Source organism: Streptosporangium sp. NPDC004379, assembly GCF_042873875.1.
Lineage (GTDB): Bacteria > Actinomycetota > Actinomycetes > Streptosporangiales > Streptosporangiaceae > Streptosporangium.
On record NZ_JBIAMC010000013.1, the window covers coordinates 1 to 111,275 of the forward strand.

Sequence of the window (111,275 nt, forward strand, 5' to 3'; positions counted from 1 at the left end):
GCTACGGCGGGTCATCCGTACGGCCGGGGCGGCCTTGGCGCGGAGGTGGGTGGGTGTTCCGGCCGGCTTCAAAACGCCAGAAACCATCGCGCCCGGGACCAGGCCGGAGGCCGGTCGGCACCGGACATCAGCCACAGCGCCGGCCGGAACACCCACCCACCGCAGCGCGAACCACCGACCAGCACGGCAAGCGGCGACCCGCCCAAGCCCGGAGGAACCGCCCCGCGACGCGAAAAGCCCCAGCCTGAAAGCACGCACCAACCGCCCGACCCGGCGACCACCGACCCGCCCGAACCCGCGGAAACACCCCGCAACGCGAAAAGCCCCAGCCGGAGCACGCACATCCGACCGGCACGGCGAGCAGCGACCCGCCCGAACCCGGGAAACGCCGGTGGACCCGCCCTCCACGTCACGATCCGCACAGGGACGTGCGCCGTCCCGGGTGGGTGCCCTACTCTGGGATGGCGAGGGGAGTACTTCCCAAGAGCCGACCCGGTCAGTACGGACGTCCCACGACGTCCCCGGGCGGTCGCCCGCGCGACGCGGGTGAAGGAGACCTCGAACGGCCAAGCGCGTTCGAGGAGGACCCATGCCCGTCATGCCCGCAGTACTCTCGATGCCCGTCGTCCACCCGCCACCCGTGGCGTCCACGGCGTTCGAGGCGTCCACCGCCACCCTGGCCCCGGCCTTCGGGGGATCCGCCGCGCTGCCGGCCACCGCCCTCGGAGCCTCCGGCACGCCGTCCGGTGCCGGTCAGCTCTCCGCGGGCCTCCAGACGATCGGCTCCCCGCAGCTGTGGGGGATCAGCGTCGCCGTCCTCGTGCTGCTGCTGGCGCTGGACTTCGTGCTGACCCGGCGCCCACACGAGGTGCGGATGCGCGAGGCCGTCGCCTGGTCCGTCTTCTACCTGGCGCTGCCGCTGCTCTTCGGGGTCTACCTCTGGATGGACTTCGGTTCCGGGCAGGCGGTGGAGTTCTTCACCGGCTACGTGGTGGAGAAGTCGCTGTCGGTGGACAACCTGTTCGTGTTCATGCTGCTGCTGGCCGCCTTCGCGGTCCCGGCCGCGCTGGCCCAGCGGGTCCTGCTGTACGGCATCATCGGCGCCCTGGTGCTACGCGCGATCTTCATCGCGCTCGGGGCGGCCGTCCTGCAGAGCGGCACGTGGGCGTTCCTGCTGTTCGGCGCGATCCTCATCCTCACCGCAGTGAAGATCATCAAGGAGGCGCTGAGCGACGAGGAACAGCACGTCGACGTCTCGTCGATGCGGGCGGTCCGCCTGGTGCGGCGTTTCATGCCGGTCACCGACGACTACCACGGCTCCCGGCTGGTCGTCCACCAGAACGGCCGCCGCGCCCTCACCCCGCTCGCACTGGCCATCGTGGCCGTCTTCGCCACCGACATCGTCTTCGCCGTCGACTCGGTGCCGGCGGTGTACGGCGTGACCGAGGACCCCTTCATCGTCTTCACCACCAACGCCTTCGCCCTGCTGGGCCTGCGGGCTCTCTACTTCGTGCTGCTGGGCGTCCTGGCGAAGCTGCGCCACCTCAACCACGGGCTCGGCGTCATCCTGGCCTTCATCGGGGTCAAGCTGGTCCTGCACTGGGCGCACGGCATCTGGACGTGGGTGCCGGAGGTGCCCACCCTGCTCTCGCTGGGGGTCATCATCGTGGTCCTGGCCGTCGTCACCCTCACCAGCGTCCACGCCAACCGCCGCGACGCCAGAGCCGACGCCTCGACATAGGCGCCGGACGCGGGGCCGTGGCGGGCGCGGAGGCGCACCGCCGCGGAACCGTGCGGAAGGTGAGGCCGTACGGACTGCGGGACCGTACAGGGGGAGGAACCGCGCGGGACCGTCAGTCGCAGACGACGTCCGCGAGGCGGTCCAGGACCTGGAGGGGATCGGGCAGCGGGCGGCCGTCCGGGGGACGCAGCCAGGAGGCGGCCCCGCCGTTCGGGAGGGTGGAGGGCGGGGCGAGGACGTAGCTGTCGCGGCAGTGCCAGCGCAGTCCGGGCATCTCGTCGATCGTCGAGGGACCGTAGTCGAGGGGGCAGGACCACCACTCGTCCTCGTCCTCGGCGACGTTGCGGGTGGCCACGAAGAAAAGGACCCGGTCGCCGTGGACGGCGACCGGGCCCGGGATGAATCCGCCGGACTCCATGGCGGTGAGGGCCGCGAGGCCCCCCGCGGCGGGTACGTCGAAGACGTCGAAGACCCGTCCCGTGGGCAGGATCACGTTCGCCTCGGGCTCGTGCCGCCACCAGTGGGACAGCTGGGCCGGGTCGGTGGTCGCCTGCATCTGCCAGGCCCGGGAGAGCGGGTGGGCGCCCGGGTCGGGACAGCCGACGCGGTCGCAGGAGCACGCGCGGGGCCCCGTGGGCATCGGCCGGGCGCCGGGACAGCTCGCCCAGCCCAGGGAGGCGTACTCCAGCACCGAGTTGACCGTCTGCTTCGGATGAGCACGTCGTTTACCGCGACGAGTCCGTGGTACCCCCACCATTGTGTCCTCCGTCTCCGCCATACTCGCACCCCCGGATGAGGACGTATCCGCATTCTGGTGAGCAAGAGAAGTCAGACAGCCAGGGTCTACACCACCTGGGACACATCCGCACCGGTTCTCGCACTCTAACGCACGCACCCCACGGCGAAGTGACAAACTCCCAGTTCTCACGGTGTGCCGCTGGTCTCACCCGGCGTCACGCCGCTCCCACCGGCCCCGCGGAGCCCGCGCGCCGTTTCCACCGGCCCCGCCGGCCGGTCTCACCGGAGCTTACGCGCCACTTCCGTCGCCCAGTAGGTGAGGATCGTGTCGGCCCCGGCCCGGCGGATCGCGGTCAGCGACTCCATGATGACGCGGTCGCGGTCGATCCAGCCGTTCGCCGCGGCGGCCTCGACCATGGCGTACTCGCCGCTGACCTGGTATGCCGCCACCGGCACGTCCACCATGTCGCGCACCTGGCGCAGGATGTCGAGATAGGCGAGGGCGGGCTTGACCATCACGGCGTCGGCGCCCTCGGCGAGGTCGAGCCGCGCCTCGCGCAGCGCCTCGCCGACCGGCCCGGCCGCGTCCTGCTGGTAGGCACTGCGGTCGCCGAACTGCGGCGCGCACTCGGCCGCGTCCCGGAACGGCCCGTAGAAGGCCGAGGCGTACTTCACCGAGTAGGCCATGATCGGGAGCTGCTGGAAGCCCTCGGCGTCGAGGGCCGCGCGGATCGCCGCGACCTGGCCGTCCATCATGCCGCTGGGCGCGATGAACTGCGACCCGGCGCGGGCCTGGGCCACCGCCGCGGCGGCGTAGCGCTCCAGGGTGGCGTCGTTGTCGACCTCGCCGTCGGCGGTCAGGATGCCGCAGTGCCCGTGGTCGGTGAACTCGTCCAGGCAGGTGTCGGTCATCACGACCATCGCGTCGCCGACCTCGGAGACCAGGTCGGCGACGGCCTTCTGGACGATCCCCTCGGGGTCGTCTGCCGCCGAGCCGCGGGCGTCCTTCACCGCGGGGATGCCGAAGAGGATGAGACCGCCGACGCCCGCCTCGGCCGCCTCGTGGGCCGCCTTCCGCAGCGAGTCGCGGGTGTGCTGGAACACCCCCGGCATCGAGGCGATCGGGTTCGGCCGGTCGATGCCCTCCTTGACGAACAGCGGCAGCACGAGCTCCGCCGGGTGCAGCCTGGTCCCCGCGACCATCCGCCGCATCGCCGGGGTACGGCGGAGCCGGCGGGGACGCGCGACCGGGAACTGGGCGGTCATGGATCCTCCCTCTCCCCGGCCGCAGGGATCGAGGAGCCGGGGGACGCGTGTGGGGTTTCAGCCCGCTGGAAGCTGGAAACGCGAAAGCCGCCGCAGGCGCCCCGGCCTGCGGGCGGCTTTCGCGGCACGGTTCCCAGTCTATTTGGCGCGGCGCCGGGCTCCCCTCCGGGTCTGGGAGGGCCTGCGGGGGACGTCTCCGGCCCCGACGGCGGCCTGCCGCTGCTTGGCGCCGTACTCGGCCAGCGCGGACGCCAGGGCCGACGTGGAGGGCCTGTCGGCCATGACGTCGACGCGCAGGCCGAACTCCTCGGCCGTCCTGGCGGTCTGCGGGCCGATCACCGCGATGACCGTGACGTTGTGCGGCTTGCCCGCGATGCCCACCAGGTTGCGCACGGTGCTCGACGAGGTGAACAGCACCGCGTCGAACCCGCCGCCCTTGATGGCCTCCCGGATCGGCGCGGGCGGCGGCGCCGCGCGGACGGTCCGGTAGGCGGTCACGTCGTCGCACTCCCAGCCGAGCTCGGTGAGCCCGGCCACCAGCGTCTCGGTGGCGATGTCGGCGCGGGGCAGCAGCACCCGGTTGATCGGGTCGAGCATGGAGTCGTACGGCGGCCACTCGGCGAGCAGGCCCTCCGAGGACTGCTCCCCGGACGGCACCAGGTCGGGCTTGACGCCGAACGCCACGAGCGCGGCGGCGGTGGCCTCGCCGACCGCCGCGACCTTGAGCCCGGCGAACGCGCGGGCGTCCAGGCCGTACTCCTCGAACTTCTCCCGCACCGCCTTGACCGCGTTGGCGCTGGTGAACGCCACCCACTCGTAGCGTCCGGTGACCAGGCCCTTGATCGCCCGGTCCATCTGCTGCGGGGTGCGCGGCGGCTCGACGGAGATCGTGGGGACCTCCTCGGGCACGGCGCCGTAGGAACGCAGCTGCTCGACCAGGGCGGCCGACTGCTCCTTGGTGCGCGGCACCAGGACCCGCCAGCCGAACAGCGGCTTGGTCTCGAACCACGACAGCCGGTCGCGCATGCCGACGGCCTCGCCGACCACGATCAGGGCGGGCTCGGTGACCCCGGCGTGCTTCAGGTCGGGGCCGATCCGGCCGAGGGTGCTCACCACGGTGTACTGCTCGGTGGTGGTGCCCGCGCCGCTGACCGCGACCGGGGTGGAGTCGGGGCGTCCCGCCGCGATGAGCGCCTTGGCGATCGGGACGGCCTCGGCGACGCCGTTGTAGATCACCAGGGTGCCGGCGCCGGCCGCGTGGGCGGACCAGTCCTCGACCTGGGTGGCGTCCACGACCCGGAACTCCGGCACCGACACCGCCGCGGGGATGCCCGCGTAGGTCAGCACCGCCGTGGCCGGGGGCACGCCCGGCACGATCTCGAAGTCCACCTCCGCCTTCGCGCAGGCCGCGACCTCGTCAGTGATCGAGGAGAAGAACATCGGGTCGCCGGCGCACAGGCGCACGGCGCGGCGGCCGTCCTTGGCCGCCGTGACGGCCCTCAGCGAGACGGCGCCCTCCTCGGCGGCGTCCACGACCTCGGTCTCCGGACGGCAGTGACGCAGCAGCGCGCCGTAGGCCTCCCGGTCGAGCACGACGAGGTCGGCCTTCGAGAGCAGGTCGGCGCCGCGGAGCGTGAGCAGGCCCTCGTCACCGGGGCCGGCGCCCACGAAGGCGACGAAGCCCGCGGGGCTCTCGAAGGCGGTACTTCCGGAGCTCAATGTGCTTGCTCCCCTATCAACGTGCCGGCCCCTTCGGCGATCATCTCGGAGGCGAGGTCGCGACCGAGGTTCACGGACGCCGAAGGGTCTCCGGCGGTGGACTTGCGCACCGCGCGGCTGCCGTCCACGGCGACGACAGCGGCGGTAAGAATGAGTTGTTCCCCCTGGTGGGCGGAGTACGCCCCCACCGGCGCGGCGCATCCCGCCTCCAGGGCGGCGAGGACGGTCCGCTCGGCGGTCACCGCGGCCCGGGTGGCGGCGTCGTCGAGCACGCCGAGGAGCTCGACGAGGTCGGCCCGGTCGGACCGGCACTCCACGGCCAGCGCGCCCTGCCCGGGCGCGGGGAGCATCTCCTCGGCCTCGAAGATCTGGGCGATCTCCGCCTCCCGGCCCAGCCGGCCGAGCCCGGCGGCGGCCAGCACGACGCCGTGCAGCTCACCGGAGGTCACCTTGGCGATCCGGGTGTCGGCGTTTCCCCTGATGGGGACGTACTCAAGGTCGGGGCGGAGCACCCGCAGCTGGGCGATCCTGCGGGGCGAGCCGGTGCCGATCTTCGCGCCGGGCGGGAGGTCGGCGAGCTTCGCCGTACCGACCAGCGCGTCCCGGGGGTCGTCGCGCGGCGGGATGGCGGCGATGGTCACCCGCGGGTCCTGGGTGGTCGGCAGGTCCTTGAGCGAGTGGACCGCGAAGTCGATCTCACCGTCGATCAGCTTGTCGCGCAGCGCGCTGACGAAGACGCCCGTCCCGCCGAGCTGGGTGAGGTTGGCCTTGGAGACGTCGCCGAAGGTGGTGACGCCGACGAGCTCGACGGAGCGGCCGGTCAGCGCGGTGAACCGGTCGGCGACCAGGCCCGACTGGGTCGTCGCCATGAGGCTACGACGCGTTCCCAGTCTGAGCGGGGAGGAAACGCCGCTCACCTGCCCACCTCCTTCTCGACATCGGCGCATCTCACTGCGGCGGGGACCTTCGGGTCCAGGTTGAACAGCTCGCGCAGCGCCTCGGCATAATGATCGCCCGCCGGGGACTGCGCGAGCTGCTTGACACGCACGGTGGGCTCGTGGAGCAGCTTGTCGACCACGCGCCGGATCGTCTGGGTGACCTCGTCCCTGGCCCGCCCGTCGAGCTCCGGGAGCCGGGAGACGAGCCGCCCGAGCTCCGCCTCGACCACGTCGGCGGCCTTGGTGCGCAGCGCGACCACGGTCGGTGTGACCCGCGAGGCCCGTTCGGCCGACAGGTAGGCCGCGACCTCCTCGGCGACGATCTCCCGCACGGAGACGATCGCCTCGGCGCGCCCGCCGTCGTCGGTGTCGGCGTCGGCGATGCCGTCCTGCATCGACTCCAGATCGACGAGGGTGACGCCGGGGAGGTCGCGCACCGCGGGGTCGACGTCCCGCGGCAGCGCGATGTCCAGCAGGAACATCTCCCTGGCCGGGACCATGTCGGCGGTGATGACCAGGTCGGTGGCGCCGGTGCACGAGATGACCAGGTCGGCGCGGTCCAGCTCGGCCGCCAGCTCGCCGAACTCGGCGGCCCGGCCGCCGACCGCCTGCGCCAGCCGTACGGCGCGCTCGTGGGTGCGGTTGACCACCACGATGTCGGTGACGCCCGCCCGCTGCAGGGTCGCGGCGGACAGGGAGCTCATCGAGCCGGCTCCGACGACCAGCGCGGTGCGGTCCCCGACCGGGCCGATCACCCGCTCCGCCAGGGTGAGGCCGACGCTCACCAGGGACGCGCCGGCCCGGTCGATGCCGGTCTCGGCGTGGGAGCGCTTGCCGACCCGGAGCGCCTGCTGGACGAGGTCGTTGAGCGTCGCGCCGAGCGTGCCCTCCTCCTGGGCGAGCCGCAGGGCCGAGCGGACCTGCCCGAGGATCTGGCCCTCGCCCAGGACCATCGAGTCGAGCCCGGCGGCGACCGAGAACAGGTGCTCGACGGCGCGGTCCTCGTAGTGCACGTACAGGTGGGCCGAGAGTTGGTCGAGGGGGACGCCGGAGTGGACGCCGAGCAGCTCGGACAGCCCGTTGACCGCGGCGTGGAACCGGTCGACGACGGCGTAGACCTCGACCCGGTTGCAACTGGAGACCACCATCGCCTCGGCCACGGCGGGGTCGCGCTGGACGTCGTGAAGCAGCTTCACCAGCGCGTCACCCGTGACCGACACCCGTTCGAGCAGGGCCATGGGAGCCGTGCGGTGGCTCAGACCGACGACGAGAACGCTCACCGGGTCCCGACCTCCTTCACCGGCCGGCGCCGGCCGGCCATGATGTCCGCGCCCGCCCGGGCGATGCCGTGCCTCCGGAGCCTGCCGGGCCTTCCGGGTCCGCCGCTCACAAGTCCACCGCCTCGGGCCACTCCTCGGCCATCGCGGGTCCCCCACTCATCCGATCCGTCTTGCGCTGCTCGTGGAACGCGAGGATCTGAAGTTCGATTGACAGGTCGACCTTACGGATATCGACGCCCTCGGGCACCGTGAGCACGACGGGGGCGAAGTTCAGGATGCTGGTGACCCCGGCGGCGATGACCCTGTCGGCCACCTGCTGTGCGGCCGTCGCCGGTGTCGCGAGCACCACGATCGACACTCCCCGCCGCCTGATGACGGTCTCCAGATCGTCGATGTGCTCCACATTCAATCCCGCGATGTGGTCGCCCACCACTTCGGGGTCGGCGTCGAAGAGGGCGGCGACCCGGAAGCCACGGGAAACGAACCCGCCGTAGTTGGCGAGCGCACGACCGAGGTTACCCACTCCGACGATGGCCACGGCCCAGTCCTGGGTGAGACCCAGCTCACGGGATATCTGGTAGATGAGGTACTCGACGTCGTAGCCGACCCCGCGGGTGCCGTAGGAGCCCAGGTGCGACAGGTCCTTGCGGAGCTTGGCGGAGTTCACCCCGGCCGCCGACGCGAGGTCCTCGGAGCTCACCGTGGCCAGGCCCCTCTCGGACATGCCGTTGAGGGCTCGCAGGTAGAGCGGCAGCCGGGCGACGGTCGCCTCGGGTATGCCGCGTTCGCGAGCGTGGGACGGACGGCGGATCACGTGCCGGAGCTCCAGGGGGACAGGCGACCGGCGCGGCCGGAACGCGGCGGATGACGAGGTGAGGCCACTGTCTTTCAGGTTAGTCCCTTTGTGAAGCGATGCACAAAGTGAAAGTTCACGCATCCGCGCTCGTGCGGCCCTGATGTCGTCGGTGTCCTGGGGCGTCCCGCGATGTCCGGGCTGGCGGCGGCCCGGGGCACGCCGCGCGCGGCACCGCCGTACGGCTCGGCTACGGTGACTGCCATGGCACCGCAGGACCACCGCATCACCCTGCTCGGCAAGCCCGGCTGTCACCTGTGTGACGACGCCCGGGCGGTGATCGAGCGGGTCGCCACGGAGCTGGGCGTCCCCTGGGAGGAGCGCGACATCACCGTCTCCGCCGAGGACCAGGCGAAGTACTGGGAGATGATCCCGGTGACCCTGGTCGACGGCGTGCAGCACGACTTCTGGCGCGTCGACGAGGCCAGGCTGCGCGCCGCGCTGGCCTCCTGAGACGCGGCCGGCCGCCAGAAGGACGCCGCGCCGGCCGTCGGCAGGACGTCAGAAGGACGTCGGCAGCGGGAGCACCTTGGCGGCGTTCACCCTGAGGTCGATCACGTTGGTGGCGAGCACCATGTTCTGGCGCTCGCTGACGAACCGCTCGACGTGCGGCTGGCGCTGGTGCTCGGCGTAGGCCACCTCGTCCCGGTAGATCTCGTAGACGATGCGCTGGAGCGGGGCCGACTTCACGGCGTGGCAGGCGTAGATCAGCGTGTCGGGCTCCGCGCCGCGGACGGCCTCGACCGTCTCCTCGGCCAGCCGGTCGAACATCTCACCGGTGCCGTCGATGAGGGTGAAGACGGTCAGCAGCCCGAAGACGTTCGGCGAGGGGCGTACGGTCCCGCCCGGCCGTCCGGCCGCCGCCCCGGAGTACACCGCGCCGGTCTCCGGTGGCCCGGCCACCCGGCTGTGGCCCCCCGGGACGCCCGGGACGCCCGGCAGGCCGGGAGACGACGCGTCGGGGCGGCCGTGCCGGGCCTGCTGAGCGCCGAACGCCTGGTCGGCCGCCATGGGCCGCAGCGGCGAGTCGGAGACGGCGAACTCGCCCGTGCTGGGGCCGGCGGGACGCCTGCCGTACTCGTTCAGCGGGATGTCGTACTCGCCGGTGGAGCCGGCCCGGTCGTCGTGCGGTCCGGCCTGCGGGTCGTACCCGCCCGCGCCGGGCGGCATGCCGTACTCGCCCGCCATGAACATGCCGGTGGCCGGGCCGCCGAACGGGTCGTCCCCGGCGGGCTGGGGCTGCGCCGACCGGCGTCTGCGGCCCCCGCCCTCGGGCTCCGGCTCGCCCGCCCGGTACTCGGCGACGAGGTCGCCGAGGCCGGAGCGGCGCGGGGGCTCCTCGGCGAGGGCGCGCCGCCCCGCGACCGGGACGTCCGCGGCCGTCCGACCCGCGACCGGGACGTCCGCGGCGGTCCGCCCGAGGGCCGCGCGGCGGCCCGCCGGCTCGCGCCCGCCGGAGCCGCCCGCCGGGGCGTCGTATCCGTCCTCGTCCTCGTCGTCGTCCTCGTACGGCGCGAGCGGGCGGAGCAGGCCGTACCAGATCGCGGCCGCGGCGACGCAGAGCAGCAACGCGGTGAACATCCCCGGTACGGCGAAGCTCATCGCCCCCACGAGGGCCAGGCCGGTCGGGCCCAGCACGAGGAGGGCGTGCATGTTGTCGGCGTCGTACTCGTCGCCGCCCCTCCACCGCCGCACCGCCACCGCGACCCCCGCCACCAGGACGAGCGCGGCCACGACGTGGACGGCCAGCAGCACGTAGGTCGGGGGCAGGCCCCAGTGGACGCCTCCGGCCGGGAGGGACTTGCCGAAGCTCTTCTCCTCCTCCACCCGGTCGACCGCCAGGATCACGGCGCCGACGATCGTGAACCCGGCGCCCACGAGCCATGAGGCGAATCTGAGGCCGGCCCCGCGCGCCAGCAGCTGGACGACCCCGACGGCCAGCCACAGCGGGGCCAGCAGAGAGCCGGTCAGCTGGTACGCGCGGAACGTGGCCGCCCCGAATCCCAGCAGGTGACCTGCGCCGATCACTCCGAGTGACACGCACAGCGCCGCCGTCGTGAGACTCCAGGCGATCGCCCATCCCGTGGGCTCGCTGCGGAACCGGCCGACGAGGGCGGCGGTGGCGACGGCCGCGAGGAGTGATCCGGCGAATGCGATGACAGCGACGAGGACTTCCATGGTGCCCCCATGCTGCCGGACATCGGCCCCCTACCGGTAGCCGGGCGGCCGAACGTCCGGACACCACGGCCGGATCGGCCCGGAGTACCGCGATATCAGATGACTACCGTAAGTCACGATTTTGTCGTTTGGATTGTGGAATCACCTGTTTGATTCCTAGAGTGAGCGGGCACGCCGCACCCTCTCCCCCACAGGGATACCGGATGCCAGACACGTGGCCGCTCGCCGGGCACCTCCCCACCGCCGTCGGAACGCTCCCCGTCCGCGGCGACGAGCCCGCCGCGCGCGCGGACGCCGTGGAGGAGCTCCGCGAGCTCGTGCTGCGCGCCAAGACCGGGGACACGGACGCGTTCGGCGCGCTCTACGACCGCTACCTCGACCTGGTGTACCGCTACGTCTACTTCCGGGTCGGCTCCCATCCGCTGGCGGAGGACCTCACCAGCGAGACCTTCCTCCGGGCGCTGCGCCGGATCACCGATTTCACCTGGCAGGGCCGTGACTTCGGGGCCTGGCTCGTGACCATCGCCAGGAACCTGATCGCCGACCACTTCAAGTCCGGCAGATACCGGCTGGAGGTCTCGACCGCCGAGGTGGTCGACACCCCGCTCGACGGCCCGCACATCCCGGAGAACGCCGTCGTCACCGCCATGGTCAGCGACCGGGTGCTCAGCGCGGTCCGCGACCTGGGGCCCGAGCAGCAGGAGTGCGTGGTGCTGCGGTTCCTGCACGGCATGTCGCTGGCGGAGACCGCGCTGATCATGGGGAAGAAGAGCGGGGCCATCAAGGCGCTGCAGTTCCGCGCGATCAGGGCCCTCGCCCGCGCGCTGCCGTCGGATCTCGGCTGAACCCGTGTGTGGCGGCGTGAGCCCCGCGAACCCGGCGGAACCCCATGGGGGGACCCCGCGAGCCCGCCGGGGCCCCTGAGGCCCCCGTGAGGCTTCGGCGAGGTCCCGCGAAGCCCGGTCCGTGCGGCGCGTAACCCGCCACGCCGGGCCGTCGTTAGGCAGATGACACGATGCGTCACGGATCTGGGGCGGCAGGGAGCGTTCATGGGTGAGTGGCTGCCCGGCATCTCGCGCGGGTCCCGGGCACGCGCCCGGAGCCACGTCACGAGGCTCGGCACCCGGATGGACGGCGTGCCCCGGCCGGAGTTCCGCGCCGGGCTGCGCGAGCGCCTGACGAACGCCGTCCGGGAGGACCCCGCCGGGACGGACCCCGCCCAGGAGGACCTCGCCGGGGCGGACGAACCCGCGGCGCCGGTCGTCCCGGCGCCCCGGGCCCGGCACCGCAGGCGCGGCCGGCGGGGCGTCCGGGTGCGGCGCCCGCGGCCCGGCCGGCTCTACCGGCTCGTGAGCGCGGGGCTGGTGACGGCGATGCTGGCGGCGGCCCTGGTCACCTACCGGTCGATGCCCGGGGAGACGCTCTACCCCCTCAAGCGGGCCGCCGAGAGCACGCTGTTCCACCTGAGCGCCGACGAGGCCGAGCGGGCCGACCGCTCCTTCGGCTACGCCGAGACCCGCGCCCACGAGGTCGAGGAGCTCCTCGGCTCCTCCCGGCGGGAGAAGCGCCTGATCCGGCAGACCCTCAAGGACATGGAGGACACGACCCGCTCGGCGGTCTCCTCCCTCACCCGGGTGCGCCGCCGCGACTCCCGCGAATCCCGCCAGCTCAAGCGCTTCGTCCAGAAGCAACGGAACCAGATCGAGGGCATGCTCCCCAGGCTGGACGTCGAGGAACAGCGCCGGGCCAACGGCTACCTCCACTACATCATCCAACTCGCTCCCCCCGGCTGACGGACCGGCGCGGGACCCGTCCGGAGCCGCCGCGGGGGCCGTCCGCCGGGCCGTGACCGGGCCCGCGGAGTGCCTGCGAAGAGTCGGCGGAGGGTCGGCGGAGGGCCGCCGGCCCGCCGCGCGTCGCCTCCCGGCCACGCGTTGTATACCGGTTTAACCCGCCTGCGCCGGTTAAGCTGAGGTCCATGAGGCGGCTACTACGAAACCGGGACGAGGCGGGGACGGCCGGAGAGGTGGCAGCCGGAGAGGTGGCGGCCGCGGCGGCGGTCGCGCTGCCGATGGTCGAGCCCGACCCGACCGCCGCCGCCTTCTTCGACGTGGACAACACGATGATGCGCGGCGCGTCCATTTACTACTTCGCCCGCGGCCTGGCCTCCCGCGGCCTGTTCACCACCCGCGACCTGCTGCGGTTCGCGTTCGGCCAGACGGTCTTCCGGGTCCGCGGCGGCGAGAACCCCGAGCACATCGCCGAGGCCAGGGAGGCCGCGCTGGCGTTCGTGGCGGGCAACAAGGTCGAGGACATCGTCCAGCTGGGCGAGGAGATCTACGACGAGGTGATGGCCGACCGCATCTGGGCCGGCACCCGGGCCCTGGCCCAGAGCCACCTCGACGCCGGCCAGCGGGTCTGGCTGGTCACCGCGACCCCGGTGGAGCTCGCCCGGGTCATCGCCCAGCGCCTCGGCCTGACCGGCGCCCTCGGCACCGTGGCGGAGACCAGCGACGGCGTCTACACCGGCCGCCTGGTCGGCGACCTGCTCCACGGCCCGGCCAAGGCGGAGGCCGTGCGCGCGCTGGCCCGCCGGGAGGGCCTCGACCTGAGCCGCTGCTCGGCCTACAGCGACTCGGCCAACGACCTGCCGCTGCTGTCCATCGTCGGCAACGCCACCGCGATCAACCCCGACGCCGAGCTACGCGACCACGCCCGGCAGAACCAGTGGGCGATCAAGGACTTCCGCACCGGCCGCAAGGCCACCATGATCGGTCTGCCCATCGCCGCGGGCCTGGGGGCCCTGGCCGGCGGCGTGGCGGCCGCCATCGCGCTGCGCCGCCTCCACCGCGCCCGCTGACCCCCGTACGGGCCTCTGCGCGGGTCCCGTACGGGCCTCTGCGCGGGTCCCGTACGGGCCTCTGCGCGGGTCCCGTACGGGGCCGGTCCGCCCTTCGTACGGACCGGCCCCGTACGGCTTGGCCGTCCCGCCGGGCGGCCGGGGTCCGCCGGAGGTCTCCGGGGGGAGCGGGTCAGAAGAACGGCGGGAAGGCGTGGCCCCGCCGCAGCCGCAGTTCGTTGAGCTGCTGCTGGATGATCTCGCGGACCTGGTCGGTGAGGTGGAAGACCACCATGGGGTCGTCGGCGTCCGCGGGGTCGAACTCGTCGGTCCGGACCGGCTCGCCGAACCCGATCACCCACTTGGACGGCAGCGGCACCGCGCCGAGCGGCCCCAGCCACGGGAACAGCGGGGTGACGGGGAAGTACGGCAGGCCGAGGGCCCTGGCCAGCAGGCGCAGGTCGCCGATCTTGGGGTAGATCTCCTCCGCCCCCACGATCGCGCAGGGCACGATCGGCGTCTGGGCGCGGATGGCCGAGGCGACGAACCCTCCGCGGCCGAACCGCTGCAGCCGGTACCGCTCGGAGAACGGCTTGCCGACGCCCTTGAACCCCTCGGGGAAGACCCCGACCAGCTCTCCCTTGCGCAGCAGGCGGTCGACGTCCTCCCGGCAGGCCAGGGTGTGGCCGGACTTGCGGGCCAGGTGACCGAGCAGCGGGAGGCGGTAGACCAGGTCGGCGCCGAGGAGCCGGAGCGCGCGGCGGGCGGGGTGGTGGTCGTGCAGGGCCACCTGGAGCATGAGCCCGTCCAGCGGGATGGTGCCCGAGTGGTTGGCCACGACGAGGGCCCCGGAGCCGGCCGGCACGTGCTCCATGCCGGTGGTCTCGACGCGGAACCAGTCGCGGTACAGCGGGCGGATCAGCTCCAGCAGCACCTTGTCGGTGAGCTCGGGGTCGAAGCCGAACTCGTCGACCTCGTAGTCGCCCGTGACGCGGCGGCGCAGGAGGGCCAGCAGTTCGGCGACGCGCCGGTCGACGTCGCTCACCGGGTCGCCGCCCGGGTGAGCAGGTCCGTCACGGCCACGGGCAGGCCGCCGGCGATGTCGCGGGCCCGCAGGAAGTCGTCGAAGGCCGCGGCGGTCGAGAACGCCGGCCGCCAGCCGAGGGCCGCGGTCAGCGCGGCGGTGTCGACGACGCGGCCGTGGCGCATCAGGCGGAGCTGCTCGGGGGAGAAGTCGACCAGGCCGGCGCCCCGGGCGAGCTCACCCATGAGCTGGAAGGCCGGAGAGGGCACCGGGACCGCGACCAGCCCGGCCCGGCGGACGCACTGCGACAGCAGGAGCACGCCGTCCCCGGCCACGTTGAACGTGCCGGGATGGTCCTCGGTGGCCGTCCGCCTGAGCACCTCGACCGCGTCGTCCTCGTGGACGAACTGCAGCCGGGGGTCGAAGCCGAGCACCGTCGGCAGGACGGGCTGGGTGAAGTACCGGGTCAGCGGCGAGTCGACGCCGGGCCCCATGAAGTTGGCGAACCTGAGGGTGGTGACGGCCACGTCGCGGCGGCGCCGGACGAACCCGCGGACGTAGCCCTCGACCTCGCAGGCGTCCTTGGCGTAACCGTGCGCCGGCGGCTCGGCCGGCTCGGCGTCCTCGGTGAAGACCGCCGGATCCCGGGGAGAGGATCCGTAGACGGACGTGGTCGAGCGCACGACGAGACGGCGGACCGTGGCGGACCGTTGACAGGCACCGAGCAACTGCATGGTGCCGATGACGTTCTGCTCTTTCATGAGCGCCCGGCCGCCGCTCCGGGAGGGAGCGCTCACCAGACTCATGTGGACCACCGTGTCGACGTCGGCGCCCGCGATCACCTTGGCGATGTCGGGGCCGCGCGGATCCACGCGGACGAACTCCGTCCGGCCGAGGGGGACGCCGCCATCACCTGACAGCGAGGGCGGCGGCGCCGTGTCCACTCCGATGACCCGGTCGATCTCCGGGTCTGCCGCGAGAACGCTCGCCACCCGGGCGCCGATGTGGCGCGAGACCCCGGTGACGAGCACGGTGTGGGTCATCGACGCCTCGCAGATCCGCTTCGCTACTTCTTGTTACGCCGCTGGATGCGGGTCTTCTTGAGAAGCTTGCGGTGCTTCTTCTTCGCCATGCGCTTGCGGCGCTTCTTGATCACAGAGCCCACGGGACCCCCAGGTAGCTGGTAGCCGAGATTGTCAAACCGGTGCGCGAACAACACACCGGCTCAACAGACTACCGGCGATCCACGGTAGATCGGCCCTGGGGGAGACCCGGGGGACGTTTTGGGAACTCACGGCGCGCCGCGCGCGCCGCTACCTCGTCCTGCTCCGCCGTCACCGGCCGGGGTCGGGGACGGCGAGCCGGTCGCCGACCCCGGACGGTCTGCGGCCGGCGCCCCCCGGCCGGCGCCGGGGAGCCCACCGCTTCAACCCGCCTCGATGTAGGCGTCCCTCAGATAGTCGTGAACCGCCTGCTCCGGCACCCGGAAGGATCGGCCGACCCGGATGGCCGGCAGCTCGCCCGAATGCACGAGTCGGTAAACGGTCATCTTGGACACCCTCATGACGGTGGCCACCTCGGCCACGGTCAGGAACTTCACCTCACTGAGAGGTCTTTCGCCTGCAGCCATCGGACGCCTCTTCCGCACGTGTTTCCGGGTTATCCCCACTGGTGCCATCGCTCACGCACGTGTACTGCCGTCAGCGTAAGTCGGGACTCGGAGTGCGCAAACCCCCTATTTTGTCAGCCCCCGCAGTCCCACGTCAGCGAAACGGAGAAACTCGCTGGCCAGCAGCCGGACCGTGCCCCTCGCCTAGATCTTGGAACGGACCAACTGTCTCCTATTAGAGTCGCCCACAATCTCCAAAAAGTTGACAAACGGTCGGCGAGGCGGGCGGAATGCAGGCGCGAAAAGCCGGTATAGGGACGTCCGCAACGACGCCCCCCACGCCTCACAGGGCCCGCACGACCCTCTCGACCAGATACTTCGTAAGCGGATCGTAATGTCTCGGTAGCACGTTGTCATCGAGCGGCACGGTGACAGCGATCTTGCCTTCCGCCTCCCCGACGAAGAGCGCGGGGTCGTTGCTGTCGGCGAACCCGACCGTGAGGAGGCCCGCCTCACCCGCCGCGCCGGCCCAGCCGTGGTCGGCGATCACCAGGTCCGGCCGGCCGTCCCCGGGCCCGGTGATCCCATCGAGCATGGCCTCCATCGGGGCCGGGTCGTGGGTGTGCACGAAGGCGCCCCGGTCGTCCAGCATGGCCACGTCGTCCATGTACCTGATCTTGCGCTTGCGGCCGTACCCGGAGCCCCAGTAGGACCAGCCCTCGGCCGGGCTCATCATGACCGCGCCGTGCCGGCGCAGCAGCCTGGCCAGGGCGAGGTGGACGGTGAGCAGGCCCGTGGGATGGCCCGTGGCCATCAGGACCCGCGGGGCGCCGCGGCGCAGCACCCCGGCGATCGTGTCGCCCATCGCCTCCACCGCGGCGATCGTCAGGTCGGGGTCGATGGTGTCCTGGCCCTCCCGGTGCCCCGGGTCGGCCACCACCCCGGCGGAGGAGGCCATCAGCTCCAGCACGTCCCGGTAGGACCAGCGGCCCCGCAGGGTGAGCCCGAACAGGTGGTAGGGGTCGCGGTTGGCCAGCGACCGGTAGTGGTCGAGGTTGTTCTCCCGGCTGGTCGCCACGTCACCGGCGATCCGGGTGCGGACGAGGTGGTCGCGGAGGGCCTCGCGGTCCGGCGGGGACGCGGAGGGGCCCGGCCGGGCCGTGGAAGGGCCCGGTGAGATCGCGGACGGGTCCGGCCGGGTCACGGGAGGGGGTCCAGCCCGTGGAGGGGGAAGACGGCCTTCCTGGTGGCCATGACGGCCCGGTCGATCGGATCCGCCGGGTCGTATCCGGCGGAGAAGTCGGCGAACTCCGGCTTCCTGCCGTCGGTCAGCGTCAGCGGCGCCGTCTGACCCGTCCGCTCCTTGGTGACCCTGCGCCACTCCGGCGGGGTGGCGGTGGCCGGGTCGAGCGGCCGGCCCGCGACCTCGGCCAGCAGGTGCGTCCAGGCCCGGGGCACGACCTGCACCAGCTCGTAGCCCCCTCCCCCGGTGACGACCCAGCGCCCGCCCGCGGTCTCGTGGGCCAGCTCGTGCAGCGCGGCGTAGGCGGCGCGCTGGCCGTCCAGGCTGAGCATCAGGTGGGCCAGCGGGTCCAGCGCGTGGCTGTCGCAGCCGTGCTGGGTGACCAGGATCTCGGGGGCGAACTCCCTCAGCAGCGGCGGGACCACCGCGTGGAAGGCCCGCAGCCAGCCGCCGTCGCCGCAGCCCGCCGGCAGCGCCACGTTGACCGCCGTGCCCTCCGCCCCGGTCTCCCCGGGAAAGCCCGTGCCGGGGAAGAGGGTCTTCGGGCTCTCGTGCAGGCTGACGGTCAGGACCCTGGGGTCGTCGTAGAACGCCGCCTGGACGCCGTCGCCGTGGTGGACGTCCACGTCGACGTAGGCGACCCTCGTCGCACCCTGATCGAGCAGCCAGGCGATGGCCACCGCCGGGTCGTTGTACACGCAGAACCCGCTCGCGGCGGAGGGCATCGCGTGGTGCAGGCCCCCCGCCACGTTCACCGCGTGCTCGGCCTCGCCCGTCCAGACCGCGCGGGCGGCGGCCAGGCTGGCGCCGGTGATCAGCGCGGACGCCTCGTGCACCCCGGTGAAGGCCGGGTTGTCCTCGGTGCCGAGCCCGTGGAACAGGTCGGGCCGTCCGGTCGCGGACACCCGCCTGACGGCCTCGATGTAGTCGCGCGTGTGGACCAGCGCCAGCTCGTCGTCGGTGGCGGGTGCGCAGCCGGTCACCTCGACCGCGTCCAGCACGCCCAACTCCCGCGCCAGGGCCATGGTCAGCTCGACCCGCACGGGAGCGAGCGGGTGCCCCGGACCGAAGTCGTAGGAGGTGAGGGCGTCGTCCCAGACGACCCGCACGGAACGGCTCACGGGTCCTCCTCCTTCGCCGGCCTGGTGCGCGGACCGCCGCGCTCCCCGGGCCGCCCTCCGCTCTCGCTCACGGGCTGCTCGCTCACGGGTTCTCCCCCGCCGGGCGCGGCGACGCCGCGCATCCCCGGGGTGCCCCCGCTCCGGCCGACGCTACCGCACCCCGGCGGGCGGGGACCGGTACGGATGCTCCGGAGGAGCGAACGCTTTTCATCTAAGCGAAATATCCATATTTATTCGCCCCACACCCCGGCCGCCACGAGGCCGCGGCGCGAACGCGGGCCGTACGGCGGCACACGGACGGGCGGATACGGCGGGCCGCCGGTCAGCCGGCGCCCGGTCGGCAGGCGGGCGGGTACGGCGGGCCGTCGGGTATTGCGGGGCGCCGGTCAGCCGGCGGCGAGCTGGCGGCTGCGGTCGCGGGCGGCCTCGATGGCCGCCAGGAAGGCCGCCCGGACGCTGTGGCGCTCCAGCTCGGCGATGGCCGAGATGGTGGTGCCGCCCGGGGAGGTGACCGCCTCGCGCAGGATCACCGGGTGCTCCCCGGAGTCTCGCAGCATGATGGCCGCGCCGACGATCGACTGCGTGACCATGTCGAGGGCCGCGGCGCGGGGCATGCCGAGCAGGATGCCCGCGTCGACCATGGCCTCGACGAGATAGAAGAAGTAGGCCGGGCCGCTGCCGGACAGCGCGGTCGCGGCGTCCTGCTGCGACTCCGGGATGCGCAGCACCTTGCCGACCGGCCGCAGCAGGTTCTCGGTGAGCTCCAGGTGCCTCTCGGAGGCGTGGGAGCCCGCCGAGATCACGCTCATCGCCTCGTCCACCAGCACCGGCGTGTTGGACATCACCCGGACCACCGGGATCTCGCCGCCCAGCCGGGACTCCACGAAGGAGGTGGTGATGCCCGCCGCCGCCGTGACCACCAGGCGGTCGCCCGGGACGTGCGGGGCGATCTCCGTCAGCAGGGCGGCCATGTCCTGGGGCTTGACCGCGAGGATGAGCGTGTCGGCGGACTTGGCGGCCTCGGCGTTGGAGACCACCTGCACGCCGTACCGCTCCCTGAGGTCCGCGGCGCGCTCGGCGCGGCGCGCGGTGACCAGCACCTCGTCCGGCCCGGCCCCGGCCCGGATCAGCCCGGACAGCAGGGCCTCGCCCATCTTGCCGGTTCCCAGAATCGCGATCATTTCGGCGCACCTAGCGTGAGAGGACCATCGGGGGAAGTGAATCCCCAGCCTAAGGGGTCCGCCCGCATGGCACCGGGCGGCGTGCGACCCGACCGGAGCGTCCTCCCCGGGGAGGGCCGCCCGCGGAGCGGCGTGGCGGGATGAACGGTCTCCGTGAACCGGTCCGGCGACCGGGACGTTGTAGGGGTATGCGGACGATCACGACCTCTCTCCTGGCCGGCAGCCTGTTGCTCGCCGCGGCCTGCGGCGTCGAGCAGGGTGACACCGCGGCCTCCGTCACCGCGAACGCCCCGGCGGGGCACGGCGCCGGAACGGTCACCGGCCCCTCTCAGCCGGTCTCGCACACCCTGCCGCCCGTGGCACCCCGTACGGAGCCCACGCACGGCACGCCCATGCCGGTGAGGCCCGAGGGCCACACCGTCAATCCCCGCAAGGCCAGGTGGCTCACGGCCAAGCCGTCCAAGGACGGCCGGAGCCTGCGGGTCGTCTGGTGGTCGGGGGTGGAGCCCTGCTCCGTCCTCGACCGGGTGAGCGTCAAGGAGACGTCCCGGCGGGTGACCGTCACGCTCTGGGAGGGCCCGAGCAGCAGGAAGCAGAACGTCGCCTGCATCGACATCGCCGTCAAGAAGGTGACGACCGTCAAGCTCAAGGCCCCCCTGGGCAAGCGCAAGGTCATCGACGGGGCGCGCTGACCCCACGGAATCCAGCCACCGATCTTCCCGCTCGATGTTTGGCGGGTGGATCGGTGGCTACGCCATGTCCGGGTGACGGACCGCCCGTTGTTCCCCGGAGATCGGGAATGCTTTCACGCGCCGAAAGGTTGAGCGACGTAGACTCAAGTCGTTTGACAAACGTCACTCGAGACCCCAGTATGAGTCCGACAGACTCAACTTTGACTACAAGGACGTACTCATGGCACGTGCGGTAGGTATCGACCTGGGGACGACCAACTCCGTCGTCTCGATCCTCGAGGGCGGTGAGCCCACCGTCATCGCCAACGCTCAGGGCTCTCGGACCACGCCGTCCGTGGTCGCCTTCGCGAAGAACGGCGAGGTCCTCGTCGGCGAGGTCGCCAAGCGGCAGGCCGTCACCAACGTGGACCGGACGATCCGCTCGGTCAAGCGCGAGATCGGCACCGACTGGAACCAGGAGATCGACGGCAAGAAGTTCTCCCCCCAGCAGATCAGCGCCTTCGTCCTGCAGAAGCTCAAGCAGGACGCCGAGGCCTACCTGGGCGAGAAGATCGCCGACGCCGTGATCACCGTTCCGGCCTACTTCAACGACGCCCAGCGCCAGGCCACCAAGGAGGCCGGGCAGATCGCGGGCCTGAACGTCCTGCGCATCATCAACGAGCCGACGGCCGCGGCGCTCGCCTACGGCCTCGACAAGGACCAGGACCAGACGATCCTGGTCTTCGACCTCGGCGGCGGCACCTTCGACGTGTCCCTGCTCGACGTCGGCCAGGAGGACGGCCACGGCTTCGTCGAGGTCAAGGCCACCAGCGGCGACAACCACCTCGGTGGCGACGACTGGGACCAGCGCGTCGTGGACGAGCTGGTCAACCGGTTCAAGAACGCCCACGGCGTCGACCTGTCCAAGGACAAGATGGCCCTCCAGCGTCTGCGTGAGGCGGCGGAGAAGGCCAAGATCGAGCTGTCCAGCCAGTCCGAGACCAGCATCAACCTGCCCTACATCACGGCCTCCGCCGAGGGCCCGCTGCACCTGGACGAGAAGCTCACCCGCGCCGAGTTCCAGCGGCTCACCGCCGACCTGCTCGAGCGCTGCAAGGGCCCGTTCCACCAGGTGATCAAGGACGCCGGCATCAAGGTCGCGGACATCGCGCACGTCGTGCTCGTCGGCGGCTCGACCCGCATGCCCGCCGTCACCGAGCTCGTCAAGGAGCTGACCGGCGGCAAGGAGCCCAACAAGGGCGTGAACCCGGACGAGGTCGTCGCCATCGGCGCCGCCCTGCAGGCCGGTGTGCTCAAGGGTGAGGTCAAGGACGTCCTGCTGCTCGACGTGACCCCGCTGTCGCTGGGCATCGAGACCAAGGGCGGCATCTTCACCAAGATCATCGAGCGCAACACCACGATCCCGACCAAGCGCTCCGAGGTCTTCACCACGGCCGAGGACAACCAGCCGTCGGTGCAGATCCAGGTGTACCAGGGCGAGCGTGAGATCGCGGCGTACAACAAGAAGCTGGCCACCTTCGAGCTGACCGGCATCGCCCCGGCGCCGCGCGGCATCCCGCAGATCGAGGTCACCTTCGACATCGACGCCAACGGCATCGTGAACGTCTCCGCCAAGGACCTCGGCACCGGCAAGGAGCAGACGATGACGATCACCGGCGGCTCCGCGCTGCCGAAGGACGACATCGAGCGCATGATGCGCGAGGCCGACTCCTACGCCGAGGAGGACAAGCGGCGCCGCGAGGAGGCCGAGACCCGCAACAACGCGGACTCGCTCGTCTACCAGACCGAGAAGTTCCTCAGCGAGAACTCCGACAAGGTCCCGGACGACGTCAAGACCGAGGTCACCGACTCCGTCGCCGAGCTGAAGAAGGCCCTGGAGGGCACCGACACGGCCGTGATCCGGACCGCCGCCGAGAAGCTCGCCACGGTCAGCCAGAAGATGGGCTCGGCCATCTACGCCCAGTCGCAGGGCTCCGAGGCGGCCGGCGCCGCCGCCGGTGCCGGTGCCGGGGACGCGTCCGGCCAGAAGGCCGACGAGGACGTGGTCGAGGCCGAGATCGTGGACGAAGAGCCCAAGCGCGACAACGGCGCGAAGTGACGGACCGTGATCCGAGGGGAGCGCGAGCGTGAACACGCGTGAGAACGGTTCCGGGGAGGAGCCGGTGATCCGCGACAACCGCAAGATCGATCCGGAGACCGGAGAGGCACGCGGCCAGGCCGAGCGTGAGCAGGCCGAGCGGGCGGCACAGGCGGGGGAGGCGGGTGGAGCCGGACAGGCCGCCTCCGCCGCGGCCGACGGCCTGGCCTCGGCCGAGCTGGCCGTCCAGCTCGGCGAGCGCACCGCCGACCTCCAGCGTCTCCAGGCCGAATACTCCAACTACCGCAAGCGGGTCGACCGCGACCGGGCCATGGTCAAGGAGCAGGCGGTGGCCGGCGTGCTGTCCGAGCTGCTGCCGGTCCTCGACGACATCGGCCGGGCCCGCGACCACGGGGAGCTCACCGGCGGCTTCGCCAAGGTGAGCGAGTCGCTGGAGGCGGTCGCGGGGAAGCTGGGACTGAGCGCCTTCGGCGTCAAGGGCGACCCGTTCGACCCGACGGTGCACGAGGCGCTGATGCACAGCTACTCACCCGACGTGGCCGAGCCGACCTGCGTGGAGATCCTGCAGCCGGGCTACCGGATCGGTGAGCGCGTGCTGCGGCCCGCCCGGGTCGCGGTCGCCGAGCCCGAGGAGCCCTCCTCCGGCGACGCGGCCGGCGCGGGCGACAACTGAACACACCCCCATTCCCTTTGATCGAGAAGGAAAGCGATGAGCACCAAGGACTACCTGGAGAAGGACTACTACGCCGTCCTTGGTGTGCCGAAGACCGCCACCGCCGAAGAGATCAAGAAGGCGTACCGGAAGCTGGCCAGGCAGTACCACCCGGACGCCAACCAGGGCAAGACGGAGACCGAGGAGAAGTTCAAGAACGTCTCCGAGGCCTACGACGTCCTGTCCGACACCAAGCGCCGCAAGGAGTACGACGAGGCGCGGGCGCTGTTCGGGTCGGGTCTCGGCGGTTACCCGGGGGGCGGGGGGGCCTCCCGCGGTGGTGGCGGCTTCGCCTTCGACCTGGGTGACCTGTTCGGCGGCACCCAGCAGGGCACCGGGGAGCGCATCGGCGACCTGTTCGGGGGTCTGTTCAACCGGGGCGGCACCGCCCCCCGGACCGGCGGGACCACCACCAGGGCACGGCGCGGCCAGGACGTCGAGTCCGAGGTCACGCTCTCGTTCACCGAGGCCGTCCAGGGCACCACCGTGTCGCTCCGGCTGACCAGCTCCTCCGCCTGTACGGCGTGCGGCGGCACCGGCGCCAAGGCCGGGACCACCCCGCGGGTCTGCCCGACCTGCGAGGGCACCGGCGCGGCCAGCCGTAACCTCGGCAACTTCGCCTTCTCCGAGCCGTGCCGTGACTGCAAGGGCCGCGGCCTGCTGGTGGACGACCCGTGCCCGGTGTGCGAGGGCAGTGGCCGGGGCAAGAGCACCCGCACGATCCAGGCGCGCATCCCCGCCGGGGTGGCCGACGGCCAGCGCATCAAGATCAAGGCCAAGGGCGCCCCCGGCGAGAACGGCGGCCCGGCCGGCGACCTGTACGTCCAGGTCCACGTCAAGCCGCACGCGGTCTTCGGCCGGACCGGCGAGAACCTCACGGTCACCGTCCCGGTCACCTTCACCGAGGCCGCCCTCGGTGCGGAGATCAAGGTGCCCATCCTCAAGGGGATGCCGGTGACGCTGCGCATCCCCGAGGGCACCCCCAACGGCCGGACCTTCCGGGTGCGGGGCCGAGGCGTGACCCGCAAGGACGGCACCAAGGGCGACCTGCTCGCCACGGTCGAGGTCCTGGTGCCCCAGCACCTGGAGGACAAGGCCAGGGGCGCACTGGAGGAGTTCCGCGACGCCACCACGGGAGGCGACCCGCGGGCCGAGCTGATCCAACAGGCCAGAAGCGAGTAGCCATGGAAGCCAACTACTTCGATCTGTCGGACGACACCCCCGTCTACGTCATCTCGGTGGCCGCCCAGCTGTCGGGCCTGCACCCGCAGACCCTGCGGCAGTACGACCGTCTCGGCCTGGTCAGTCCGGGCCGTACGGCCGGCCGCGGCCGCCTGTACTCCACCCGCGACATCGTCATGCTCCGCGAGGTCCAGCGGCTCTCCCAGGAGGAGGGCATCAACCTCGCGGGCATAAAGCGGATACTGGCGCTCGAGAACGAGGCGATGCGGCTGCGCGAGGAGAACCACCGCCTCCGCGCCGAGACGACCATGATCCGTGCGCTGATCCGATACCAGTTGCCACCCGCCTGACACTCCACGAACGAGGGCCGGGGGGATCTTTCGCCGCGCCGTGCCCCGGCGCGGTACAGAACGCCTGAACGGAGTTGGGCGATAGCCATGGATTACAAGCTCACGCAGAAGAGTCAGGAGGCGGTCTCCGCCGCCATCAGGCGCGCCGCCGCCGAGGGCAACCCGGAGGTCGCCCCGGCCCATCTGTTCACCGCGCTGCTCTCCCAGACCGGCGGCACCGCCGTACCGCTGCTGGAGGCGGTCGGCGCCGACTGGAAGCAGCTTCGCACCGAGGCCGAGAAGCAGCTCGCGGCCCTGCCCAAGGCGCAGGGCGCCACGGTCAGCGCCCCGTCGAGCTCCCGGCAGCTGCTGACCGTGCTGAACACCGCGGCCCAGCGGGCGCGCCGGCTGGAGGACGAGTACGTCTCGACCGAGCATCTGCTGGTCGGCCTCGCCACGGACGGCGGGCCGGTCGCCGAGCTGCTGAAGTCGCGCGGCGCCACCCCGAACGCGCTGCTGGAGGCGTTCGAGAAGGTCCGCGGGCACGCCCGGGTGACCAGCGAGACGCCCGAGGACACCTACCAGGCGCTGGAGAAGTACGGCGTCGACCTGACCGAGCGCGCCAGGGCCGGCAAGCTCGACCCGGTGATCGGCCGCGACTCGGAGATCCGCCGGGTCGTGCAGGTGCTCAGCCGCCGGACCAAGAACAACCCGGTGCTCATCGGCGAGCCCGGCGTCGGCAAGACCGCCGTGGTGGAGGGCCTGGCGCAGCGCATCGTCGCCGGCGACGTGCCCTCCAGCCTGCGCGACAAGCGCCTGGTCTCCCTCGACCTGGGCGCGATGGTCGCCGGCGCGAAGTACCGCGGCGAGTTCGAGGAGCGCCTCAAGGCCGTGCTGAGCGAGATCAAGGAGAGCGACGGCCAGATCGTCACCTTCATCGACGAGCTGCACACCATGGTCGGCGCGGGCGCGGCCGAGGGCGCCATGGACGCCGGCAACATGCTCAAGCCGATGCTGGCGCGCGGCGAGCTGCGGATGATCGGCGCCACCACGCTGGACGAGTACCGCGAGCGCATCGAGAAGGACCCCGCGCTGGAGCGGCGCTTCCAGCAGGTGTACGTCGGCGAGCCCACCGTCGAGGACACCATCGCGATCCTGCGCGGGCTCAAGGGCCGCTACGAGGCGCACCACCAGGTGCAGATCTCCGACGGCGCGCTGGTGGCCGCCGCCGCGCTGTCCGACCGCTACATCACCTCCCGGTTCCTGCCGGACAAGGCGATCGACCTGGTGGACGAGGCCGCCTCCCGGCTCCGCATGGAGATCGACTCCCGCCCTGTGGAGATCGACCAGCTCCAGCGGAACGTCGACCGGATGAAGATGGAGGAGCTGGCCCTCGCCAAGGAGACCGACGAGAGCAGCCTCCAGCGGCTGGAGCGGCTCCGCAAGGAGCTGGCCGACCGTCAGGAGGAGCTCAACGCCCTGGTCGGCCGCTGGGAGCGGGAGAAGGCCGGCCTGAACCGCGTCGGCGACCTGAAGAAGCAGCTCGACGAGACCCGCGGCGCGGCCGAGCGGGCGCAGCGCGACGGCGACTTCGAGGCCGCCTCCCGGCTGATGTACGCCGAGGTGCCCAGGCTGGAGGCCGAGCTCGCCGAGGCCAGCGCGGCCGCCCAGCCGGAGAGCGCCATGGTCAAGGAGGAGGTCGGGCCGGACGACATCGCCCAGGTCATCTCCTCCTGGACCGGCATCCCCGCGGGCCGGCTGCTGGAGGGCGAGACCGCCAAGCTGCTCCGGATGGAGGACGAGCTGGGCAGGCGGCTCATCGGCCAGGGCGAGGCCGTCCAGGCCGTCTCCGACGCCGTACGGCGGGCCCGCGCGGGCATCTCCGACCCCGACCGGCCGACCGGCAGCTTCCTGTTCCTCGGCCCCACCGGCGTCGGCAAGACGGAGCTGGCCAAGTCGCTGGCCGACTTCCTGTTCGACGACGAGCGGGCGATGGTCCGCATCGACATGAGCGAGTACGGCGAGAAGCACAGCGTGGCGCGGCTCGTCGGCGCCCCGCCCGGCTACGTCGGCTACGAGGAGGGCGGCCAGCTCACCGAGGCCGTGCGGCGCAGGCCGTACACCGTGGTGCTGCTGGACGAGGTCGAGAAGGCCCACCCGGAGGTCTTCGACATCCTGCTGCAGGTGCTCGACGACGGACGGCTCACCGACGGCCAGGGCCGGACGGTCGACTTCCGCAACGCGATCCTGATCCTCACCTCCAACATGGGCTCGCAGTTCCTCGTGGACCCGAAGCTGGACCGGGAGACCCAGCGCAAGGCCGTGATGGACGCGGTCCGGGGCGCGTTCAAGCCGGAGTTCCTCAACCGGCTCGACGACGTGATCATGTTCGACGCGCTCGGCATGGAGGAGCTGTCGAAGATCGTGGACCTCCAGGTGGCGCATCTGGCCAAGCGGCTCGCCGACCGGCGGATCGCGCTGAACGTGACCCCCGCGGCGCGCGACTGGCTGGCGCTCACCGGCTACGACCCGCTGTACGGCGCCCGCCCGCTCCGCCGCCTGGTGCAGACCGCGATCGGCGACAAGCTCGCCAGGGAGGTTCTGGCCGGGAAGGTCCAGGACGGCGACGAGGTCACGGTGGACGTGGCCGAGGGCAACGACGCCCTGACGGTCTCGCCGACGGTAAGGGCATGACCACCGTTGCCCGGCGACGGTAAGGGCTTCACCACCGTTGGGTGAAGCCCGCCCCGGGTGCGGCCCCCGCTGGATACGTTCGGCACTCGTCCGGCACGAGAACGAACGACAGGGGGACGTGCATGATGAACCCATCACGGAAGATCCAGGGCATCCTCGCGGTGGCGACGCTCACGGCCGGCGTGACGTGGCTGTCGACCTCTCCAGCCGGTGTGTCCTGGCTCGGGGCGGTCCCGGCCTCGGCCGCGGCCTGCCACGGCTCGGCGGCGTACGGGCCCGAGGGGCCTGGAGGGGCTGAGACGCCCACGGGCACGGCCGGGGTCGCCGGGGTCACGGCGACCGCACCGGAGGGGACCCGGGTGACCGGGATCGCGGCGACCGGGCCGGAGACGTCCCCGGCGGCCGGGGTCGCGGTGGCGGCGCCCGGGACGGCCGGGACCGCCGGAACGGCCGTGGCTGGCTGTCAGGACACGGCCGGCACGCGGGTGGCGGTCATCCCGTCGGGCGTCCCGGTGTTCGTCCCGACGGGCGTCCCGGTGGTCTTCGGCGGACAGGCCGGGGCCGCGCCGATGAGCGCGGAGCGGATCGCACGGATCGCCGGCCTGCCGGGCCTGTCGCAGGCGTCGGGTGTGGCCGGCTTCACCGACGCCGCGGGCGTCGCGGGGGGCGCGGGCCTGTCCGTGCGGCCGGATGCGGCGGCCGCAGGGGTCACGGAGACGACGGCGACCGCACAGACCGCGGCGGGGACGACCGCGGCCGCGGAGCATGTCGTGGAGCACCTGGCCGCCGGGCCGCTGCCCGCCGCGCCCGACCTGCCCGGCCTGCCGTCCACCCCGGACACCCGCTTCGACCGGGCTCCGGTTCCGGTGCGGCCGGCGCCGCCGGTCTCCACGGGCGCCGGCACGACCGGCGCCGCCGACCAGGCCGGGACCGCCGGCGCGCCGTCCGCTGACGCGCCGTCCGCCGGCGCGGGGCTGCCCGGCGCGCAGGCGGGCACCGGCACCGGGGAGTCGCTCCCGGCCTCGGCCGGGGACGCCGCGACCCCGGTCGGCGAGCTGCCCGCAGTGGTCGAGCGGGAGGTCACGCTCGTCGAGCGGGAGGTCACCACGACGGCGGAGACGCCCGCGGCGGACGACGACGAGACCCGGGTCTCCGGGGAGGACGGCGACGCCTCCACCGCGGAGGAGACCGTCCTCGGCGGAGGCGTCCAGCTCGGGTAAGAGCCATGCCCGGCCGCCGGAAGACTCCGGTAGGAGCCATGCCCGGCCGCCCGGAGAAGGGCCGCGACCCGTAAGCGGGTCGCGGCCCTTCTCGCGTCAGCGGGAGGCGTCCAGCAGCGCGTCGAGGTCGTCCTCGGGCAGACCGAGGTCCACCCGGATCCGATAGCGGGTGCGCAGCAGCGCGGCGTGCTCGCCGCTGCCCTCCGCCGCCTGCCGGGCCCCGTCGGTGGCCCAGACGTGGGCCTCCCGCAGGTCGCCGTAGGCGACGAGGGTCTCGGCGACGGTGAGCGCGGTGGCCGGGGTGCAGCCGCCGAGCCGGATCGCCTCGATCACCTCGCGTGCCTCGTCGGGCCGTTCGAGCTCGAAGAGGGTGTCGGCGATCCCCGCGCGGGGGTCGGCGCCCACCTCGCCGCCGTCGTCCACGGCCCGCTGGAAGCAGTCGAGGGCGTGGGCGGGCTGACCGGCCTGCCGCCATTCCTCGCCGGCGAGCACGAGGATCGCCGCCCGCGAGACGTCCCCGGACACGTCGTCCTCGGCCAGCGCCTCCAGGCGCCGGGCGAGATTCTCGTGATCGTCGGCCAGAAGTGCCTGTTCAAGCAGCCGGTGCAGTTGCCCGTGTGTCACATACGCCACATCGCGAGAGTACCGAGCGACGCTCGACTTCGCCCGCACAACGGCAGGTATTTGTTATGCCACCCTCTGTGCATTATTAATTACAGTCTGCGTGTTTCTGGAGGAAATCGGGCATATGCCAGGCGATCCCGGCCCGAGAGGCGACCTCGTCCGAAGGAGCTGCGATGGGCATGTCCAAGCAGACCGCCTTCACGCTGACGTTCCTGCTCGGCCTCTCGGTGATCGTCCCGGGGTCCGCCGGATACCTCTCCGCGAGGATCGACGCGGTCGAACAGGCCCACCGCAGGCTCATGGCGCTGGAGAACCGGCTGCGCGAGGAGCGGCTCATCACCCCGGCCCGCCAGGAGTCGTGGCTGCGGACGCTCGCCGCGCCGGCCCCCTGCCCCGTCATGGCCCAGCCGCAGCCCCGCCGGAGGGGCGCGCCGATGAGCGCCGGACTCATCCCGGCGCCGGTCGAGGCCCTGGACCCGGTGGCCGTACCGCCCGGGGTCGTCCCCGGCCGGGCGTTCTCCGGGTCCGCGGCGAGGTCCGGCGGCAGGCACGGCGAGGTACGGCGCAGGCCGGCGACGCGCGAACGCGGGCACGGCGGACGGCGGGACCGGGAGCGCGCCGCCGTACCCGGGCAGGTGCGCCCGGACCGGCCGCCCTCGTGAGACGCGCGGCGGATCGCGCGGACCTCCGGGCGGGCACGCCGGGATCGGCCGGACCCGGGACGCGGACGGCGGATCGCGCGGACCCCGGACGTGGGCGGCGGATCGCGTGGGCCTCCGGGCGGAGGCGCCAGGACCGGCCGCTCAGGCCGAGGCCCCCGCGAACTGGCGGTTGAGGTAACCCCGGATCAGGCTCTTGGCCTCGGCCACGATCTTCGGGTCACCGGCGGGGTCGCGCCGGAAGGCCAGTTTGAGCACCGCGTCCCCCGCCTCGACCCCGATCAGGATGGCCAGGTCGAGCTCCTCGCTGTCGGCCATGCCGTACTCCTGGAGGAGGAGACCGCGCAGCCGGCCCGCGATCACCGCGTTGTTGTCCGATGCGGGATCCAGCAGGTTGAGGTCGACCACGTCGCCGAACCGCAGGGAGCGGAACCCCGGGACGGTCCGGTGCATCTCGACGTACTCGTCGATGATCGCGTCGACGGCGTCCCACCAGCAGGCGTACTCCTCCGACAGGAAGCGCCGGCCGATGCGGGAGATGAAACCCTCCACGTGACGCCGGGTCACCGCCTGGGCGATGGCCCGTTTGTCGGGGAAGAACTGGTAGATCGAACCGATCGCGACCCCGGCGCGCTCCGCGATGCGGGTGGTGGTCAACGCCTCGTAACCGACTTCGTCGAGCAGGTCGGCACAGGCGTCGAGCATCCTCTCGACACGTCGCGCGCTCCTCCGCTGGGCGGGCCGGCGGCGCAGCGGAGCCTCGCCGGGCTCCTCGGCAGGCAGGATGGACATCCCCCCATCTTGCCCCTCCGTCACCGCCCGGTCAGGCCGTATCGGCCAATCACCGGATTTCCGCGGCCGGCCCGCGACACGACGGGCCTCCGGACCCTCGGACCTCCGCGCCTGCCGCGCCTGCCGCGCCTGCCACGGCGCACGCGGCGGGCGCTCCGTACGGCCGGCTCGCCGTACGGTCAGCTCTCGGTGGCGGGGCCGGGCCGGGCGGACAGGCCCGCGCAGCCGCGCAGCCCCTTCCAGTCGGTCAGTGCCTGCTGCCGGGCGGGGCCGGTGAGCGGGACGGGGACGCCGCCCTGGATCGTGGCCGGGGTCCACTGGTCCTTCAGAACCTTGCGCCCCTGGATCGTCAGCGTGAGCACGCCGGTCCGGCCGGTCTGGGGACCCCAGTTGTAGAAGACGAAGTTGCCCATGCCGTAGTTGACGTAGGCGTTCTTCAGGTAGCCCCCGCCGAGCAGGATGTGCGCGTGGCCGCCGACGATCACGTCGGCCCCGGCCGCGACCAGCTTGGGCGCCAGGGAACGCTGGGCCTCGTTGGGGCACTTCTGCAGCTCGGTGCCCCAGTGGAGGTGGACGATCACCGTGTCGGAGGTACGGCGCGCCCTGCGCACCTCCTGGATCAGCCGGTCCTCCCGCTTGGCCGAGGCCAGGCCGCCCTTGGCGCCGAGCGCGGTCCAGGGCTGGATGAACTCGGCGTCCATCACCTGGGTGGCGCCGATGACGGCGATCCGGTTGCCGTTCACGGTCGTCCGCCAGGGCTTGTACGCCTGGGCCTCGGTCGCGCCGACGCCCACCACGGGGAACCTGGCGCGCCGGATCGCGGCCAGCGAGTCGGTGAGGCCGCTCTCCATGTAGTCCATGCCGTGGTTGTTGGCCATGGAGGCGACGTCCACCCCTGCGGCCTTCAGCGCGGTCAGCGCCGAGGCGGGGGCGCGGAAGGTGAACTGCTTGCCCGGAGCGGGGGTGCCGCCGGTGGTGATCGCGGTCTCCAGGTTGACCATCGCGACGTCGGACCGGCTGAGCACCTTGGCGATCGGGCCGAGCGCGGTCTGCGGGTTCGCGTTCAGCCGGGACCGCAGCACCCCCTCGAAGTGCACGTCACCGCCGAAGGAGATGGTGTACGGCCGGCGTTCGGGCTTGGGCGGGGCCGAGGAGGCGGGCTTCTCCGCAACGTCCGGCGTCGATGCGGGTTCCGGGGACGCCGACTGCGCCGCCGTACAGGCCGTGGAGAGCACGGCGGCGGCGGCGAGGGCGGCGACCGCCCCGAGTCGGCGGGGGAGGTAGATGTCCATCGGTATCCGAGGATGCCACCCCAGAGGCCATATCCGGCACAACCCGGCCGATGGAGTGTCATCTCCTCAAAACTTGCATGGCTCAAATATTTTAATGATTCCGGTTTTGGGGCACAGCGTGTGCCGCGTGGACGACAGGGACCGGCTTCGACGGGCTGGACTGCGGGTGACCGCGGCCCGCCTGGCGATCATGCAGACCGTGCGGGACGGCGACCACCTCGACGTGGACGCCATCCACCGGGGCGTGCGGGAGCGGGTCGGCCAGGTCTCCCTGCAGGCCGTCTACGACTCCCTGCACTCCATGCAGCGCGGCGGGCTCCTGCGGAGGATCGAGCCTCCCGGCGGCCCCGCCCGGTACGAGACGCGGGTGGGCGACAACCACCACCATCTCGTCTGCCGGGAGTGCGGAAGGGTCACCGACGTCGGCTGCGCCGTCGGGCACGCCCCGTGCATGGCCCCCGTCTCCGACGCCGGATACCTGGTGGACGAGGCGGACGTCATCTACTGGGGCGTGTGCCCCGCCTGCCGTCCCGTTGAGGCCCGATGAGCCCGCGGGCGGGCGAGGCGGTATCCCCCTGCGCGTGACGTACGGACCGCGTGCCGACGGCGCCTCCGACGGGCCGCCGTCCAGTGGCCGCCTCGCCCAGCCGCCTCGCCCGGCCGCCCAGCACCGCCGCCCCGCACCGCCGTCCCGTACGGCCTCAGAGGTCGAACCGCCCGCCTTTCACCCCGTGAACGAAGGCGTCCCATTCCGTCCGGCCGAAGACGAGCACGGGGCCCTCGGGGTCCTTGCTGTCCCTGACCCCGATGCTCCGCCCCGGGAGACGTGCGATCTCCACGCAGTTCCCGTTGACAGTGCTCTGCCGGCTCTTTCGCCACGCCACCGCTGAAAGGTCGATCTGCGACAAAACCCAACCCCTTCCCCGGGAACACCACGAGGACTTCAAGGATGAGCACGCGCGCGAGAACGTGCAAGGCGTCGGCGGCGTGACGGGGAGCACGGCGCGTGATGCCGGCTCCGGCTCCGTCCCCCCGATCCTCCGTTCCCCGGCCCCGCCCGCGGGCAGGGTGATCCGGGGTGATCGCGTGAGGCGGCCCCCGGCCCCCGGCCTCCGGGCACCGGGACCGGTCCCGCCGAAGCGGGACCGGCTTCGGACTTCGCTAGAGGTCGAACTCCCCGTCCTTGACCCCCCCGACGAACGCGTCCCACTCGTCAGGGGTGAAGACGAGGACAGGCCCCGACCTGTCCTTGCTGTCACGGACGCCGACGCGCCCCCCGTCCAACGGCGCCACCTCGACGCAGTTGCCGTTCACAGCGCTCCTCCGGCTTTTCCTCCATGCCGCGGCGCCGAAATCTGTCGCATCCATATTCGTTCTTTCCGATGGCGGCACCCGGCGAGCCGCCGATGTACCGGAATCCTCATTTCCAGTGCCCTGCCGTTTCCGCGATCAGCCGCTGCGAAGCCGGCTCGTCGAGCGCGCGCTCCATGAGGTGGCCGAAGGCCCGCTCGTACCCGTAGACCATCTCCGCGTCCTCGACGTACCGCCCCCCGAAGAGGGACTCCAGGTAGACGATGTCGGGGAAGTCGGAGAAGGCGAGGTGCACGAACGGCCCCGTCGCCACCGGCGGCGGAACATTCTGGGGGAGGACGCGCATCTCCACGTGTTCCAGCTCCGAGACCTCGATCAGGTGGTGGAGCTGGTCCCGCATGACGCGGGCGTCGCCGTACTGGCTTCTCAGCACGGACTCGTTGAACACGACCAGGAGGGTCAGCGGGTCGTCGGAGTACAGCAGGGTCTCCTGCCGCCTTCTCCGCACCTCGACCCTGTCCTGGAGCCTGCTCGGCGGGACGTGGCCCGCGTGCTGGCCCACCGCGTTGACCGCCCAGGCGTACGCCTCCGTCTGAAGCAGGCCCGGCATGACCTGGGGTTCCCAGTTCCGCGCCACGGTCGCCTCCGCCTCCAGCCCGATGAGCGTCGTGTAGTCATCGGGGAGGGAGGCGGCGTATCTCTCCCACCAGCCCTTCGACTCGGCGTCACGGCGCAGGCCGATCAGCGTCTCCCGAAGGACTCCTTCCACCTCGTAGACGTTCGCGAGCGCCTGGACGTCGGCCTCCTTGGCCAGCGTCTTGGCGTTCTCGATGCGGCTGACCTTGGCGGCCGACCACTTCAGCAGGAAGGCCACCTCGTCGCCGGTCATGCCCCGGTCCTCACGGATCCGGCGCAGTTCGAGACCCAGGCGACGCCGGCGGAGGGGGGGACTGCCGCGCTCCGGCATCCCGGTCTCCTCGTCATCTCGGATGGATGGAGTCAATGCCCCTAGCAGGGATGATCTGAATGGTAGTGCAAGTTGCATGGATCATTGCAGTGCATTTATAGAAGTTTGTTACTTCTTTCCTTACGCCAAGCCTTGCAGGCAAATCTGTGCTGAGCGACCATCGAAGCAGGAAGATTTCGAGAGGACCGACGGGGGAGCCACCGAGCCCACGGTGAGGCGGTCCGCGGGCCTCTCACAGGGCGCGGCCTTCGGAACCCGCGCCTTCCGACGGCAACGGCGCCGCCCTCAGCCACCGAGGAGACATGGGAGGCCGCCAGGACGACAACGGGGATCATCGCGACGTTCCGCCGTCGCGTCCGCACGCATCGCTTCGGGGATGGAAAAACCGGGTCGGCGGCCACCGACCCGGCTGACACAAGCACTCCGCATCGCAGCCACGAAAAGGAGTAACCCATGCCTTTCCACCGTATCAACGGGCTTCACGGAATCAAGGCCTTCGTCCTCGACCTCGTCGACCGGGCCGACCGTGAACTGTGCATGGACCAGGACGAATGGGCGTACAGGCTCGGCTGGACCGTGACGAGGAAGGGGTTCGGCGCCCGGTCGTACCGGGACCCCCGCTTCGACCGGCTCGCGGCCGGCCGCGCCACCTCCGTGACCGAAGCCGGAAAGGCCCTCACCGGTGAGGTGACGGTCATCCCCGGAGGTGGCATCGGGATCGTGACGAAGCCCGGGGAGGTGGAGGACGATGTGGCCGCGTAACCCCCGCAACAACCCCCACCACCGGGGCGGGCCCGCGCCGTCCCCCGGCGGGGCGAATCCGCTCGTCCGTGCCTGGCGGTGGCGAACGGAGATCACCCTGGCGTGCGCCGCCCTCCTGACCGGCGTCGTCACGGCCACGGCCCTGGGGCAGGACGACTGGCGTCCCTTCCTCGTCGCGACCGGCGCCGTCTCGCTGGCCGTCGTCCTCCGGCCCGTCCGCGACCGGGTCGGCGCCCACCTGTGGTGCGTGGTCTCCCGGCACCGCATCCAGCGGGTGTGCCTGGAGACGGGCATGCACACGGCGGCGGGACGGATCCCCCTCATCCTGTGGATCACCCCGACGGCTCTCGGAGAGAAGGCGCTGATCCTCACCCGGGCCGGGATCTGCGCGGAGGACTTCGACGCCTTCGCCGGGGAACTGGAGTCGGCCTGCTTCGCCCGCCGGGTCGTCGTCGCCCGTCACCGCCGCCGGGCCGACCTGGTCACCCTCGAGATCATTCGCAGGGAGGGGACCACCCGGCCCGCCGTCCTCCTCGACCGGCTCTCCGGGCCGGCGAACTGGGCGCCCCCGCGGTCCGCCGGGGGCCGTGAGGAGGTACCCGATACCGTCTCCCCCGAGCCGCCCTTCGCCCCGCCACGTGAGGTCCCCCGGGCGGCGTGAACCGTACGGCCCGAAGCGGGCACGGGAGGTTCCCGGCGGTCGCGGCCGGATCCGCCGAGGTCGCCGGGGCCGGCCGCCGGATCGCCGGCCGGTGAGGCGGCGGCGCGCCGCCGGGGGCGGCGGCCGATCCGGCCACCTCCCGTTCCCGTCCGATCCGATGATCGTTCGGAAAAGCAGGATCCGCGCGCATTAGGCTTACGCGCGTGACCACCCCTCCAGAACAGGACCGTCTGCACGCTCAGCTCGCCTTCGCCATGGAGATCGACAAGCTCAGACGCATCGTGCGCCGCAACACCCTGATGGACGGGTCCCGGCGCGAGAACGACGCCGAGCACTCGTGGTACGTGGGCATGCTGGCGATGGTGCTGGCCGAGCACGCCCCACCGGGCATCGATCTGGACAGAGTCGTCGCGATGCTGCTCGTCCACGACATCGTCGAGATCGACGCCGGAGACACCTTCATCTACGACGCCTCCGCCGTGGAGGCCCAGCTCGACCTGGAACGCAAGGCCGCCGACCGGATCTTCGGACTGCTCCCGGACGACCAGGCCACGCGGCTGCGGGCACTGTGGGACGAGTTCGAGGAGCGCCGGACCCCCGAGGCCAAGTTCGCCAAGGCTCTCGACCGGATCGCCCCGATCCTGGCCAACCACCACAACGAGGGCGGCACCTGGTCGCTGTACAAGGTGACCGCCGAGCAGGTGCTGGAGAAGGTGAGGATCATCGAGGAGGGCTCGCCCACGCTCGGCGCCTACGCCACGGAGATCGTCGAGCTCTCGGTCAGCCGGGGACATCTGGCGCGTGCATAACGCCGTTCCCGGGTAGGTCCCTATCGCTTGGAAAGGGGACGATCGTGAAGGAAAACGTTAAAACGAACCGCCAGAGCTTCCGCAAGTTCGTTCCACCCGTCGACCTCGTCGGCAACGTGGAGCGCTCGACGAAGCTGGATCGCCCGATTCAGGCGGTGTCCAGGGCGGTGCGGCGGCGGCTCGGCCCCGGGTTCCTGCGCGACCTGCTGCACGGGGTTCCCACCGGCAAGCCCCTCCATCCACCGCTCACCGACGTCGCTCTGGGCTGCTGGATGTCGGCGTCGCTGCTGGACGTGACCGACGCCGACCCCCGGGCGTCCCGGACGCTGCTCGCGGCGGGCCTCGTGGCGTCCGTTCCCACGGCCGCGTCCGGGATCACCGACTGGTCGGCGCTCCACCGCGAGCAACAGCGGGTCGGGTTCGTTCACGCGCTGGCCAACGTGGCCGCGCTCACCCTCTACGCGGGCTCCCTGCTGCTGCGCGTGCGGGGCGACGAACGGCGCGGCCGGATGCTGTCGTTCGCCGGACTGGCCGTCGGCGGCGTGGGCGCCTACCTCGGCGGCCACATGTCGTACCGGCAGGCGGCCGGGGCCAACCACGCCGTGTCGGTCTCCCACCTGGTCCCGCTGGGCTGGCACGACCTGTGCGATCTCAAGGACCTGCCGGACGGCCGGCCGGTGACCCGGCGGCTGGGCTACATCGACCTGTTCGTGCTGCGCAGGGGCGAGGACGTCACCGTGCTCGCCGACCGCTGCTCGCACCTGGCCGGGCCGCTGCACCAGGGACGCGTGACGTCCGTGCAGGGCGCCGACTGCGTGGTGTGCCCCTGGCACGGCAGCACGTTCCGGCTGTCCGACGGCACGGTCATGCACGGCCCCGCCACCGCCCCGCAGCCGGCCTTCGAGTCGAGGCTGCGCCGCGACGGTGTGCTGCAGGTCCGCCCCATCCCGGCGTGACCCCGCTGTCCGGTCCCGCTGTCCGGTCCCACCGTCCCGGTTCCGGCTCCGCCGGTCCGGTTCGGCCGGATCGGTTCCGGCTCCGCCAGGCGCCGTTGCGCGGGCCCTCTTCGCCGGTCGACGAACCAGCGGGTTCGTGAAGAGGGCCCGCGCAACGGCGTCCACGGCTTCCGGCCCCCGGTCAGAACGCCCGGGGGCCCGCCGTCACTCCTCGTCGTCCGGCCGGCCGTCGGCGGGATGCTCGACGAGGGCGAGGACCCGGCTGGACATGAACCGCGCGGTGCGGACCGCCGTCCCGCTGCGGGTGACCTCGCTGACTTCGACCACGCCGCCCCGGCGATTGGCTATCTCGACCCGGCGGCCCGCCTTGGTCGCGACGACGTCGTAGGTGCGCGAGCTGTCGCCCGCATCGATGACGATCTCTACACGGTCGCCTTTCATGACCGTGTTGTTCCCGCAAGTGAGGGATTTTAGCCGTACACCAGTTTGACGATCGCCACGACGCCGACGCACACGATGAAGCCACGCAGCACCGGCGCCGGCAGCCGCCTGCCGACCTTCGCTCCGAGGAACCCGCCGATCGACGCGCCGACCGCCACCAGCGCGACGGCCCGCCAGTCCACCACGTCCCGCCCCGAGAACAGCGAGAACCCGATGAACAGAAGCGCCGCGGTGCCGTTGACCATCAGCGACAGGACGTTCTTGGCGGCGTTGACACGCTGCAGGCCGTCGTCGAGGAAGCTGCCGAGCAGCCCGATCAGCAGCACGCCCTGGGCGGCGCCGAAGTAGCCGCCGTAGACGCCGGCGGCGAGGACCCCGATCCACAGCAGGGGACCGCCGTGCGGGTGGGCGTGCTCGCGCCGGGCGGCCAGCAACCGGTTGAGCCTCGGCTGGAACACCACGAGCACGCAGGCCAGGCCGATCAGGACCGGCACGACCACGTCGAAGGTCTCGGCGGGCAGGAACAGCAGCAGGACGCTCCCGGCCAGCGCGCCCAGAGTCGAGGCGACCCCCAGCCGGAGCAGCCGCCCGCGCTGCCCTTCCAGCTCGGCGCGGTAGCCGAGCGCGCCGGTCAGCGTCCCCGGCACCAGGCCGATGTTGTTGGAGACGTTCGCCACGATCGGCGGCAACCCGACGGCCACCATGGTCGGAAACGTGATCAGCGATCCCGAGCCGACGACGGCGTTGATGCCGCCCGCCGCGACCCCCGCCGCCAGGACGGCGACTGCCTCCCACGGTGTCATCTGGCCCCTCCTCGGTCGTACGGCTCGCGCCCGGTGATCGGTGCACGGCCTCCACCGGATGCTAGGAGGGGAGCTCCGGTCAGCGGTCGGCGGGGTGGCCTCCGCCGCCCCGCGGCCGTAGCGGCCCGGAAGCGGATGGAGAAGAGACTGAAAGCAGACGGAGGGGATGGGAGAAAGGCTCAGAAGAGCCGGTGGAGAGACTCAGAAGTCGTACGCGCGGGCGTACCAGCGGCCGTCGCGCCCTCGCTCCAGGTTGAGCGGGATGCCGAAGGTGCGGGAGAGGTTCTCGGCGGTCATCACGTGGTCGATCTCACCCTGGGCGACCACCGAGCCGTGCCGCAGCAGCAGCGCGTGGGTGAACCCGGCGGGCACCTCCTCCACATGATGGGTGACCAGCGCCATCGTCGGTGACTTCGGGTCCTGCGCGAGCGCCGACAGACGGCGGACGAGGTCCTCCCTGCCTCCCAGGTCGAGCCCGGCGGCCGGCTCGTCCAGCAGCAGCAGCTCGGGGTCCGGCATGAGCGCGCGGGCGATCTGCACCCGCTTGCGCTCGCCCTCCGACAGCGTGCCGAACCGGCGGCGGATCAGGTGGGCGCAGCCGAGCTGGTCGATCAGCTCGACGGCGCGGGTGACGTCGCCGGAGTCGTATTCCTCGTTCCAGCGACCGATGATCGCGTAGGAGGCGGTGAGGACGAGATCGATGACCTTCTCCTCCGGCGGCACCTTCTCGGCCAGCGCGGCGCTGGCCAGGCCGATGCGGGGACGCAGATCGAACACGTCGCTCTGCCCGAGGCGCTCCCCGAGGATCTCCACCACTCCCTCGGTGGGGAACAGCATCGCGCCGACGACCTGGAGCAGCGTCGTCTTACCCGCGCCGTTGGGACCGATGACGACCCACCGCTCGTCCTCGTGAACGGTCCATTCGATGTCTCGAAGCAGCGCCGCACCGTCCCTGCGCACGGTGACGTCCTGTAGCCGAAGCACCTGACCGCCCATGCCCCTACCCCTCCTAGAGAATCGCTGGAACAAAACCTATTGCAGGACAAGCGCATATCGTGGACCGGTGCACCCTGATTCACAGATCTCGGCCACCCTGGTCTGCTGGGGCAACGCCTGGCTGACGGGTCAGGTCGGCCTCGACGATGCCGTCGACCGCGTCGAGCGCCGTGGCGGACCCCAGCTCGTCGCCACCGAGACCGGCGACACCGGTCTGCGCGGCTTCCTCGCCGGCCTGCGGATGGACGGCATGAAGTCGCTGCGCCTGGCCCTCCCGGTACCGGGCGACCCGCTCGGACTCACCGGGCCGCCCCCTCTCAACTCCGCGGCCATCGAGGCCGGGCAGGCGGCGATCGCCGTCCTCCCCGGCCGGTGCGTCGGGCTGGTGCCCGCGTCCGACCGCCGCGGGTCATCGTACGCCGGGGTCCGCTGGAGCGCGCTCGCGGCCAGCGTCAACGCCCCGGACGTCCCCTCCCTGTCCGAGGCCGAGCACGCCCTGACCATGGCGATGCGCACGGCCACCGACACCCTGCTCGGTCTGGGAGGCCCCGTCCAGGGACAGCCACGGCCGAACACCGCCGACGGCGGCCTGGCTCCGGGTTACCCGGCCCGCGCCCACCGGGTCGCGGCCCTCGCCGCCCGGCTGGCCGCGGTGCTGCGGGTCACCGACGACCGGGGGCTCACCTCCGGCCAGATCGCCGCCCGCGGCGCCGCGCTGCGCGATCTCGACCGCGCCGTACGGCGGGCACGGGTGGCCGCCCACCACGCCATCACCGAACTCGTCTGACCCCGTTACGAGGCCACCGGCGGCAGCGTCGCCATGAGCCCACCCGGGGACGCGGTGTCTGGACCCGCTCGGAAACGCCGGTATCGGGACCCGCTCGGGGGCGCCGGTGTCTGGACTGAGGAACGCAGGAGCGAAGCGACGGAGTGACGAGGGAAGACACCGGGTAAGAGCCCCCGAGCCGCGACGCGCAGCGTCGCCATGAGCACCACCCCGAGCCGCGACGCGCAGCGTCGCCATGAGTTCAGCGGGCCTGACGGGACCGCCGCACCGGTCCGCAGCCCTCCTCGGGCTCGGCGAGGGGGCCGTCGAGGAGCCGCGTCAGCGCGTCGACGAACGCCTTCCGCTCCCCCTCGGGCACCGTGGCGAGCACCTCGGCGTGGACGCGATCGACGATCCTCGCGCCTTCGGCGACGATCCGCATGCCCTCCTCGGTGACCGAGATGATCCGGGCCCGGCGGTCGGTGCTCGACGGACGGCGCTCGGCGTATCCGGCCCTCTCCAGTTTGTCGATCGTCACGACCATCGTGGTCTTGTCGAGGTCTGCCAGCTCGGCGAGCTGGATCTGGGTGCGCTCGGCCTCGGCCGCGTGCCACAGGACGCACTGCTCGCGCGGGGTGATGCCGATCTCGGCGAGGGCCGCGGTCAACCGGGTCGTCAGCACGTGGCCGGCGTGCATGAGCATGCCGGTGAGGTCGCGAACGGTTCGCGGGGGCGCGCTCGTCGTCATACCGCTCGTCATGCTACGAGCCTAACAAATCGTTCCGCTGCGAGATGATCCCGCAGTGAAACAATCGGCGGGTCCGGTCGTCCGGCCGGGACGGAACGGGGATCAGGTGGAACGAGGCCCGGGGAGCGGAACGGACCGGCGCTCCTCTCCGGACCGCGGCGGACGTGATCCGACCGCTCAGGCCAGGCCGTGGCGGACACGATCCGACCGCTCGGACCAGACCATGACGGGATATCGGCCGTTCAGGCCAGGCCGTGGCGGACGGCGTAGAGGGCCGCCTGGGTCCTGTCCTGCACGCCCAGCTTCATCAGCACGTTGGAGACGTGGGTCTTCACGGTCTTCTCCGCCACCGCCAGCTCGCGGGCGATCTCCCGGTTGGACCGCCCCGAGGCGATCAGTGCGAGCACCTGACGCTCGCGACCGGTCAGCGGCGCCACCGGGCCCTCTCCCCGCCGGGGCGGGGAGGGCGCGGCCGGGTCCACCGGGACTGTCCGGAAGTCCTGGGACGTCTGGGGCCCCTGGGCCTGGGAGGCCGACAGCACCGCCCCGGCGGCCTCGGGGGCGAGCAGCACCTGGCCGCCGTGGACGGTCCGGATGGCCTGGACCAGCGTGCCGGGATCGACGTCCTTGTACAGGAATCCGGCCGCCCCTGCCCGTAGCGCGGGGGCGACGTCCTCCGGGTCTCCGACCGAGGTCAGCACCAGGACCCGCGGGACGTGCTCCCGCCCGGCGAGGCGTGCCAGCGTGCCGAGGCCGTCGAGGACCGGCATCCTCAGGTCGAGCAGCAGCACGTCCGGGGCGAGCGACTCCACCAGGGCGAGCGCCTCGGCGCCGTCTGCGGCCTCGCCCACCACGTCGAGGTCGTCCTGCAGATCCAGGAACGTGCGCAGGCCCTGCCGTACGACCGGGTGGTCGTCGGCGATCAGGACGCGGATCACGCGGGGACCTCCATCCGCACCAGCGTGCCGGCGTCCGGTCGCGACGTCACGCGCACGTCCCCGCCCAGGGCTCCGGCCCGCTCGCTCATCGAGGCGATGCCCAGTCCGCGTCCGGCGGCGGCCGCCACGTCGAACCCCCGCCCGTCGTCGCACACCTCCAGGACCAGCCGGTCGCCCTCGCAGCCGAGCCGTACGGTGACCGTCCGGGCCTCCGCGTGCCGGGCGGCGTTGTGCAGCGCCTCCTGGGCGACGCGCAGCACGGCCGCCCCCGCCGCCGGCTCGAACTCGCACCCCGGCGCCTCCTCGAAGGAGAAGGCCGCCGGGTGCAGGCGATCCAGCAGCCGCACGTGCTTGCGCAGCGTCTCGGCCAGGCCGTGGCGGTCGAGGTCGGCCGGACGGAGCTCGATGATCACCTCGCGCAGCTCGGCCAGCGCCTCCCCGGCCATCCGCTCCACCCGCTCCAGTTCCCGCCGCGCCCGGCCGGGGTCGCGGTCCAGCAGGGAGTTCGCGGCCTGGGCGGTGAGACGGAGGGAGAACAGTTTCTGGGTCACCGCGTCGTGCAGTTCCCTGGCCATCCGGGTGCGCTCCTCGGCCAGGGCCAGCTCCCGGCTGCGCTCGTACAGGCGGGCGTTGGTCAGCGCGATCGCGGCGTGCGCGGCGAACAACGTGAGCAGCCGCTGGTCCGCCTCGGTGAAGCCGCCGCGGGTCCGCTTGTTCGACAGGAAGACGATGCCGAGCACCCGGTCGCCGTCGCGGATCGGCACTCCGAGGAAGTCCTTGAGCACCGGGTGGGCGCGCGGCCAGTACTCGAACCGGGCGTCCCTGCGGATGTCGGGGAGCCGGACGGGCGCCCCCTCGCGCAGCATCGCCCCCAGCATGCCGTGCTGGCGGGGCATCGGCCCGATCGCCTCCCACTGCTCGTCGGTGATGCCGTCGGCGACGAACTCGGCGAACGCCCCGTCGTCGTCGGGGACGCCGAGCGCGGCGTAGCGGGCGTCCAGCAGGCGGCGCGCCGACCGCACGATCACCTGCAGCACCTCCCGGACCGACAGGTGCCTGGTGACCGCGAGGACGGCGGAGCTCACCGCGTGCAGGACGTCATCACGGTCCCTGTCCTGGTCCCGGTCCTCGTCTCCGGAGCCTCCGGCGCCCATCACGTCCACAGATGGAAACTCTAGACGTCCGTCCTGGTGAAGCGGCTGGGGCGGCGGTCCTAGGACCATCGGCCCGGGGGGCCTGCGGCCGGTGGCCGATGTGCGGCGCGGGGCCGGTTCCTAGCGTCGGGGACATGACGAAGACAGCACTCATCACCGGCGCCTCCCGTGGGCTCGGGCTGGCACTGGCCCGCTCCCTGGCCGCCGACGGCTGGCGCCTCATCCTCACCGCGCGGGGAGAGGAGGCGCTGCGCTCCGCGGCCGGCGTCCTCGGCGCCCTCGCCCTGGCCGGGGACGTCGCCGACCCGGCCCACCGGGACCGGCTGGCCCGTGCCGCGGAGGACCACGGCGGGCTGGACCTGCTGGTCAACAACGCCTCGGGGCTGGGCGCGGTCCCGTTGCCACCGCTGTCCCGCTACCCGCTCGGGGAGCTTGAGGACCTGTTCCGGACCAACGTGCTGGCCCCGCTGGCACTGGTCCAGGCGGCGCTGCCGGGCCTGCGGGGGCGGCGCGGCGCGATCGTCAACATCACCTCCGACGCCGCCGTGGAGGCGTACGAGGGCTGGGGCGGCTACGGAGCCACCAAGGCGGCCCTGGAGCAGCTCTCCAACGTCCTGGCGGCCGAGGAGCCGGACGTCGCCGTCTGGTGGGTGGACCCGGGCGAGATGAGCACGGCCATGCTCTCCGACGCGGTCGGCGAACAGGAGGCGGCGGCGGCCTCCCCGCCGGAGACGGTGGTCCCCACGCTGCGGCGGCTGGTGGCGGAGCGTCCGCCGAGCGGGCGGGTGAGCCGCTCATGAGCGGCGCGCACGACATCGCGATCCCGGACGGACGCTCCGGCGACGCGGGCGACGTCACCCTCCCGGACGGCCACACCGGCGGCGCGCACGACGTCACGCTCCCGGACGGACTCCTCGGCGGCGCGCACGACTTCACCCTCCCCGACGGCCTGGAGGCCCATGAGCCGCCCGAGGCGCGAGGACTGGCCCGTGACGGTGTGCGACTGCTGGTCTCGCGGCGCGGCACCGGGGAGATCGGCCACCACAGGTTCACCGACCTGCCCCGCCTGCTGGAACCCGGTGACCTGCTGGTGGTCAACAACTCCGCCACGCTCCCGGCGGCGGTCCGGCTCGACCGGCTCGCGGTGCACTTCTCGACAGAATGCGAGGACGGGACCTGGCTGGTGGAGCTGCGCCGCCGTACGGGCCGGCCCGCCGGGAAGACGGCCGGCGGCACGGGAACGGGCACGAGAACGGGGGGCGGCGGTGGCGGCGGCGGCGGGGCGGACGGTGGCGCGGCGAGCGGCGTGACGGTCCGGGCGGACCGCGGGACCGGCGCGAGCGAGCCGTACCCGGGCGGCGTGCCCGGCGAGTGGCTGCCGCTCCCCGGAGGGGCCACGCTGCACCTCCTGGAGCGACGGACGCCGCGCCTGTGGCGGGCCCGGCTGGACCGTGAGGTCCTCGGCTACCTGCGCCGGTACGGCGTGCCGATCCGCTACTCCTACGTGGGCCGGGACTGGCCGCTGACCGACTACCAGACGGTCTTCGCCCTGCGGCCCGGCAGCGCGGAGATGCCGAGCGCCGGACGGCCGTTCACCACCGCCCTGGTGACCGAGCTGGTGTCACGCGGGATCGGCGTCGCGCCGATCACCCTGCACACCGGGGTCGCCTCACCGGAGGCGGACGAACCGCCCTACCCGGAGAGGTTCGAGGTGCCGGAGACCACCGCGCGGCAGGTCGCGTCCGCGCGCGAGGCCGGGGGCAGGGTGATCGCGGTGGGCACGACCGTGGTGCGGGCGCTGGAGACGGCCGCCCTGCCAGGGGGCCTGATCGGGGCCGCGGACGGCTGGACCACCCACCTCGTCACCCCGCGGTCCGGGGTGAGGGTCGTGGACGGCCTGGTGACCGGCCTGCACGAGCCGCGCTCCAGCCACCTGCTGATGCTGTCCGCGCTCGCCGGTGACGAACTGCTCTCCCGGTCCTACGCGCAGGCCCTCGGGGCGGGCTACCTGTGGCACGAGTTCGGCGACCTGCACCTCATCATCCGCTGACGCCGTCTGAATCATCCGCATCCTCCGCCGGCGCCGTCGTCGTCCCGGCGCCCCGATCACCGCCGGCCGCGGCGGTCGTCCCCGGCCGCCTCCGGCCGGAAACGAATTCCCGGGAGCGGGGAAATCGCGGGCGCCCGGTCCGTCGTGACCGCCCGTCCGGCGCTGGGGCACGCCGTACGGTTCCGGCCTTGGAACGGTTCAGGCCCGGAAGGAAACGGCTGGTGAATGGGCCGGGGAATCGGCCTCCGGGGACCCGTAAGCCCAGGGACGACCGAGGTTCCGGCGCCCCGGCTGGCGTTCCGGGGTCCCGCCGGTTCACCGCGGATACACCAATGGGCCCCTTGGGTCTCCATATTCCATTCCCTATTTCCCGCAGAATGTGGTAAAAATCTTGGACTTTCACGGGGAACGTGCGATATCCCCGTTCCCCCCTCTACTGGGAGACGTTTAATGCGCCACCCGATCTCCAAGATCGTCACCCTCGCCGTGGCCGGCCCGCTCGCGGGCGCGATGCTGTTCGCCGCCCCCGCCACCGCGGCCACCGCGGCCTCCACCGCCCCCGCCGCGGCCTCCACCGTCTCCGTGGCCAAGCAGGCCGACGACCCGTTCTCGGTCTTCGCCGTCAAGGGCTCGGCCTCGGCGAAGGTCCGTCCCGGCGGGAAGATCACCTACACCCTCAAGGCCACCAACACCGGCCCCTACGAGTCCAAGGCCGGGGAGTACTACATCGTGGTGGGCGCCCCCAAGGGCGTCGACGTCACCGGCAAGTGGTCCTACTACGGTCCCAAGAAGAGCGCGTGCGCCAGCGAGGACCAGTTCGCCTTCTGCGCGGTCGACAAGACCATGAAGGTCGGGGACTCGGTCTCCTTCACCTTCGAGATGAAGGTCAAGAAGAGCGCCAAGGGCACGATGAAGACCACCCTCGGCGTTCTGGCCTTCGACGTGCCCAACGGCGCGGAGAACCTGAGCCGCGAGGAACTGGAGCGTCTCGGCGTCAAGAGCTGGCTCTACGGTAAGCGGCACAGCACGCGCGTCGTGCGCTGACCCGCGCCGCCGCGCGACGATCGGACAGGGAGGCCCCCGCCGGAAGGCGGGGGCCTTTCCGGTCGTAAGGCGGGGGGCGAACTCCAGGCGTCCGTATGGTGAACCGCATCCACGGCATTTTCCCCAGCCAAGTAGCGTAGATGGCGATGAACCAGCGCACGCTCCTGATCACGTTGACCGGGCCGGACCGGCCGGGCGTCACCTCCCGGCTCTTCTCCGTCCTCGCCGGCTTCCCCGTCGTCGTCGCCGACATCGAGCAGGTCGTCATCCGCAGCCGGCTCACCCTCGGCGTCCTCGTCGCCTACTCCGGAGGCCCGCCGACCGGCACCGGCGGCACTCTCGGCGCCATGTGGACCGCCGTGGAGGCCATCGCCGAGGACATGGGCCTCCACGTCGAGCTGACCACCGGCACCGACCCGCAGGAGAAGCGGCGGCGCGGGCGGCTGCACGTCACCGTCCTCGGCTCGCCCCTGCAACCCGCCGCGATGGCCGGCATCGCGGGCCGGATCGCCGCGGCCGGGGCCAACATCGACCGCATCGAGCGCCTGTCCAACTACCCGGTGACCAGCATCGAGCTGTCCGTCTCCGGCGCCGACCCGGACATGCTGCGAGCCAGCCTCGCCGCCGCCGCGCACGCGCACCAGGTGGACGTGGCCGTGCAGCGGACCGGCCTGTACCGCAGGGCCAAGCGGCTGATCGTGATGGACGTCGACTCCACCCTCATCCAGGACGAGGTGATCGAGCTGCTCGCGGCGCACGCGGGCTGCCTGCCGGAGGTCGCCAAGGTCACCGAGGAGGCGATGCGCGGCGAGATCGACTTCGCCGAGTCGCTGCGCCGACGGGTCGCGCTGCTGGCCGGCCTGCCCGAGTCGGTCTTCGAGACGGTCCGCAAGGAGCTGGTGCTCACCCCGGGCGCGCGGACGCTCGTGCGGACCCTCAAGCGGCTCGACTACCGGTTCGCGATCGTCAGCGGCGGGTTCACCCAGCTCACCGACGCCCTCGTCGAGGATCTCGGGATCGACTACTCCGCCGCCAACACCCTTGAGGTGACGGACGGCGTGCTGACCGGCCGGGTGGTCGGCGAGATCCTCGACCGCCCCGGCAAGGCGCGGGCGCTGGAGCGCTTCGCCCGGGAGGCGGGCATCCCGATCAGCCAGACCGTGGCCATCGGCGACGGCGCCAACGACCTGGACATGATCTCGGCGGCCGGCCTGGGCATCGCGTTCAACGCCAAGCCGGTGGTGCGCGAGGCCGCCGACGCCGCGGTCAACGTGCCCTACCTCGACTCGATCCTCTACCTGCTCGGCATCCCGCGCGCCGAGGTCGAGGCCGCCGACGCGGAGGACGGTGTCACCCCGCCGACGCCCTGAGCGCGGCCGGTCCCGCGGCCCTTCGGCACCGCCTCGGTGACCGCCGGGCGACGCCGTGCTTCCTCGGTGCCGGGCGATCGCGTGGCCCTTCAGCGCCGTCCCGGTGACCAGCGGCGGGCTTGCGGCTCCTCACCATCCCGGAAGACCGGCGGCCGGTCCCGCGGCTCCTCAGCGCCGCGCTGGTGACCAGCGGGCGACCCCGCGGCCCTCGCCGAGCCCGATCCACTCGTCCTCGGTCTCGAGGACGGCGAACGTGCCGGGTGGGAAGCCGTCGCCGCCGTCCACGCCGGAGAGGCCCAGGACGAGTTCGTGGACGCCGGGGTTGTGGCCGACCAGCGCCAGCGTGCGGACCTCGGGATCACTCCGTCTGAGCAGTTCAAGAAGCTCATCCGGATAGGCCTCGTAGATGCCCGTCTCGAATCTGATGTCGGCGCCGGGCAGGGCCAGCTCCGCCGTCCGCCGGGTGCGCAGCGCGGGCGAGCACAACACCACCTCGGGGCGCAGCCCCAGATCGGTGAGCGCCTCGCCCGCCCCGCGGGCGTCGTGCTCGCCGCGCGCCGTCAGCGGACGATCACGGTCTGCCAGGCCGGGGACGGTGGCGGCCTCGGCGTGCCTGAGGACGACCAGCGTGCGCGGCGTCACCCCGACGCCCAGACGGCGAGCCCGACGATCACCGCGAACACCACGGCCATCCCCAGCAGGATGAGCAGGAGCGTCTTGCCTCCGGAGGGCTGCTGTTCCATCAGATCCGCCGTTCCGTGAGGTCCGGAGAGAGGGGCGCCGGGCGGGTCCGGCGCGTCCGCGTCCCCGCCGCGGTCCACGGGTCCGGAAGGGATCGGGCCGGCTCGCCGCCCGGCCCGCCCGGGGCCTGGCCACCGCCCGCCGCGTGAAGTGGAGAAGTCACGTGGTCCAGTTTCCCACCGCACCACCTCGCACACGTGAAAGGGGTGCGCCGCTCCGGCGCACCCCCTCGTGAGCTTCACGGACCTCGCCGGCCGTACCCGGTCCGGCCCTCGCGGGCCGTACCGATTCGCCGGTCCGTGCTCGTGAGCCGTACCGATTCACCGGTCCGGCCCTCGCGGACCGTGCCCGATCCGCCCGCCGTACCCGGTCCTGCCCCGGCTCCGCCCGCCTTCCGAGGGCGGAGCCGGCAGGCCGTCCTCAGTGCGAGATCTGCTCCGGCTCCGGCTCCCGGTCGGCGGGCCGGTCCTCCGCCGGGGCGATGCTCGCCGACCGGCGCTTGGAGATCACCACCACGCCGACGACGACGGCGACCGCGGCCAGGCTGGCGCCGATCCGCAGCGCCGGGTTGTCGGCGTAGGTCACCACCGCCGGCGCGATGAGCAGGGCGACCAGGTTCATCACCTTGATCAGCGGGTTGATCGCCGGACCGGCGGTGTCCTTGAACGGGTCGCCGACGGTGTCGCCGATGACGGTCGCCGCGTGCGCCTCGGAACCCTTGCCGCCGTGGTGGCCGTCCTCGACGAGCTTCTTGGCGTTGTCCCAGGCGCCGCCGGAGTTGGCGAGGAAGACCGCCATCAGGGTGCCGCAGGCGATGGCCCCGGCCAGGAAGGCGCCGAGGGAGGCGTACCCGAGGGCGAAGCCGACCGCGATGGGGGTGAGCACGGCGAGCAGACCCGGCGTGGCCAGCTCCCGCAGCGAGTCGCGGGTGCAGATGTCGACCACCCTGCCGTAGTCGGGCAGCTCCGTGCCGGCCATGATGCCCGGCTTGGTACGGAACTGCTCGCGCACCTCGAAGACGACCCGCCCGGCCGCGCGGCCGACCGCCATGATGGCCATGCCGGAGAACAGGAAGACCACCGAGGCACCGATGATCAGACCGACCAGGACGTTCGGGGAGTCGACGCTGAGGCTGAAGACCTTGAAGTTGCCCAGCGCCGCCTGCACGCCCGCCGACGCCTTGGCCAGCTCCGTCTCGACCGACGTACGGAACGCGCCGAACAGCGCGGTCGCGGCGAGCACCGCCGTGGCGATCGCGATGCCCTTGGTGATGGCCTTGGTGGTGTTGCCCACGGCGTCCAGCGACGTGAGCACCTGGGCGCCCTCCCCCTCGACGTCGCCGGACATCTCGGCGATGCCCTGGGCGTTGTCGGAGACCGGTCCGAAGGTGTCCATGGACACGATCACACCGACCGTGGTCAGCAGGCCGGTCCCGGCCAGCGCCACGGCGAACAGGGCGATGGTGACGTTGCCGAAGCCGAGCAGGAACGCGCCGTAGACGGCGGCGCCGATGATCAGCGCCGAGTAGACCGCCGACTCCAGGCCCACGCTGATGCCGGACAGGATGACCGTGGCGGGACCGGTGCGCGAGCTCTCGCCGATGTCCCGCACCGGGCGGCGGTTCGTCTCGGTGAAGTAGCCGGTGAGGACCTGGATCGCGCTGGCCAGCACCAGGCCGATGAGCACCGCGCCGATCGCGATCAGGCGGGGGTCGGAGGTGACGGAGGCGATCTGCGGGCTCACCCCGGACAGCTCGGAGAAGCTGCCCGGCAGGTAGACGAAGGCGGCCACGGCGACGAGCACCGCCGAGATGATCGCCGAGATGAAGAAGCCGCGGTTGATCGCGCTCATGCCGGAACGGTCGCCGTTCCGCGGGGCGGTGGTGAAGATGCCGATGATCGCCGTGATGACGCCGACCATCGGGACGATCAGGGGGAAGACCAGTCCTTCGGTGCCGAAGGCGACCTTGCCCAGGATGAGGCTGGCGACGAGCATGACCGCGTACGACTCGAACAGGTCGGCTGCCATGCCCGCGCAGTCACCGACGTTGTCGCCGACGTTGTCGGCGATGGTGGCGGCGTTGCGCGGGTCGTCCTCGGGGATGCCCTGCTCGACCTTGCCGACCAGGTCGGCGCCGACGTCGGCCGCCTTGGTGAAGATGCCGCCGCCGACCCGCATGAACATGGCGAGCAGTGCGGCGCCGAAGCCGAAGCCCTCCAGCACCGCGGGCGCGTCGCCCCGGTAGATCAGGACCACGATGGCCGCGCCGAGCAGGCCGAGGCCGACCGTGATCATGCCGGCCACGCCGCCGGTGCGGAAGGCGATCCGCATCGCGCGCTTCTCACCCGACTCGCGGGCCGCCGCGGCGACGCGGACGTTGCCGCGAACCGCCAGCCACATTCCGATGAAGCCGGTCAGCGCGGAGAACACGGCGCCGATGACGAAGAAGACCGACCGGCCGATGGCCGCGCCGGTCGAGGGGGCGGGAAGGAGGTACAGCAGGAAGGGGATCAGAACGACGAAGACGGCGAGCGTCCGGAACTGCCGCGCCAGATAGGCGGAGGCACCCTGCTGTACGGCTCGCGCGATGTTCTGCATGCGTTCGGTGCCCTGGCCGGCGGCCAGCACCTCCCGCACCAGGACACCCGCTACGGCGAGCGCCAGCAGGGCCACGACGGCCACGACGATCACTATGGTGAAATGGGAACCGCTCAGGGATACCGCTGGCTCATCGGCAACGGCTGATCGAAGCACAGACATCCGACTCTCCTCGGCAAGACGGGTTCACGTCCTGCCCGGAGTGCGCCGCCGTGGATGGTCGACAGAAGCGGCACACATCCGGGTATTGGCAGTGCCGCTTCCGGTTGCGTCCGCAGACCTCCTCCGGGGGCCGGACCCGCTGACGGGCCGGTCCGAAGGACAAACCTTGGCCGGTCCAGGGAGTCTACGCAGCGTGGCTGCGGATATAAAGCCTCCGCGCACGGTGAATTGACAGCGTGTTTGGCCGAACCTTGTCAAGGAGCCCGCTGACGAGGCCGATTCGTCTCACATGGTGAGCCCGAAACCAGATTTCAAGCATGTTTCGGTCTTCGGGGGCCAAAATTATGCTTTGGCCGAAAATGAGAGACCAGGAACGTGGGCGGCCGGGTGCCCCGGTGAGGCACCCGGCTACCGGAATCCGTGAACGTCGGATCGGGTCTGCCCCGGCGACCACCGGGCCAGACCCGGGTCGGACCCGGATCAGACTCGGGGCAGGCCGTTGGGCGCCGCGGGCCAGCTCATGCGGATGCGCATGCCCTTGGGGCTCGGATAGACCTGGACATCGTCCGCGAGCCCCGCGATGACCGCGATGCCGAAGCCGGACATCAGGGTGTCGGGGAGCTGCCCGAGCGGATCGTCGATCCGTAACATCCCGCGATCATGCTCCGACTCGTCGCTGGGGGCCGAGTCGGTGACGGTCACCTCGAAACGCCCCAGGTCGTCGGAGAGCTCGATGCGGATCGGCTCCCCCGGACAGTGAAGGCGGTGTGCCTCGACGGCCCGGGAGCACGCCTCACCGACGGCGAGCCGTACCTCGTCCAGCACCGACTCCTCCACCCCGGTGCGCCTGGCGATCGCGGTGGCGACCAGGCGTGCCGTTCGGACATGGGCGGGAAGAGCGCTGAACGTCAGCTCGACAGTGGCCATGACTACTTGTCTCGGCCGTGAGCTTCCTTGGCCTCATCGACCGAGGCGTAGATCCCGAACACCTTGGTCAGGCCGGTGATCCGGAAGATCTTCAAGATGCGCTCCTGGGTGCAGACCAGCTCCAGCGAGCCGTCGTGCGCCCGAACTCGCTTGAGCCCGCCGACCAGGACACCGAGGCCCGTGGAGTCGAGGAAGTCGACCTTCTCCATGTTGACCAGGAGGTGGAAGTTTCCCTTGTTGACCAGGTCGATCAGGAGCTCACGCAATCTGGGCGCGGTGTAGACATCGATCTCACCCTCGACCTCAACGATGGTGAGACGATCCTCGGAATGGTGGTCCAACTTCAGATCCACAGATCCTCCAGCGCCTTGCCTGCGAAAGTACCGATTCAGGCGTGACTCCCCGGGGCCGGACGGCCCCAGACGACAAGCCCTGACGCGCGGCATTCAACCATGCGTACGCTCAGTGTCTATACGAAATCACGATTCCCGGCGACTCTGCCCACAGATGCCAGACTGGAAACCAGTGACTCCGCTCTCATCTTCGCCGCTCCGGGCGGGCTCCGCGCTCGCCCGCCTGCTCGACGTTCCCGCACGTCGTGCCCGCGTGACCCACGTCGAGCACGTCCCTCCGCGCCCCGCCGTACCGCTGAGCTGGCCGGATTGGGTGGACGAACGTCTGGTTACGCGCTGGGCGAACCTGGGCGTCACCGGCCTGTGGCGACACCAGATCGAGGTGGCCGAACTGGTCCGCGGCGGGCAAAACGTGATCATTGCCACAGGAACCGCCTCGGGCAAGACCCTCTCCTATCTCGTTCCGGCCGTCTCCGAGGTGCTCGACGGCGGCACGGTGCTCTACCTGACGCCGACCAAGGCGCTGGCCGCCGACCAGCTGCGCACGCTGACCGAGCTCGACCCGCCGGAGCTGCGCGCGGCCACCTTCGACGGTGACACCTCGTTCGAGGAACGGGCGTGGGCCCGCCGGCACGCCAACTACCTCCTCACCAACCCCGACATGCTCCACCGCACCCTGCTGCCCCGGCACGCCCAGTGGTCGGCCTTCTGGCGGCGGCTGAGGGTGGTCGTGATCGACGAATGCCACGGCTATCGGGGCGTGTTCGGCTCACACGTGGCGCAGATCCTGCGCCGGCTGCGGCGGGTGTGTGCCAGGTACGGCTCCCGCCCGGTCTTCCTGCTCTCCTCGGCCACCGCCAGCGAGCCCGGCGCCTTCGCCACACGCCTGACCGGCCTGCGCGCCGAGGAGGTGACCGCCGACGCCTCTCCCCGGGGCACCACCACCTTCGCCCTGTGGGAGCCGCCCCTGACCGAACTGCGCGGTGAGGGCGGCGCCCCCGTGCGCCGTCCCGCAACGATGGAGAGCGCCGAACTCCTCGCCGACCTGGTCGCCGGAGGCGTCCGCACCCTGGCCTTCGTCCGCTCGCGCCGCGCCGCCGAGTCGGTGGCCCTCACCACCCGGGCGAGGCTGGAGGACCTGGCCGCCGACGCGGGAAGGCCCGTCCACGAAGTGGAGAGATACGCCGACGGCGCGGGATCCACCGGCGGCGCGGGATCCACCGGCGGCGCGGGATCCACCGGCGGCGCGGGATCCACCGGCGGCGCGGGATCCACCGGCGGCGACGGGAGGCTCGCCGGTCTCCCGGACAAGGTGGCCGCCTACCGGGCCGGGTATCTCGCCGACGACCGACGGAGGCTGGAGCGGGCGTTCCGGTCCGGTGAGCTGCTGGGGCTGGCCACGACCAACGCGCTGGAACTCGGCGTCGACGTGTCCGGACTGGACGCCGTGCTCATCGCGGGCTGGCCGGGCACCCGAGCCTCCCTCTGGCAGCAGGCCGGCCGGGCGGGCCGGGACGGACAGGACGCCCTGGCTGTGCTCATCGCCAGGGACGACCCCCTGGACACCTATCTGGTCCACCACCCCGAGGCCCTCTTCGGCCGGCCCGTCGAGGCGATCGTGCTGGATCCCGAGAACCCCTACGTGCTGGGCCCGCACCTGTGCGCCGCCGCGGCCGAGATCCCGCTCACCCCCGACGACCTGGAGACCTTCGGCCCGTCCGCCAAGGAGGTGCTCGCCGGCCTCGTCGAGGACGGACTCCTCCGCCAGCGCACCACCGGATGGTTCTGGACCAAGCGGGAACGGGCCACCGACCTCGCCGACATCCGGGGAGCCGGCGGATCGCCGATCCAGGTCGTGGAGGCATCCACCGGGCGGCTGCTCGGCACCGTGGACGAACCCTCGGCCCACACGACCGTGCACGCCGGCGCCGTGTACGTCCACCAGGGGGAGACGTTCCTGGTGGAGGAGCTCGACCTGGACGCCGGGGTGGCCCTCGTGGAGACGGGAACACCGGACTACACGACCTTCGCCCGGGACGTCACCGAGATCTCCATCCTCGAGTCACTGCGTTCACGGCCCCTGGGCCCGGGAGAGCTCCACTTCGGCTCGGTGGAGGTCACCCGCCAGGTCGTGTCGTATCTCAAACGCCGCACCCAGAGCGGTGAACTCCTCGGGGACGAGGACCTCGACCTGCCGCCGCGCACCCTGCGTACCCGGGCGGTCTGGTGGACGCTGCCCGCCTCCGTGGTCACCCCCCTGGCCGAGGAGGGCCTGGACCTGGGCGGGGCCGCGCACGCCGCGGAACACGCGTCCATCGGACTGCTGCCGCTCTTCGCCACCTGCGACCGCTGGGACATCGGCGGGGTCTCCACCGAGTCGCACCCCGACACCGGCCTGCTCACGGTCTTCGTCTACGACGGTCACGAAGGCGGCGCCGGCTTCGCCGAGCGCGGCTACGCCCGGGCCCTCGACTGGCTCACGGCCACCCGCGAGGCCATCGCCTCCTGCGAGTGCGACCACGGCTGCCCCTCGTGCATCCAGTCACCCAAGTGCGGCAACGGAAACGAACCTCTGGACAAGGCCGGCGCGCTCCGGCTCCTCGCCGTCCTGCTCTCCCTCGGGACAGGTTCCTAGGTCCTGTTCCGTGGGTCCTCACCACGGAACAGGACCCTGGGGACAGGTCCCGGTGCGATGGGGGAGCCGGACGGCCGGTCAGCCGCCCCATGGTCCCGCCGGCGACTCCGCCGGGGACTCGGCGATGTACACCGGCCCGGCCCGGGCGAGCGCGGTGATCGGTCGAAAGCCGAGACCGGGCAGCGGCAACCGTAAGGTCACCTGGATGTCGGCGATGCCGTCCTGGCCGACGACGCATCCGGTGACCTCCGCGCCATTGGCCCGGGCCAGCGCCTCGGCCCGCGTGCACCCACGGTCGGGAACCACGAAGGCCAGCCGGGCGGCGGCGAGCGCGCTCAGGTCCGCGGCGCTCTGTGCGCGATGCCTTCCCACCCTGGCCGCGCCGACGGTCATGATCACCGCCGCCATGGCCCATACCGCCGCCATCACGGCAACCGCCCAGATCGTCGCCGATCCTCGCTCTCGCTCGGCTCTGCTCCGCGCCGCCGTTCCGGCCTCGCGGCGAAACAACCCGTCGCCCGTCAGGTCGTTCGTGCCTCCCCGGCTCACGGCTCCCCCTCGGATCCCCCGGACGCTCCCGGCGTATCGGAAACTCCAGGGACTCCGGGCTCCGGCGCGGCGACGGCGGACGAGCCGACCTCGACGGCGGGGAGCAGGGAACCCCAGCGGGGCCGGACATGTGCGGCGACCTCGACTCGGACGGTCTCCGCGGTCACGTCCACCCTGACCACCGCTCCCATCGGGGCGAGGGCGAGGACGTCGGCACGCACCCGCTCCACGGGCTCACCCCGGGCCGCGGCCCGGGCACCCGCCCGGGCCGCGTCGACGCATTGAAGCTGCGCCCCGACCGTCGCCACCGCCCACAGAGCGGCGGCCAGCACCACCACGACGGCGGGCAGCACCACGGCGGTCTCGGCGGTCACCGATCCCCCGGACCGGTGCGGGCGGGCGAGGACGCCGACCGGCCTCCCAAGCCGGTGGAACCGGGCGGACCGCCGGGACCGGGTGAACCGGCGGAGCCCGGCGGGCCGAGGAGCTCGGGCACCCGGCTTCGGGTGGATACGGGCACGAGATCTCGGACGAGGAGGAGCGAAGGCGTTCGCCGGGCTCATCCCGCCACGTTCAGCGCTCGGTTGATCAGCTTGGAGATCAGCTCCTGGACCTCCGGGCTCGTGACCACTTTGAAGAGAAGTGCGGCGAACGCACAGGCGGCGATCGTGCCGACGGCGTACTCCGCGGTGGACATGCCCCGGTCACGGCCGGGGCCGGTGAGGGCGGCCGTCCGCCGGGCCAGAGCCTTGCGCGCCCGCGCGGACAACCTCTCCGCCCAGCGCCGCGACCGCGCGTGCCATCCGCCCGGCGGGAGCGCCGGCACGCTGCGCAACGGCCCCCTCCGGACGCCGCCGGAGAGCGAGCCGGCGGCGGGTGAGCTCGGCGAACGAACCATGTCTCCTCCTGGATGCCGCGACCGGACCCCATGCCCGGTGCCTGCGAAGCCAGGGTCGCCGATGCGGGTGGACGCCGAAGGAGCCGAACGACGTTCTGGGGACAACTCGGAGGCCGAGGGAGCTCCCTGTGGAAAACTCCGCTCCCCCGCCCGAGGCGCACGGCGAGCGATGACGAGGCCTGGACAGATACCCGAAATCGTCGAGGGCGAGGTCAGAGGTCTTCCTGGATCCGCCTGACCGGCTCGGTGACGAGGCGGACCGCGGCGTCCACGGTCGCCTCATGAATCCCTGGATCTTCGGACGGGCTCATGAGGATCGCCCACATGAGCCCGTCGATGATCGAAAGAATGATCCGGGCGAGCGCGTCGTGGTCGATCCCTGAACGCAGTTCGCCGACGGACTCGGCGTAGCCGAAGACCCTGCCGAGGTTCTCGCGGGCCTCCCGGTTCAGTTCCTCGATCGATGCGGCGAACTCGGGATGGACGACGGCCCTGGCGTAGAAGGCGGCCCAGACACGGGCCTCGCCCCGCCTGCGCGCGTCGAGCGGCAGCAGTTCCATGATCGTGGCACGCAGCGCGTCGGGGAAGGTCATCCCGGCCGGATCCAGCCGGATATGCCGCAGACGCTCTCTCTCCGCGGTGACGACGGCGTGCAGGGCGAAGGCCAGCATCTCGTCCTTGGTGGTGAAGTAGCGCTGCACCGCCCCAACGGAACAACCCGCCTCGGCGGCCACCGTACGGACGCTGACCGCTTCGAGGCCCTCGCGTTCGGTGATGCGCAGCAGGGCGGCCGTCATATGACGACGGCGCTCCTGATGATCGACGACCTTTGGCACTCGTCCAGTCTCCCGCACGCATTATCAAATACAGTAGTATTAAATACGTTCGTATTCTAAAGTGGACGAGGTTTTACGATGAACCAGCGGACACGTAAGCGGATGGCGGGACGGTGGCTCGCCCTGGCCGGAGCCTGGCTCATGGCCCTCGTGACGGCGACGGCGGCGAGCACGGCACTGCTGCCGATGCCCAGCCTGTCCCTGTGGGCCATGGGCCTTCTGGCACTGGAGTTCAGCCTGCTCCTTGTGCCGCTCGCCCTGGTGGGCGTCGTCCTGGCGGTGATCGCCGCACGTGGGAGGGCCGCCGCCGTACCGAACTCCGCGGAGACGGAGTCCGCCGGGCACGAAGCCCCGCCGACGGGCCGCCCACGCTCCGGAGGCGGAGCCGGACGGACCGGTCGCCGGGTGGCCGCGACGGCCGCGGGCGCACTGAACGCGGTGGTGCTCGTCGCCGCCCTCCTCCCGGCGGTCTCGGCGTGGCGGACCGCCCAGGACCACGATGCCCCCCTGAGCCTGGCGGGCTATCTCGACGGGTTGTCCGACACCGCCGAACGCGGCCCCGACGCGACCGTACGGTACGCGCGAGCGGGTGGCACGGACCTCATGCTCGACGTCTGGCGACCGGCGAACCCGAAGGCGGGTTCGGGGCCGTTGCCAGTGGTGATCAACGTGCACGGCGGGGCGCAGGACACGCCGCAAAGCCCCTTTCCCCGATGGGACACCTGGCTGGCCGACGCCGGCCACGTGGTGTTCGACGTGGACTACCGCTTCTTCCGGGACTACGACTGGCGGTCGTCTCCCGGCGACGTCAAGTGCGCGATCGGCTGGGTGGCGCGCAATGCCGGACGTTACGGCGCCGACCCGAAACGGATCACCCTGATGGGCCAGTCGGCCGGCGGCTATCTCGCCCTGCTGGCCGCGTACACCACCGCCGCCGAACTCCCTCCCACCTGCGAGGTGCCCGAAGCCGAGCTGGACGGCGTCATCGCCTGGTACGCGCCGAGCGACATGACCGCCGAGATGCCCCCGGCCTTCCGGCTCTCCGAGCCGGTACGGCGGCAGCTCACCGAGGAGACATGGCGGCTGGCCGACGAGGATCGGATCCGCGCGTCGCCACGTCATCACATCCGGGCGGGACTGCCGCGAACGCTGTTGATCCAGGGCGGACGTGACATCCTCCAGCCCGCGGAGGACACCAGGGCTCTCGCCACCCGGCTGACCGGCGCCGGAGTCGGAACCGAGCTCGTGGAGATCCCTTACGCGGATCACCAGTTCGACCTGTCGTGGGGCGGTTTCGGCAGCCAGATCGCCAGGCACGTGGTCCTCGGCTTCCTGCGTCCCCCCACCACACCCTGACCGGACGTCATAGGTTCCTTCACCGCACCCCGCCGGACGTCAGGGAAGGAGCACCTCGTCGGCGAGACCCGCGACGACGGGGATGATCCCGAGGAGGACGAAGGCGGGCAGGAAACAGAGGCCGAGCGGTGCGACGGCCTGAACTCCGACTCGACGGGCCGCGGCGGAGGACACGGCCCGTGCCTCGTGACGGGAGTCGTCGGCCAACCGGCTGAGGACATCGGCCACCGGAGCACCGCTGAGAGCCGCCCGGCTCATCGTCCGTGCGAGAGGCGCCAGCGGGCGTTCGGCGGCGAGGGCCCGCCAGGCGCTCTCCGGCGCCGCTCCCAGCCTCAACTGCCCGCTCACCCAGGCCAGCCGTTCCGCGATGGGCCCGCCGATCGCCTCGGCCGTGACGTCGACGGCTCCGGTGACCGGTTGTCCCGCGCGAAGGCAGGCGACCATGAGATCCGCGGCCAGCGGCAGGTCCGCCGCCACACGGTCCTGCTCACGACGTGATCCGGGAGGCTCTCGCCTGCGGAGCGACACCCATGTGACCGCGGTGCCGAGCGCTCCCGCGGCGACCCCCGGGACGCTTCCGACAAGGAGGAGAACCGCGACACCCACGGCGGCGCAGAGCAGCGCCTCTCCCCGGCCGGGTCGTCGCCTCGCGGCCGGAGCGCCGTCCGCCGTGGGGGGCCGGAACAGGGACGCCCCGCCTTCCGCCCGCGACGTCCCCAGGTTCCACGGGCTCCACGGGCTCGCCGGAGCCACCGAGCCCGGTGAGCCCGGTGAGCCCGGCGGGCCTGACGGACTTGATGGGCCCTTGGCTCGCCCGGCCCGGTGAATCCGGTGGACGCGCCGAGCCGGGTCGTCAGGTGGTATCCACAGCCATCCCGCGAGCGCGGTGAGCATGACGGTGACCAGTCCGATCATCTGCCTCTCCCGAGTCGTTCCTCACGCTTCCGAACCTCGAACTTCCGGCACCCCGGACTTCCGGCACCCCGCGCTTTCCGGACCCCGCGACTCTCCGGCTTTCGTGCCTTCGCGGGCTCACCGCCCCGGAGCGCACCGCCTCCGGTGCCCGTGGCCGCCTGAGCCCGCCGCTTCCCGGTCCGTGGCCCCTCCTTCCGCCGCTCCTTCCGCCGGCCTTCTGGTGGCCTTCTGGTGGCCGCTCCCGCTCCACGGTCAGGAGCGTTCCGCGCGAGCCGCCAGGCGGTGGGTCCACCACAGGCCGCAGCCGTCGAGCGCCAGCCCGGCGAGCAGGCAGCCGAACCCCGCCGGGCCGCCGAACAGGAAGCGCAGCGGCCGCATGCCGAGCCCGGTGGCCATGATCAGGCCGAGGGCCGGCAGGACCGCCAGTAGGCGTGCGGTGGCACGCGGGCCGGCGAGCTGGGCGGTGACCTCCTGGCGATGCGCCTGGGCCTCCCTCAGCGAAGCGGTCACCCGGTCGACGAGGGCCGACAATCCCGCCCCTGCGGTCGCACTCACCCGCCAGCAGGCGGCCAGACCGCGGAACGCCTCTCCCCCTTGCTCCGGTGCGGCGGCCAGCAGGGCGGCCGGAACGTCGCCCCCGTCTCTGGCCGCCGCCACCAGCGGCCGGACCGCCACCGGGTCGGGGAACTCCGCGACCGCCGCGGCCCGGGCCAGCGCCTCACCGGGTGTCCGCCCCGCGGTCAGCTCCGCCGCCAGCCCCTGGCACAGCTCCAAGGAGGCGGCCCGCCAGGCCGCGGCGCGTCTGGCGGGCCTGGAACGGCGGGTGACCCTCTCCTTCAGGGAGGAAACCCGGAGGAACGGACGACGGCCCATCCGGAGGAGACGCGCCGTCCCCGGGTCCGGCCCGGTCCACAGCCAGACTGCCAGGGAGACGAGGAACACGGCCGCCGCCGTCACGGCCATGCCTCCGACGTGCCGTGGCCAGGAGGCCCGGAGGCGGGAGGACCGGGGGTGTGACGCTCGGGGGTGGAGACCCGGCACACCGGACGGGCCGCCACGGTGGTGATGTCAGGGATCCGCGCGCTGAGGGCCACGAACCCGGGGCCGGGGATCACCTCGCCCCCGGACGGGAAGGTGAGGGCCGGTTCGGCCTCCACCAGACCCGAAGGGCGGCGGATCATCATGCAGATCTCGGCCACCCGGCGGCGGCCGTCGGCGTGGTCGCGGACAAGGTGGATGACGACGTCCAGAGCGGCGGCGATCTGACTGTGGACGGCCTCGCGGCTGAGACCCGCGGCGCACGCCAGGGCCTCCAGCCGGGGCGGCACATCGGTCGCGGTGTTGGCGTGGAGGGTGCCGCAGCCGCCCTCGTGCCCGGTGTTCAGCGCGGCGAGGAGGTCGACGACCTCGGCACCCCGCACCTCGCCGACGACAAGGCGGTCCGGGCGCATCCGGAGTGCCTGGCGGACGAGGTCGCGCAGGCAGACGCCGCCCACTCCCTCAAGGTTGGCCGGGCGGGATTCCAGGCGCACCACGTGCGGGTGCTCCGGCCTCAGCTCCGCGGAGTCCTCCACGAGCAGCAGCCGGTCACCGGGGTCGGCGAGGGACAGCAGGCTCGACAGCAGTGTGGTCTTGCCCGTGCCGGTGCCGCCGGTGACGAGGAAGGCGAGCCTGGACTCGACCACCGCGGTGAGCACCGGGACGGTGCCGGCTCCGATCGCGCCCGCCTCGACGAGGTCGGCGAGGGCGAAGGCGCGGCGGGGTGGGAGTCGCAGGGACAGGCAGGTGCCCCCGGGCGCCACCGGCGGCAGGACGGCGTGGAGCCGGACGCCGCCGGGGAGCCGGGCGTCGACGTAGGGGCAGGCGTCGTCAAGTCGCCGCCCCGCCGCCGCGGCGAGGCGCTGGGCGAGCCGCCGGACCGCGTCCTCGCCGGGGAAGACGATCGGCGTCCGGCGCAGACCGCATCCGTCGTCGACCCACACCTCGCGCGGGCCGTTCACCAGCACGTCGGTGACCTCGGTCTCGGCCAGCAGGGGCTCCAGCGGGCCCGCTCCGATCAGGTCCGCGCACAGGGCCCGGGCGACCGCCAGTATCTCGGCGTCACCGAGCACCGCGCGCTCGGCTCTGAGTGCGGCGGCGACGTGCGCGGCGCTGGGCTCGACGCCGGCCCGGGCCAGCCGTACGCGGACCGCTTCCACCAGGTCGGGTGAGACGGCCGCGGCCGTGCCCGCGGAGCGGTCGCCGGCACGGCCCACAGCCGGTTCCCGGCTCATGCCCCGGCGCCGTTCTCGGGCCCGTACAGCGAGTTCAGGAACGAGGAGCAGAAACGGCCGAGGGAGGTGCGGCGGCCGACCGGCGGGGCGTCACCGCGGTTGAGCGCGGCGGCGAGCCGGGGCTGGTCGGGCAGGACGCCCACGGAGGGGACGCCCAGCGAGGCGGTGACCACGCTCTCTTCGAGGACCCCGCCGCGCACGACGACGCGCACCTCACCCGTGTGCTCGCGCAGCCCGGTCAGGACCTGGGCGGCGGCCAGCACGCCGCGCACATCGGCAGTGACCACGAGCAGGGTGAAGGCGGCCCGGCCGAGCGCCTCCGCCGCGGCCGGATCGAGGCGGCGAGGGAGATCGACGATCACCAGATCGAAACCCCGCGTGCCCGATTCGAGGACCGAACGCATCGCCTCGGCGGGGATGGCCTGGGCCTCCCCGCGGTGGAAGGAGAGCAGGGTCAGCTCGGCGAAGGAGGGCAGGGCGGCCTGGAGGGCGGTGAAGCTGATCCTGCCCTCGCGGGCGACCAGGTCGGGCCAGCGGGCCCCTTCGGCCTCCTCCTGGCCGAGGAGCAGGTCGAGGCCGCCGCCGAGCGGATCGGCGTCCACCAGGAGGGTACGGAGGCGGCGACGGGAGGCGCTCAGCGCCAGCGACGCGGCCAGGACGCTGGCCCCCGCCCCGCCGCTCCCGCCCACGACGCAGACCACGCGCCCCGCTCGCTCGGCCGGCTCCACGACGTCGGCGAACTCGTCGACCAGTCGCCGCTCGGCCGACGGCAGTTCGAGGACGGACTGGGCGCCGACCGCCACACATCTGCGCCAGGTGTCGGGTTCTTCCGGAGCGCGGGTGACCAGCAGGACGCGAGGTCTGGGTGGTGGCCCGGTGGCGGCCAGGGCGTCGGCCAGGTCGCTGCCGACCACGACCAGCGGCGCGCGGTTCCAGTAGGGCCGGGCGTGTGCCGGGGCGTGGGCGACGTCCAGCTCGGCTCCGGCTGCGGCCGCGACGCGGAGCAGGTCGTCGAGCAGGTCGGGGTCTTCGGTGATGACCAGCGGGCGGTCCATGGGTGCCTCCCTGAAATACGGAAGGCCCACTTTCCGGGGAAGGCGCCCGTCCCCGGGGCGCCGAACACCGCTCTGTGGAAAACTCCGGCGGCGCGGCCACCCCCTGTGGACAGCAGGATCGGCGCGCCGTACGGACGGACCCGTGCGCCCTGCTCCGAAGGGGCCCGGGGCCGCGAAGGGGTACGAGCACGCGGGCGGAGGGGAGAACGGAGCCGGAACCAGGCCGGAGAGACCGCCGGGAACACGACCGGGACTGAGGCCGGAAAAGCGGCGACCCCCGCAGGGGGGAGAGCGGGGGTCGCCGATCGGTCCGGCTCTGGGGGGGTAGAGCCGGTCCCGTTTCAGAAGAAAGCCTTCAGCGGTATCCGAGGCGGAACGGGATCACTTCCGAACGAACTCGTCCGTTGCCGCCCCGGTACGGGGATACGCCCTAATGCTGCCCGATCGACTTGAGTTTCGTCGAGGAGTAAACGGCGATTTCTTACGGTTTTTCTAAGGTAACGATTCCGTCGCGAGGAACTGCTCATTCACCGCTCCCCACCGTTGAGGCCCCGCGGACACGAAGAGTGACATGGCAGACACGATTCCCAGTTTGTACTCTCATGTCCCCTATGTCGGACAAGTGAGGTTGGTCCATGAATGTCCCTCGGGCTGTAAAGGTCTTGGTCTCAGGGGTTCCCATCCGCCTCGATCCGGCATAGAAAGGGTTCAACGGACCACTTGTCCGGGGCATGGCCATCGGGCACCCACGTGCCGCCGAGCCGCGGGAGGCATGTCGGAGCGGGCTCCAACCCGCTCAGTGACATCAGGGTGCACGCCTGGTAACCCGTCTGGACGTGCCAGCGACGGCGCTCCACACCAGGAGCGCCGTCTGCTATGTCCGCGACCGGGGCCGGGCCGCGCCTGTGACCGGGACGCGACTGCGGCCGGGCCGCGCCTGTGACCGGACCGGACGCCCCACCGGCACACCTGACCGGACCGAACGCCCCACCGGCGTACCCGATCGAACCGGACGTCCCACCGGCACGCCGTCCGCTTCGGAGTGCGGGAGGCCCCGGCGCATCCGGGGTCCGGTCAGCCGCGCTGCATGGACTCGCAGATCGCCGTGGCCTCCCGCACTCCGAGGGTCACCGCCGAGGCGCAGTGCCGCACCCAGCGCGCCACCCCTTCCGGGGTGCCGAGGAGGTAGGAACGCAGGGCCTCCGGGTAGCCGGAACCGAGCTCGGCGTGACCCACCTCGACGGCCACCAGGGACTTGGGGTCGAGGCCGAACTCCACCAGGCTCAGCCGCTCCGCGGCCCGGGCGACCACGCCGTCCGCCGACCCGAACGGCCGCAGCACCGCCAGCTCCGCGTGCACGATGGCGGCGAGCACCAGGGCCGGCGCCGTGGACGTCCCCGTGACGAGGCCCACCAGCCCGTCCACCCGGGCCACCGTCTCCTCAGGGCCGGGCGCGGGGCCCACTCCCAGGGGGTCGGGCGCCTCCGCGGCGGTCCGGGGCCGCCCGAGGTCCTCGGTCAGGCCGGTCGCGGCGAGGGTGTGCAGCCTGGCCAGCACCTGGCGCGGCGCCGTACGCCACGTGGGGCCGAGCCGGCCGAGCTCGGCCGAGACGCGCAGCGCGCCCTGGACGACCGGGTCGGTGGCCTCGGGGATGGCTTCGAGGGGGACGTCCGCACCGTCCAGCGCGGCGGACGCGCGTGCCCCGTGCAGCGCGGACATGGCCGACACCTGCGGGCTCTTGCGCCGCAGCACGCGATGCCGGTAGAGCCGGTCCACGGCCGCGCGCGCCTCGGCGACGGCCTCGGGCACCCCGGGGAGCTCGGAGATGGCAGCCAATGGGTCGTTCACGTCCCCGACCCTACCGGCCGGTCAACAAAGGACCGCCGCCGCCCGCCGGACGATCCCGGGACCGCTCCGAACCCCGGGCCCCGAACCCCGAGGGATCCGCGTGGCGAGCCCACGGCCGGGCGTCCCGGCCCGCCGGGCCTGTGGCCGCGCGTCCCCGTGGCGGTCTCCGGCCGCGCGCCCCGTACGGCGAAACCCGGCCCTCACCCGGCGAAGCGAGCGGCGAAACCCGGCCCTCGCCCGGCGAAGCGAGCGGCAGAACATCCGGCGGAGCATCCGGCCCGCGCTCCGGGTGGCATCGCACCGTTCTCCCCTCTCCCCGCGCCCAGTCTCCGTTCCTCCTCCTGCCCCCGATACGGCGCCGCCGGTCTCCGGCCGGGGCCGGACCGGACCGGATCGGATCGTCGGGCCGATTTGGCCCGTCGCCGAAACGCCCGGTGCGTGCGACGGGAAACGCGCGCCACGCCGTTCGGCGAACGCATACCACCGCCCACCGCAACCCCCTGTAAAACCATGTGAATAACGCTTTATCCATTCTTATGGTGTCGAAAGCACAACGGTTTTCCGACGCGCGTCATCGGCCGTCGAGACCTTTGTGAACCGCGCCGACCCCCTATCACCGGTTGGTACAGACCTGTCTAGACCTCTTGTGGCGGGCACCGCCAGCCTGGTGAAGTGGGACCGTCCAGACCGACCGGCCGTACGTAAGGAGTGCGCAGTGACCCCGGAGACCCCTGGTTCCGAGTCGCGTGAGACCCAGGAGACCTTGTCGAACCTGCTGCAGGAGACCCGGCGGTTCGCGCCTCCCGCCGCCCTCGCCGCGGCCGCCAACGTGACGGCCGACGCCTACACGGAGGCCGAGGCGGACCGCCTGGCGTTCTGGGAGAAGCAGGCCGACCGGCTCGCCTGGTCCAGGCGCTGGGACACCACGCTGGAGTGGAACCCGCCCTTCGCCAAGTGGTTCGTCGGCGGAGAGCTCAACGTCGCCTACAACTGCGTCGACCGCCATGTCGAGGCGGGCCGCGGCGACAAGGTCGCCTACCACTGGGAGGGCGAGCCCGAGGGCGACAGCCGTACCCTCACCTACGCCGACCTGCAGCGCGAGGTCTCCAAGACGGCGAACGCGCTGCGGGAGCTGGGCGTGGGCAGGGGCGACCGGGTCGCCGTCTACATGCCCATGATCCCCGAGCTGCCGATCACGATGCTGGCCTGCGCCCGCATCGGCGCGATCCACTCGGTGGTGTTCGGCGGCTTCTCCGCGAGCGCGCTCAGCGGCCGGATCAAGGACGCCGACGCCAAGCTCGTGGTGACCGCCGACGGCGGCTACCGCAGAGGCGCCCCCAGCGCTCTCAAGCCGACCGTGGACGAGGCGGTCAAGGAGTGCCCCGGCATCGAGCACGTCCTGGTCGTGCGGCGGACCGGCCAGGAGGTGGACTGGACCGACAAGGACGTCTGGTGGCACGACCTGGTGGACCGGCAGTCCGAGACCCACGAGGTCCAGGCGAACGGCGCCGAGGACCCGCTGTTCATCCTCTACACCAGCGGGACGACCGGCAGGCCCAAGGGCATCCTGCACACCACCGGCGGCTATCTCACCCAGGTCGCCTACACCCATGACGCGGTGTTCGACCTCAAGCCCGACACCGACGTCTACTGGTGCACCGCCGACATCGGCTGGGTGACCGGCCACTCCTACATCGTGTACGGCCCGCTGGCCAACGGCGCGACCAGCGTCATCTACGAGGGCACCCCGGACACCCCGCACCGCGGCCGGTTCTGGGAGATCGTGCAGAAGTACGGGGTCACGATCCTCTACACCGCTCCCACGGCGATCCGCACCTTCATGAAGTGGGGTGACGACATCCCCGCCAAGTACGACATGTCGTCCCTGCGCGTCCTGGGAAGCGTCGGCGAGCCGATCAACCCCGAGGCGTACGTCTGGTACCGCGAGCACATCGGCGGCGAGCGATGCCCGGTGGTGGACACCTGGTGGCAGACCGAGACCGGCGGCGTCATGATCAGCCCGCTGCCCGGCGTCACCGCGGCCAAGCCCGGCGCGGCCATGCGCCCGCTGCCCGGCATCAGCGCCGACGTGGTCGACGACCAGGGCAACTCCGTGCCCAACGGCGGTGGCGGCTACCTCGCGATCCGCGACCCGTGGCCGTCGATGCTCCGCACGATCTGGGGTGACGACCAGCGCTACATCGACACCTACTGGTCGCGCTTCGAGGGCATGTACTTCGCGGGCGACGGCGCCAAGAAGGACGAGGACGGTGACATCTGGCTGCTCGGCCGGGTCGACGACGTCATGCTCGTCTCCGGCCACAACATCTCCACCACCGAGGTGGAGTCGGCCCTGGTCTCCCACCCGAAGGTCGCCGAGGCCGCGGTGGTCGGCGCCACCGACCCGGTCACCGGCCAGGCCATCGTGGCGTTCGTGATCCTGCGCGGCAACGCCGAGGAGAGCGACGACGTCGCCGCCGAGCTGCGGAACCACGTGGCGAAGACGCTGGGCCCGATCGCCAAGCCGCGGCAGATCCTGGTGGTCCCCGAGCTGCCGAAGACCCGCTCCGGCAAGATCATGCGGCGTCTCCTGCGCGACGTGGCCGAGAACCGCAGCATCGGCGACGTCACCACGCTCGCCGACAGCACGGTGATGAACCTCATCTCCGAGAAACTCCCCAGCGCCAAGAGCGACGAGTGACCCCCGGCCCGTGTGGCCCCGCGGGCCGTGAATCCACGGACCCGCGGGGCCACACGGGCCGAAAAGGGATTTTCCACCCCATGTAGGCTGACGGGCAGGTGTGCCGGGAAGTCTGGTCGGCCGGTGGGGGAACGACCTCCGCCGCGTTGCCAGGAGGTCCCATGCCCCGTCCCGCACGCCGTCCCGCCGAGATCTGGCCTTTCGGACCCACCATCCGGTACAGCCGCCAGGTCGCCGAGGCGCTGCGCGCCGAGACCGTCGGCGGCGTCGTCATGCTGCTGGCCGCGGTCGCCGCGCTGGTCTGGGCCAACGTCTCCCACGACTCCTACGAGGCGCTGCGCGCCGCCTCCTTCGGCCCACAGGCCCTGGGCCTCGATCTGGAGCTGTACCGGTGGGCCCAGCACGGCCTGCTCGCGGTCTTCTTCTTCGTCGCCGGCGTCGAGGTCAAGGAGGAGTTCGTCCACGGCGAGCTCGCCAACCTCCGCAAGGCCGCGCTGCCCGTCATCGCGGCGATCGCCGGGATGGTCGTGCCCGCCCTGGTCTACCTCGTGGTGAGCCGGGGCGCGCCGGACGCGGCCCGCGGCTGGGCCATCCCCACCGCCACCGACATCGCCTTCGCCCTCGCCGTGCTCGCCGTGACCGCGAGCGCGATGCCGGCCGCACTCCGGGCGTTCCTGCTGACCTGCGCCGTCGTGGACGACCTCGGGGCGATCACCGTCATCGCCGTCTTCTTCAGCCACGACCTGAACCTCCTCGCCCTGCTGGCCGGAGCGGCGATCATCGCCCTGTACGGCCTGCTCCAGGCCCGCCGGGTCCGCGGTCTGTGGATCTACCTCCCGCTCGCCCTGGCCGCCTGGTACGCCGTGGAGATCAGCGGTGTTCACCCGACCGTCGCCGGGGTAGCGCTGGGACTGATGACGCGAGTGCACGCCGCGCCGGGTGAGACGGGCTCCCCCGCCGAACGGGCCGACCACCGGATCCGCCCCCTCTCGGCGGGCCTCGCCGTGCCCGTCTTCGCGTTGCTGTCCGCCGGGGTCCCGCTCGACCTGGCCGGGCTCGGCGACGCGGCCGGCGACCGGGTGGTGCTCGGCGTGGTCGCGGGCCTGGTCGTCGGCAAGTTCATCGGCGTCTTCGGCGGCGCCTGGCTGGCCGTACGGCTCGGCCTGGCGAGGCTGGCCGCGGAGCTGAGCTGGCGGGACATGGCGGCCGTGTCCACCCTGGCGGGAATCGGCTTCACCGTCTCCCTGCTCATCGGAGACCTGGCCTACGGCGGCGACCCGGGGCGGGCGAACGCCGTGACCGTCGGCGTGCTGGCGGCGAGCCTCATCGCCTCGGTCCTGGCGGCGGTCCTGCTCAGGGTGCGCGTGCGCGAACACTCCGCACGCAGGATGATGGTCGACACCGGTGCTTGATTGGAGAACCCTAATGACGCAGATCCCACCCGCGGAACCCCAGGAGGAGTCGCTGGGCTCGCTGGTCGCCGCGGCCACCGACCAGATCTCCACCCTGGTCCGCGCCGAGATCGAGCTGGCCAAGTCCGAGCTCAGGTTCGACGCCAAGCGGGCCGGCGTGGCGGCCGGTCTGTTCGGCGCCGCCGCGTTCATGGCCCACCTCTGCCTGATCCTGGCCTCGTTCGCCATCGCCTACGGGCTGGTCGCCCTCGGCGTCTGGACGTGGCTGGCGTTCGCGATCGTCACGGTGTTCTACCTGGTGGTGGCGGGCCTGTTCGTCTACCTCGGCATCCGCCGGCTCAAGGGCCTGACCGGGATGAAGCGGACGCTGCACTCGCTGAAGACGCTCAAGAGCGGCGAGAGCGACCTCCCCGTCGCGGCGGCGCCCGTCCCCCCGACGGCGGGCCAGGTCGGTTCGCACCGTGAGCCGGTGAGCCGGGACCTGTGAACGCCCCCGACGAGTCCCTGGTACGGGTCGAAGGCCCCTGGACCCACCGCTCGGTGCACGCCGGCGGGACCCGCTTCCACGTGGTGGAGGCCGGTGAGGGGCCGCTCGTGCTGCTGCTGCACGGGTTCCCGCAGTTCTGGTGGACCTGGCGCAACCAGCTCGTCTCGCTGCCCGCGGCGGGATACCGCGCCGTCGCCGTCGACCTGCGCGGCTACGGCGGCAGCGACAAGCCGCCGCGCGGCTACGACCTGCCCACGCTGGCCGGTGACGCGGCCGGGCTGATCCGGGCGCTGGGCGAGAGCGGCGCCGTCGTGGTCGGCCACGACTGGGGCGGGCTGCTGGCCTGGACGATGGCGGTGTGCGACCCCAAGGCGGTCCTGCGGCTGGTGACGGTGTCGGCCCCGCACCCGCGCAGGCTCCGCGCGGCCCTGTTCGGCGAGCCGTTCGGCCAGCTTCGGGCGGCCTCCTACGCGCTGGGCTTCCAGCTTCCGTTCCTGCCCGAGCGCCTCCTGACGGCCGGGGGCGGGGCGAAGGTCGGCCGGATGCTCGACGAGTGGTCGGGGCCGGGCTGGCCGGAGGAGGACGTGGCGAGGACCTACCGCGAGGTGTTCCGCATCCCCACGGTCTCCCACTGCGCGGTGGAGTATCACCGCTGGTTCGCCCGCTCCCAGCTCCGTCCCGACGGGCTGCGGTACGCCAGGATGATGCGGAAGGGGATCGACGCGCCCACGCTGCAACTGCACGGCGCGCTGGACCCCCACGCCCTGCCGCGCACCGCCCACGGCTCGGGCCGCTACGTGACCGGCCCCTACCGGTGGAAGATGATCGACGGCGCCGGGCACTTCCCGCACGAGGAGCGCCCGGAGGAGTTCGACGCCGAGCTGATCTCGTGGCTGGCCGATCCGGAGCCGGGCCGGTGATCCCACGCGACCGCGTCCCCGGGGCGTCCCCGGCCCGCTGTACGGCGAAGGAGTCCGGCCGGTGATCCCCAGAGACCGCGACCCGGAGGGACGGCCGCGCAACCGGCGGCCCCGGGACGCCTTCGGCAGGCCGCTGCCGCACGACGCCGAGGGCGTCGAGCGCGTCCCCGACGACTACGCGCCGAGCGCCGCCGAAGCCCTGTCGGAGGCGCGGCGGCTGCTCGGCGCGGGCCGGCCGTTCCACGCCCACGAGGTGTTCGAGGGCCGGTGGAAGAACTCCCCGGCCGGGGAGCGGGAGCTGTGGCAGGGGCTGGCGCAGATCTGCGTCGGCCTCACCCACCTCCAGCGCGGCAACCGTCGCGGGGCCGCGGCGCTGCTCGCCCGGGGAGCGGACCGGGTCGAGGGGTACGGCGCGCCGTACGAAGAGGTCGCCCGGACCGCCCGGACCCTGGGGGACGCGGACGCCGGGACGGCCGTCGCCGCGATCCGGGACCTCCTCTAAAGGGCCGGTCAGCCGCCGCTCTGGTCGCACTCCTGGGTGCTGACCCGGTTGACCAGCCGCGAGCCGTCCTGGGCGTCCGGCGTGACCTCGGCGGCGGTGAGGACGTATCCCGTCTCGCGCTGGTCGAGGGCCGCGGCGAAGACGACGCCGTAGACCTTGCCCTCGGGGGAGAGCAGCGGCCCGCCGGAGTTGCCCTGCCGTACCAGGCCGCGGATCGCGTAGACGTCGCGGAAGACCGTCTTGCGGTCGTAGATGTCAGGCCCCTTCGCCTTCTGCTGGCCCCGGATGCGGGCGACGTTGGGTGTGAAGCCGTGGCCGTGCGGGAAGCCCGCGACGATCGCGTCGTCTCCCTTCTCGGCGCCGCCGTCGAAGCGCAGGACCGGGAGGTTCAGGCCGGGGACGTAGAGGATCGCGATGTCCCGGTCGGGGTTGTAGAGCACGACCCTGGCGTCGTGGACGTTGTTGAGGTAGTCGGTGACCTGCAGGCCCTGGTCGACGCCCGCGACCACGTGGGCGTTGGTCATGATCCGGTTCTGGGAGTAGACGAAGCCGGTGCCCTCGATGTGCCTGCGGCAGCTCGTGGCGATGCCCTGGACCTTGACGATGCCCCGGCGGGCCCGCGAGAGCTGCGATCCCTTCAGCACGCCCTGGTCGGGCGGCGGCACCTCGACGAACTGGCCCGCCCCTATGGCGTCGAAGACCTTGGGGAAGCCGGAGGTGTCGATGAAGCTCTTGAACGGCTTCTGGAAGTCCTTCGCCGCGGTGGGCAGCGCCTGGTCGACGGTGCTGATCAGCAGCGACTTGTTGACCTGCTCGCTGAGCAGCGTGAACTGCGAGGAGGCCAGCAGCGATCCGATCAGCCAGGCGGTGACCAGCACCGAGAACGCGCTGGCGAAGGTGCCGCCCACCGCGTCGACGACCTTCGCGGGCTCCCAGGTGACGTGGCTGCGGACCACCGCGCCGATCGTCGAGGAGGCGAACTGCCCGATGGTCGCGCTGAGGAACACGATGACGATGGCGAGCAGCGCCCGCTCGGTCTCCCCGTCGACCACGGCGGCCGCGATCGGCGGGGCGATGAACATGCCCAGCAGCCCTCCGCCGACGAATCCGACGAAGCTCAGCGCCCCGATGATGAACCCCTGCCGGTATCCCGACACCGCGAAGGCCACCATCAGTGCGATCAGGATAAGGTCGAGGAGATCACCACTCACCCCTTTACGGTATCCACCGACCGGCCCGCGCGTGCACTCCTTCGGCGACGTGCGGCCCGTTATCGTGGCCGTATGGCAACGATCGGGGGGTCGGCGCCCGTGGCGGCTCTCATAGAGACCGCGCTGCGGGACCAGGAGGACGGCGAGGTCCGCTGGCACGTGATCGGGCTGCTGGGCGAGCGGCACGACCTGGAGACCCTCGCCGCGGCGCGGCGGCTGTGCGACGGCGGGACGGTGGCCGAGCGGACGCTCGGGGCCGACATCCTCGGCCGTCTGGGCCTCAACGACCGCGGCCTGCCCATCCTGCGCGCGCTGGCCGCCCGCGAGGAGGACCGGACGGTCCTGTACTCGGTGCTGATCGCCTTCGGCCATCTCCACGACCGCCGCGCGCTGCCGTCGGTGATCCGCCTGAGCGAGCATCCCGACCCGAGGGTGCGGTACGGCGCGGCCTACGCGCTGCCGAACATCGTGGGCAGACCGCCGGACCCCACGGGCCTCGCGGCGCTGCGGCGGCTGGCCGCCGACCCCGATGACGACGTGGCCGAGTGGGCCTGCCTGGGCCTGGCGCTGTCGACGGGCGGCGCGATCGACGGCGTCCGGCCGGCCGCCGCGACCGGTGACGGGCGGCCGGCGACCGCCGGCGAGGAGAGCGCGCGGCCGTCAGGCGGCGGGACCGGCGGACGGTCGCCAGGCGATGGCGGGGCCCGCGCCGGGCGGCCGTCAGACGGCGGGGACGGCGGGGACGGCGGGCGGCCGTCAGCGGGTGGCGAGGTTGACGACGTCCGGGGGGATGTCCTCGACCCGTGAGCGGTCCCAGGGCCGCTCGAATCCCGATCCGGCGAGCACGCCGTCGAGCACTCCGGCGGTGAAGCCCCACACCAGCAGCCCCCGCACCCGGAACGCCGGGCCGCTGTAGCCGCTCGGGTGGCGCAACCGGAGGCGGTTGACCGGGTCGACCAGCTCGGCCACCGGGACCCGCTCCACCGACTCCACCTCGTCGGGCGAGGCCGCGTGGACCGCGCACGGGGTGTGCCACCAGCCCAGCACCGGGGTCACCCGGTTGTGGCTGTGCGAGACGTACAGCTCCGGCATCGTGCCGACGACGTGCACCCCCGCCGGGTCGAGGCCGGTCTCCTCCCGCGCCTCGCGCAGCGCGGCGGCGACCGGGCCGCCGTCGACGGGATCGACCCCGCCGCCGGGGAACGCGGGCTGGCCCGCGTGCAGACGCCCGCGCCGGCTGCGCTGGATCAGCAGCACGTCGGGGCCGAGAGGGCCCTCACCGAACAGCAGCAGCACCGCGGCGGCGCGCCCTCCGGAGGCGGGCGGGCGCAGCATCGGGGGAACCGGCGCCTTGGCGGCTCTTCTGGCGAGGGTTTCCAACCATCCGGGAACTTCCACGGGTACACCTCCGATCTTCTGCAACACCTCGGCCCGGCCGGTTGCTTCCCGGGTCCCGCCGCTTCCGGAGGGTTCGCGGGAGCCGGGGCTGCGGGGGCCGAGGGCGCGCGGGTTCCATGATCCTCTCCGGCCCGCCCGCCTCTCCGGCCCGTCCGCGGGAGGGCCGGGCGGCCGGATCAGGAGAACGGTCCGGGCCGCACCAGTTTCCCGGCCTGGACGGGATCGACCGGGCCGATGCCGTACGAGGGGCAGAGGGCGGCGAGCGGGCAGACGCCGCAGGCGGGTTTGCGCGCGTGGCACATGCGGCGGCCGTGCCAGATCATGCGGTGGGACGCCATCGTCCAATCGCGTCTGGGGATCAACTCCCCCACGACCTTCTCGATCTTCACCGGGTCGGTCTCCGTGGTCCAGCCGAACCGGCCGGCCAGGCGCTGGAAGTGGGTGTCCACGGTGATGCCGGGGACACCGTACGCGTTGCCCAGCACGACGTTCGCCGTCTTGCGGCCCACGCCGGGCAGCTTGATGAGGTCGGCGAGCCTGCGGGGGACCTCGCCGCCGTGACGCTCGCAGACGGCCTGGGCCATGCCGACGATGCTGGCGGCCTTGGCGCGGAAGAAGCCGGTGGACCGGATCAGCTCCTCCAGTTCGGCCCGGTCGGCGGCGGCGTAGTCCTCCGCTGTTCTATATTTCATAAAAAGAGCTGGAGTGACTAGATTGACCCTTTTGTCGGTGCACTGCGCGGACAGGATCGTCGCGACCAGCAGTTCGAGCGGGTCGCGGAAGTCGAGTTCACAGTGCGCGTCGGGGTAGGTCTCCGCCAGGATCCGGTCCATTCGCCGGGCACGACGGACCAGGGCGAGCCGGGTCTCACCAGCGGGGATGATGTTGCGGGCCACCCCGACAGCCTACGCGTACGGCCCCCTTTGGGACCGCGCGGTGGGATACGTCACAATGACTGCGTGAGCCGTGAAACAGGAGGCACTGTGAACACCGACGACGTGCTGGGCAAGGCACCTCTGTTCGCGGCGCTCGACCGTGAGAGCGCCGCGGCGCTGCGCACGAGCATCTCCGAGGTCACCCTGTCCAAGGGGCAGACGCTCTTCAGTGAGAACGAGACGGGCGACCGCCTCTACGTGGTGCTCGAAGGCAAGATCAAGCTGTCCAGGACCGCGCCGGACGGCCGGGAGAACCTGCTGAGCGTGCTCGGCCCGGGTGAGATGTTCGGCGAGCTGTCGCTGTTCGACCCCCGTCCCCGCACCGCCTCCGCCATCGCCCTGACCGACGTCCGGCTGGCCGGGCTCGGGCACGACGACCTGCGTCCCTGGCTGACGGGCCGTCCCGAGGTCGCCCTGCACCTGCTGCGGGCGCTGGCCCAGCGGCTGCGCCGCACCAACGACGTGCTGGCCGACCTGGTCTTCACCGACGTCCCGGGGCGGGTCGCCAAGGCGCTGCTCGACCTGGCCGACCGCTTCGGCCAGCGGATCGACGACGGCATCCGCGTCCACCACGACCTCACCCAGGAGGAGCTGGCCCAGCTCGTCGGCGCGTCCCGGGAGACGGTGAACAAGGCCCTCGCCGACTTCGCCCAGCGCGGCTGGCTGCGGATCGAGGCCAAGGCCGTGGTCATCCTCGATCTGGAGCGCCTGCACAACCGCTCCCGGTAGGACCCGCCGGGACCGTTGGGACCGTTCCCACGGCGTTCCCACGACCGGCCGGACCACGTGGCCGACCTGCCGGACCACGCGGCCGACCGGGCCCACGCGACCGGCCCGGCCGGCCGGCCGTACGGGCGGGCGGGCCACGGCGCGGTCAGCCCTCCAGGTAGCCGAGCTGGGCGCGGACCGACATCTCGGCGGCCGGCCAGAGCGACGGGTCGACGTCCGCGTAGACGATCTCGACGATCTCCCGCGGCGTCGCCGCGCCCCGGGCGCGGGCCGCCCGGATCTGGTCCAGCCGCCGCCTGCGGTGCGCGACGTAGCCGTCCAGCGCGCCGACCGGATCGGCCAGCACCGGACCGTGACCGGGCAGCAGGGCCTCGGCCCCGGCCCGTTCGGCCGTCGCCCGCAGCCGGTCCAGCGACCGCAGGTAGTCGGCCAGGTCGCCGTCCGGGGCGATCACGGTGGTGCCCCGGCCGAGGACGGTGTCGCCGGTCAGCATCGCCCGGTCCTCCGGCAGCCAGAAGCACAGCGAGTCGAACGAGTGGCCGGGGGTGCCGACGACGTGCAGCTCCAGGTCGCCGGCGGTGACCACGTCGCCGTCGGCGAGGCCCTCGTCGCCGAGACGGTGCCGGGGGTCCAGCGCCCTGACCGGCGCGCCCACCAGCCCGGCGAACCTCCGTGCGCCGCCGCTGTGGTCGTCGTGACCGTGGGTCAGCAGGATCGCCGCCACCCTGCGCCCGGCCAGGCGGGCGGCGACCCGCGCGAGATGCGCCTCGTCGTCCGGCCCGGGATCGACGACGAGCACGTCCTCCTCCACGTCCTCACGGCCGATCACCCACGTGTTCGTGCCGTCCAGCGTCATCGGGGACGGGTTGGGCGCCAGCAGCGCCAGGGTGTGGGCCGTGCCGGAGCCGTCCGGCCCGCCCAGGGGTATCCGCAGCCCGCTCACACCCTCTCCTCCCGCCGCACGTCCCCGGACCGCCGCATGCCCCCGGACCGCCGCATGCCCCCGGACCGCCGGGCGGTCTCCGGTCCTCCGGGCGCCCCGCTCGCCGTGACCCCTCGCGCGCCCGCGCTCACCGGGGGTCCGGCCTGAAGTGCGCCCGCGCTCACCGGCGGCCCTGCCTGAAGTACTCGCCGTCGAGCACCAGGCACAGCTCCCCGTCCACCTCGGCGACCTCCGGCATGAGCGTGACGATCTCCCGCCGTACGGCGAGCACGTCGGCCACGGTCGCGTACCCGGCGAGCTCGCCGAGCGTGCGGTAGGTCGGGGGCATCAGGAGGATCCGCCCGTCCCTGGCCCCGGCGAGCGCGTCGGCGGGCCGGGCCCAGGTCACCTGGTCGGCCTCGCCGCCGACGTCGCGGGTGCGCTGGCCCGAGGGGAGGGCGGCGACGAAGAAGCGGGTGTCGAAGCGCCGGGGCTCGACCACCGGGGTGATCCAGTGGCCCCAGGGCCGCAGCAGGTCGGAGCGGAGGACCAGTCCGCGCCCGGCGAGGAAGTCGGCGAACGACAGGCTCCGGTCGATCAGGGCCAGCCGGTCGGCCTCCCAGTCGTCGCCGGTGGTGTCGGCAACGACGGACGTCGGGGACGAGCCGGCGAGCAGGACGCCCGACTCCTCGAACGTCTCGCGCACCGCGGCGCACACCAGGCCGCGGGCGAGCTTCTCGTCCGCCCCGAAGACCTCGCCCCACTCGGCGGGCGACGGCCCGGCCCATGCGACCGCGTGGTCGGCGTCCCGGGGGTCCACCGACCCGCCGGGGAAGACGTAGGCGCCCGCCGCGAAGGCCATCGCGGCCGTGCGCCGGAGCAGGTAGACCTCCACGCTCCCGTGCCCGGACCCCCCGGCGTCGATGCCTCCGGCGCTCCCGGAGTCTCCCGCGCCCCCAGCGCTCTCAACGTCCCCGGCGCTCTCAACGCCCTCGGCGTTCGCGGTGCCCTCGCGCAGCAGGACCACGGTGGCGGCGTCCCGGGCCGGAACGGGCCGCGCCCGCCCGGCCAGGATGTCGCGCGCGCGCTCGCCGTCCGCGCCGGAAAGCGGGAACCCGCCCATTCAGATCCTCCACCAGAACAACAGTCGGTCTCGGTGACCATCATGTGGCAGGTCCGCCGCTCCGGACAATCGCGGCCGGCCCCGGCGGCCGGGCCGGGACCGGCCCGGCCACCGGCGAGCCGCCGTCAGCGGACCTCGGCGATCAGTTCGACCTCCACCGGCGCGTCCAGCGGGAGGACCGCCACGCCCACCGCGCTGCGGGCGTGCCCGCCGGTCTCGGCGAACACCCTGCCGAGCAGGTCGCTCGCGCCGTTGATCACCTGCGGCTGCCCGGTGAAGTCGGGGGCGCTGGCCACGAAGCCGACGACCTTGACGATCCGCACGATGTTGTCCACGCCGCCCGCCGCCGACGCCGCGGCGGCCAGAGCGTTCAGCGCGCAGATCCCGGCGAGGCCGGCGGCCTCCTCCGCGGTCAGCTTCTCGCCGACCTTGCCCGTCGCCACGAGCCCGCCGTCCACCATCGGGAGCTGGCCCGAGGTGTAGACGTGGTTGCCCGTCCGGACGGCCGGGACGTAGGACGCCAGCGGCGCCGCGACCTCCGGCAGCGCGATGCCCAGCTCGTCCAGCCTCTGCTGCGGCGTCACTGCTTGGGCCGCTTCAGGTAGGCGACCAGCTGCTCGGGGTTCGGCCCCGGCACGACCTGGACGAGCTCCCAGCCGTCCTGGCCCCAGTTGTCGAGGATCTGCTTGGTCGCGTGGACCAGCAGTGGCACCGTCGAGTACTCCCATTTCGTCATGGGGGACACATTAGCGAGGCGGGCCCGACCGGCGTCCGCCCTACGCCGCCCCGCGATCGCGCGCCCGTTCCGCCCCTGGTCCGTCCCCGTTTCGGGACCGTACGGCCGGCCGCGCGCCGCGGAAGTGAGCGGGATCACCGTGATGGGTCCCGGAGCAGGACGGTCCGGGCGAATCGTGAGGTGACGGTTGGGTAGCCTTCGAGACGTGAGAGCTCGCGACACCGACTGGGACGGCGTACGCCTCCACGTCGTCACCGGGAAGGGCGGCACCGGCAAGACCACGGTGGCCGCCGCGCTCGCCCTTGCCCTCGCCGCGGGCGGACGCAAGGTCCTGCTGGTCGAGGTCGAGGGCCGGCAGGGCATCGCGCAGGTCTTCGACCTGCCGCCGCTGCCGTACGAGGAGCGGCGGGTCGCCGTCGCGCCGGGGGGCGGGGACGTCCACGCCCTGGCCGTCGATCCCGAAGAGGCCATGCTCGACTACCTCGAGATGTTCTACGGCATGCGCCGGGCGGGCAAGGCCCTGACCAAGATGGGCATCGTCGACTTCGCCACCACCGTCGCCCCCGGCTTCCGCGACGTCCTGGTGACCGGCAAGACCACCGAGGCGGTCCGCCGCAAGAACAAGGACGGCAGGCGCGTCTACGACGCGGTCGTGCTCGACGCGCCCCCGACCGGGCGGATCACCCGCTTCCTCAACGTCACCAACGAGGTGGCGGGCCTGGCCAGGGTCGGCCCCATCAAGAACCACGCCGACCTGGTGAACGGCGTGGTGGCCTCCCCGGAGACCGCCGTGCACTTCGTCACGCTCCTGGAGGAGATGCCGGTCCAGGAGACCCTCGACGGGCTCGCCGAGCTGACCGCCGCCGGGCTCCCGCCCGGCGGGATCTTCACGAACATGGTCAGGGAGTCGCTGCTCCCCGCCTCCGTGCTGGACGCCGCGGCCGGCGGCCGGTTCGACCCGGCCGAGCTGGCGCTCGGTCTCAAGGCCGCGGGGCTCGCCGACGGCACCTCCGACGCCGCCGCGGTGGCCGAGGCGCTCGCCGAGGAGATCGTCGAGCACGCCCACCGCACCGGGCTGGAGCAGCGGGAGCGGGAGTCGCTCAACGCGTCCGGCCGCCCCCGCTACGAGCTGCCGTTGCTGGCCGACGGGGTCGACCTCGCCGGGCTGTACGAGCTGGCCGAATCGATCCGCAACCAGGGAGCAGCATGAGCGAGCGACCCGGCGGGCACCGGGACGTCCCGGTCCTCGACCTCGACGCGATCGTCGACGACCCGGACACCCGGATCATCGTCTGCTGCGGCTCCGGCGGCGTCGGCAAGACCACCACCGCGGCCGCGCTGGGGCTGCGCGCGGCCGAGCGCGGCCGGGCGGCCGTCGTGCTCACCGTCGATCCGGCGCGGCGGCTCGCGCAGTCGATGGGCCTCACCGAGCTGGACAACGTCCCGCGGCCGGTCGAGGACGTGGCGGGCGACGGCACGCTGCACGCCATGATGCTCGACATGAAGCGGACCTTCGACGAGATCATCGAGGCCCACGCCGACCCGGAGCGGGCCCGGCAGATCTTGACGAACCCCTTCTACCAGTCGCTGTCGTCCAGCTTCTCCGGCACCCAGGAGTACATGGCGATGGAGAAGCTCGGCCAGCTGCGCCGGTCGGGTGAGTGGGACCTCATCATCGTGGACACCCCGCCGTCGCGGTCCGCGCTCGACTTCCTGGACGCGCCGGAACGGCTCGGCCGCTTCCTGGACGGCCGGCTGATCCGCGTGCTGACCGCCCCCGCCAAGGCGGGCGGGCGGAGCGCGTTCAAGCTGTTCAACGCGGGCTTCGGCCTGATCGCCGGGGCCATGACCAAGCTGCTGGGCGCGCAGGTGCTCAAGGACCTGCAGACGTTCGTCTCCGCGCTGGACGCCGTCTTCGGCGGCTTCCGGGCGCGCGCCGAGCAGACCTACCGGCTGTTGCAGGCCCCCGGGACCGCGTTCGTCGTCGTGGCCGCGCCCGAGCGCGACGCGATGCGTGAGGCGTCGTACTTCGTGGAACGGCTCGCCGAGGAGCGGATGCCCCTGGCGGGCGTCGTGATCAACCGGGTGCACCGCTCGCCCGCTGAGGGCCTGTCGGCCGCGCGCAGCGCCGCCGCCGCCGAGGAGCTGGAGTCGCGGGGCGGGCACGATCTGGCCGCCGCCGTGCTCCGGCTGCACGCCGGCCGGATGCAGCTCGCCGCCCGCGAGCACCGCGAGCGCGAGCACTTCGTCACCGCCCACCCGACGGTGCCCGTCGCGGAGGTGCCGGCCATGTGGGAGGACGTGCACGATCTGGAGGGTCTCCGCCAGATCGGCAAGCTCCTGGCAGCCCAGTAGCGCACCGGTCCCGGCCGCGGTGCCCCGGTCCCGGCCGCCCGGTGGCGCCCCGGTCAGTGCCCCGGAGGCCTTCAGGCCGGCGGGCTCCCGGCCGTCCGGTGACGCCTCGGGGCCTCCCCCGGAACACGCCCCGGAACACGCGGATACGGCCGGCGCCGAGGCGCCGGCCGTACATACGTGATCGGAACGGACGTCAGCCGGCGATCAGCTCGTTCGTCCGCTCGTACTCCTCCTTGGCCATCTCCAGCAGATCGCGCCAGGAGTCGACGTCAGGTCGCCGGCGCAGCAACGCGCGGCGCTCGCGCTCGGTCATCCCGCCCCACACCCCGAACTCGATGCGGTTGTCCAGTGCATCGGCGAGGCACTCGGTACGGACCGGGCATCCCCGGCAGATCAGCTTCGCCCGGTTCTGGGCAGCGCCCTGAACGAACAACGCGTCAGGATCCGCACCCTTACAGGCCGCACGGGAGGTCCAATCCGTGATCCACATTCGACCCCACTCCCCTTAGGTGGTCAGTCGTGACTTGGGGCCGACGGGCGCGGGCGTCGGGCCTCCGTATTCAGTTGCCGCAGAAAGAGAACGTACGCAATCAGACGTTCGAGCCGACAGACCCCGGCGGGACCAATTTCCCGCATGGTCATCAGCGGCCACGTGGCCGGGAATGACTAGTCACCTGACTCGGCGCGCGGCCGTCGCCTGACTCGATACATGACCGGGTCAAGTCTGATTGGCGATCCGTTACCGTTTGGGACATCCGTCCGACGTACTCTTGACGTGTGCAAGCTCAGGGCAAAGATCATGTAACGGTGATAGGCGCGGTCGGAAAGGTTCTGCGGCTGGTCGCCGCGGGCGCCGCCGCGGGTCTTCTGGCGGCCGGCGTCGCGTTCCCGGCGGTCGGGGGCGCGGGACTCGGCGTGAACTCCGTCACAGAGGAGCTGCACCTACGCCCTGAGGCGCTCAAGGAACCCCCGCTGCCGGAGAAGACCGTCCTGCTGGACGCCGACGGCAAGCCGTTCGCGCAGTTCTACTACGAGAACCGCGAGTCGGTGAAGCTCGACGAGATCGCCGACGTCATGAAGACCGCGATCATCTCGATCGAGGACTTCCGGTTCTACGAGCACGGCGCCATCGACATCGAGGGCACCATGCGCGCGGCGGTGCGGAACGCGGGCGGCAGCTCCACGCAGGGCGGCTCCTCGATCACCCAGCAGTACGTCAAGCAGGTGCTCTTCAACAGCGCCGAGACCCCCGAGGAGAAGCAGGCCGCGATCGCGCCGACCATCTCCCGGAAACTCAACGAGCTGCGCTACGCCCTGGCGGTCGAGGAGAAGTACACCAAGTCGGAGATCCTGGAGAAATATCTCAACATCTCCTACTTCGGCGCCGGCGCCCACGGCATCCAGGCGGCGGCCAAGCGGTTCTTCGGCAAGCCGGCGTCCAAGCTGGAACTGTGGCAGGCCGCCACGCTGGCCGGCGCCGTACAGGACCCCAACGGCACCGACCCGGCCCGGCACCAGGGCGAGTCCTCCAAGCCCTGGAAGGCCCGCCAGCAGAAGCTGCTGGAGCGGCGCAACACCGTCCTGAACCGCATGTACGAGCTCGGCAAGATCACGAAGCAGGAGGCCGACGAGGCCAAGGCCAAGAAGCTCGGGTTCAAGGACGTCTCGGCCCCGGGCGGCTGCGAGACCAGCAAGTACCCCTACTTCTGCGTCTACGTGCGCGAGGAGATCCGCCACAACAAGCTGTTCGGCAAGTCCCCCGAGGCGCGCGAGAAGCTGCTCCAGCGCGGCGGCCTGACGATCAAGACGACGCTCGACCCGCAGGCGCAGAAGTCCTCGGAGAAGGCCATCAAGCAGATGGTCCACGCGAGCGACAAGCCGGTCGCCTCGCAGGCGATGGTCGTCCCCGGCACCGGCGCCATCAGGGCGATGGCCTCCAGCCGGAAGTTCGGCACGAGCAAGAAGAAGAACGAGAGCAGCATCAACTTCGCCGCCGACGCCCAGCACGGCGGCGGCATCGGCTTCCAGGCGGGCTCGACGTTCAAGGCCTTCACCCTGCTCACCGCGCTCGACCAGGGGATGAAGCTCAACGACGGCAACACCACCGGCAAGTCCTACAACGCCCCCAGCCACGGCGCGTTCCGCGACTGCAAGGGCAACGCGGTCGGCGAGCCCACTCATGACGTCTTCAACTCCAGCGAGGGCGGCGGCGGCTTCAAGTCGCTGACCACCGGCACGCTGGGCTCGGTGAACACCTTCTTCATGAAGCTGGAGGAGAAGGTCGGCCTCTGCAACGTCGTCAAGACGGCCAAGAAGCTCGGCATCCAGCGGTCCGACGGCGGCCCGCTGCGCGAGGTCGAGACCTTCACCCTCGGCGTCAACGAGATGGACCCGGTGACGGTCTCCGCCGCCTACGCGACCATCGCGGCCCGCGGCACCTACTGCGAGCCGATGGCCATCACCGAGATCCGCGACCGCTACGGCAAGGCCACGCCGTACAAGCCGAAGTGCGAGGAGGTCCTCGACGAGGAGGTCGCCGACGCGGCCACCCACATCATGTCCGGGGTGTTCACCAAGGGCACGATGAGCGAGATCGGCGGCATCGGCCGGCCGGCGGCGGGCAAGACCGGCACCACCGACGCCTACACCGCCGCCTGGTTCGCCGGGTTCACCCCCGACCTCGCCTCCGCGGTCAGCCTCGGCGACCCGCGCGGCGCCTTCACCCACGACCTGACGGGCGTGACGATCGGCGGCCGCTACTACGGCTACGTCTACGGCGCCACCATCTCCGGGAAGATCTGGAAGCTGTCCATGCCCGGCGCGCTGAAGGGCGTCGACCCGACCTCCTTCCACTCGGTCAACATGGACCGCTTCGGCGGCTGCTCCGGCAACTGCGCGCCCAAGCCGCCGCCGAAGAAGCCGGGTGACGTCGGCGGCGACTTCGGCGACGACGGCGGCGACAACACGGTCGTCAACGACGGCGGCACCTTCGGGCCCGGCTTCGGCCGGGGCAACGGACGGGGCCGGGGCCGGGGTAACGGCGGCGTCGTCAACGAGGGCACCCGCTAGGAACCCGTGGACGCCCCGCCGGTCCTTCCAGGGACCGGCGGCCGGACCGTCGGAGCCCTCCCCGCATCGCGGGAGGGCTCCCGGTGTTCTCCGGAGCGGGCTTAGGCGCTCAGGCGGGTCCGCACGATCTGCGCCACCCGGCCGCCCTCGGCCCGCCCCGCGACCTTGGGGTTCAGGACCTTCATGACCTGGCCCATCTCCCTGGGCCCGGAGGCGCCGGTCTCGGCGATGGCCTCGTCCACCAGCCCGGCGATCTCGTCGTCGGAGAGCTGGGCGGGGAGGTACTCCTCCAGCACCGCCTGCTCGTCCAGCTCGGCCTGCGCCTGCTCGGCGCGGCCCGCGCCGCTGAACGCCTCCGCCGCCTCCCGGCGCTTCTTGGCCTCCTTGGTCAGCACCTTGACGATCTCGTCGTCGGAGAGCTCGCGCGCCGTCTTGCCGGCCACCTCCTCGACGTTCACGGCCGCCAGGGCCATGCGGATGGTCCGGGTGCGGACCTCGTCGCGGCCCTTCATCGCGGCCGTGAGGTCGGCCTTCAGCTTGTCCTTCAATGTGCTCATGCGGTCCATCTTGCCGTCTCACCGGTCCCGGTGTATCCAGGGTTTCTCCCAGGGTGCCGGGTGTCGGGCATGATGAGGGTGTGAGGAAAGCAGCCGCGGTGCCCCTGTCCCTGCTCGGCGTCGGCCTTACCGGCCTCGCCTACGCCTCGGTCGTCGAGCGCAACGCGTTCCGCCTACGGCGGTTCGACGTGCCAGTGCTGCCGCCCGGCCGGCGTCCGGTGCGGATCCTGCACCTGTCCGACCTGCACCTCACCCCGCGCAGGCGAATGCTGATCAACTGGGTCCGCTCGCTGGGCGAGCTCCAGCCCGACCTGGTGGTCAACACCGGCGACTCCATCGCCCACCCCGACGCCGTCGGCCCGCTGATGGAGGCCCTGGAGCCGCTGCTGACCCGTCCGGGCCTGTTCGTCTACGGCTCCAACGACATGTACGCGCCGCGCCCCAAGAACCCGGCCCGCTACCTGTGGCGCACCTCCAAGGGCGACCACGTCCAGAAGATCCCCTCGCTTCCCTGGGAGGAGCTGGGCGCGGCCATGTCCGCCGAGGGCTGGCTGGACATGAACAACACCACGGCCCGCCTCAAGGTGGGCGATCTCGACGTGGCCGTGGGCGGCATCCACGACTCCCACATCAACCGCGACCGTTACGACCTGATCGCCGGGCCCGCGCCCGAGGAGGCGGACCTCCGACTGGGCGTGATGCACTCCCCCGAGCCGCGCAACATGACCCGCTTCGCCGCCGACGGCTACCAACTGCTGCTGGCCGGCCACACCCACGGCGGCCAGCTCTGCGTCCCGTTCTACGGCGCGCTGGTCACCAACTGCGGCATCGACCGCGCCCGGGTCAAGGGCCTGAGCCGTCACGACTCGGCGTTCCTCCACGTCTCGGCCGGCCTGGGCACCAGCCCCTACGCTCCGGCGCGGTTCGCCTGCTTCCCCGAGGCGAGTCTGCTGACCCTGGTACCGCGACGCCGGAATGACGCAAGCACCCGCGAAGTCCGCTAGACTTTCTCAAGCACGAGCAAGCCCGTCGTGCACCGGGGTGTAGCGCAGCTTGGTAGCGCGCTTCGTTCGGGACGAAGAGGTCGCAGGTTCAAATCCTGTCACCCCGACGCTTGGATTCCCGACACCAGGGGCCCGATCGCTGGAGACAGCGATCGGGCCCCTGGTCGTTTCACCGCGTCCCACCGCGTCCCGCTCGAATGCCCGGTCCCGGCGTCTCACGGCCTGCGGAATCGACACCGCCGTTTCATCCACGGTGATCGACGCCGTGAGCCTCCTGTCCGACGAGAACCGCATACCGGCCGACGCCATGCTTTCGGTCAGGCCGTTCGTCCGGACCACGGACTTCCGTCCCCGGCGGCATGAAGCGGGCACCGCTCCCCGGCGGTGATCGCGTTAGACTGGCCGCAACGCGATGACGGAGACGAGTAGTCCCGGGATCACGCGGGTCAGAGAGCCGCCGGCAGCTGCGAAGGCGGTCCCGCGCCCCGGGGCGAAGACCCTCCCGAGTGCGGGGAGGAACGGCGCACCCGCCCCATGCCCCGCCGGCCGGCCCCCGTGATCGGGCCGCGATGAGGCCGCCGCCCAGGCGGCGGCGAAAGTGCGGTGGCACCGGGAGCACCCTTCTCCCCCGCACTCCCAAGGGATCCGCTCATATTCCACGAGGAGTGTGATGATCTCTCGTATCCTCGCCGCCGACCTGCCCGCGCACGTCGGCCGCACCGTACGGATCGCCGGCTGGCTGCATCGCCGCCGCGAGCTGAAGTCCGTGTCGTTCCTGGTGGTCAGGGACCGCTCCGGTCTCGCGCAGGTCGTGCTGCGCGAGCCGGTCCACCTGGCCGAGGAGACCGTCGTCGAGGTCACCGGGACCGTCTCCGCCAACCCGCAGGCCCCCGGCGGGGCCGAGCTGGCCGACCCGGTGATCGACGTGCTCTCCGAGCCGGTCGAGCCGCCGCCGTTCGACCTGTACCGGCCCGTCGTCTCCGGCACGCTGCCCACGGTCCTCGACCACGCGCCGGCGGCGCTGCGGCATCCCCGGCTGCGGGCGCCGTTCGAGATCGCCGCCGCCGGGGTCGCCGGGTTCCGGGCCGTCCTGGACGGGCTCGGGTTCGTCGAGACGTCCACCCCGAAGATCGTGGCCTCGGCGACGGAGTCGGGCGCGAACGTCTTCGGCATCGACTACTTCGGCCGGCCCGCCTTCCTGGCCCAGTCGCCGCAGTTCTTCAAGCAGGCCCTTGTCGGGGTGTTCGAGCGGGTCTACGAGGTCGGGCCGGTCTTCCGGGCCGAGCCGCACGACACCGCCCGGCACCTGGCGCAGTACACGAGCCTGGACGCCGAACTGGGCTTCGTCCGCGACCACCGCGACGTCATGGCGGTGCTCACCCTCGCGCTCGGCGGCATGCACGCGGCCGTCGCCGAACGCGCCGGGGCCGCCGTCGCCCTGCTGGGGATCGAGACGCCGAAGGTCCCGGAGGAGATCCCCGCGATCGACTTCGCCGAGGCGCAGGAACTCCTCGCCCGGCACACCGGGGAGGACCCCCGCGGCGAGCCCGACCTGGCCCCGGCGCACGAGCGGTGGCTCGGCGAGTGGGCGCTGCGCGAGCACGGCTCGGAGTTCCTGTTCGTCACGGGCTACCCGATGGTCAAGCGGCCCTTCTACACCCACCCCGACCCGACCGCGCCGGAGCGCTCACGCAGCTTCGACCTGCTGTTCCGGGGGCTGGAGCTGGTGACGGGCGGCCAGCGGCTGCACCGGCACGCCGACTACCTGGCCGCGCTCGCCGCCCGGGGCGAGGACCCGGAGGCGTACGAGGGGTACCTCGCGGCGTTCGCCCACGGCATGCCGCCGCACGGCGGCTTCGCCATCGGCCTGGAACGGTGGACCTCCCGCCTGACGGGCGCCGCCAACGTCCGCCAGACCACCCTGTTCCCCCGCGACCTGCACCGCCTCAGCCCGTGACACCGTGGACCGGCCGGCCCGTGCTCGACGGATCGGCCGGTCCACACGGTTCACGGCGGGAGCGTACGGCCGGCACGTCCGGAACCGTACGGCCGGCCGCGGGTGGGCGTCGCGGTGAGGTCAGCGGCGGGAGGAGGCGAAGGAGTAGTCGGTGTAGCCGTGCCGGCCGCCGCCGTAGTAGGTCGCGGGGTCGGGGCGGTTCAGCGGCGCGCCGGTGCGCAGCCGTTCCACCAGGTCGGGATTCGCCAGGAAGGCCCGGCCGAAGGCGATGAGGTCGGCCCCGGCGGCGAGCCACTCCTCGGCGGCGGCCCGGCCGCCGTCACCGGGGAACTCTCCTCCCGACCGCGGCGCCACCACCAGGGCGCCGGGCCAGGCCGCCCGGATCCGGGCGGCGAGCGGTGTGCCGGGCGCGACGCCCGCGAGGTGGAAGTACGCCAGGCCGAGCGGGGCGAGGGCGGCGGCCAGCGCCGGGTAGACCAGTTCGATGTCGTCCTCGGCGATGTCGTTGTGCGGGTCGCCCGGGGTGACGCGCAGCCCCACCCGGTCCCCGCCGACCGCTTCCGCCACGGCCGCGGCGAGCTCGACGGCGAAGCGGAGGCGGTCGCGTCCGTAGAGGTCACCGCGGCGGTTGGTGCCCGGGGCGAGGAACTGGTGGATCAGGTAGCCGTTGCCGCCGTGCAGCTCGACCCCGTCGAACCCGGCGTCGACGGCCAGCCGGGCGGCGCGGGCGAAGTCGCCGATCGTCGCCCGCGTCTCGGCGGTGCTCAGCTCCCGGGGGACGGGCAGGTCCCGGTGCCCGTCGAGGGTGAAGATCCGCCCGGCGGCCCGCACCGGCGACGGCGCCACGGGCCGCAGCCCGTTGACGCTCTCGTGGCCGATGCGGCCCGCGTGCATGAGCTGGGCGAAGATCCGGCCGCCGGCCGCGTGCACCGCGCCGGTCACCTCCTGCCACGCCCCGGCCTGCTCGGCGGTGTGCAGGCCCGGGGTTCCCGGGTGCCCCTGCCCGGCCGGGCTGGGCTGGGCTCCCTCGGAGATGATCAACCCCGCGGTGGCCCGCTGCGCGTAGTACACGGCCGTCTCCGCCGCGGGCACCCCGCGGTGGTCGGCGCGGCTGCGGGTCATCGGTGACATCACCAGCCGGTTGGGCAGGCGGAGCCGTCCCAGCCGCGCGGGCTCGAACAGGTCTGGCATGGTGCGTCCCTTCCGCGGATCGTTCTTGCGGCCCACGCCGGTCGTAGGTCGTTCCCGGGCCGGCGCACCGGATCGTTGCCGGGCCGGCGCAGCGGCCGCGGGTCGTCCCCGAACCGGCGTGCCCGGCTCAGACCGGCAGGTCGGCCTGAGCCGGGCGCGCCGGCTCAGGCCGGCACGTCGGCCGTGGCGGGTTCGCCCAGCGCCGCCCGGCAGGCGTCCAGCCGTTCCCGGCTGTCCTCGTCGCCGGTCGCGGCCAGTACGAGCTCGTAGTCGGCGACGGCCTCGGCGTAGCGGCCCGACTCCTGGTGGACGACGGCCCGGTTGAACCGCATCTCGGGCGTGCCGCCCAGCTCGACCGCCCGGTCCAGGTCGTGGGCGGCCCCGGTGAGGTCCCCGGCCGCGTAGGCGAGCTCGCCGCGCAGCGCCCACGCCTCGGCGAGCCGATCGTCGCGTCCGATCGCGGCCGACAGCGCCTCGCGGGCCGCGGCGGGGTCGTCCCGCTCGGCGAGCAGCCGCCCCTTCAGGCACAGCAGGTGGGCGTTGTCCGGCGCGAGCTCCAGCCCCTCGGTGACGTCCCGCCAGGCGGCGTCGGTCTCGCCCAGGTCGCACAGCAGCCCGGCGCGGTTCACCCGGGCGTCGAGGTGGGCGGGGTCGAGTTCGATGGTGTAGCCGAAGTCGGCCAGCGCCCCGCGCACGTCGCCGAGTTCGAGGCGGGCGTCGCCGAGGTTGTAGTACGCCTCGGGGAACGGCGGCGACAGGCGCAGCGCGCGCTCGTAGGCGGCGATCGCCTCCTCGTCGCGGCCGAGCCGCCGCAGGATGTTGCCGACGTTGAAGTGGTGCTCGGGGAAGTCGGGGTCGAGTTCGACGACCTCGAGGTAGTCGCTCAGCGACTCCTCCAGCCTGCCCATCATGCCGAGGACCTGGGCGCGGTTGTAGCGCAGCACCGCGCGGTGCAGGGCGTGCTCGCCGGGTTCCAGCTCCCGGTCCAGCCGGGCCATGCCGTCCTCCAGCATCCGCAGCGCCTCGTCCGCCCGCTTCTGGCGCACCTCGACCAGCGCGAGACCGTTGTGGCCGAACACCGAGTGGAAGGCCCGCTTCTTCGGGTCCTCCACCAGCGAGGCGATCGCGATGGACATGTTCATCCACATCCGCGCCCGCTGGTAGTCGCGCCGCGGCTCGGGATAGTGCCGGGCGTACAGCATGGCGGTGCTGTAGGCCAGCTCCATGTGGACGATGGGGTCGGCGCTGACCGCCCGCGCCTCGTCGTAGATGGTCATCGCCTCGTCGGCCCGGCCGAGGGAGGCGAGCGTGGTGCTGGTGGCGTTGGTGAAGTGCCACCACAGCTCCTCCTGCGTCGACCGGTCCACCAGCGCCCTGCCGCGCAGGCCCAGGTCGGCCGCGGCCTGGTAGAGGCCGATGCCCCGGCAGTGGTCCATCGCCAGGCGCAGGGCGGCGAGGCCGGTGCCGGACGGGTCGGTGCCGTGCTCGGCGTGGTACGGGATCGCGCCCAGCGACAGGGAGAACTCGCCCCGGCCGGCCAGCGCCGCCGCCCGCTCGTCGTGCAGCCGCGCGCGTTCGGCGGCGGGCAGCGCCTCGTAGGCGGCGAGCAGCCGGGGATCGTCGCCGGTGCAGTCGCCCTCGACGTAGGCTCGCGCGGCAGCCGGCCCGTCAGCGGTCTCCGGTCCGGCCTCCGGAACGGCGGGGGCGTCCACCGGTACGGCGTGGCGGGCGAGGACACGCGCCAGGGAGATCGTGACCTCCCCCGGCGGGTCGGGGACAGGCTCGGGCCCGGTGCCGACGACGACGGTCAGCCCGTCCAGGTCCCCGCGGCGCAGCAGCACGGCGACGAGCTCCTGGTCGGTCGGGTCGGCGTGGTGCACGTTCTCGAAGACGAGGGTGCGGGGCCCTCCGCCCAGCGCCTCCAGGTGGTCGCGCAGCAGCTCGGCCAGGCCGTTGGCGATGTTCAGGGTGTGCAGCCGGGAGTAGAAGCGGGTGCGCTCCCCCTTGCCGGCCTGCCACTCCAGCGAGGTCCAGGCGGGCGGCACCAGGTGGGCCAGCTCCGGGGTGCTGGTCAGGATCTCGATGTTGTGGGCGGGCCCCAGCTCGGGCCGGCGTTCCAGCGCCTGCGGCGCGATCGCCCGCATCAGCGTGCCGGCCGCCGTGTACGGCCCGCGCAGCCGCCGGTGGGCGTCGAGCACCATCAGCACCGGCGGCAGGCCGAGTCCTTCCCGCAGCAGGTCGCGGTCGCGGCGCCGGGCGGCCCGGATCCAGTGGTGGTTACCCATGGTGCGTCCCTTTCAGGTGATGACGTGTTCGAGCCGCTGTCTCCGGTCGCGGTATCGCTCCCGGGCCGCCACCCAGGCGAGAACGACGAGCTGCGCGAGGATGAATCCGCAGAAGACGAGCGAGTCCAGCAGCTCCGGCCAGGACGCGCCGTGGCCGGTGAACCGGCCGAGGATCCCGGTGAACATCTCGTAGACGATCGGGGCGACCGCGACGAGGAACGTGGTCAGGCTCACCGTGTAGCCGGCGACGATCAGCCAGGAGTACCACCGGGCGACGCGCCGGTCGACGGGGTGCCAGTCGGACTCCTCGACGAGCCGGTCGCGCCGGCCGAGCAGCCGGTTCATCCGGTTGGCCAGCATCTGCCGGGCCGTGGTGTGCAGGTCGACGCAGCCCAGCGCGGTGGAGACGAGGACGTAGAGGTCGGTGCGGAGGTAGAGGGAGAACTGCCAGAGGATCCGGAGCAGCACGGCGAAGGCGAACGCCAGGCAGAACCGCCCGGCGAAGGAGAGCGCGCCCCCCGGCTGCCTGGTGAGGTCGGCCGTGATCGTCAGGACCGCCATCACGACCACGTCCGCCAGCATCCCGGCCACGATCGGCAGGTACCGTTTCCGCCGGGGCACCGCGACCAGCCCGTCCAGCGACGTCTCCAGCACGACGAAGTAGAACCTGCGGGAGATCCGCAGGCTGGAGCGCAGACCCAGCCGCCGTCCGGCGAGCGCGTGGAAGCTCTCGTGCAGCAGCAGCTGCGGGATGGCCACGACGAACAGCGCCGCCTGGATGACGGTGTAGTACTCGGTGAAGAAGACGTTGCGGTAGCTCGGCACCAGGTCGGGCCGGCGCGCCATCGCGACCACCGCCCACGCGACGACGGCCGCGTAGCAGATCCAGGCGGGGACGGAGAAGAGGGCCGCGCCGAGCCGCCGCCAGCGGACCGGCCGGTCGGGAGCGTACGGCCCGCCCGCCGCGCCGGTCTGCTCGCCGGGGTCGCCGGACGCGCCGGTCCCACCGGGCTCTCCGGGCTCGCGGATGAAGCCGAGTTCGCCGAGCGCCGCGACCAGGTCGTCGATGTCGGGGTCCTCGTGGTAGCGCTCGGCGTACCAGGCGGCCGCCGCGCGCGGGGGGAGTCCCTCCTGGAGTCTGCGCAGCAGTTCGGCTCCGTCCACCGGGAAGATCGCGTAGGAGTCGGTGTCCGGACGGCCGACCGTCACCTCCTCCCCGTCCTCCAGGTAGACCAGGGGATGCAGCGGGAGCGGCCGGTCGGGGTCGTGGCGGGTCGCGGGGCCGCCGGTCACGGCCTCTGCGTCGGTCAACGGGCAGCCCTCCCAGGTGGTGTCGCGCGAGGGTGGTGGACGAGGTCGTGCGACGAGCGGGACCACGAGCGGTGGGTCCCGCGGCGGTGGCTTTCCACGGCGGTGGCTTTCCGCGGCGTGGGGCGGAGCGCCGGGTGCGGGCGTGCCGTACCCGGCGCACCGCCGGGAGCCGACGTCAGCTCACGTTCTTGTAGATCGAGCAGGCGGCGGCGGTCAGGCGGACCGGGCCGGCCTTACGGATCTTGATCTTCTTCATCGTGCACCTCCTCCCGAGGTCCGAAGGTCGTTGCCAACGATGGCCGCCGCCGCTGGAGCGGTGTCGCCGCGGCACTGAACCCGGCGCGCGCACGGGCGGGCGGCGCGGCCAGTGAACCGTCAGTGAATCGCCAGTGGACCCGGCGCGGTCCTGCGGCGGGGCGGTCCCCCGGCGACCGGAAAGGGGAGTAAGTGACAGCGGTGATGGCCGGGATTGGACACATCACAATCTCGCCTTACTTTCCGTCAAAACATATGATTCTCCAGATTTCCGGCACTGACCGTGGGCTTTTTCAGGAGAGAAATGGCGAACATACGGTTCAGCCTGCTCGGTTCACTACGGGTATGGCGCGGGGATACCGAGGTTGCGATCAGCTCGGACAAACAACGGACCGTTCTCGCTCTGCTGCTGCTGAAGGCGGGGACGCCCGTCCACCGCCAGGAGATCATCGACGCCGTGTGGAGCGAGGGAGTCCCGGACTCCGTGGTCAACCTCGTCCAGACCTACGTGGGACGGCTGCGCCGCCGCGTCGATCCGTCCCACGTGGCCCGGTCCGGCGCCTCCTGGCTCGCCGGACTGGGACCCGCGTACGCGATCCGGCTCGACCGGTGCGACACCGACCTGGTCCGCTTCCGGACGGCGGTGGCGCGGGCCGGACGGGCCGGCTCCCCCAGGGAGACCCTGGAGCTGTTGCTGCGCGCCCTGCAGCTCTGGCAGGGTCCGTGCCTGTCCGACCTCGGTCACGCGGTCCGGGGGCACCCCTGGGTCCGCGCGGCCGACCAGGAACGCGTGGACGTCCTGCTGGAGGCGGCCAAGTTCGCCCTCCAGACCGGTCTGACCTGCGAGGTCATCCCGCAGCTGCGGGCCGTCGCGGCGGCCGAGCCGCTGAACGAGGCGGTGCACTCCTGGCTCGTGCTCGCCCTCGCGGGAGCCGGGGCGCAGGCCGAGGCGCTGGCCGAGTACGAGGCGACCCGCAGGAGGCTGGCGGACGAACTCGGCATCGATCCCGGCCCGCAGCTGCGCGCGGCGCACCTTCAGGTGCTGCGGCAGGAGACGGGCCCGGCCTCCTCCTACGAACCCCGCGAGCCCTACGAGCTCTACGAGTCCTATGAGCCCGCCCCCTCCGGTGGAACGTTCCGCCCGTCCCTCCTCCCTCCCGACGTCGCCGACTTCACCGGGCGGGAGAAGACGGTCGGCCGGCTCCGCGGGGCGTTGACCTCCCGCGGCACCGGGTCCGTCGCCGTGGCGCTCGTCACCGGGCAGGGCGGCGTGGGCAAGACCGCAACGGCCCTGCACGTGGCCCACCGGCTGGGCGAGGCGTTCCCGGACGGCCAGCTCCACGCCGACATGCAGGGCTCCGGCACGTGCCCCGCGGACCCGTCACGGGTGCTGGCCCGGTTCCTGCGCGCCCTCGGCGTCCACGCGTCCGCCGTCCCCCACGACCTGGAGGAGCGGATCGACCTTTATCGCAGCCGGCTCGCCGGCCGCCGGATGCTCGTGGTGCTCGACGACGTCGCCGACCACGCGCAGGCCAGGCCGTTGCTGCCCGGCTCACCCACCTGCTCGGTCATCGTGACCAGCCGTTCCCGGCTGCCCGGCTGGCCGGGCGCCGCCCGCTTCGAGCTGGAACCGCTGGAGCCGGGGGAGGCGGCGGACATGCTGGCGAGCGTCCTGGGCCGCGAGCGCGTCGCCGCGGAACCCGAGGCCGCCGCGGAGGTGGCCCGGCTGTGCGGGCGCCTGCCGCTGGCGCTGCGGGCGGCGGGGACGCGGCTGGCCGGCCGTACGCACTGGACGCTCGCCCGGTTCGCCGAGCGGCTGGACCGCGACGGCCTGGACGAACTCGCCCTCGGTGACCCGGACGTCAGAACCGGCATCGCCGCCGGCTACCACCGGCTGGACGAGGCGGCGCGGCGGGCCGTCCGCCTCCTCGGCGTCCTGGACCTTCCCTCCTTCGCCCCGTGGACCATCGCGATGGCGCTGGAGACGTCCCAGGAGGCGGCGGAGGAGCTCGCCGACTCCCTCACCGACGCCCGCATGCTGGAGACCACCGAGCCGGACGCCGCCGGCCAGACCCGCTACCGGTTCCACGAACTCGTCCGCCGCTACGCCCGTGAGCAGGCCGTACTGGAGGAGAGCGACACCGCCGTCGACGTGGTGGTCATCCGCACGCTCGCCACCTTCCTCACCCTGGCGCAGGAGGCCGACGAGCGTCTGCCGTCGGCCCGGTACACCCCGGTACGGGGCAGGGCGCCACGCTGGCCGCCTCCGGCGCGGGTCCGCGAGAAACTGCTCGCCGACCCCCTCGCCTGGTTCGAGAGCGAGCGGGAATCCCTGGTCGCCGCCGTGCTGCAGGCGTCGGCCCGCGGCCTGGACGAGCTGTGCTGGGAGCTGGCCGCCGCGATGCTGAACGACGCGGCGCTGCGGTCGTCCTGGACCGGTGTGGAGCGGGCCCTCCGGGTCGCCCTGGCGGCCTGCCGCCGGTCCGGGGACCGGCTCGGTGAGAGCGTGGCGCTGCGCGGGCTGGCCGACGCGCGGAGACGCGAGCACCGCCGGGAAGGGGGCGAGATCCTGGTGACGGCCCTGGGCGGGACGGAACACCCGCAGGGGCCTGCGGAGAATGACCCGCCGATGGCACGATCTACCTATGCCTGACCCCTCTGTCGTCACGACGGTGATATCGACGGTAGGCACGCTTCTGGGCGCTCTGGGAGGAGTGGCGCTGACCCAGGGGACCTCCGCCCGGCGCGAAAGGCGCCAGGCGGAGCGTGACCGGCGCGAAAGGCGGTGCGACGAGCTCCGGCGGGCGTGCGCGAACCTGTCCGAATCGGCCGCACAGCTCAAGATGACGATCGAGATCGCCGCCCAGCGTCACTGGCGGGACATGGACGTCAGGCTCGGCGCCGTCCAGGAACACGCGACGGCCACGGGACTGCACGCCGCACAGGTGTCGCTGACGGCCCCCGAGGAGGTGGCGTCCGCCGCGCTGTCCCTGGCCGAGTCGGCCGGCCGGAGCGCCGCCGCCGCGGTGAAGTCGATCGACCTGGCCTTCCAGGACGACATCTGCCTGGGCGGCCAGATGAGGAGCGCCCCCGACCTGCGTGACCTCGACGCCCGTCTCGCCGCCTTCCAGCTCGCCGCCAGGCGCGAGGTGACCGGCGCCCCGGAGGCGGGGAACACGCCGGACCCCGGCGCGGAGCGGCGCCGGGACGGAGAGGTGACGCGCCGGGCGGAGTGAGCGCCGTACGGCTTCGCGCCGTCGCGGCCCCGGATCGTCGCGGTACGGCTCGTCGCGGCCCCGGATCGTCGCGGTACGGCTCGTCACGGCCCCGGATCGTCGCGGTACGGCTCGTCCGGCTCCGAGGCCGCCAGCAGTCCCAGGGCGACCTCGCGCCGGTGAGGCGGCAGCGGCGGGCCGGCGGCCGTCAGCGCCCTGCCCGCGAGGTCGGCGGCGCCGGCCCGGTCTCCCTCCGCCGCCCGTGCCCGCGCGCCGTACAGCAGTACGGAGCCCTCGTGTGGCGCGTCGGCGAGCACGGCGGCCAGCTCGCCGTCGGCGGCCCCGAAGTCGTGCAGCGTGGCCAGCGCGAAGGCACGGGCCGCCCGGGTGACGGGTTCCGCGCGGTGCGGCACCCGGTCCAGGTCGCGCAGCGCCTCCTCGGCCTCGCCGAGGTCGGCGAGGATCTCACCGCGCACGCGCAGGGCGTCCGGCGTGTTCCCGTCGACGGCCAGCACCCCGTTGAGCACCGCCACGGCGGCCCGCGAGCGGCCCAGCTCCCCGAGCGCCCGCCCGAGCTGGGTCTGCACCGTCAGGTCGTTGGGCACCCGCTCGACGGCCGCGCGCAGCAGGGTGAGGGCGAGCGCTCCGTCCCCCTGCCGCAGGCGCAGCCGACCGGTCGCCGCCAGCAGCCGTCCCACCGCGGAGGTGTCCCCCAGGGCCTCGAACATGGTCGTGGCCGTGTCGTAGGACCGGACGGCCGCCTCCAGGTCGCCCTCCTCGCAGGCGATGTTGCCGAGCAGGGACCACGCCTCGGCACGCGGGCGCAGCTCGTCGTCACCGGCTTCCACGATCCTGCGGACATGCCCGCGCGCGAGCGCGGTCTCCCCCCGGGCGAGGGCCTGGACCGCGGCGTGCAGCGACGCCGCTGAGGACGTCGGCGCCGGAGGAACCGCCGGAACCGGGCCGCCGGCGGCGAGCCCGCGGACGACCGCGGCGAGACGGTCGTCGTACAGCGTGTACTCCCGCGAACCGGCCGCGTCCGCTTCGGACCGGAGAAGGTGGAGGGCGGCCAGTGCCCGCAGCACGGAGCCGGGCACGCCGGCCTCCTCCGCCTCCCGTTCGCCGACCCGCGCGCGGCCGGAGGGACCGGCGGTGAGCGCACGTCCCAGCCGGTTGAGCAGCCGTTCGGAGTACAGGTCATGGTCGGCGGCGATCCCGGAGACGACGCGCCGCCAGGTGTCGCCGAGGAACCGCTCGGCGCCGCCCTCCCGGCGCAGGTGCGCTCCGGTGACGACGTCGGCGCCGGAGAACGTCTCCCACAGCGAGGAGCACGCCATCTGGACCAGCGCCGGGCGCACCGCGCCGGCCTGGGAGGCGGCCGGTCCTCCCATGTCGTCGAGGAGCGTCACCGAACGGAGGTCGTCGACCAGTTCCTCCGCCGCGCCGGGCGCGAACGGACGGCCCCGGGACTCCGAGGGGCCGCGGACCGCCCGCGTCGCCGCGTCACGGTCCAGGGGCGCAAGGACGACCTCCGACCCCGCGGCCGTCCCGAGCCGGGCGCGGCAGGGCTCGAAGAGGCCGGTGAACCCCTCCCCGCCCGCGAGCAGCAGGTGAAGTCCGGGATGGTCGTCCAGAGCCTCGGCGAGCTCGTCGACGAACGCGCCGACGTGCCGCCGCCGGTCCTCGCGGTCGTCGAACAGCTCCTCCGCCTGGTCGATGGCGGCCAGCAGCGGCCCCGAGGCGGTGGAGCGGCCGGTGACCGCCTCGTGTCTGCGCAGGTGCCCGGAGATCGTCGTCGCGGCCAGCCGGGCCGGCGACTCATGGGGGAACCAGGACGCCAGCAGCGCGAGGACGAAGGGGTTGTGCTCGGGCAGCGCCGCGACGGGGAAGGAGGAGGCGTACGTGAGGCGGCCGAGGGGGAGGATCCGCAGCCGCTCCGGCGCCAGCAACGGGCGGACGCCGGCGTTCAGCAGCGAGGTCTTGCCGACCCCCGGCCCACCGGTGAGAACGGTCAGCCGGTCGGCCTTCCAGAGCCCGGCGACCTGCCGGGACTCCTGTTCCCGCCCGAAGAACAGGCGGCTCTCCTCGGTGCGGAACGCGCGCAGGCCGATGTAAGGACCGTGGTCCACGGTATTGATCAGAGTCTCAACGGTCACATCGATCCCATCCGGTGCAATACAACCACTCGTCGACCGAATCCTGCGTCACTGCCGAAATAGCGGGGTGGTGTCCCGAGTGACCAAATGGAATGTGTGCACGAGTTTTACGCATCCTTGCTGCCACCACATCCGCGCGCGCCCATCGGGAGCACGGATTCCGCCGTTCCGCGGGCGGACGACGGCACGCCGGCTCCGCTGACCGCGGAACGGGCATCGACCGCACCCTCATCACCCACTTGTCATCGACGGGATCCCGTTCGCGGCGCGCGGGCGTCACACGGACGACTGGTGACCCGCGACCGGGTCGGCGTCCCGCTCCTCGATCTCCATGAGCCTGCGAAGCGCGTGCGCCAGGGCGGTCTCGTCGAGCCGGTCGAGATCTCTCAGGGAAAGCCCCGAGACGTCGATGAGCCCACTGTCCCGCGTGGCGTCTTCATCCCACATAGGCGCTCCCGTCACCTTCGCTCCCGGTGCTCCGCCCCTCTATCTTCGCACGCCGCCCGACCATGGTCACGCGCCCGTTTGCGCATGTCCAAATTAGGTCGAATGTCGCAGATAAATTCACTTACGATGATTAATCGTATCATTCTGGACAACGGGTGCTACGCCCTCTATATTCCCCCACAGCAGACACCGATGAAACGCCCGCCTCTTCGACGATCGGGGGGTCGCGCGCTTAGGATGGCCATTGTGAAGGCTGAACACGGGCGCATTCCACACGTTTGGGGCAAAGTACCCCAGCGCAACATGAACTTCACGGGCAGGGAAGACCTTCTCTCCCGTCTGCGCGAAGGCATCACGATGGACGTCACCGCCGTTCTGCCTCACGCGCTCCACGGCATCGGCGGCGTCGGGAAGACCCAGCTCGCCGTCGAGTACGCCTATCGATACCAGGGCGACTACGAGCTCGTCTGGTGGATCTCCGCCGACCAGCCCCTCCTCGTGCGCTCGTCGCTCGCCGCCCTGGCACCCCATCTCAAGCTGCCCTCGGCGGCGGTCACCGGCATCGAGGACGCCTCCGCCGCCGTCCTCGACGCGCTGCGCCGGGGCGAGCCCTACTCGCGGTGGCTGCTCATCTTCGACAACGCCGACCAGCCCGAGGACATCAACGAGATCATCCCCCGGGGTCCCGGGCATGTGCTGATCACCTCACGCAACCACCGGTGGGAGGGGGTCGTCGACACGCTCGCCGTCGACGTCTTCGACCGGGCGGAGAGCGTGGAGTTCCTCAACCGCCGCGTGCCCAAGGCCATCAGCACCGTCGACGCGGGCCGTCTGGCCGACGAGCTGGGCGACCTGCCACTGGCGCTGGAGCAGGCCGGCGCCCTGCAGGCCGAGACGGGAATGTCCGTCGACGAGTACCTCCGGCTGCTCACCGAGAAGACCAGCCAGCTGCTGGCCGAGAGCAAGCCCTCGGAGTACCCCCTGTCGATGACCGCGGCGTGGTCGCTGTCGGTGGAGCGGCTGAAGGAGCAGCTTCCCGAGGCGGTCGAGCTGCTCCGCTGCTGCGCGTTCTTCGGCGCCGAGCCCATCCCCCGCGATGTTTTCCGGCCGCTGTCCGGCGACGCGGCCGACGTGGACGAACCGCCGGCCGCCGGCGCCCTGCGCCGCATCCTCGGCAACCCCATCCTGCTCAGCAGGGCCATCCGGGAGCTCGGCCGGTTCGCCCTGGCCCGCATCGACTCCCCCAGCCGGACCATCCAGGTGCACCGGCTGATCCAGGCGCTGATCCGCGACGAGCTGACCGCCCGGGAGCAGGCCCGCTACCGCGGTGAGGTCCACCTCCTGCTCGCCGCCGGAGCGCCACTCGACCCCGACGACACGGCCAACTGGCCCCGATACGCCGACCTCCTCGCCCACGTGACGCCGGCGCTGGTGCCGGAGAGCAGGAACCCCGCCGTCCGGCGGATGGCGCTGGACCTCCTCCGCTACCTGTTCGTCTCCGGCGGCTACCAGTCCGCGCGCGCCTTCGCCGAGCAGTTCCTGCAGCGCTGGCGGGCGGATTCAGGCCCCGACCACCCCGACGTGCTGGCCGCGCAGCGGCATCTGGGCGACGTCCTGCGCGAGCTGGGCGAGTACCGCGAGGCGTACGACCTCAACAGCCGGACGCTGGAGCAGATGACGCGGGTCCTGGGACCGGACCACCCGCAGACGCTGGTCGTCACCAACATCCACGCCGCCGACCTGCGCGCCCGAGGCGACTTCGCCGCGGCCCTGGAGGTCGACGAGGAGGCCCGGCGGCGGCACGAGGCGGTACTCGGCCCGGTCCACCCCTGGACGCTCAACATGATGAACAACCTCGCGGTCGACCACGGCCTGATGAGCCGGTACCAGCGGGCCCGCGAGCTGCACGAGGACACCTACCTCCTTCAGCAGCAGAACGTCGGCGTCAACGGCGTCAGCAGGACCGACGTGCTCTCCTCCTGGAACGGCCTCTCCCGGGTGGTGCGGTTGTGCGGCGACTATCCCGAGGCCCGTGACCTGGGCGAGGACGCCCACGCCTACGGCGTGCAGGAACTCGGCGCCGAGCATCCCTGGACGCTCCGCACCGCCAAGGACCTGTCCATCGCTCTGCGGCGGACCGGCCGGATCCCGGAGGCCATCGAGCTGGCCCGGGACATCCTCTCCCGCTACGAGCGGATCTTCGGCAAGGACCACCCGGACACCCTCGCCGCCGCGATGAGCCTGGCCAACGCGCTGCGCAGCAACGGCGACATCGACGACGCCTTCCATCTCGCCGAGGACACCCTGGAGCGGTACCCCGCCGTCTACGGCGCGGACCACCCCTACCGCCACGGCTGCGCCGGCAACCTGGCCGTACTGCGCCGGGTGCGGGGTGACGTGATCGGTGCCCGCGACCTCGACCGGGCCTCGCTCGCCGCCCTGGACGCCCGGCTCTCGCGCGACCACCACTACAGCCTCACCATCGCGACCAACCTCGCCACCGACCTGGTCATGCTGGGGGAGATGGACGAGGCCGTCCCACTGCGGCGCGACACCCTGGAGCGGCTGCGGACCATCCTCGGCCGCGAGCACCCCGTCGCCCTGGCGGGCGCGGCGAACCTCGTGGCCGACCTGTACCGGGTGGGTGCCGAGGGGGAGGCGAAGAGCCTCTCCGAGGAGACCCTGGACGCCTACGCACGTACCCTCGGGCCCGACCATCCGGACACCAGGGTCGCCCTGGAGGGCAGGCACCTCGACCTCGACTTCGACCCTCCGCCGATCTGATCCGGACCCGCCGGATCCCGCCCGGTCCGCCCTGACGAGCCGACCGGGCGGGTCGGGCGGGTCGTGTGCGCCGGGCGGGTCGTGTGTGCCGGGCAGCAGGCGGGTGGGTGACCCGGGTGCGCCCCGTGGGCCCGTGGGCCCGTGGGCCACGCGGGCGGGCCGTACCGGGCCGGTCAGGGCGAGCCGTTGCGCAGGCGCCAGTCCCGCCGGTGCCGTTCGGCGGCGCGGCGGGCGAGCCCGAGAGCCGTGTCCGGCACCGGCTCCCCGCACCAGCCGGCCAGCGTCCGGCCCATCGCGGAGACGAACGCCGTCCCCTCGGGGGTCAGCGCCCCGCTCGCCGTGAGCGTCCGCACGGCCTCAGCCGCGGCGTCCCGCCAGCGGGCGAACTCGGCGTTCGCCCTGATCGCCGAGTTCCCGTATTCGTGAAGGCGCTGACGTCGCCAGAACCCGGCCACCCCCAGGTGCGCGTAGACCCCCTGCAGCAGGCCGCTCACCGGCCGGGGGTCGTCGCGCCACGGCGCGTAGTAGCGTGCCCCGGTGTCCGGCAGGGTCAGCGGCACCAGATCGAGCAACGCCGTGAGCTTGGCGTGCTGGACCTCGTGGGCCAGTGTCACGGCCAGCACCCTGTCGTCCTCCGGCGTGGAGAGCGCCACGCAGCCGAACGTCTCCCGGGACGACACGCTCACCTGCCCGCTCGCCGGTGGAGCCAGTGGTGCCAGCACCCTGACGATCTCGCCGATCTCCGCGGCGACGGTCCAGTGATGCTTGACGAGCAGCTCCCACGCGCCGTCGAGGAGTGTCCGCCAGTTCCCGGCCTCGGCTTCCGTCAACCGGCCGGCCGTGGTCGTCGCCGCGGGCAGGCAGTGCGCGTCCACGTCGTCGAGGAGCAGCTTGATCCCGGTCCCTCCCGCCTCGGCCGACAACCGGCGCACGCCATGCCAGCCCGGGGCGTCGGTCCGATGGTCCGCCGGCACCCGCACGCGGCCGTCACCGCCCATGATCTCCGCCTCACCACGCGGCGTGACCCGTACGACCGCGCGGTCACCGTCCCCGCCGGGGACCGGGACGGCACGACCGAGAGTGGGCAGTACGACGGTCCCCTCATGGAGGGGCACCTCGATGACGGCCGCGAAACCCGCCCTGATCGCCGCCGCGGCGGCGACGGCCGCGAGGCCCTCGGGAACGGCCGGGGCCCGCTGCGGACTCCCGCCGTCCGGAGCCGCCGCCCCGGCGTGCAGGGCGCGCAGTGTACGGCGGGCCCACGCGCCCGTGCCCGGATGCCGGATCACCGCCTCGGCCTCCGCGGGCGCGTGGGCCTGCACGTCCGCGAGCAGGTCGTAGGCCCGGCGGACCCGGGCCGCCTGCGGGTGGCCGGCTCCGGCCGCGGCGTCCACGACCCCGCGGATCAGCAGGATGTGCCTGCTGTGCTGGGCGGAGGCCAGGTCGCGGACCGCGGCGCCGCCGCCTCCCGCCGCGAGAGCCCGGAAAACGGTCTCGCCCAGGTGGTGCGCGCCGAGGTTCATGGGCGGCCCAGCCGTACGGCCAGATCCGCCTCGACGACCCGCTTCACATGGGTGACCAGGCGGAACAGGTCCGGGCAGTAGACCGACGGGTTGGCGAACCCGGTGCCGGACCGGTAGCGGTGCGCGTACAGTCCCGCCCCGCACACCCGGTGCACCGGGCAGGCCAGGCACGTCGCCGACAGCGCCCCGGTTCCGAGTTGCCTGGCCACCACCGCCGGCAGGGACAGCGCCGCGTCGAAGGCGTCGCGGTCCACGTGCAGACCGGTGTGCGGAGCCCCGTGGTAGGCGGACTTCAGCACGTCGGACTGCTCGATGCTTCCGTCGGTCTCGACGACCAGCACTCCCACCGGCGAGAGCCCGATCGCCTCGCTGGTGGACGCCCCGCCGAAGAGGAGATGGAGGATCTCACCGAACAGGCGCACCCGCGTCCTCTGCCGGGGCTCCCGGTACCACCGGTCGAAGACCGCGACGAGCCAGTCCCCGTACGGCGTGGCAGAGCGGTCCGGGCCGCGGCCCGGCGGCGGGTCGTCCCAGTTCCCATGGGGAAGCAGCAGGTCGATGACCGGCGGCCGGGACTCCACCAGCGCCTCGTAGGTGTCCAGCGGGTCGTTGCGCAGGTCCACGGCGCACAGCAGGCCGGCGAACAGGTGCCGGTGACGGGGGCTCGTCAGCCGTTCGAGGGCGGCCCGCACGGACGCGTGGCTGCCTCCGCCGTCCGCGCGGCGGCGGTGCCGGTCGTGCGCCTCGGCCGTGCCGTCCAGGCTGACCCCCACCCGGACGCCGAGCTCGTCGAACAGGCGGAGGTAGTCCTCGGTGAGGCGGACCGCGTTCGTCTGGACGACCACGTCCGTCCGCGCGGAGGAGCCGATCTCCGCTCGCAGGGCGTCCACCAGGCGGCGGATCGCCGTGGGCCCGGCGAGCAGGGGCTCACCGCCGTGCAGCACGACCCGGATCGCGGTCAGCCCGTGGGACCGTACGTGCTCGGCGACGCGGGCGGCGACCCGGTCGAGGGTCTGCGGGGACATCCGGACGGGGCGGGAGCGCCACGTCTGGTCCGCCATTTCGTAGACGTAGCAGTAGTCGCACGCGAGGTCGCACCGGCTGTGGATCTTGACGATGAACTCCCGGAACGGGGTGGGGCGCCAGCCCGCCGCGGTCAGGGCCGGAACGTCCAGTGTCGCGGGCCATTCCTTCCCGCCCTCGGCGGAGAAGGGCCGCTGGGCACGCATGGCCACGCGCGATCCGCCTCTCGTCCGCGATCCGCCCGAGCGGCCGGGTTCGCCGCCGTCCTGTCCGTTCTGTTTCGAGGATCGCAAAACTCAGAGTCAGACACAATACGCTAAACCCCATCAAAACCCGATGCCCTCCCTTCTTCCCCAAAGGTGACTCCTTTCCCGCGGCACTTATCTGCGAGCCGGAGAAGCGAGGAGATGAGAGAAAAGGGAAATCGGAATGACGGCTTTTTCATGTCCGGCGCCCGAAACCCCGCCTCCCCGCGGGGGACCGGGCATGGGGGCGGAGGCCGTCTAGACGTCGGGCCAGCCGAGGGGGTGGGCGGCGCCCACCGGTGGCTCGCCGCCCGCCTCGTTGAAGGCGGTCATCGCCGAGACGAGGGCGTGGCGCTGGCCGGCGGACATCCGGGAGACGATGTCGGCGATCTCCTCGCGGCGGCGGGCGGTGACCTCGTCGACGATGCGCCGTCCCTCCTCGGTGAGGCGCATCAGGGTCTCCCGCCGGTTCCGCGGATTGACCTCGCGGACCACCAGCCGGGAGGCGGCGAGGCGGTCGGCCATCCGCATCGCCGTCGAGGGGTTGACGTTGAGCCGCTCCGCCATCGTGACGAGCTTGGTGTCCCCGTGGCCCGCCAGGACGACGAGCATGCGGAACTGCGGCAGGGTGACCTTGTCCTCGACCGCGCCGAGGGACCGGGCGGCGATGGCGACGAGCAGGCGCGAGCCGGTGAGAACCGCCGAGACGACCGCGGAGGGGTCCTCCCCGTCCGCGCCCACCCGGCTCGCCTGATGCTCCGACATAGGCTCTGTTCTACACGGCGCGTCCGTCAGACCCGTCTTCACCTGGCCTGTTCCACCGCGGACGTCGCCGTCCACCGGCCCCGCGCCACCCCGGCCGTCCCCGCGTCCTCGCGGGTCCCGCTCCTCCGCACCCGGTCGCCCCGGGCGTCGTCACCCGTCCTCTCGGAACGGCGCCAGATGCTCGGCGGCCTCGTCGACCGTCGCGTACGCCCGGAGCTCCCGGGTCAGACCGGTGAGCGCGAGCAGGCGGGCGAAGCGCGGCCGGACCCCGCTGAGAACCAGCCGCCCGCCCGCGGCCAGCACGCCGCGCAGCCCGCCCACCAGGACGCTCAGCCCCGACGAGTCGCAGAAGAGGAGTTCCTCGGTGTCGATGACGATGTGCGGCGGGGTGATGAGCGCCATCGCCTCCGAGAGGCGTGCCCGCAGGAGGGGCGCCGCGGCGAGGTCGAGTTCGCCGGCCAGACGCAGGATGACGACGTCGCCGCGCAGCCCGGTGGTCACGGAGAAGGCGGCAGGTCGACCGTGGCCCGTTCTTTCCCGCACGACATCCTCTTCGCCCGCTCGTCTGGGCGGCGGTCGCACCCGAGCGGCCCTTCGTCCGTTTCACCCTGGACCGTCCGCGTGCGGCCCGAGCGGCTTGCCGATCCATCATTGCACAGTGCAATTGAACCGGGAAAAGGCCCCCCGACCAGGCCGCGCCCCCACCGCGCGCTCGGTGACCAGCGGGTTCACCGCGGTGCGGGCCTCCCACCGCATCAGGGCGGGCCGGGGACGACCGGTATCCGCCGGATAACGATTCGCTGTCACCGCCATCCCGGCGGAGCCCGCGACCGTCTCAGAGAAGCATGAAGATGCTGATGCTTCGGCTGGCCCACACCCTGCGCATGATGCGGGCGCGGACTCTGACGAGCCACCTCCCGGCCACATCCCTGGAGTATCTGTACGTTCATTTCGGCCGCGAGATCCTGGCCAGAGCCGCCACGGACCGGGCCCTGTCCGACGCGATCGCCCGCGAGGTCGCCGTCATCGACGAGACCCTGCGGCGGGAGGGCGCCCGCCCCGGCCCCGTTGAGCTGCGTTCCTTCCTCATGGGGTACGGCCAGGGCGTGATCGACTCGGCCGTGATCCGCCCGGACCTCGTCGCCCAGGACACGAGCTGCGAAGGCCCCTACCCCAGCTCCGTCGTACGGCTCGGCGCGCTCAGCCAGAAGGCGTTCGCCGACGGCCTGCTCCGGCTCCGGCCCGGGGTCTGACGAACCGGCACGGTCACCGGCCCTCCGGGCGGCCGGGCGCTCCGGATGCTCCGGGCGGCCCCGCCGCCTGGAGCGCCGCGCCGCGCTCCTCGATCCGCCGTTCGGCCCAGTCCGCCCACTCGCGCTGCATGGCGCTGAAGCGCAGGCCCCATTCCAGGGCGAGCCGGCCGTAGAACGCCAGGTCGTCCTCCTCCGCCGAGACGGCGTCGCTCAGCGCCGCGAGGTCACGCCCGGACTGCTCGGCGGTCTCCGCCAGCCGCCGCAGGTAGGCGCGTGCCTGCTCAGGCTCGACCTGCCCCAGGAAGAACACGCGCAGGAGCGTCTCGCTGCGGCCCGTCCGCACCGGCGCGACCTCCGTCAGCCAGTGCCGGAGCTCGGCGCGGCCGGATTCGGCGATGGCGTACTCCTTGCGGCCCCTCGGCCCCTCGGCGACCACCTCCACCAGGCCGGCCTCCGCCAGACGGCCCAGCTCCGCGTAGACCTGGCTCTGGGTGGCGGGCCACACGTTGGCCAGTGAGACATTGAAGATCTTCAGCAGGTCGTAGCCACTGGCGGGCTCTCCGGACAGAAGGCCCAGCAGCGCATGTCGAAGGCTCATGAGTTCACCCTATATTCCTGCGTTGACATGTCGTGAAAGGAGGTTCTAGTCTCGACATGTCTAAACAGGAACGTCAGGAGCCCCCACATGGTCCGCAGTCTGCTCGGCTTCCTTCCGTGGATCGCCTACGCCGTCGTCGCCACGAGCGACGAGTGGCGCTACGGCGCGATCCTGGGGCTCGTGATCGCCGCCGGGGTGATCGTCGCCGACCGCCGGACCGGCAGCACGTGGGACCAGATGGTGATCGAGGTCAGCGCCGCGGTGTTCTTCCTGCTGGTCACCCTGCTCTCCTTCGCCGACCCCGGCTCCCCGCTCATGCCGTACGGCCCGGCCCTGGTCAACGCCTGGCTCGCGCTCACCGCCTGGGGGTCGCTGGCCGTGCGCAGGCCGTTCACCCTCGGCATCGCCCGCCGGACGACCCCGCCCGAGGTGTGGCGGACCCCGCTGTTCCTCCGGGTCAACGCCGTCATCACCATGGTGTGGGGGGCGGCTTTCACCGCCGCCGCCGTCACGCTCGCCGTCCTGCTCCACGAGGCCCCGCACGCGACCGCCGCCGTCGTCGCCGTCAAGGTCCTCAGCTTCGCCGCCCCGGCGGTCTTCACCGTCCGCTACCCGAAGGCCGTCGCCCGGCGCCACCGGGCCGCCGGCCACGCCGCCGACCGGACCACCGGCCGGACGACCGACCACGCCACCGGCCACACCGCCTGATCCGCACGAACCGAGACCGCGAGATCCGGAGCCGCACATGACCACCGAGACACCGTTCTACCTGGCGGGCCACCTCGCCCCCGTCCCCGACGAGATCGACGCCGCCGACCTGCCGGTCACCGGCGCGCTCCCGGCCGAGCTGACCGGCCGCTACCTCCGCAACGGCCCCAACCCGCTGCCCGGACAGGACCCGGGCCACTGGTTCACCGGCCACGGGATGCTCCACGGCGTGCGGCTCCGCGACGGCCGCGCCGAGTGGTACCGCAACCGCTGGGTCCGCACCCGGCGCCTCACCGAGGGCGCGCCCTTCATCCACGTCGACGGCACCGTGGACCGCACGGCCGTCCCCGCCAACACCCACGTCGTCCACCACTCCGGCAGGATCCTCGCGCTCGTCGAGAACGGCCTGCCGTACGAGGTGACGCCCGAGCTGGGCACGGTCGGGCCGTGCGACTTCGGCGGCCGGCTCACCACCGCGATGACCGCGCACCCCAAGCAGGACCCGGTCACCGGGGAGCTCCACTTCTTCGGGTACGGCTTCACCGCCCCCTACCTGACCTACCACCGCCTGTCGGCCGGCGGCGAGCTGGTGGAGAGCCGGGTCGTGGACGTGCCGGGGCCGACCATGATGCACGACTTCGCGATCACCGAGCACCACGTCGTGTGGCTGGACCTGCCCGTCGTCTTCGACATGGAGCTCGCCGGACGCGGCGGCCTGCCGTACCGCTGGGACGACGCCTACGGCGCCAGGATCGGCGCGATGGACCGCGCGGGGCGGGTGACCTGGTTCGAGGTCGACCCCGGCTACGTCTTCCACGTCGGCAACGCCCGCGAGGACGCCGCGGGCCGGATCACGCTGGACGCCGTCCGCTACTCCCGCGACGCCTTCACCGGGATCTGGCCTCTCGTCGGCGGCGGCCCCGACCCCGCCTCCCGCACCGGCGGCGCCGTGCTGCACCGCTGGACGCTCGACCCGGTGAGCGGCACGGCCGCCGAGGAGCAGCTCGACGACCGCCCCGTGGAGTTCCCCACGCTGAACGACGCCCACGTCGGGAGGGCGAGCAGGTTCCGCTACGCGGTCTCGTCCGGCGCGGTGGTCAAGTACGACACCGAGACCGGCACGAGCCGGGCCGTCGAGCTGGACGGGCGGCCCGGCGAGACGGTCTTCGTGCCCGCCTCCGCCGCCCGGTCCGAGGACGACGGCTGGCTGCTGTCGATCGTCACCGACCGGCGGGGCGAGAGCTCCGAGCTGCTCGTCCTCGACGCCGCCGGGCTGGACTTCACGGCCTCCGTACGGCTCCCGCGCCGCGTCCCTGCGGGCTTCCACGGCTCCTGGATCCCCGACGGGAACGACTGAACCGTGCTCATGGCGACGCTGCGCGTCGCGGCTCGGGGGCTCTTACCCGATGTCTTCCCTCGTCGATCACTCGCTACGCTCGCTCTCTCCTCAGTCCAGACACCGGCGCCCCCGAGCAGGCTCATGGCGACGCTGCGCGTCGCGGCTCGGGGGCTCTTACCCGATGTCTTCCCTCGTCACTCTGTATTCATTGCGACACTGCGTGTCGCGGCTCGGGGCTCTTGGTCCGGTGTCTTCCCTCGTCACTCCGCCGCTTCGCGGCTGCGTTCCTCAGTCCAGACACCGGCGCCCCTCGCGGCTCTCCTCAGTCCAGACACCGGCGCCCCCGAGTGGGTCCGTGGACCGTCCGGAGGCTCACCGGGGCGGACGCGCCGGGCGGCGCGCCCGCCACTCCCGCGAACCTCACGTTGAGACCCATGACGATCACTCTCCGATACGATCGGAGCCCTGTCATGATCATCGGAACACGGTCTCGACGTGGGGAGAGACGTGAAGAACCACAATCGGGCGAGCCTCGCCCACCAGATCCGGTACGCCCTCCGCCGCCCCGGGCGGATCCCCCGGCACCTGCGGCGCGCGACCAGGAACGCCTGGCTCCGGCTGCGCACCTCCGACCATGTCGGCTACTACCGCGCCATCATGAGGTCCGACGCCGCCCGCGGCGCCCACGCGGCCGTCGGCGGCAAGGCGCACCGGCGCTGGCTGGCCGCCGGTCAGATGCAGTTCGACTACCTCGTACGGCACGGCCTCGCACCCGGCCACCGCATGCTGGAGATCGGCTGCGGCAACCTGCGCGCCGGACGCCTGTTCATCGGCCACCTGGGCACCGGCGACTACTACGGCGTGGACATCTCCCCCGACATCCTGTTCGCCGCCCAGGACGTCGTCGCCGGCCACGGCCTGCGCGAGAAGCTCCCCCACCTCACCGTGATCAGGGACATGCGCTTCGACTTCCTGCCCGACGCGATGTTCGACGTGGTGCACGCGCACAGCGTGTTCTCCCACTCCCCGCCCGAGGTGATCGAGGAGTGCTTCGCGCACATCGGGCGGATCATGAAGCCGGACGGCTGGTTCGACTTCACCTTCGACCGTACCGAGGGCGAGGAGCACCAGGTCCTCGGCGAGGACTTCTACTACCGCACCGAGACCCTGGTCACCCTCGCCGGGAAGCACGGCCTGCGGGCGACGTTCATGGACGACTGGGAGAGGCTCTCCCACAGGCAGTCCAAGATCCGTATCACGTTCCCGGACCGTGTCACCGCCGATCTCCCCCGTCCGGGCGTCGCGGCGGTCCCTCCCCAGGCTCCCGCCGCCGGGGTCCAGCGCTGACGGCTCCGGATCCGGAGAACCCGGGCGGCTCCTCAGGCCACGGCCCGACGGTAGGCGCCCGGAGTCACCCCGTAACAGCGGACGAACCACCGGGTCAGATGCCCCTGGTCGGTGAACCCGGTCTCCGCCGCGGCGTCGGCGATCGGCACGCCGCCAGCCAGCAGGTCGCGGGCCGCCCGCAGGCGGAGCTGCCGCCGGTAGTCGCTCGGCGCCATGCCGTACACCGCCCGGAAGGCGCGGTAGACGGCGAAGCGGCTGGAGCCTGCCGCCACGGCCAGCTCGTCGGCGGTGATGTCGGCCCGGTAGTCCGCCCGCAGCGCCTCGGCCGCCCGCGCGGCGAGGACTGCCGCGCCGCGGGAAGCCGGGGCCCCGCGGCTCCACCGGGGACCGGAGGCGGGGCCCGAAGCGGCGGCGCGGGCGGCCATGGCGCGTACGGCGGCGTCGAGCAGCTCGTCGCGGAGCAGCGCGGGAGCCCCGCCGAGCAGCGCCGCGTGCAACCGGCGCAGCGCCGTCGCGAGGACCGGGTCGTGGACGACCGGATCGGGGAACAGCGGAAGACCCACCGGGCGGCCCGCGGCGTCGGACAGCGCGCCGGCGACGAGTTCGGGGGCGAGGTGGACGATCCGGTAGGTGAACCCCAGCTCGTCGCCGGCGCGGCCGTCGTGCGGCTCGTCGGGGTTGAACGCCAGCACCATCCCAGCCGTGCTCCGGTGTCGCCCGCCCCGGCAGGTGAACGCCTGCACCCCGGCGTCGGTGACCCCGAACGAGTAGGTCTCGTGGCTGTGACGGTGGTAGGTGTGCCGCTCGAAGTGGGCGTGCATCGCCTCCAGCCCCGGGCGGGGCGATCTCCAGTACCGGGACCAGTCACGCGGCATGCGTCCATTGTCCCGCCTGAACCGCCCGAACCGCCCGTGCCGCCTGTCCTGTGGTCCCGTCTGCCGGACCTGACCCTCCCTGCCCGCCTGCCCCGCTGTTCCGCCGTCCGACCCGTCCCGCCCTCCTGCCGTCCCGCCCTCCTGCCGGCCCGCCGGCCCGCCGGCCCGCCGGCCCGCCGGCCCGCCGCACGAGCGTCCAAGACCCGGCGGGGACCGCGCGGTCAGGCTGGGCCCATGCGTTTCGATACGAAGATCGGCATCGTGGTGCGCGAGGACCTCGCGGTCTGGCAGAAGCTCAACGTCACGGCCTTCCTGGCGAGCGGGGTGGCCGGCGGGGAGCCGCGGGTGACGGGCGAGCCGTACGCCGACGGGTCGGGCAACTCCTACCTCGCGATGTTCCGCCAGCCCGTCCTCGTCTACGCGGCCGACGCCCCGGGTCTGGCCGCCGCCCACTCCCGGGCGCTGGCCCGCGGCCTCGATGTGGCCCTCTACACCGAGGAGCTGTTCAAGACCGACAACGACGAGGACAACCGGGCGGCGGTGCGCGACGTGCCGGCCGAGGAGCTGCGCCTGGTCGGCATCGCGGTCCACGGACCGCGGAACGCCGTCGACAAGGCCCTCAAGGGACTTCGCCTGCATCAGTGAGCCGCACCGCGGCGGGTCTGGCCCGGCCGGCCGGACGGGCCCTCTCGGCCCAGCGTACGGCCGGGCCCGTCGCCAGGCCCGCCAGCAGGAACAGCCCGCCCAGCGCGAACCAGCCCGGGGCGCCCCAGCCCACGACCATCGTGGTGAGCAGCAGGGGGCCGAGCATCCTGGCGACCGCCGTGCCCGCGCCGTAGAAGCCCTGGTACTGGCCCTGCCGGTCCGCGGGGGCCAGGCCGAACCCGATCTCCCAGGCCCCCGGCGCCTGCATCAGCTCGCCGGCCACCTGCAGGCAGGCGGCCACCACCAGGACCGCCCCGGCCGCCCAGGCGGAGGGGACGGCCGCCGA

General features: G+C 72.5%; 105 protein-coding genes and 1 tRNA gene (1 of these 106 running past the window's edge). 46 read left to right on the plus strand and 60 right to left on the minus strand.

The window, feature by feature from the left end:
• The first annotated feature begins 598 nt into the window (after positions 1-598).
• Positions 599-1,741, plus strand: coding sequence for a TerC/Alx family metal homeostasis membrane protein (locus tag ACFYSC_RS25715; protein WP_389966522.1), 1,143 nt, complete (start codon positions 599-601; stop codon positions 1,739-1,741).
• A gap of 112 nt (positions 1,742-1,853) precedes the next feature.
• Here ACFYSC_RS25715 and ACFYSC_RS25720 read toward each other — a convergent pair whose 3' ends face one another.
• The 6 genes from ACFYSC_RS25720 to ACFYSC_RS25745 all read right to left on the minus strand — a co-directional run bounded on the left by ACFYSC_RS25720 (position 1,854) and on the right by ACFYSC_RS25745 (position 8,496).
• Positions 1,854-2,498 carry a bifunctional DNA primase/polymerase gene (locus ACFYSC_RS25720; RefSeq protein WP_389966525.1) on the minus strand — a complete coding sequence of 215 codons (645 nt, stop codon included), beginning with the start codon at positions 2,496-2,498 and terminating at the stop codon, positions 1,854-1,856.
• A 260-nt stretch (positions 2,499-2,758) separates the two neighbouring features.
• Positions 2,759-3,745, minus strand: a complete 987-nt coding sequence (gene hemB, locus ACFYSC_RS25725) for a porphobilinogen synthase (protein WP_389966528.1) — start codon at positions 3,743-3,745, stop codon at positions 2,759-2,761.
• 138 nt (positions 3,746-3,883) lie between these two features.
• Positions 3,884-5,464: a uroporphyrinogen-III synthase gene (locus ACFYSC_RS25730; RefSeq protein ID WP_389966531.1), complete on the minus strand. Its 1,581-nt coding sequence runs from the start codon at positions 5,462-5,464 to the stop codon at positions 3,884-3,886.
• Complete coding sequence (hemC, locus tag ACFYSC_RS25735) at positions 5,461-6,333, minus strand: hydroxymethylbilane synthase (protein ID WP_389966534.1); 873 nt, start codon at positions 6,331-6,333, stop codon at positions 5,461-5,463. The genes ACFYSC_RS25730 and hemC overlap by 4 nt, the downstream gene beginning before the upstream one ends.
• A gap of 44 nt (positions 6,334-6,377) precedes the next feature.
• Positions 6,378-7,682, minus strand: coding sequence for a glutamyl-tRNA reductase (locus tag ACFYSC_RS25740; protein WP_389966537.1), 1,305 nt, complete (start codon positions 7,680-7,682; stop codon positions 6,378-6,380).
• A gap of 106 nt (positions 7,683-7,788) precedes the next feature.
• Positions 7,789-8,496 carry a redox-sensing transcriptional repressor Rex gene (locus ACFYSC_RS25745; protein ID WP_362938818.1) on the minus strand — a complete coding sequence of 236 codons (708 nt, stop codon included), beginning with the start codon at positions 8,494-8,496 and terminating at the stop codon, positions 7,789-7,791.
• Positions 8,497-8,739: 243 nt separating this feature from the next.
• Here ACFYSC_RS25745 and ACFYSC_RS25750 point away from each other — a divergent pair, with 243 nt between their 5' ends.
• Entirely contained in the window at positions 8,740-8,988 is a 249-nt protein-coding gene (locus tag ACFYSC_RS25750) for a glutaredoxin family protein (RefSeq protein ID WP_389966541.1), read from the plus strand.
• Between the two features lie 48 nt (positions 8,989-9,036).
• On the opposite strand, the gene ACFYSC_RS25755 is transcribed toward ACFYSC_RS25750, so the two are convergent.
• Entirely contained in the window at positions 9,037-10,713 is a 1,677-nt protein-coding gene (locus ACFYSC_RS25755) for a hypothetical protein (protein WP_389966544.1), read from the minus strand.
• A gap of 203 nt (positions 10,714-10,916) precedes the next feature.
• Between ACFYSC_RS25755 and ACFYSC_RS25760 the strand changes: the two genes are divergently transcribed.
• The 3 genes from ACFYSC_RS25760 (at position 10,917) to ACFYSC_RS25770 (ending at position 13,573) form a co-directional block, all read left to right on the plus strand.
• Positions 10,917-11,558 carry a sigma-70 family RNA polymerase sigma factor gene (locus ACFYSC_RS25760; RefSeq protein WP_362938827.1) on the plus strand — a complete coding sequence of 214 codons (642 nt, stop codon included), beginning with the start codon at positions 10,917-10,919 and terminating at the stop codon, positions 11,556-11,558.
• Positions 11,559-11,762: 204 nt separating this feature from the next.
• Complete coding sequence (locus ACFYSC_RS25765) at positions 11,763-12,506, plus strand: DUF5667 domain-containing protein (RefSeq protein WP_389966547.1); 744 nt, start codon at positions 11,763-11,765, stop codon at positions 12,504-12,506.
• Between the two features lie 185 nt (positions 12,507-12,691).
• Positions 12,692-13,573 carry an HAD-IB family hydrolase gene (locus tag ACFYSC_RS25770; protein ID WP_362938833.1) on the plus strand — a complete coding sequence of 294 codons (882 nt, stop codon included), beginning with the start codon at positions 12,692-12,694 and terminating at the stop codon, positions 13,571-13,573.
• Positions 13,574-13,745: 172 nt separating this feature from the next.
• Here ACFYSC_RS25770 and ACFYSC_RS25775 read toward each other — a convergent pair whose 3' ends face one another.
• From ACFYSC_RS25775 to proC, 7 genes are all read right to left on the minus strand, one after another.
• Positions 13,746-14,597 carry a lysophospholipid acyltransferase family protein gene (locus ACFYSC_RS25775; protein ID WP_362938836.1) on the minus strand — a complete coding sequence of 284 codons (852 nt, stop codon included), beginning with the start codon at positions 14,595-14,597 and terminating at the stop codon, positions 13,746-13,748.
• Positions 14,594-15,619: an NAD-dependent epimerase/dehydratase family protein gene (locus tag ACFYSC_RS25780; RefSeq protein WP_389966552.1), complete on the minus strand. Its 1,026-nt coding sequence runs from the start codon at positions 15,617-15,619 to the stop codon at positions 14,594-14,596. Before ACFYSC_RS25780 ends, ACFYSC_RS25775 begins: the two co-directional genes overlap by 4 nt.
• A gap of 23 nt (positions 15,620-15,642) precedes the next feature.
• Positions 15,643-15,741 carry a 30S ribosomal protein bS22 gene (locus tag ACFYSC_RS25785; protein WP_018654693.1) on the minus strand — a complete coding sequence of 33 codons (99 nt, stop codon included), beginning with the start codon at positions 15,739-15,741 and terminating at the stop codon, positions 15,643-15,645.
• A 261-nt stretch (positions 15,742-16,002) separates the two neighbouring features.
• Positions 16,003-16,206, minus strand: a complete 204-nt coding sequence (locus tag ACFYSC_RS25790; protein WP_179820581.1) for a helix-turn-helix domain-containing protein — start codon at positions 16,204-16,206, stop codon at positions 16,003-16,005.
• Between the two features lie 322 nt (positions 16,207-16,528).
• Positions 16,529-17,365, minus strand: a complete 837-nt coding sequence (locus ACFYSC_RS25795) for a phosphatase (RefSeq protein ID WP_389967129.1) — start codon at positions 17,363-17,365, stop codon at positions 16,529-16,531.
• 20 nt (positions 17,366-17,385) lie between these two features.
• Positions 17,386-18,549 (minus strand): acetoin utilization protein AcuC, encoded by a 1,164-nt coding sequence (locus tag ACFYSC_RS25800; protein ID WP_389966556.1) that lies wholly within the window; start codon positions 18,547-18,549, stop codon positions 17,386-17,388.
• 386 nt (positions 18,550-18,935) lie between these two features.
• The gene (gene proC / locus ACFYSC_RS25805; RefSeq protein WP_389966559.1) at positions 18,936-19,730 is read right to left on the minus strand and encodes a pyrroline-5-carboxylate reductase; all 795 of its coding nucleotides are present in this window, start codon (positions 19,728-19,730) and stop codon (positions 18,936-18,938) included.
• A 188-nt stretch (positions 19,731-19,918) separates the two neighbouring features.
• Here proC and ACFYSC_RS25810 point away from each other — a divergent pair, with 188 nt between their 5' ends.
• The 7 genes from ACFYSC_RS25810 (at position 19,919) to ACFYSC_RS25840 (ending at position 28,657) form a co-directional block, all read left to right on the plus strand.
• A complete protein-coding gene (locus tag ACFYSC_RS25810; RefSeq protein ID WP_389966562.1) occupies positions 19,919-20,422 on the plus strand; it encodes a hypothetical protein in 504 nt (167 codons plus the stop codon).
• Positions 20,423-20,642: 220 nt separating this feature from the next.
• Positions 20,643-22,520 carry a molecular chaperone DnaK gene (gene dnaK, locus ACFYSC_RS25815; protein WP_389966565.1) on the plus strand — a complete coding sequence of 626 codons (1,878 nt, stop codon included), beginning with the start codon at positions 20,643-20,645 and terminating at the stop codon, positions 22,518-22,520.
• A gap of 28 nt (positions 22,521-22,548) precedes the next feature.
• Positions 22,549-23,193, plus strand: coding sequence for a nucleotide exchange factor GrpE (gene grpE, locus ACFYSC_RS25820; RefSeq protein ID WP_389966568.1), 645 nt, complete (start codon positions 22,549-22,551; stop codon positions 23,191-23,193).
• Between the two features lie 36 nt (positions 23,194-23,229).
• Positions 23,230-24,414, plus strand: coding sequence for a molecular chaperone DnaJ (gene dnaJ, locus ACFYSC_RS25825; RefSeq protein ID WP_362938870.1), 1,185 nt, complete (start codon positions 23,230-23,232; stop codon positions 24,412-24,414).
• A gap of 2 nt (positions 24,415-24,416) precedes the next feature.
• Complete coding sequence (locus ACFYSC_RS25830; protein ID WP_389966572.1) at positions 24,417-24,764, plus strand: heat shock protein transcriptional repressor HspR; 348 nt, start codon at positions 24,417-24,419, stop codon at positions 24,762-24,764.
• An 87-nt stretch (positions 24,765-24,851) separates the two neighbouring features.
• Positions 24,852-27,437: an ATP-dependent chaperone ClpB gene (clpB, locus tag ACFYSC_RS25835; RefSeq protein WP_389966575.1), complete on the plus strand. Its 2,586-nt coding sequence runs from the start codon at positions 24,852-24,854 to the stop codon at positions 27,435-27,437.
• 122 nt (positions 27,438-27,559) lie between these two features.
• On the plus strand, positions 27,560-28,657 hold the full coding sequence (locus ACFYSC_RS25840; RefSeq protein WP_389966578.1) for a hypothetical protein: 1,098 nt from the start codon (positions 27,560-27,562) through the stop codon (positions 28,655-28,657).
• Between the two features lie 96 nt (positions 28,658-28,753).
• Here the strand turns inward: ACFYSC_RS25840 and ACFYSC_RS25845 are convergent, their stop codons facing one another.
• A complete protein-coding gene (locus tag ACFYSC_RS25845; protein WP_362938882.1) occupies positions 28,754-29,290 on the minus strand; it encodes a hypothetical protein in 537 nt (178 codons plus the stop codon).
• A gap of 170 nt (positions 29,291-29,460) precedes the next feature.
• On the opposite strand from ACFYSC_RS25845, the gene ACFYSC_RS25850 reads away from it, so the two are divergent.
• A complete protein-coding gene (locus ACFYSC_RS25850; protein ID WP_389966582.1) occupies positions 29,461-29,943 on the plus strand; it encodes a hypothetical protein in 483 nt (160 codons plus the stop codon).
• Between the two features lie 141 nt (positions 29,944-30,084).
• Here ACFYSC_RS25850 and ACFYSC_RS25855 read toward each other — a convergent pair whose 3' ends face one another.
• Positions 30,085-30,732, minus strand: a complete 648-nt coding sequence (locus tag ACFYSC_RS25855; protein ID WP_389966585.1) for a TetR family transcriptional regulator — start codon at positions 30,730-30,732, stop codon at positions 30,085-30,087.
• Positions 30,733-30,911: 179 nt separating this feature from the next.
• Positions 30,912-32,024: a CapA family protein gene (locus tag ACFYSC_RS25860; RefSeq protein WP_362938890.1), complete on the minus strand. Its 1,113-nt coding sequence runs from the start codon at positions 32,022-32,024 to the stop codon at positions 30,912-30,914.
• A 127-nt stretch (positions 32,025-32,151) separates the two neighbouring features.
• Between ACFYSC_RS25860 and ACFYSC_RS25865 the strand changes: the two genes are divergently transcribed.
• Positions 32,152-32,571 carry a Fur family transcriptional regulator gene (locus ACFYSC_RS25865; RefSeq protein ID WP_389966588.1) on the plus strand — a complete coding sequence of 140 codons (420 nt, stop codon included), beginning with the start codon at positions 32,152-32,154 and terminating at the stop codon, positions 32,569-32,571.
• A gap of 154 nt (positions 32,572-32,725) precedes the next feature.
• Here the strand turns inward: ACFYSC_RS25865 and ACFYSC_RS25870 are convergent, their stop codons facing one another.
• Genes ACFYSC_RS25870 through ACFYSC_RS25880 form a run of 3 tightly spaced genes read right to left on the minus strand, consistent with a single transcriptional unit; the run spans position 32,726 to position 34,302 of the window.
• Entirely contained in the window at positions 32,726-33,283 is a 558-nt protein-coding gene (locus tag ACFYSC_RS25870) for a DUF397 domain-containing protein (protein ID WP_389966591.1), read from the minus strand.
• Positions 33,186-33,392 (minus strand): DUF397 domain-containing protein, encoded by a 207-nt coding sequence (locus tag ACFYSC_RS25875; protein ID WP_362938899.1) that lies wholly within the window; start codon positions 33,390-33,392, stop codon positions 33,186-33,188. Before ACFYSC_RS25875 ends, ACFYSC_RS25870 begins: the two co-directional genes overlap by 98 nt.
• A 52-nt stretch (positions 33,393-33,444) precedes the next feature.
• Positions 33,445-34,302 (minus strand): helix-turn-helix domain-containing protein, encoded by an 858-nt coding sequence (locus tag ACFYSC_RS25880; protein ID WP_389966594.1) that lies wholly within the window; start codon positions 34,300-34,302, stop codon positions 33,445-33,447.
• 453 nt (positions 34,303-34,755) lie between these two features.
• Between ACFYSC_RS25880 and ACFYSC_RS25885 the strand changes: the two genes are divergently transcribed.
• From ACFYSC_RS25885 to ACFYSC_RS25900, 4 genes are all read left to right on the plus strand, one after another.
• Positions 34,756-35,064 (plus strand): hypothetical protein, encoded by a 309-nt coding sequence (locus ACFYSC_RS25885; protein ID WP_389966597.1) that lies wholly within the window; start codon positions 34,756-34,758, stop codon positions 35,062-35,064.
• A complete protein-coding gene (locus ACFYSC_RS25890) occupies positions 35,051-35,725 on the plus strand; it encodes a hypothetical protein (RefSeq protein WP_389966600.1) in 675 nt (224 codons plus the stop codon). Before ACFYSC_RS25885 ends, ACFYSC_RS25890 begins: the two co-directional genes overlap by 14 nt.
• 254 nt (positions 35,726-35,979) lie before the next feature.
• Positions 35,980-36,534, plus strand: a complete 555-nt coding sequence (locus ACFYSC_RS25895; RefSeq protein WP_362938940.1) for an HD domain-containing protein — start codon at positions 35,980-35,982, stop codon at positions 36,532-36,534.
• Between the two features lie 44 nt (positions 36,535-36,578).
• Complete coding sequence (locus ACFYSC_RS25900) at positions 36,579-37,490, plus strand: Rieske 2Fe-2S domain-containing protein (protein ID WP_362938910.1); 912 nt, start codon at positions 36,579-36,581, stop codon at positions 37,488-37,490.
• A gap of 204 nt (positions 37,491-37,694) precedes the next feature.
• Here ACFYSC_RS25900 and ACFYSC_RS25905 read toward each other — a convergent pair whose 3' ends face one another.
• The 3 genes from ACFYSC_RS25905 to ACFYSC_RS25915 all read right to left on the minus strand — a co-directional run bounded on the left by ACFYSC_RS25905 (position 37,695) and on the right by ACFYSC_RS25915 (position 39,730).
• Positions 37,695-37,931 carry a hypothetical protein gene (locus ACFYSC_RS25905; protein ID WP_389966603.1) on the minus strand — a complete coding sequence of 79 codons (237 nt, stop codon included), beginning with the start codon at positions 37,929-37,931 and terminating at the stop codon, positions 37,695-37,697.
• Positions 37,932-37,960: 29 nt separating this feature from the next.
• Complete coding sequence (locus ACFYSC_RS25910; protein WP_389966606.1) at positions 37,961-38,734, minus strand: sulfite exporter TauE/SafE family protein; 774 nt, start codon at positions 38,732-38,734, stop codon at positions 37,961-37,963.
• 201 nt (positions 38,735-38,935) lie between these two features.
• Positions 38,936-39,730, minus strand: a complete 795-nt coding sequence (locus ACFYSC_RS25915) for an ABC transporter ATP-binding protein (protein WP_389966609.1) — start codon at positions 39,728-39,730, stop codon at positions 38,936-38,938.
• 67 nt (positions 39,731-39,797) lie between these two features.
• Between ACFYSC_RS25915 and ACFYSC_RS25920 the strand changes: the two genes are divergently transcribed.
• Positions 39,798-40,517, plus strand: coding sequence for a hypothetical protein (locus ACFYSC_RS25920; protein WP_389966612.1), 720 nt, complete (start codon positions 39,798-39,800; stop codon positions 40,515-40,517).
• 241 nt (positions 40,518-40,758) lie between these two features.
• Here the strand turns inward: ACFYSC_RS25920 and ACFYSC_RS25925 are convergent, their stop codons facing one another.
• The 3 genes from ACFYSC_RS25925 to ACFYSC_RS25935 all read right to left on the minus strand — a co-directional run bounded on the left by ACFYSC_RS25925 (position 40,759) and on the right by ACFYSC_RS25935 (position 43,336).
• A complete protein-coding gene (locus ACFYSC_RS25925; protein ID WP_389966615.1) occupies positions 40,759-41,256 on the minus strand; it encodes a MarR family winged helix-turn-helix transcriptional regulator in 498 nt (165 codons plus the stop codon).
• Positions 41,257-41,486: 230 nt separating this feature from the next.
• Positions 41,487-42,182 (minus strand): response regulator, encoded by a 696-nt coding sequence (locus ACFYSC_RS25930; RefSeq protein WP_389966618.1) that lies wholly within the window; start codon positions 42,180-42,182, stop codon positions 41,487-41,489.
• Complete coding sequence (locus ACFYSC_RS25935) at positions 42,179-43,336, minus strand: GAF domain-containing sensor histidine kinase (protein ID WP_389967132.1); 1,158 nt, start codon at positions 43,334-43,336, stop codon at positions 42,179-42,181. The genes ACFYSC_RS25930 and ACFYSC_RS25935 overlap by 4 nt, the downstream gene beginning before the upstream one ends.
• Before the next feature lie 134 nt (positions 43,337-43,470).
• On the opposite strand from ACFYSC_RS25935, the gene ACFYSC_RS25940 reads away from it, so the two are divergent.
• From ACFYSC_RS25940 to serB, 4 genes are all read left to right on the plus strand, one after another.
• Positions 43,471-44,136, plus strand: coding sequence for an SDR family NAD(P)-dependent oxidoreductase (locus ACFYSC_RS25940; RefSeq protein WP_389966621.1), 666 nt, complete (start codon positions 43,471-43,473; stop codon positions 44,134-44,136).
• A complete protein-coding gene (locus ACFYSC_RS25945; protein ID WP_389966624.1) occupies positions 44,133-45,386 on the plus strand; it encodes an S-adenosylmethionine:tRNA ribosyltransferase-isomerase in 1,254 nt (417 codons plus the stop codon). Before ACFYSC_RS25940 ends, ACFYSC_RS25945 begins: the two co-directional genes overlap by 4 nt.
• A gap of 450 nt (positions 45,387-45,836) precedes the next feature.
• Positions 45,837-46,430: a hypothetical protein gene (locus ACFYSC_RS25950; protein WP_389966627.1), complete on the plus strand. Its 594-nt coding sequence runs from the start codon at positions 45,837-45,839 to the stop codon at positions 46,428-46,430.
• Between the two features lie 146 nt (positions 46,431-46,576).
• Positions 46,577-47,800, plus strand: coding sequence for a phosphoserine phosphatase SerB (serB, locus tag ACFYSC_RS25955; protein ID WP_362941154.1), 1,224 nt, complete (start codon positions 46,577-46,579; stop codon positions 47,798-47,800).
• Between the two features lie 168 nt (positions 47,801-47,968).
• Here the strand turns inward: serB and ACFYSC_RS25960 are convergent, their stop codons facing one another.
• The 4 genes from ACFYSC_RS25960 to ACFYSC_RS25975 form a co-directional block, all read right to left on the minus strand.
• The gene (locus ACFYSC_RS25960) at positions 47,969-48,442 is read right to left on the minus strand and encodes a SixA phosphatase family protein (RefSeq protein WP_389966631.1); all 474 of its coding nucleotides are present in this window, start codon (positions 48,440-48,442) and stop codon (positions 47,969-47,971) included.
• Positions 48,443-48,961: 519 nt separating this feature from the next.
• Positions 48,962-51,301, minus strand: coding sequence for a sodium-translocating pyrophosphatase (locus ACFYSC_RS25965; protein WP_389966634.1), 2,340 nt, complete (start codon positions 51,299-51,301; stop codon positions 48,962-48,964).
• Positions 51,302-51,781: 480 nt separating this feature from the next.
• Positions 51,782-52,228, minus strand: coding sequence for an ATP-binding protein (locus tag ACFYSC_RS25970; protein ID WP_389966637.1), 447 nt, complete (start codon positions 52,226-52,228; stop codon positions 51,782-51,784).
• A 2-nt stretch (positions 52,229-52,230) separates the two neighbouring features.
• Positions 52,231-52,581 (minus strand): STAS domain-containing protein, encoded by a 351-nt coding sequence (locus tag ACFYSC_RS25975; RefSeq protein WP_030916965.1) that lies wholly within the window; start codon positions 52,579-52,581, stop codon positions 52,231-52,233.
• Between the two features lie 253 nt (positions 52,582-52,834).
• Here ACFYSC_RS25975 and ACFYSC_RS25980 point away from each other — a divergent pair, with 253 nt between their 5' ends.
• Positions 52,835-55,216 carry a DEAD/DEAH box helicase gene (locus ACFYSC_RS25980; RefSeq protein WP_389966640.1) on the plus strand — a complete coding sequence of 794 codons (2,382 nt, stop codon included), beginning with the start codon at positions 52,835-52,837 and terminating at the stop codon, positions 55,214-55,216.
• A gap of 78 nt (positions 55,217-55,294) precedes the next feature.
• Here ACFYSC_RS25980 and ACFYSC_RS25985 read toward each other — a convergent pair whose 3' ends face one another.
• The 4 genes from ACFYSC_RS25985 to ACFYSC_RS26000 form a co-directional block, all read right to left on the minus strand.
• Positions 55,295-55,765 carry an Rv3654c family TadE-like protein gene (locus ACFYSC_RS25985; protein ID WP_389966643.1) on the minus strand — a complete coding sequence of 157 codons (471 nt, stop codon included), beginning with the start codon at positions 55,763-55,765 and terminating at the stop codon, positions 55,295-55,297.
• A complete protein-coding gene (locus tag ACFYSC_RS25990; RefSeq protein ID WP_389966646.1) occupies positions 55,762-56,139 on the minus strand; it encodes a TadE family type IV pilus minor pilin in 378 nt (125 codons plus the stop codon). The genes ACFYSC_RS25985 and ACFYSC_RS25990 overlap by 4 nt, the downstream gene beginning before the upstream one ends.
• A gap of 185 nt (positions 56,140-56,324) precedes the next feature.
• Positions 56,325-56,663, minus strand: a complete 339-nt coding sequence (locus ACFYSC_RS25995; RefSeq protein WP_362941178.1) for a DUF4244 domain-containing protein — start codon at positions 56,661-56,663, stop codon at positions 56,325-56,327.
• A gap of 212 nt (positions 56,664-56,875) precedes the next feature.
• On the minus strand, positions 56,876-57,460 hold the full coding sequence (locus ACFYSC_RS26000) for a TetR/AcrR family transcriptional regulator (RefSeq protein ID WP_389966651.1): 585 nt from the start codon (positions 57,458-57,460) through the stop codon (positions 56,876-56,878).
• 117 nt (positions 57,461-57,577) lie between these two features.
• Between ACFYSC_RS26000 and ACFYSC_RS26005 the strand changes: the two genes are divergently transcribed.
• Positions 57,578-58,855 (plus strand): alpha/beta hydrolase, encoded by a 1,278-nt coding sequence (locus tag ACFYSC_RS26005; RefSeq protein ID WP_389966654.1) that lies wholly within the window; start codon positions 57,578-57,580, stop codon positions 58,853-58,855.
• Positions 58,856-58,894: 39 nt separating this feature from the next.
• Here ACFYSC_RS26005 and ACFYSC_RS26010 read toward each other — a convergent pair whose 3' ends face one another.
• The 5 genes from ACFYSC_RS26010 to ACFYSC_RS26030 all read right to left on the minus strand — a co-directional run bounded on the left by ACFYSC_RS26010 (position 58,895) and on the right by ACFYSC_RS26030 (position 64,946).
• On the minus strand, positions 58,895-59,332 hold the full coding sequence (locus ACFYSC_RS26010; RefSeq protein ID WP_389966657.1) for a type II secretion system F family protein: 438 nt from the start codon (positions 59,330-59,332) through the stop codon (positions 58,895-58,897).
• A gap of 690 nt (positions 59,333-60,022) precedes the next feature.
• Positions 60,023-60,733, minus strand: a complete 711-nt coding sequence (locus tag ACFYSC_RS26015) for a type II secretion system F family protein (protein ID WP_389966660.1) — start codon at positions 60,731-60,733, stop codon at positions 60,023-60,025.
• Entirely contained in the window at positions 60,724-62,043 is a 1,320-nt protein-coding gene (locus ACFYSC_RS26020; RefSeq protein ID WP_389966663.1) for a TadA family conjugal transfer-associated ATPase, read from the minus strand. The genes ACFYSC_RS26015 and ACFYSC_RS26020 overlap by 10 nt, the downstream gene beginning before the upstream one ends.
• Positions 62,040-63,098 (minus strand): septum site-determining protein Ssd, encoded by a 1,059-nt coding sequence (gene ssd / locus ACFYSC_RS26025; RefSeq protein WP_389966666.1) that lies wholly within the window; start codon positions 63,096-63,098, stop codon positions 62,040-62,042. The genes ACFYSC_RS26020 and ssd overlap by 4 nt, the downstream gene beginning before the upstream one ends.
• A gap of 1,074 nt (positions 63,099-64,172) precedes the next feature.
• On the minus strand, positions 64,173-64,946 hold the full coding sequence (locus ACFYSC_RS26030) for an oxidoreductase (protein ID WP_389966669.1): 774 nt from the start codon (positions 64,944-64,946) through the stop codon (positions 64,173-64,175).
• 715 nt (positions 64,947-65,661) lie between these two features.
• Here ACFYSC_RS26030 and acs point away from each other — a divergent pair.
• From acs to ACFYSC_RS26055, 5 genes are all read left to right on the plus strand, one after another.
• Positions 65,662-67,647, plus strand: coding sequence for an acetate--CoA ligase (gene acs, locus ACFYSC_RS26035; protein ID WP_389966672.1), 1,986 nt, complete (start codon positions 65,662-65,664; stop codon positions 67,645-67,647).
• 161 nt (positions 67,648-67,808) lie between these two features.
• Positions 67,809-69,059 (plus strand): Na+/H+ antiporter NhaA, encoded by a 1,251-nt coding sequence (nhaA, locus tag ACFYSC_RS26040; RefSeq protein ID WP_389966676.1) that lies wholly within the window; start codon positions 67,809-67,811, stop codon positions 69,057-69,059.
• 13 nt (positions 69,060-69,072) lie between these two features.
• Positions 69,073-69,546 carry a phage holin family protein gene (locus tag ACFYSC_RS26045; RefSeq protein WP_389966679.1) on the plus strand — a complete coding sequence of 158 codons (474 nt, stop codon included), beginning with the start codon at positions 69,073-69,075 and terminating at the stop codon, positions 69,544-69,546.
• Positions 69,543-70,466, plus strand: coding sequence for an alpha/beta fold hydrolase (locus ACFYSC_RS26050; protein ID WP_389966682.1), 924 nt, complete (start codon positions 69,543-69,545; stop codon positions 70,464-70,466). Before ACFYSC_RS26045 ends, ACFYSC_RS26050 begins: the two co-directional genes overlap by 4 nt.
• A gap of 61 nt (positions 70,467-70,527) precedes the next feature.
• Complete coding sequence (locus ACFYSC_RS26055; RefSeq protein WP_389966685.1) at positions 70,528-70,968, plus strand: DUF309 domain-containing protein; 441 nt, start codon at positions 70,528-70,530, stop codon at positions 70,966-70,968.
• A gap of 8 nt (positions 70,969-70,976) precedes the next feature.
• Here the strand turns inward: ACFYSC_RS26055 and ACFYSC_RS26060 are convergent, their stop codons facing one another.
• Positions 70,977-72,179 (minus strand): MarP family serine protease, encoded by a 1,203-nt coding sequence (locus tag ACFYSC_RS26060; RefSeq protein ID WP_362941217.1) that lies wholly within the window; start codon positions 72,177-72,179, stop codon positions 70,977-70,979.
• 72 nt (positions 72,180-72,251) lie between these two features.
• On the opposite strand from ACFYSC_RS26060, the gene ACFYSC_RS26065 reads away from it, so the two are divergent.
• The gene (locus ACFYSC_RS26065; protein ID WP_389966689.1) at positions 72,252-72,986 is read left to right on the plus strand and encodes a HEAT repeat domain-containing protein; all 735 of its coding nucleotides are present in this window, start codon (positions 72,252-72,254) and stop codon (positions 72,984-72,986) included.
• Here ACFYSC_RS26065 and ACFYSC_RS26070 read toward each other — a convergent pair.
• Positions 72,936-73,514, minus strand: a complete 579-nt coding sequence (locus tag ACFYSC_RS26070) for an NUDIX hydrolase (RefSeq protein WP_389967135.1) — start codon at positions 73,512-73,514, stop codon at positions 72,936-72,938. The two genes, ACFYSC_RS26065 and ACFYSC_RS26070, sit on opposite strands and share 51 nt — an antisense overlap.
• A 239-nt stretch (positions 73,515-73,753) precedes the next feature.
• A complete protein-coding gene (gene nth, locus ACFYSC_RS26075; protein ID WP_389966692.1) occupies positions 73,754-74,473 on the minus strand; it encodes an endonuclease III in 720 nt (239 codons plus the stop codon).
• A gap of 87 nt (positions 74,474-74,560) precedes the next feature.
• Here nth and ACFYSC_RS26080 point away from each other — a divergent pair, with 87 nt between their 5' ends.
• Entirely contained in the window at positions 74,561-75,241 is a 681-nt protein-coding gene (locus ACFYSC_RS26080; protein WP_179820706.1) for a Crp/Fnr family transcriptional regulator, read from the plus strand.
• Positions 75,242-75,386: 145 nt separating this feature from the next.
• Here the strand turns inward: ACFYSC_RS26080 and ACFYSC_RS26085 are convergent, their stop codons facing one another.
• From ACFYSC_RS26085 to ACFYSC_RS26100, 4 genes are all read right to left on the minus strand, one after another.
• On the minus strand, positions 75,387-76,184 hold the full coding sequence (locus ACFYSC_RS26085) for an MBL fold metallo-hydrolase (protein ID WP_389966695.1): 798 nt from the start codon (positions 76,182-76,184) through the stop codon (positions 75,387-75,389).
• 160 nt (positions 76,185-76,344) lie between these two features.
• A complete protein-coding gene (locus ACFYSC_RS26090) occupies positions 76,345-77,286 on the minus strand; it encodes an NUDIX hydrolase (RefSeq protein WP_389966698.1) in 942 nt (313 codons plus the stop codon).
• A 125-nt stretch (positions 77,287-77,411) separates the two neighbouring features.
• Positions 77,412-77,870: a RidA family protein gene (locus tag ACFYSC_RS26095; RefSeq protein ID WP_389966701.1), complete on the minus strand. Its 459-nt coding sequence runs from the start codon at positions 77,868-77,870 to the stop codon at positions 77,412-77,414.
• Positions 77,867-78,022 carry a DUF4177 domain-containing protein gene (locus ACFYSC_RS26100; protein WP_012887236.1) on the minus strand — a complete coding sequence of 52 codons (156 nt, stop codon included), beginning with the start codon at positions 78,020-78,022 and terminating at the stop codon, positions 77,867-77,869. The genes ACFYSC_RS26095 and ACFYSC_RS26100 overlap by 4 nt, the downstream gene beginning before the upstream one ends.
• A gap of 205 nt (positions 78,023-78,227) precedes the next feature.
• On the opposite strand from ACFYSC_RS26100, the gene ACFYSC_RS26105 reads away from it, so the two are divergent.
• Together ACFYSC_RS26105 and ACFYSC_RS26110 are read left to right on the plus strand one after the other, a co-directional pair.
• Positions 78,228-79,232 (plus strand): ArsA-related P-loop ATPase, encoded by a 1,005-nt coding sequence (locus tag ACFYSC_RS26105; RefSeq protein ID WP_389966704.1) that lies wholly within the window; start codon positions 78,228-78,230, stop codon positions 79,230-79,232.
• A complete protein-coding gene (locus tag ACFYSC_RS26110) occupies positions 79,229-80,377 on the plus strand; it encodes an ArsA family ATPase (protein WP_389966707.1) in 1,149 nt (382 codons plus the stop codon). Before ACFYSC_RS26105 ends, ACFYSC_RS26110 begins: the two co-directional genes overlap by 4 nt.
• A gap of 193 nt (positions 80,378-80,570) precedes the next feature.
• Here the strand turns inward: ACFYSC_RS26110 and ACFYSC_RS26115 are convergent, their stop codons facing one another.
• Positions 80,571-80,867 (minus strand): WhiB family transcriptional regulator, encoded by a 297-nt coding sequence (locus tag ACFYSC_RS26115; protein ID WP_179820724.1) that lies wholly within the window; start codon positions 80,865-80,867, stop codon positions 80,571-80,573.
• Between the two features lie 317 nt (positions 80,868-81,184).
• Between ACFYSC_RS26115 and ACFYSC_RS26120 the strand changes: the two genes are divergently transcribed.
• Positions 81,185-83,446, plus strand: coding sequence for a transglycosylase domain-containing protein (locus ACFYSC_RS26120; RefSeq protein WP_389966711.1), 2,262 nt, complete (start codon positions 81,185-81,187; stop codon positions 83,444-83,446).
• Positions 83,447-83,547: 101 nt separating this feature from the next.
• On the opposite strand, the gene ACFYSC_RS26125 is transcribed toward ACFYSC_RS26120, so the two are convergent.
• A complete protein-coding gene (locus ACFYSC_RS26125) occupies positions 83,548-84,003 on the minus strand; it encodes a GatB/YqeY domain-containing protein (RefSeq protein WP_362941247.1) in 456 nt (151 codons plus the stop codon).
• Between the two features lie 80 nt (positions 84,004-84,083).
• Here ACFYSC_RS26125 and ACFYSC_RS26130 point away from each other — a divergent pair, with 80 nt between their 5' ends.
• From ACFYSC_RS26130 to aspS, 3 genes are all read left to right on the plus strand, one after another.
• Positions 84,084-85,007, plus strand: a complete 924-nt coding sequence (locus tag ACFYSC_RS26130; RefSeq protein ID WP_362941250.1) for a metallophosphoesterase — start codon at positions 84,084-84,086, stop codon at positions 85,005-85,007.
• 33 nt (positions 85,008-85,040) lie between these two features.
• Positions 85,041-85,114 (plus strand) — tRNA-Pro (locus ACFYSC_RS26135).
• Positions 85,115-85,677: 563 nt separating this feature from the next.
• Positions 85,678-86,964 (plus strand): aspartate--tRNA(Asn) ligase, encoded by a 1,287-nt coding sequence (gene aspS / locus ACFYSC_RS26140; protein WP_389966715.1) that lies wholly within the window; start codon positions 85,678-85,680, stop codon positions 86,962-86,964.
• A 120-nt stretch (positions 86,965-87,084) separates the two neighbouring features.
• Here the strand turns inward: aspS and ACFYSC_RS26145 are convergent, their stop codons facing one another.
• The 3 genes from ACFYSC_RS26145 to ACFYSC_RS26155 all read right to left on the minus strand — a co-directional run bounded on the left by ACFYSC_RS26145 (position 87,085) and on the right by ACFYSC_RS26155 (position 91,751).
• A complete protein-coding gene (locus tag ACFYSC_RS26145; RefSeq protein ID WP_389966718.1) occupies positions 87,085-88,155 on the minus strand; it encodes an alkene reductase in 1,071 nt (356 codons plus the stop codon).
• 164 nt (positions 88,156-88,319) lie between these two features.
• Positions 88,320-90,440, minus strand: coding sequence for a tetratricopeptide repeat protein (locus ACFYSC_RS26150; protein ID WP_389966721.1), 2,121 nt, complete (start codon positions 90,438-90,440; stop codon positions 88,320-88,322).
• A 12-nt stretch (positions 90,441-90,452) separates the two neighbouring features.
• Positions 90,453-91,751: a hypothetical protein gene (locus ACFYSC_RS26155; RefSeq protein WP_389966724.1), complete on the minus strand. Its 1,299-nt coding sequence runs from the start codon at positions 91,749-91,751 to the stop codon at positions 90,453-90,455.
• Positions 91,752-92,310: 559 nt separating this feature from the next.
• On the opposite strand from ACFYSC_RS26155, the gene ACFYSC_RS26160 reads away from it, so the two are divergent.
• Positions 92,311-94,659 (plus strand): BTAD domain-containing putative transcriptional regulator, encoded by a 2,349-nt coding sequence (locus tag ACFYSC_RS26160; RefSeq protein ID WP_389966727.1) that lies wholly within the window; start codon positions 92,311-92,313, stop codon positions 94,657-94,659.
• A complete protein-coding gene (locus ACFYSC_RS26165) occupies positions 94,652-95,242 on the plus strand; it encodes a hypothetical protein (protein WP_389966730.1) in 591 nt (196 codons plus the stop codon). Before ACFYSC_RS26160 ends, ACFYSC_RS26165 begins: the two co-directional genes overlap by 8 nt.
• 83 nt (positions 95,243-95,325) lie before the next feature.
• Here the strand turns inward: ACFYSC_RS26165 and ACFYSC_RS26170 are convergent, their stop codons facing one another.
• Both ACFYSC_RS26170 and fxsA read right to left on the minus strand, forming a co-directional pair.
• The gene (locus ACFYSC_RS26170) at positions 95,326-97,350 is read right to left on the minus strand and encodes a tetratricopeptide repeat protein (protein ID WP_389966733.1); all 2,025 of its coding nucleotides are present in this window, start codon (positions 97,348-97,350) and stop codon (positions 95,326-95,328) included.
• A 303-nt stretch (positions 97,351-97,653) separates the two neighbouring features.
• The gene (gene fxsA / locus ACFYSC_RS26175) at positions 97,654-97,824 is read right to left on the minus strand and encodes an FxSxx-COOH cyclophane-containing RiPP peptide (protein ID WP_389966736.1); all 171 of its coding nucleotides are present in this window, start codon (positions 97,822-97,824) and stop codon (positions 97,654-97,656) included.
• 237 nt (positions 97,825-98,061) lie between these two features.
• Here fxsA and fxsT point away from each other — a divergent pair, with 237 nt between their 5' ends.
• Positions 98,062-100,608, plus strand: a complete 2,547-nt coding sequence (gene fxsT / locus ACFYSC_RS26180; RefSeq protein WP_389966739.1) for an FxSxx-COOH system tetratricopeptide repeat protein — start codon at positions 98,062-98,064, stop codon at positions 100,606-100,608.
• A 173-nt stretch (positions 100,609-100,781) separates the two neighbouring features.
• Here the strand turns inward: fxsT and ACFYSC_RS26185 are convergent, their stop codons facing one another.
• The 4 genes from ACFYSC_RS26185 to ACFYSC_RS26200 all read right to left on the minus strand — a co-directional run bounded on the left by ACFYSC_RS26185 (position 100,782) and on the right by ACFYSC_RS26200 (position 104,707).
• A complete protein-coding gene (locus ACFYSC_RS26185) occupies positions 100,782-102,131 on the minus strand; it encodes an HEXXH motif domain-containing protein (RefSeq protein ID WP_389966742.1) in 1,350 nt (449 codons plus the stop codon).
• Positions 102,128-103,360, minus strand: coding sequence for an FxsB family cyclophane-forming radical SAM/SPASM peptide maturase (locus tag ACFYSC_RS26190; RefSeq protein WP_389967138.1), 1,233 nt, complete (start codon positions 103,358-103,360; stop codon positions 102,128-102,130). The genes ACFYSC_RS26185 and ACFYSC_RS26190 overlap by 4 nt, the downstream gene beginning before the upstream one ends.
• A 297-nt stretch (positions 103,361-103,657) precedes the next feature.
• Complete coding sequence (locus ACFYSC_RS26195) at positions 103,658-104,164, minus strand: MarR family winged helix-turn-helix transcriptional regulator (protein ID WP_389966745.1); 507 nt, start codon at positions 104,162-104,164, stop codon at positions 103,658-103,660.
• A gap of 150 nt (positions 104,165-104,314) precedes the next feature.
• Positions 104,315-104,707: an anti-sigma factor antagonist gene (locus tag ACFYSC_RS26200; protein ID WP_389966748.1), complete on the minus strand. Its 393-nt coding sequence runs from the start codon at positions 104,705-104,707 to the stop codon at positions 104,315-104,317.
• Positions 104,708-105,015: 308 nt separating this feature from the next.
• On the opposite strand from ACFYSC_RS26200, the gene ACFYSC_RS26205 reads away from it, so the two are divergent.
• Complete coding sequence (locus ACFYSC_RS26205; RefSeq protein ID WP_389966751.1) at positions 105,016-105,417, plus strand: hypothetical protein; 402 nt, start codon at positions 105,016-105,018, stop codon at positions 105,415-105,417.
• A 13-nt stretch (positions 105,418-105,430) separates the two neighbouring features.
• Here the strand turns inward: ACFYSC_RS26205 and ACFYSC_RS26210 are convergent, their stop codons facing one another.
• On the minus strand, positions 105,431-106,015 hold the full coding sequence (locus ACFYSC_RS26210; protein WP_389966754.1) for a PadR family transcriptional regulator: 585 nt from the start codon (positions 106,013-106,015) through the stop codon (positions 105,431-105,433).
• Positions 106,016-106,102: 87 nt separating this feature from the next.
• Between ACFYSC_RS26210 and ACFYSC_RS26215 the strand changes: the two genes are divergently transcribed.
• The 3 genes from ACFYSC_RS26215 (at position 106,103) to ACFYSC_RS26225 (ending at position 109,409) form a co-directional block, all read left to right on the plus strand.
• On the plus strand, positions 106,103-106,723 hold the full coding sequence (locus ACFYSC_RS26215; RefSeq protein ID WP_389966757.1) for a hypothetical protein: 621 nt from the start codon (positions 106,103-106,105) through the stop codon (positions 106,721-106,723).
• A 37-nt stretch (positions 106,724-106,760) separates the two neighbouring features.
• The gene (locus ACFYSC_RS26220) at positions 106,761-108,080 is read left to right on the plus strand and encodes a carotenoid oxygenase family protein (RefSeq protein WP_389966760.1); all 1,320 of its coding nucleotides are present in this window, start codon (positions 106,761-106,763) and stop codon (positions 108,078-108,080) included.
• A gap of 489 nt (positions 108,081-108,569) precedes the next feature.
• Positions 108,570-109,409 carry a class I SAM-dependent methyltransferase gene (locus ACFYSC_RS26225; protein ID WP_389966763.1) on the plus strand — a complete coding sequence of 280 codons (840 nt, stop codon included), beginning with the start codon at positions 108,570-108,572 and terminating at the stop codon, positions 109,407-109,409.
• Between the two features lie 32 nt (positions 109,410-109,441).
• Here the strand turns inward: ACFYSC_RS26225 and ACFYSC_RS26230 are convergent, their stop codons facing one another.
• Entirely contained in the window at positions 109,442-110,284 is an 843-nt protein-coding gene (locus ACFYSC_RS26230; protein ID WP_389966766.1) for an AraC family transcriptional regulator, read from the minus strand.
• 234 nt (positions 110,285-110,518) lie between these two features.
• On the opposite strand from ACFYSC_RS26230, the gene ACFYSC_RS26235 reads away from it, so the two are divergent.
• Positions 110,519-110,929, plus strand: a complete 411-nt coding sequence (locus tag ACFYSC_RS26235; protein ID WP_362946545.1) for a DUF2000 domain-containing protein — start codon at positions 110,519-110,521, stop codon at positions 110,927-110,929.
• Here ACFYSC_RS26235 and ACFYSC_RS26240 read toward each other — a convergent pair.
• On the minus strand, positions 110,904-111,275 hold the final stretch of the coding sequence (locus ACFYSC_RS26240; protein ID WP_389966769.1) for an MFS transporter. 888 nt of this gene lie beyond the right edge of the window; 372 of the gene's 1,260 nt are visible here — the last part of the coding sequence; its start codon lies beyond the right edge, outside the window; the stop codon is at positions 110,904-110,906. The two genes, ACFYSC_RS26235 and ACFYSC_RS26240, sit on opposite strands and share 26 nt — an antisense overlap.

Excerpts from the sequence above, each read along its gene's own strand:
- ACFYSC_RS25715 (WP_389966522.1), top strand. The coding sequence starts at position 599 with ATGCCCGCAGTACTCTCGATGCCCGTCGTCCACCCGCCACCCGTGGCG.
- ACFYSC_RS25720 (WP_389966525.1), bottom strand. The coding sequence starts at position 2,498 with ATGGTGGGGGTACCACGGACTCGTCGCGGTAAACGACGTGCTCATCCG.
- hemB (WP_389966528.1), bottom strand. The coding sequence starts at position 3,745 with ATGACCGCCCAGTTCCCGGTCGCGCGTCCCCGCCGGCTCCGCCGTACC.
- hemC (WP_389966534.1), bottom strand. The coding sequence starts at position 6,333 with ATGGCGACGACCCAGTCGGGCCTGGTCGCCGACCGGTTCACCGCGCTG.
- ACFYSC_RS25750 (WP_389966541.1), top strand. The coding sequence starts at position 8,740 with ATGGCACCGCAGGACCACCGCATCACCCTGCTCGGCAAGCCCGGCTGT.
- ACFYSC_RS25755 (WP_389966544.1), bottom strand. The coding sequence starts at position 10,713 with ATGGAAGTCCTCGTCGCTGTCATCGCATTCGCCGGATCACTCCTCGCG.
- ACFYSC_RS25760 (WP_362938827.1), top strand. The coding sequence starts at position 10,917 with ATGCCAGACACGTGGCCGCTCGCCGGGCACCTCCCCACCGCCGTCGGA.
- ACFYSC_RS25765 (WP_389966547.1), top strand. The coding sequence starts at position 11,763 with ATGGGTGAGTGGCTGCCCGGCATCTCGCGCGGGTCCCGGGCACGCGCC.
- ACFYSC_RS25770 (WP_362938833.1), top strand. The coding sequence starts at position 12,692 with ATGAGGCGGCTACTACGAAACCGGGACGAGGCGGGGACGGCCGGAGAG.
- ACFYSC_RS25780 (WP_389966552.1), bottom strand. The coding sequence starts at position 15,619 with ATGACCCACACCGTGCTCGTCACCGGGGTCTCGCGCCACATCGGCGCC.
- ACFYSC_RS25790 (WP_179820581.1), bottom strand. The coding sequence starts at position 16,206 with ATGGCTGCAGGCGAAAGACCTCTCAGTGAGGTGAAGTTCCTGACCGTG.
- proC (WP_389966559.1), bottom strand. The coding sequence starts at position 19,730 with ATGATCGCGATTCTGGGAACCGGCAAGATGGGCGAGGCCCTGCTGTCC.
- ACFYSC_RS25810 (WP_389966562.1), top strand. The coding sequence starts at position 19,919 with ATGCGGACGATCACGACCTCTCTCCTGGCCGGCAGCCTGTTGCTCGCC.
- dnaK (WP_389966565.1), top strand. The coding sequence starts at position 20,643 with ATGGCACGTGCGGTAGGTATCGACCTGGGGACGACCAACTCCGTCGTC.
- dnaJ (WP_362938870.1), top strand. The coding sequence starts at position 23,230 with ATGAGCACCAAGGACTACCTGGAGAAGGACTACTACGCCGTCCTTGGT.
- ACFYSC_RS25830 (WP_389966572.1), top strand. The coding sequence starts at position 24,417 with ATGGAAGCCAACTACTTCGATCTGTCGGACGACACCCCCGTCTACGTC.
- clpB (WP_389966575.1), top strand. The coding sequence starts at position 24,852 with ATGGATTACAAGCTCACGCAGAAGAGTCAGGAGGCGGTCTCCGCCGCC.
- ACFYSC_RS25840 (WP_389966578.1), top strand. The coding sequence starts at position 27,560 with ATGATGAACCCATCACGGAAGATCCAGGGCATCCTCGCGGTGGCGACG.
- ACFYSC_RS25850 (WP_389966582.1), top strand. The coding sequence starts at position 29,461 with ATGTCCAAGCAGACCGCCTTCACGCTGACGTTCCTGCTCGGCCTCTCG.
- ACFYSC_RS25855 (WP_389966585.1), bottom strand. The coding sequence starts at position 30,732 with ATGTCCATCCTGCCTGCCGAGGAGCCCGGCGAGGCTCCGCTGCGCCGC.
- ACFYSC_RS25860 (WP_362938890.1), bottom strand. The coding sequence starts at position 32,024 with ATGGACATCTACCTCCCCCGCCGACTCGGGGCGGTCGCCGCCCTCGCC.
- ACFYSC_RS25875 (WP_362938899.1), bottom strand. The coding sequence starts at position 33,392 with ATGGATGCGACAGATTTCGGCGCCGCGGCATGGAGGAAAAGCCGGAGG.
- ACFYSC_RS25880 (WP_389966594.1), bottom strand. The coding sequence starts at position 34,302 with ATGCCGGAGCGCGGCAGTCCCCCCCTCCGCCGGCGTCGCCTGGGTCTC.
- ACFYSC_RS25885 (WP_389966597.1), top strand. The coding sequence starts at position 34,756 with ATGCCTTTCCACCGTATCAACGGGCTTCACGGAATCAAGGCCTTCGTC.
- ACFYSC_RS25890 (WP_389966600.1), top strand. The coding sequence starts at position 35,051 with ATGTGGCCGCGTAACCCCCGCAACAACCCCCACCACCGGGGCGGGCCC.
- ACFYSC_RS25895 (WP_362938940.1), top strand. The coding sequence starts at position 35,980 with ATGGAGATCGACAAGCTCAGACGCATCGTGCGCCGCAACACCCTGATG.
- ACFYSC_RS25905 (WP_389966603.1), bottom strand. The coding sequence starts at position 37,931 with ATGAAAGGCGACCGTGTAGAGATCGTCATCGATGCGGGCGACAGCTCG.
- ACFYSC_RS25910 (WP_389966606.1), bottom strand. The coding sequence starts at position 38,734 with ATGACACCGTGGGAGGCAGTCGCCGTCCTGGCGGCGGGGGTCGCGGCG.
- ACFYSC_RS25915 (WP_389966609.1), bottom strand. The coding sequence starts at position 39,730 with ATGGGCGGTCAGGTGCTTCGGCTACAGGACGTCACCGTGCGCAGGGAC.
- ACFYSC_RS25925 (WP_389966615.1), bottom strand. The coding sequence starts at position 41,256 with ATGACGAGCGGTATGACGACGAGCGCGCCCCCGCGAACCGTTCGCGAC.
- ACFYSC_RS25935 (WP_389967132.1), bottom strand. The coding sequence starts at position 43,336 with ATGGGCGCCGGAGGCTCCGGAGACGAGGACCGGGACCAGGACAGGGAC.
- ACFYSC_RS25940 (WP_389966621.1), top strand. The coding sequence starts at position 43,471 with ATGACGAAGACAGCACTCATCACCGGCGCCTCCCGTGGGCTCGGGCTG.
- ACFYSC_RS25945 (WP_389966624.1), top strand. The coding sequence starts at position 44,133 with ATGAGCGGCGCGCACGACATCGCGATCCCGGACGGACGCTCCGGCGAC.
- ACFYSC_RS25950 (WP_389966627.1), top strand. The coding sequence starts at position 45,837 with ATGCGCCACCCGATCTCCAAGATCGTCACCCTCGCCGTGGCCGGCCCG.
- serB (WP_362941154.1), top strand. The coding sequence starts at position 46,577 with ATGAACCAGCGCACGCTCCTGATCACGTTGACCGGGCCGGACCGGCCG.
- ACFYSC_RS25965 (WP_389966634.1), bottom strand. The coding sequence starts at position 51,301 with ATGTCTGTGCTTCGATCAGCCGTTGCCGATGAGCCAGCGGTATCCCTG.
- ACFYSC_RS25970 (WP_389966637.1), bottom strand. The coding sequence starts at position 52,228 with ATGGCCACTGTCGAGCTGACGTTCAGCGCTCTTCCCGCCCATGTCCGA.
- ACFYSC_RS25995 (WP_362941178.1), bottom strand. The coding sequence starts at position 56,663 with ATGGTTCGTTCGCCGAGCTCACCCGCCGCCGGCTCGCTCTCCGGCGGC.
- ACFYSC_RS26000 (WP_389966651.1), bottom strand. The coding sequence starts at position 57,460 with ATGACGGCCGCCCTGCTGCGCATCACCGAACGCGAGGGCCTCGAAGCG.
- ACFYSC_RS26005 (WP_389966654.1), top strand. The coding sequence starts at position 57,578 with ATGAACCAGCGGACACGTAAGCGGATGGCGGGACGGTGGCTCGCCCTG.
- ACFYSC_RS26015 (WP_389966660.1), bottom strand. The coding sequence starts at position 60,733 with ATGGCCGTGACGGCGGCGGCCGTGTTCCTCGTCTCCCTGGCAGTCTGG.
- ACFYSC_RS26020 (WP_389966663.1), bottom strand. The coding sequence starts at position 62,043 with ATGAGCCGGGAACCGGCTGTGGGCCGTGCCGGCGACCGCTCCGCGGGC.
- ssd (WP_389966666.1), bottom strand. The coding sequence starts at position 63,098 with ATGGACCGCCCGCTGGTCATCACCGAAGACCCCGACCTGCTCGACGAC.
- nhaA (WP_389966676.1), top strand. The coding sequence starts at position 67,809 with ATGCCCCGTCCCGCACGCCGTCCCGCCGAGATCTGGCCTTTCGGACCC.
- ACFYSC_RS26045 (WP_389966679.1), top strand. The coding sequence starts at position 69,073 with ATGACGCAGATCCCACCCGCGGAACCCCAGGAGGAGTCGCTGGGCTCG.
- ACFYSC_RS26065 (WP_389966689.1), top strand. The coding sequence starts at position 72,252 with ATGGCAACGATCGGGGGGTCGGCGCCCGTGGCGGCTCTCATAGAGACC.
- ACFYSC_RS26070 (WP_389967135.1), bottom strand. The coding sequence starts at position 73,514 with ATGCTGCGCCCGCCCGCCTCCGGAGGGCGCGCCGCCGCGGTGCTGCTG.
- ACFYSC_RS26090 (WP_389966698.1), bottom strand. The coding sequence starts at position 77,286 with ATGGGCGGGTTCCCGCTTTCCGGCGCGGACGGCGAGCGCGCGCGCGAC.
- ACFYSC_RS26100 (WP_012887236.1), bottom strand. The coding sequence starts at position 78,022 with ATGACGAAATGGGAGTACTCGACGGTGCCACTGCTGGTCCACGCGACC.
- ACFYSC_RS26110 (WP_389966707.1), top strand. The coding sequence starts at position 79,229 with ATGAGCGAGCGACCCGGCGGGCACCGGGACGTCCCGGTCCTCGACCTC.
- ACFYSC_RS26115 (WP_179820724.1), bottom strand. The coding sequence starts at position 80,867 with ATGTGGATCACGGATTGGACCTCCCGTGCGGCCTGTAAGGGTGCGGAT.
- ACFYSC_RS26125 (WP_362941247.1), bottom strand. The coding sequence starts at position 84,003 with ATGAGCACATTGAAGGACAAGCTGAAGGCCGACCTCACGGCCGCGATG.
- aspS (WP_389966715.1), top strand. The coding sequence starts at position 85,678 with ATGATCTCTCGTATCCTCGCCGCCGACCTGCCCGCGCACGTCGGCCGC.
- ACFYSC_RS26145 (WP_389966718.1), bottom strand. The coding sequence starts at position 88,155 with ATGCCAGACCTGTTCGAGCCCGCGCGGCTGGGACGGCTCCGCCTGCCC.
- ACFYSC_RS26150 (WP_389966721.1), bottom strand. The coding sequence starts at position 90,440 with ATGGGTAACCACCACTGGATCCGGGCCGCCCGGCGCCGCGACCGCGAC.
- ACFYSC_RS26160 (WP_389966727.1), top strand. The coding sequence starts at position 92,311 with ATGGCGAACATACGGTTCAGCCTGCTCGGTTCACTACGGGTATGGCGC.
- ACFYSC_RS26165 (WP_389966730.1), top strand. The coding sequence starts at position 94,652 with ATGCCTGACCCCTCTGTCGTCACGACGGTGATATCGACGGTAGGCACG.
- fxsA (WP_389966736.1), bottom strand. The coding sequence starts at position 97,824 with ATGTGGGATGAAGACGCCACGCGGGACAGTGGGCTCATCGACGTCTCG.
- fxsT (WP_389966739.1), top strand. The coding sequence starts at position 98,062 with ATGGCCATTGTGAAGGCTGAACACGGGCGCATTCCACACGTTTGGGGC.
- ACFYSC_RS26185 (WP_389966742.1), bottom strand. The coding sequence starts at position 102,131 with ATGAACCTCGGCGCGCACCACCTGGGCGAGACCGTTTTCCGGGCTCTC.
- ACFYSC_RS26190 (WP_389967138.1), bottom strand. The coding sequence starts at position 103,360 with ATGCGTGCCCAGCGGCCCTTCTCCGCCGAGGGCGGGAAGGAATGGCCC.
- ACFYSC_RS26195 (WP_389966745.1), bottom strand. The coding sequence starts at position 104,164 with ATGTCGGAGCATCAGGCGAGCCGGGTGGGCGCGGACGGGGAGGACCCC.
- ACFYSC_RS26205 (WP_389966751.1), top strand. The coding sequence starts at position 105,016 with ATGCTGATGCTTCGGCTGGCCCACACCCTGCGCATGATGCGGGCGCGG.
- ACFYSC_RS26210 (WP_389966754.1), bottom strand. The coding sequence starts at position 106,015 with ATGAGCCTTCGACATGCGCTGCTGGGCCTTCTGTCCGGAGAGCCCGCC.
- ACFYSC_RS26215 (WP_389966757.1), top strand. The coding sequence starts at position 106,103 with ATGGTCCGCAGTCTGCTCGGCTTCCTTCCGTGGATCGCCTACGCCGTC.
- ACFYSC_RS26220 (WP_389966760.1), top strand. The coding sequence starts at position 106,761 with ATGACCACCGAGACACCGTTCTACCTGGCGGGCCACCTCGCCCCCGTC.
- ACFYSC_RS26230 (WP_389966766.1), bottom strand. The coding sequence starts at position 110,284 with ATGCCGCGTGACTGGTCCCGGTACTGGAGATCGCCCCGCCCGGGGCTG.
- ACFYSC_RS26235 (WP_362946545.1), top strand. The coding sequence starts at position 110,519 with ATGCGTTTCGATACGAAGATCGGCATCGTGGTGCGCGAGGACCTCGCG.